Source organism: Tsuneonella troitsensis, assembly GCF_001441535.1.
In the GTDB taxonomy this organism is placed as follows: Bacteria; Pseudomonadota; Alphaproteobacteria; order Sphingomonadales; family Sphingomonadaceae; genus Tsuneonella; species Tsuneonella troitsensis.
This window is the reverse complement of sequence record NZ_LMAU01000003.1, coordinates 396,539-506,096: the sequence shown is the minus strand read 5'-3', so window position 1 is coordinate 506,096 and position 109,558 is coordinate 396,539. Positions and strand designations below refer to the sequence as shown.

The following is a 109,558-nucleotide window of genomic DNA, read 5'->3' as shown; positions in this document are numbered from 1 at the left end:
CGGACCGGAATCGGCTGCGATCAGCTCATTCTCCTCGAGCCGGCCGAGAATGCGGATTTCCGTATGCGGATTTTCAATGCCGACGGGGGAGAGGTGGAGGCCTGCGGCAATGCAAGCCGCGCCGTGGCACTGCTACATGGTGCGCCTGCGAGGGTTGAAACCGCTGGTGGCCTGATCGCCGTCGAGCCGACGGGCCGCGGCGCGAGGATCGACATGGGCACCCCGCGGTTCGAATGGAACGAACAGCCGCTGGCCTATGCAATGGACACGCTTGCCATGCCGGTCGGCTGGGACGGACTGGAAGGTCCTACTGCCGTGAACGTCGGCAATCCGCATGTGGTGTTTTTCGTCCCCGATGCCGAAGCCGTTCCGCTCGACCGGATCGGTCCCGAGATAGAAACCGATCCTCTTTTCCCGGAGAGGGTCAACGTCAACGTCGCCCAGGTCACTGGCCCGGCGTCGATCCAATTACGGGTTTGGGAGCGCGGCGCGGGCCTGACCCGAGCTTGCGGTACGGGCGCCTGCGCGACGACGGTTGCCGCCATACGTCGCGGACTGATCGCCGGGCGGTCGGCCACGGTCCATTTGCCTGGAGGACCGCTCGAAATCGAATGGAACGACGACAACCGCGTCCTCATGACCGGACCCGCTGCTGAATCGTTCCGCGGCACCTTCGACTGGGGCGACTTCGCGTGAGCGTTCACGTCGTTTCTCTGGGCTGCCGGCTGAACCTGTCCGAAAGCGAGCGCATTCGCGCGATCCTCGCTTCGGAAGACGATACGGTCGTCGTCAATTCCTGCGCGGTGACCGCAGAGGCCATGCGCCAAACACGTCAGGCGATCCGCCGGGCACGGCGCGAGCGACCCGGTGTACGGTTGCTCGTTACAGGCTGCGCGGTCGAGATCGAGCGCGATGCGATCGCCGCCATGCCCGAGGTTGATGGCCTTGTAGCCAATGCCGCGAAACTGGACCCTCGCGCCTGGAACGCAGGCGAACCGGCAGCGCCCGCCTCAAGCACCCATTCGCGCGGCTTCATTGCCGTGCAGAACGGGTGCGACCATGCCTGCACGTTCTGTATCATTCCCCAGGGCCGCGGAGCCAGTCGATCGCTTGCTGTCGGCGATGTCCTTCGCGCGGTCGAAGAAGACCTGACGCGCGGAGCAGGCGAGATCGTGCTCACCGGAGTCGATCTCACGAGTTGGGGCGCCGACTTGCCCAACACCCCTCCCCTCGGATCTCTGGTGGAGGCGATACTCGGCGCATTTCCCACTCTGCACCGCCTCCGGCTGTCGTCAGTCGACGGGATCGAAATCGATCCCCTTCTCGAGGATCTGATCGCCAGCGATGAGCGGGTCATGCCGCACCTGCATCTCTCGCTGCAACACGGGCACGACTTGATCCTGAAACGGATGAAGCGACGGCACCTGCGCGCCGACGCGATTTCGCTGGTCCGACGCCTTCGAAGCCGCCGCCCCGCTATTGCCATCGGAGCGGACCTTATAGCCGGCTTCCCGACCGAGACCGAGGCGCACCACGCGGCCAACCTTTCGATCGTCGAAGAACTGCAGATCGTTCACGGGCACGTGTTTCCCTATTCACCGCGACCAGACACTGCTGCTTCGCGGATGCCGCAGGTCGCACAACCGGCTGTCCGCGAGCGCGCTGCCGAGTTGCGTGCGGCCGTCGCGTCGGTGCGGGACGCCTGGCTTCGATCCCTCGTCGGACGACCGCTGGCCGTCCTTGCCGAGCGCGACGGTACGGGACACGCGTCCAATTTCGCCCGCGTCCGGCTTCCCGATGGGGTGCACCCCGGGCAGATCGTCACCATATCACCGACGCACATCGACAAGGGCCTGCTCGCATGAGCGAACCAACGTGGACCGATCGCCTGTTCGGCGGCTTCCGCAAGACATCCGAGAAGCTCAGCGAGAACCTGACCGGCGTGGTCGGAACGGCGAAGCTCGACGACGCAACGCTTGACGACGTCGAGGACGCGCTGATCGTTTCCGATCTCGGACCTGCCGCGGCGCGGCGCATCCGCGACAAGCTGGCCGAAAAGCGCTTCGGCCTCGGCATCACGGAGCGCGAGCTGAAGGAGGCGGTCGCCGAGGAAATCGCCGCGATCCTGCGGCCTGTAGCCCGCCCCCTCGAGATCACCGCATTTCCGCGACCTCAGGTCATTCTCGTCATCGGAGTCAACGGCAGCGGCAAGACGACGACGATCGCCAAGCTGGCCCACTGGCTGCAGGAAGACGACTATTCGGTGATGCTAGCGGCGGGTGATACCTTTCGCGCCGCCGCGATCGGCCAGCTTGCCACTTGGGCCGAGCGCATCGGCGCTCCGATCATCAGAGGACCTGAAGGCGGCGACCCCGCATCGATCGTCTTCGACGCGGTGAAGGAGGCGACCGCGACCGGGATCGATGCCCTGATCGTCGACACCGCGGGCCGCCTCCAGAACAAGCGCGAACTGATGGAGGAACTGGCGAAGATCCGCCGGGTCCTCGGTCGGCTCAATCCGGAGGCTCCGCACGACGTGATCCTCGTGCTCGACGCGACGAATGGCCAGAACGCCCTGTCGCAAATCGAAATTTTCAAGGAGGTTGCCGGGGTGACCGGGCTTGTCATGACCAAGCTTGACGGAACCGCGCGGGGCGGCGTTCTCGTAGCCGCAGCCGAACAGTTCGGGCTGCCGATTCATGCGATCGGCGTGGGCGAGAAGATCGACGACCTCCGCCCTTTCGACCCCGATCTCGTCGCCCGTGTGATCGCAGGAGTAGCCTGATGTCAGAGACACAGCATAAGCCGTCGGGGTGGCTGAATGTCGCCATCGATTACGGGCCGATCCTGGTCTTTTTCCTCGTCTATCGCTGGTCCAAGCCGGACGGGGATTCGCCCTCGGGCGAGATCTTCGCCGTGATCCAGAGCACCGGCGCGTTCATCGTCGCGGCGATCGCGGCACTGATCTTTTCGAAGTGGAAACTCGGCAAGGTGTCGCCGATGCTGATGCTGTCGACGGCGCTGATCGTCGGGTTCGGCGCGCTGACGATCTGGCTGCGCGACGAACGCTTCATCCAACTTAAGCCGACCATAATCTATGTGTTCTTCGCCATCGCCCTCATCGGGGGCTGGCTGCGGGGCAAGGCGCTGTTGCAGACGCTGCTGGAAGCCGCGTTCGAGGGGCTGGACCGCGAGGGTTGGCTGAAGCTCAGCCGCAACTGGGGCGTCTTTTTCCTGGTATTGGCCGGCCTCAACGAGGCGCTGCGCTATTGGCTGACTTTCGGCGACTGGCTCTGGGCAAAGCTGTGGGTTTTCATGCCCCTGTCGTTCCTGTTCACCTTTACCCAGATTCCGATGCTGCTCCGCCACGGGCTGAACACCGAAGGGCTCAAGGAAGAAGAGGCGAACCCTCCTCCTCCCTGATCGGGGATTGCAATCGGGTTGAACGGCGCGACAAAGGCCGCGGCGCGCACCGGGTCAGTCGTCTCCGACCAGCTTACGCAGCTTGCCCATCAATGCGCCGATCCGCTCTGCCGCTTCGGTGAAGGTCACCACGTCGTCGCGGTTGTTATTGCCGCGCGCTTCCTTGGCGGCCTCGACGTATCCCTCCTGATCGGCCTCGAGGGCGTCGATCAGCATCTCGATCTCTTCTTCGGTAAGCTTGAGGGCAATCGTATCAGGCATGCGTACTCCTTAGATCTCTACCTGGCTGCCAAGCTCGACCACGCGATTGGTCGGCAGGCGAAAAAATTCCATGGCGGTTGCCGAATTGCGGAGCATCCACGCGAACAGCTTTTCGCGCCATACGGCCATTCCTGGCTTCTTGCTGGCGATCAGCGTCTGCCGACTGAGGAAGAAGCTGGTCTGCATCATGTCGAACATACCGCCGCATTCTCCCGTTTCGGCAAGGGCGGCGGGCACATCGGTCTCCTGCATGAAGCCATAGTGCAGAATCACGCGGAAAATGCCGTCGCCCACAGCGTGGATTTCGAATCGCTCGGACGGATCGACGTAGGGCACTCCGGCGATCTGCACGGTCAGGATCACGACCCGTTCGTGCAGCACCTTGTTGTGCTTGATGTTGTGGAGGAGCGCGCTCGGCACGCCGCCGCTGGCCGACGCCATGAAGATCGCGGTTCCCGGCACGCGCGTTGCCGAGTTGCGTGCGCTCTTGGCAAAGATCGCGATCGGGAGCGCCACCTCGCTCATTCGGTCGCGCATCAGCTTGCGCCCGCGCGCCCAGGTCGTGAGGAGCGTGAACGCGATCGCGCCGACGAACAGCGGGAACCAGCCCCCATCGGGCACCTTGGGCAGGTTGGCGGCGAAAAACGATCCATCGACCAGGAAGAACAGGCCCACAAGCGGCAGGGCCATCCAGAGCTTCCAGCGCCAGACGGCCAGGAACAGCACGGCCATGAGGCAGGTGTCGATCAACATCGCTCCGGTCACGGCGATGCCGTATGCGCTCGCAAGATTGGACGAATTGCGGAACGTCAGAACCAGGAGGATCACCGCGATCATCAGCGTCCAGTTCACGAACGGGATGTAGATCTGTCCGTGCTGCGTCTCGCTGGTGTGCAGGATCGAGAGGCGCGGAACGAAGCCGAGCTGGATCGCCTGCTGCGTGACCGAGAACGCTCCCGTGATGACCGCTTGGCTCGCGATAAAGGTAGCGCAGGTGGCCAGCAGCACGAGAGGTAGCCGGAACGATTCGCTCGCCATCACGAAGAACGGGTTCTTGATCGCCTCGGCAGCGGCAGCCGCTTCGAGATTCATGATCATCGCCGCCTGCCCGAAGTAATTGAGCAGCAGGCATGGCATTACGAACCCGAACCAGCCGATCCGCAGTGGCCCGCGTCCGAAATGCCCCATATCCGAGTAGAGCGCCTCGGCACCCGTCACCGCGAGGACGACAGAGCCCAGTGCCAGGAAGGCCAGCCACTTGTCGGTGATGAAAAACTGAACCGCGTACCAGGGATTGAGCGCTGCCAGCACTCCCGGATTGTCCACGATGTGGATCAGGCCAAGCACCGCCAGCGTCGTGAAATAGGTCAGCATGATCGGCGCGAACAGCTTGCCGATCGTGCCGGTACCGCGTTTCTGCAGCAGAAACAGCGCGATGAGCAGGGTTAGCGCGATCGGGATGACGAACGGCGCCATGCGCGCCTCTACCGTCGTCAGCCCTTCGACCGCCGATAGCACCGAGACCGCCGGCGTGATCATGCTGTCGCCATAGAACAGCGCGGTCGCGAACACGCCCAGCATGATCGCGATCCACCCGCGATTGGTCCCGCCGATCTTTTGCGAAATCAGCGCCACCAAGGCGAGGGTGCCGCCCTGCCCGCGGTTGTCGGCATTCATGAGAATCGTGACGTACTGGAGCGAGACGATGATCGTCATCGCCCAGAAGATCAGGCTTACGACACCCATCAGGTGAAGCGTGTCGAGCGCGAGCGGATGGTGGCCGGCGAAAGTCTCGCGAAAGGCATAGATCGGGCTGGTGCCGATATCGCCGAAAACGATACCGACGGCACCCACCGCAAGCTTGACCTTGGCGCTGACGGTCTTGTCACCGTCGGCTCCGTGACCGGCCGTCTGGCTCATCGAGGTTTGATCCATGCCATGAAAGCGGCGGCGCTTAGCACCGAGACCCGGTGCCCGCAATTGCGGGCGACTGGAGCGTCATTGATTTGCGGTCTGGGCGATCAGGCTGTCGAGCCGGCTGAGCCGATCCTCCAGACCTTCGCGCCACGGGGCATCCGCCGGAGCCTTCGTCAACATGTCGGCCCACAATTCGCGCGCCTGCGGCAGTCGGCCATTGCGGATCATGGCAACACCGAGGAAAAAGCCCGGACCCGGCTCGCCAGGATCGGCCTGCGCAGCCTGCTCATATGCGTACATCGCCGCGGGAGTGAGTTGGCCGTCGGCGTGTTCCAATATCGCGTTGGCGAGGGCGAGGCGCGCTTCCGGATCGTCGGGATTGTCCGCCAGAGAACTGCGCAGGATCCCAGCCGCATCGGCGTATTGTCCCCGACGCGCAAACCCGTCGGCCACCGTCACGAAGCGACTTGGCGGCGTCGGTCCGTACAGCGAGCGACGCGCTTCGACGAGTTCGGGACCTTCCATGCTCTGGTCAGCGGCAGCGCTCTTGGGCGAGCCGGCTTGTCCCGGCGAACCTTGAAGAGCGTAACCGGCAAGTCCGAACATCAAGGCCGCGGCGAAAAGGGTCCATCCGGACTTTGGGAGCCTCGATGCCACCACGCCGAATGCGAACGCGATCGCCGCCAGCAATATGATCGGTGCGAAGCTCATGCGACCTTCCGGAAACGGCGCCAAAGCAGGAGCCCAGCGATTAGCAGGAGAACAACCGGTCCGACATAGAGCGGCCACGTAGTTCGGCTGACGACCGGGGCGTAGCTGACGTAATCGCCGTACCGCTCCATCATCCACTCGCGGATCGCTTCGGGGTCTTCTCCCGCAGCGATCCTGAGCCGGACCTGGTGACGCATATCGCCCGCCATCGGAGCGTCGCTATCGGCGATCGATTGGCTCTGGCACTTCAGGCACCGCAGTTCTTCCATCAGACCGCGCGCGCGCGCTTCGAGACCCGAGTCATCGAGCTGGCGGTAGGCGTATGGCGCAGGTGGCATCGAGTCCTGTGCAGCAAGGGGCGCAATCGCAAACGGCAGCACCGAGATTGCGACCAACATGGCGAGAAGACGGCTCACGCTCCGGCCTCGCGAAGCTTTTCCATCAGCAAGGGCACATGCTCGGCGCGGACGTCTCCGATATGCTGGTAACGAATGACACCCTCGCCATCGATCACAAAGGTTTCAGGGACCCCGGAGCTGCCGATCGCCAGTTGAAGCTCGCTCAAGTCGTCCGCGCCGATCCGCTGGAAGGGATTTCCGTAGCGAGCCAGAAAGGCGGCGACATCCTCGGGGCGGTCGCGGATCGCGACCCCGACAATCGGCGCCCCTTGGCGCTCGAGCTCGGCCAGATGAGGGGCCTCTGCCGCACACGGCACGCACCAGCTCGCCCAGATGTTGAGCAGCTTTGGTTTGCCGTCCTTCAGGTTGGCGAGCGACAGTCCCGGCACATCGGAGGTCGCCGGACGCATGTCGAATGGCGGCATAGGCTTGCCGATCATGGCAGACTCGACGAATTCGCTCTTTGGCTGGCTGAGTTGATAGCCCGCTATGCCGACGAAAGCCGCGAACAGGCCAAGCGGCAGGAAGAAGCGCCAGCCCTTCACGGCACTGCCTCCGCCCTGCGCTCGCCGGCCTTGCGCTGGACGATCCGGCGCCGCAGGTCCTCGCGAACCCGTCCGATGAGCGCGAGCAGGCCGCCCAGCGCGATCATCAGGCCCCCATACCAGATCAGGGTCACGAACGGCTTCCACCACAGTCGCACCTGCCATCGTTCGCTATCCGCAGCCTTGCCGAGGACGGCGTACAACTGCCCGTTCCAGCGAGTGGCCAGCGCACTCTCCGTGGTTTCCTGCGGCGGCGACCAGAAGCTGCGCGCTTGGGGGTGAAGCTCCACGGGCTTGCCGCCGGCGTAGCTGGCCTGCATGACGGCCTCGATCGCGGTCCAGTTGGCGCCGGCAACCGGATCTACGGCTGCCAGTTTGACACTCCACGGTCCGACAGTGGCAGTCTCGCCGACTTTAATCGCGGCCAGCTCTTCCTTGTTGAAAGCACGCTCGCTCGCCATGCCGAAAAGTGCCACCGCGATGCCGAGGTGAGCAATCACCATGCCCCAGGTCGCGATTGGCAGACGGCGCAAGCTGCGGCCCCGCAACGGCATCACGCTGGCGACGGCAAGTCCGGCGCTCAGTGCGAGTCCGATCGTCGAGAGCACTCCGGCCCTCAGAGCGATTGCAACGGCAAGCCCACCGGCCAGACAGACGAGGGCGATCAGGGCCGGCTTGCGGACGCGTTCGAGCCTGTCCCCCCGCCAGCGCAGAAGGGGACCGACCATCATCGCAAGCAGCATCGGCACGACGAACACCGTACCGACCGGATCGAAGTATGGAGGACCAACGGACACACGAACGCCCATCGCTTCGGTCAGCAGCGGATAGAGCGTGCCGAGCAGCACCACGCCCAGGATCGCCGACAGCAGCACGTTGTTGACCACCAGCGCGCCCTCGCGGCTGACGGCCGAGAACTTCTCGCCTTCCGCCACCGAGCCCGCTCGCAGCCCGAACACTGCCAGCGCTCCGCCGATATAGATCACCAGAAGCCCCAGGATGAAGCTGCCTCGTTCCGGATCGACCGCGAATGCGTGTACGCTCGTCAGAATGCCCGATCGCACGAGGAACGTGCCGATCATGCTCATGGAAAAGGCCACGACACCCAGCATGATCGTCCACGCACGCAGGGCATCGCGCGCCGCGAGCACGCTCGCCGAATGGAGCAGCGCAGTCGCCGCCAGCCATGGCATCAGCGAGGCATTTTCGACGGGGTCCCAGAACCACCAGCCCCCCCAGCCGAGTTCGTAATACGCCCAATAGCTGCCCGCTGTGATGCCCACCGTCAGGAATATCCATGCACCGAGAACCCAGGGCCGCATGGCGCGGGCGAATTCGGGGGTGACCTGACGGGTGATCAGGGCGCCGACCGCAAAACTGAATGCCACCGAAAGGCCGACGTAGCCGAGATAGAGCGTGGGTGGGTGGAACGCGAGGCCGATATCCTGAAGCAGCGGGTTGAGTCCGTTGCCTTCGACCGCGGGGGTAGGCAGTCGCTCGAACGGGTTCGAACTCAACAGCAGGAACGCGTAGAATCCCAGAGCGACGAAGCTCTGTGCTGCGAGCGTCGCCTGCATCGTGCGCTCGGGGAGCCTTCGCTCCACAAAGGCGATCAGGGCGCCGGCAGCACTCATCACGGTGATCCACAGCAGCATCGAGCCTTCATGGTTGCCCCAGGAGCCCGCGATCTTGAAAATCAGCGGCTTGTCCGAATGCGAGTTCATCGCGACGAGCTTCACCGACAGGTCCGTTCGCACGAACAGCCAGACCAGCATCGCGAACGAGAATACGCATAGGACGCCCTGCACGATGGCAGCGGGACGAATGAGACCGGCAAGCTCTCCGCCGCTCTCCTCGCCGCCACGCCATACGGCCAGTGCGCCTGCGACTAGTTGCAGGGCGGCAAGAGCGGCCGCGAGCCAAAGGGCCGCGAGTCCGAGCTCGGCGATCATATGGTGGTCTCTGCCACCGCGGCCTTTTTGTGCTGGTCGTTCATGTCCTGAAGTTCGCGCGGCACGTAGTTCTCGTCGTGCTTCGCCAGCAGGTTGTCTGCGACGAATGTGCCGTCGGATTGCATCTTGCCTTCGGCCACCACGCCCGAACCCTCGACGAACAGGTCCGGCACGATTCCCGAATAGCGCACCGGCACGCGCGCATCGCCATCACCCACCACGAAGTCGATCGTCACGCCGTCGGATTGGGTCTTGATCGAGTTGGCCTCGACCATCCCGCCGAGACGTATGGCCTGCCCCGGTGCCGGCGGGTCCTCGACGAACTGGGAGGGCACGTAGAAGTAGCTTGCCTGATTCCGCAGCGCCCACGATGCAATCACCCCAGCGGCAACCAGCGCAACCAGCGCTATGACTACCAGGATCAATCGCTGATGCTTCGCCTTCACTGCGCTCACTTGCGTCCCTCGTCACGATTGCGTTCGGCGCGGCGCATGGCCAGCCAACTCCACCCCAAGAGTATCAACGTCGCGCCGATGCCGAGGGCATAGGCGGCGATAACGAAAGGCCAGTGATCGAGCGACTCGCGCATCAGGCCGCTTCTCGCGCCCGGCGGCGCATGCGCGCCTCGGCCTGCGCCTCGGCAAGCAGGGCTCGCATGCGCATCAGGACGACCGCTACGAACAGCAAGGTAAAGCCGAGCGTCGCGACCATCAGCGGCCAGAGAAATGCGGGCGCCATGGCAGACCCGCCGGTGCTGATGCTTGGCGGCTGGTGGATCGACGACCACCACAGGACCGAGAAATGGATGATCGGCACGTTGATGACACCGACCAGGCCGAATATCGCCGGAATCCTGGAAGAGCCACCCTCGCGGGCCGTCGCACCCGACAACGCCATGTAGCCGAGGTAAAGAAACAGCAGCACGAGCATGCTCGTCAGTCGGCCATCCCATTCCCACCACGTGCCCCAGGCGGGGCGGCCCCAGAGCGACCCGGTCGCAAGGCACAGCGCGGTGAACACCGCCCCCGGCAAGGCCGCGGCCCGTCCGGCGATCGCGGCAAGCGGATGGCGCCAGACGATCTCGGCGAGACTTGCCCCGGCGATCGCGGTCCAGCCCGCCATGCCGAGCCATGCGGACGGCACGTGAATGAAGAGGATGCGGACGGTATCGCCCTGCAGCCGTTCGGCAGGGGCCACGAACAAACCCCACGCCAATGCACTACCCGCAAGCGCCAGTCCGAGGCCCAGTAGCCAAGGGGTCAGCGGGCGAGCGATGCGGAGAAAACGCGTGGGATTGGCGAAGCCGTGCATCGGATAACCGTTGACACCGCTTTGGCATTCCCTGCCGCATGCGGCAAGGGTCAGTTCCCGGAAATCACCGCCCGATGAGCTTCTGCGCCATGCGGTCGGCAACCCGATCCGACGATACGCCGGTATGGTCGCTCTCTTCCCAGATCGTCCGCAGTCGATCGGGGATTTGCGCGATGCGCTTGCGAACTTCGTTGATGTCGCAGGATTCACCGTTGGTCCGGGCAAGGTATTCGAGCGTCACCGAGATGATTCCGCCGGCGTTGATGACGTAGTCGGGCGCGTAAAGAATACCGCGCTCCGCCAGCAACTGACCGTGCTCGCTCCGCGCCAACTGGTTGTTCGCGCCACCCGCCACGATCGCGCAATCAAGAGCGGCGATGCCCGCCTCGTCCAAGATCGCACCCAATGCGTTGGGGCTGAATACATCGCACGAAACCGACATGATCTGCGCCGGACTTACCGCCTCGCCGTCCACTTCGCGGGCAAGCGCCTTGGCGCGCCCCTCGTCCACATCGGCCACGACAAGCAGTGCGCCGTCCTTGCTCAGGAGGCGGGCGACGCCGCCACCCACGCTGCCGGTTCCCTGCAATGCCACGCGAACGCCCTGCAGGCTGTCCTTGCCCAGCTTGTGCGCCACCGCTGCCTTGATGCCATGATAGATACCCATCGCGGTGAACGGCCCGGGATCGCCGCCCGCCTCGCCCTCTCCGACCGGCAGGCCGGACACAAAGCGTGTGCGCTGCGAGACCGCGACCATGTCGCTTTCGCTGATCCCCACGTCCTCGGCGGTAACGTACTTGCCGCCCAGGGCTTCGACCGCATCGGCGAATGCGGCAAGCAATTCCGGCGTCTTGGTCCGCGCCTTGTCTGCCAGGATCACGGCCTTGCCGCCGCCCATGGGCAGGCCGGCCATCGCGTTCTTGTAGCTCATGCCTCGGCTGAGGCGCAGGGCGTCCCGCAGGCCGTCCGCCGGGTCGGCATAGTGCCAGAAACGCGTACCACCGGCACCGGGGCCGAGGTGGGTGGAATGCAGGGCAATGATCGCGGTCAGACCCGATTTGCGATCGCGCACGAGCTGGACGAGCTCATGATCGTCGAAGTCTGCCTGAGTCCAGAAAGCCGTCATGGAAATGCCCCGCATCGCGTCGAAATCGTCGGATTCGCACGACATCGAAGAAGGGGGAAATGGGGCGATCGAGGGGTCTCGAACCCCCGACCTCCGGTACCACAAACCGGCGCTCTAACCAACTGAGCTACGATCGCCACATGCCCCCGGCATGCCGTGATGCGGGGCCATGATAGCCACGCGGCAGGCCGTCAAGGCGGTTCCCTCGCGGGCGAGCGCCTGTTGCATACGAGGCCCCGATTTGGAAGTGAAAACTGCGTACGCGCGACGCTGGCGTAATATTGTTTCGCGGCCTGATTTCACCTAGGGACGAGCGATGAACGCCCCCGGCGAATCTTCGGCAGATGTCCTGCTCGAACGAGCGGGAATGCAACGGTCACCGTTCCCCAAGATAGAACTGTTTCAGCTACGGGATTTTCTTCCTGCCGCGATGTGCAATGAGCTGATTTCCCTCATCGAGACGAACCGCCGACCTTCAACGATCGCCGATCCAAATGGCGACACCTATTTCCGCACCAGCGAAACCTGTGACCTCGATCCGGACGAGCCTGTGGTTCGCGACCTCGAAGCGCGCCTGCATGCGCTCAATCGCATCGATCCTGCACACGGCGAGCCGGTTCAGGGCCAACGGTACGACGTCGGGCAGGAATTCAAGGCGCACACCGACTACTTCGAACCCGGCGGCATCGATTTCAATCGGTACTGCTCGGTTGCGGGACAGCGAACCTGGACTTTCATGGTCTATCTGAACGCGGTGGAGGCCGGCGGCGGGACGCGGTTCGGCGTTCCGAAGAAGATCATCCAGCCCGAGCCGGGCAAGTTGCTGGCGTGGAACAACCGGCGCCCCGACGGCCGGCCCAATCCCAATACCCTTCATCACGGCATGAAGGTCCGTCGCGGGGTCAAATACGTAATCACCAAGTGGTACCGGGAAAGGCCGTGGGGTTGAGCAATGCGCGAGTGGTGGGCCTCGCCCGCAATAGAACGCACAGCTTCTCGAAGGCATCGAGCGAAACACTGCGGCTGATCGCGGGCATCGGCGTCGAAGGTGATGCGCACGGCGGCCAGACAGTCCAGCACCTGTCGCGCATCCGGCGCGATCCGACCCAGCCCAACCTGCGCCAGGTTCACCTGATCCACGCCGAGCTGCTCGACGAGCTGGCGACGAAAGGTTTCGTGCTGGGGGAAGGCGACCTGGGCGAGAACATTCAGACCCGCGGTATCGATCTGCTCGATCTGCCGCGGGAAACCCGGCTGTTTATCGGGGAGGCAGTCCTGCGCGTCACGGGACTACGCAATCCTTGCAACCAGATCGAAAAATTCCGATCCGGCTTGCTGCAGCACATGATCGAGAAGCGCGCGGATGGTTCGATCGCCCGCAAGTGCGGCATCATGTCCGTTGTCGAACGGAGCGGGAGCATAGCGACAGGCGATACGATCCGGTGCGAGTTACCGCCCGGCCCGCATCAGCCGCTCGAGCCGGTATGACGAACGAAAAAGGGCGGCCCGCAAGGACCGCCCTTTGAAATTCGATGTCGAAATCGACTTACTTCTTGAGCGTCAGCCCACCGAAGCGCTGGTTGAACTTGGCAACGCGGCCGCCTTCCTGAAGCTGCTGCTTGCCGCCGGTCCATGCCGGGTGGCTGGTGGGATCGATGTCGAGCGTCATCGTGTCGCCCTCGGCGCCCCAGGTCGAGCGGGTCTGGAATTCAGTACCGTCGGTCATCTTGACGGTGATCGTGTGGTAGTCGGGGTGACCTTCGGTCTTCATCACGTGTCTCCGTAGCCTCGGAACGGTTCCGACCGGTCCAGCTGTGGTGGGAAAGGCGCGCGCCTAGCGGTGCTTCGGCCGAAATGCAAGGTTTCGCTTAATCGGCCGGTGCGTCGGCGATCATCGCCGTGAACTCGACTTCGCAAGTGGTGTTGCCGTCAACGCTCGCACGGCCCTTGAACTTGCACACGCGCGAGGATTTTCGGGTAAACTCGACTTCGAGATCGAGCAGACATCCCGGCTCGACCGACGCGCGGAACTTCGCATTCTCGATCGCCATGAAGATGACGAGCTTGCCCGTACCGGCCAGTTCGAAGGTCTCGATCCCCAGAACGCCGGCGGCCTGTGCAAGCGCTTCGATCTGCAGGACGCCCGGCATGATCGGCCGCCCCGGAAAATGACCCTGGAAGAACTGCTCGTTGAACGAGACTGCCTTGACCGCGTGTATCCGCTCGCCAATCTCGATCGACCGAACGCGATCGACGAGCAGCAGCGGATAGCGATGCGGCAGGGCCTTGAGCACCTTGAGGATATCGTACGCGTGCGCCTGCGGCACTTGTCCGTTGTCCTCGCTCATCGATCCTGCCCCTTCGTTCGATCAGCGGCTTGTCGCAGCCGGCGGCGTGGCAGCAGGGGCTGCCGGCGCCTGACCCGCAGCAGCGGCGGCGGCCTCCTGCTGCTGACGTACTTCGCGCGGCACCCAGCCCTGCGGGGGCACGAGCTGTGCGTTGGGCAGCAAGGTGTTGAGCTCGTTCAGCACGTCCTGCGTGATGTTGTAGGCCGCATCGGCATAGATCACCGCGCCCTGCGTCGGATCGAGGATCAGCTGGATGTTCTTCTTGCGCGCCGCATTCTGGACGGCTGTGTCGAGGCGGTCCTCGATCTGCTCGGTCACATAGGCACGGCTAAGCGCGACGGGAGCGACGAGCTGCTGAAGCTCCTGCTGGCCGGACTGCTGGATCTGCTGGATCGTCTGGGCCTGCTGGTTGAGAGCCGGGTTGTTCGGATTGGCCTGACGGTCTGCATTGAACTTGTCGACCAGAGGCTGGAGCTGGGCGGCGATCGCAGCACGGCGTGCTTCGGCCTGATCGAGCTGCGGCTTGTACGTGACCGGGCGCTGCTGTTCTGCCGTCTTGTAGGCGTTCGAGTTGGCAACGACCGCCGGCAGGCTGACCACGCCGATGCCCTTAACCACCTGGGCGGCGGCAGGCGCGGCCGCGATCGGCGAAAGCGCGGCGAAGGCGATGCCCGCTGCGAGCAGGCTCTTCGAGAAAATCTTCATCAGAATTGTGTTCCTACGTTGAAGGTGAAGCGCTTGGTGTCATCACCTGGCTGCTTCAAGAGCACGTGAGCGAAATCGATCCTGAACGGACCGAAGGGCGAGTTCCAGTTGACGCCGATACCCACCGAAACGCGCGGCTTCGGCGTATCGCCGAGGAACTGTTCGGTGAACGGCGGTATGTTGTTCAGCAGCGGCGTGTTGGCCGCGCCACTGGGCGAGGTGGGGCTGGTTACCAGCGTTGTCGTGGTGGTGCCGTCTGCGTTGGTGACGGTTTGGGTGAAGAGTGCATTGCCGTTGGCATCGCGCTGCGGGAAATTGCATCCGGCAGGGAAAGTGCAATCCTGCACCAGGTCCTGCGGATCGCGGAACTGGCTACCCCAAAGCGCTCCCACGTCGACGAAAACCGAGGGACGCAAGCCAAGCTCCTGAACACCGCTGCCCAGCGGAATCTCGATTTCGGCGCGACCGAGGTAATAGAAATTGCCGCCGAGCGCGTCGTCCGACACCCGCTCCCGCTCGGTCACCACCAAGGGCAGGGGATTGGCGGGATCGGGGCTGTCGGGGTCCGCGATGATCGGCTGGCGAAGAACCCGCGGACCCACGCCGCGGATGTCGAACCCGCGGAACTGCGGTTCACCCAGGAAGAATCTGTCGGTCAGCTGGACGCGGTCGTTGCCGAGCGCCTTGATCGCACCGCCTTCGCCCTGCACCGAGAATATGAACCCGCTGCCCAGCGGCCAGTATTGCGCCGCGCGGGCGCGGACCCGGGCATACTTGACCGAGCCGCCGAGGCCGGCAAATTCGCCCGTGATCGACGCCGACCGGCCGCGCGTGGGGCGCAGACGACTGTCGAGCGAATCGTAGGCCAGCGTAACGCCGAGAATCGAACTCGTCCGCTTGCCGACCGCTTCGCAAAGGTAGCGTCCCGCCAGCAGCGGATCGCAGGTCAGGTTCGGCGGGCTGAGTCGGTCGGAGAAGAACTGGTTCTCGTCGAGCGAAACCTCGTCGAAGTTCAGTGTGTAGCTGCCGATCAGCGAGGTATATTCCGACAACGGCACGCCAAGCCGCAGCTGACCGCCAGTGGTCGTCTGCTGGAAAGTCGTGTTGCGATCGTTGTTCAGGTAATTGAAGCTGTTCAGATCGCGCCGATAGATGTCGACACCCGCCGAAATGTTGCGGTCGAACACGTAAGGCTCGGAAAAGCTGAGGTTCGCGCTCTTCGAATAGCGCGAGTAGTTGACGCCGGCGCCGACCGTCTGACCACGACCGCGGAAGTTGCGCTGCTGGATCGATGCGGCAAGGATGAAGCTCTCGATCGAGGAAAAGCCCGCCGACAGCTGCAACTGTCCGGTGGCCTGCTCCTGCACATTCGCCTCGAGCGCGATGCGATCGGGCGTGGTGCCTTCCTTCTGCGAGACCTCGAAGTTTTCCTGGAAAAAGCCGAGAGACTTGATCCGGTTCTCCGAACGCTTGACCTGCAGCGAGTTGAACGCATCGCCTTCGACGAGGCGGAATTCGCGCCGGATGACCTTGTCCTGCGTCAACGTGTTGCCGTTGACGTCGATCCGCTCGACATAAACGCGGGGCGCCTCGCGCAGAACGAAGGTGACCGACATGGTCAGGTCTTCCTTGTTACGCCGATACTGATCGTCGACCTGCGCAAAGGCATAGCCAAAGGTGCCAGCAAGCTCGGTAAGCTGCTCCACCGTATCCTGAATCTGCTTGGCGTCGTACCAGTCGCCTTCCTTCATCGGAAGATTGCCGGTCAGGCCCTCGCTCGAGAAGTCGCGCAATTCGCTCTGTACCGCGACGTCGCCGAACTTGTAGCGTTCGCCTTCCTCGACGACGTAGGTGATGATGAAATCGCGCTTGTCGGGAGTCAGCTCCGCCACGGCCGAGATCACGCGAAAATCGGCGTACCCTTGGGTGAGATAGAACTGACGCAGTTTCTGCTGGTCGAACGCAAGCCGGTCGGGGTCGTAGCTCGTGCTGGACGAGAAGAACCGCGTCGGGCGCGCCTGCTTGGTCAGCATCTCGCTGCGCAGTTCGCCGTCGGAGAATGCTTCGTTGCCGAGGATGTTGATCTGGCGAACCTTGGACTTGGGCCCTTCGTTGATCTCGAACACCACGTCGACGCGGTTCTGCGCCAGCTCGACCATTTTGGGTTCGACCGTGGCGGCAAAGCGGCCCTGCCGCTTGTACAGTTCGACAATGCGCGCAACGTCGGCGCGGACCTTGGAACGGGTGAAAATCTGGCGGGGGGCCAGCTTGATCTCCGGGAGGATCTTGTCCTCCTTCAACCGTCGGTTACCCTCGAGGACGATCCGGTTGATGACCGGGTTCTCGACCACAGTCACGACCACGTCGCCCCCGTTGTTCACTATGCTCGCGCTGGCGAAAAGCTCAGTCGCATAGAGGTCCTTGAGCGCCTGGTCCCCCGCGGCCTGCGTGTAGACCTGGCCGGGCCGCAGACGGATGTAAGATACGATCGTCGTCGGTTCTAGACGCTCCGCACCACTGACAGAGACCGTGCGGATCACGTCGGACTGCGGCGCCGGTGCCTCGGCGATCGCGGATGAGGGCGTCGGTGCCGGTGCCGGGGTCGCTGCGGGCGTTTCCTGGGCAAATGCTGTCGCGGGCATTCCCGCCAGGATCGTCCCGCAAAGCAGCGACAGCCCCAGCCGGGCGAGACCCGGCCGGTTAGCGTTGCCTGCCAATTCGCGTGCCATCATCGACGTGGGACTTCCGTCCATAAACCTATCCATGCGCTCAGGTATGCTCCGTGTCGCCTGCCGCAGGTGAGACCCGGGCGGCGGGTGGGCCGCCCTTGCCCCATACCCGGTCCCCGATCAAGCGGTGGAAGGCCTGTTGTGCCCATGCGCTCAGCGCGCGAACGATTCCTCGGCTTACTTGCTACCGCCCGAAAATTGGCAGCGACAGCAGGTCGTTGACCGTAACGAACAGCATCAGCGCAAGGATAACCGCCACGCCGGCGCGGAACGCAAATTCCTGACCGCGCGCCCCCACCGGCTTCCGGCGGACCGCCTCTGCCGCGTAGAAAGCCAGGTGCCCGCCGTCGAGGGCGGGAATTGGCAACAAGTTGATGAACGCCAAGTTAAGCGAGATCAGCGCTGCGAAGCCGACGAACGCAACCGGGCCAAGGCTCAGCTGCTCCCCGGAAAACTTGGCGATCTTGATCGGTCCGCCAAGTTCGTCGACAGAACGCTGGCCGGTCAGAATTTGGCCTATGCCGGTCACCATCATGCGGACCAGGTTCGCGCATTCGACGAACCCAAGCCGGGTGGCCTCGACAAAGCTGACCTGCTCGTAGCTGATCGGACTGGACCACACACCCAGACGGCCCACGCGGGATTCGTTGCCGAAACGATCCCTTTCGACAGCACTGCCGATCGTCAGGGGAACGCGCAGGCGTTCGCCTTCGCGTTCGACACCGAGTACGATCGCCTCTCCGGGGTGCATCAACACGCGCTCGGTTATGTCTCGGAATTCCGCCACCGGCTCACCGTCGATGGATACGATCCGATCGCCGACGCGCACACCCGCCGCTTCCGCCACCGACCCTTCGGCGAAACTCTGGATGACGTTGGTCTCGGCTGGATCGACCTGAACCGGTTTGCCGATCATCATGAAGAACGCCGCGAAAATCGCCACGGCGACCACAAGGTTGGTCAGCGGCCCCGCCAGTACAATCAGGGCTCTCTGCCACAACGGCGCGTGGTGGAAACTGCCGTCGCGTTCCGCTGGGGTCATCGCCGCGATTGCGTCCGCATCGGGTATCGAGGCGGGGTTCATATCGCCCTTGAACTGGCAGTAGCCGCCCAGTGGCAATGCCGACAGGCGCCACCGCGTCCCACGGCGATCGGTGTAGCCGACCACTTCCTTGCCGAAGCCGACCGAGAACGCCTCGACCCCGACGCCGAACAATCGACCCATAAGGTAGTGGCCGAATTCGTGCACCGTCACCAGCGGCCCGAGCAGAAGCACGAAACCGACGAGGTAAAACCAGAATGGCGGCGTTTCGATCAAATCAGGCAAGCTCCAGCAATTCAGAGGCTCGCACACGCGCTTCCCTGTCGATCGCCAGTACTTCGTCGAGCGAAGCAGGTGCCGGCGGCAGGTCGCGTTCAAGCGTACGTTCGACCGTTAGCGCAATTCGTGTGAACGCTATCTTTCCGGACAGGAATGCCGCGACGGCCGCTTCGTTAGCTGCGTTCAAGACGGCGGGCGCTGCGCCACCCATTTGTGCCGCCTCGCGCGCGAGCCTCGTGGCGGGGAACCTTACCTCGTCGGGAGCCTCGAACGTCAACGATCCGATCGCAACCAGATCGAGCGGCTCCATGGGGGTGTACATCCGCTGCGGGTAGGCCAGGCACGAGGCGATCGGCACGCGCATGTCCGAAGGACCGAGCTGCGCCAGCGTCGATCCGTCGCGATATTCCACCATCGAATGGATGACGCTCTGCGGATGAACGACGATCCCGATCCGATCGAGGCCGACGGGAAACAGATGGTGCGCCTCGATGAATTCGAGACCCTTGTTCATCATCGTCGCCGAATCGACGCTGATCTTGGCGCCCATGTCCCAATTGGGATGCGCGACGGCCTGTGAGGGGGTCGCCGCTTCGAGCTGGGACTGGGTCCACGTGCGGAAAGGTCCACCGCTCGCGGTCAGAGTGATCCGCCGCACGTCCGAAATGCGACTGCCCTGAAGACACTGGAAGATCGCGTTGTGCTCGCTGTCCACCGGCAACAACTTCGCGCCGGTGCGGCTTACGGCAGCGGTCATCACGTCGCCTGCCGAGACCAAGGCTTCCTTGTTCGCGAGCGCTATCGTGCCGCCCTGTTCGATCGCCGTCATGACCGGCGCGAGCCCTGCGCAGCCCACGATCGCCGCAACCGTCATGTCGGCCCCCAGCGAAGCCGCGTCGCACAGGGCCTGCGCGCCACCCGCACATTCAATGTCCGTGCCTGACAACGCATCGCGCAAGGCCGGCAGGCATGTTTCGTCGGCAACGACAGCGATCTCGGCGGCGAACTCGCGTGCCAGGGCGGCAAGCTCGTCGACGTTGCAGTTGGCCGTCAGCGCCATGACGCGCCAGGAATCGCGGTTGCGTCGGATAAGGTCCAGCGTCGACGCGCCGACCGATCCGGTCGCGCCGAGGATCGAGATCGACCGCATCAGTTGGCGATTCCCGATGCGAGCGCGCCCACCGCGATCGCGACCGGCAGCATCCCGTCGATCCGGTCGAACACGCCGCCATGACCTGGAATGAGTTTCGACGAATCCTTCACCCCTGCCCGGCGCTTGAGCCACGACTGGAAAAAATCTCCCGCCTGGGCGAGGACCGCGAGGCCGGCGCCCAGCAAAGCGGCGGCACCGAGATTGCCCACGCCGAGCGATAGCCCAAGGTCGAACCGCGGCCCCACAATCCCGCCATCGATCGCGACGACCCACAGAACCACCCAGAGCGCCGCGCCGGCCATTCCGCCCACGAGGCCCGCCCAGGTCTTGGAAGGGCTGATCGACGGCGCGATCTTGGGACCGCCGATGGCGCGCCCGGTGAAATAGGCGAAAGTATCGGTGAAGACCGTCGCTCCGATTATCAGGATTATGAGAAAGTCGCCCGCCCCGACCAGAACGCCCCCGGCAAGGCCGAAGTACACCGCGCCGGCAATGATGGCCGCAAGACGATAGGGAATGTTCGCGGTCGCCCCGACCACCAGCAGAACGAATTCCACGAATGCGACCAGCGCGACGATGACGACGAACGTATCGAATACCGTGCCGCCGATTACGATCGCACTGACCGCGAGGGCCAGCATGACGACCGCCGAGGCGAGGCGAACGGGAAGGTCGGCGTTCTTGCGCGGCGCAGTCTCAACGTCCGCCATAGCGCCTCTCCCTCCGCGTAAATTCCGCAAGCGCATCGGTCAGGTGCTCGGGGGTGAAATCGGGCCACAGCACATCGGTGAAGATCATTTCCGCATATGCGCTTTGCCACAACAGGAAATTCGAGAGCCGCAGTTCCCCGCTCGTGCGGATAAGCAAGTCGAGCGGCGGGAGTCCGGCGCTGTCGAGATGCCTTTCGATCGATTCGACCGTGATCTCGCCTTCCGCTGCGGCCGCTGTTGCCGCCCGGGCGATTTCCTGCTGCGAACCGTAATTGAGCGCTACCGCGAGTGTGCGCGCTCCACCCGCCGTCCGCGAAAGGGCATCCTCCAGCATCTCCACGATGTCGGGGGCAAGGCCACGCCAGTCACCGAGAATATGCAACTTCACGTCGTTGGCGATGAATTCCGGCAGGTCGGATTTGACGAACCTGCGCATCAGATTCATCAGATCTCCCACTTCTTCATCGGGCCGACGCCAGTTTTCGGTGCTGAAAGCGTAGAGTGTCAGGCATTCGATCGATGTTTCGCCGAGCGCTCTTACAAGCCGGCGCACGGCTTCGACGCCGCGCTGATGGCCGATCGCGCGCGGCAGGTGCCGGGCTTTCGCCCAGCGTCCGTTTCCATCCATGATGATCGCGACGTGGCGTGCGACACCGCCCTCGCCCGCCATCACTCCGCTCCGGCGCTCCGACGCGTCACTGCGAGAGGATTTCTTTCACCTTCGCCGCCACGACGGTGTCGATCTCGGCAACGTGGCTGTCGGTCAGCTTCTGGACGTCGTCTTCCGAACGCTTGCGCTCGTCTTCGGAGATATCCTTCTTCTTCTCGTCGTCTTTGAGCGCTTCCATCCCGTCGCGGCGCACGTTGCGGATCGCGATCTTCGCCTTCTCGCCGTACTCGCCGGCAAGCTTGGCCAGTTCCTTGCGGCGCTCCTGGGTCAGATCGGGGAGCGGCAGGCGCAGGGTCTGCCCATCGATCATCGGGTTGAGGCCCAGGTTCGCCTTCGCGATGCCCTTTTCGACCGGGGTCAGGTTCGACTTGTCCCACACCTGCACGCTGAGCATCCGCGGCTCGGGTGCCGAGACCGTGGCCACTTGGTTGAGCGGCATCATCGCGCCGTACACCTCGACCATCACGGGATCGAGCAGGCTGGTGTTGGCACGGCCGGTGCGCAGCCCCGAAAGATCGCCCTTCAGGCTTTCGATCGCACCCTTCATCCGCCGCTCGATATCGGCTTTGTCGTACTTCGCCATTGTCAGCTTCCCTGCACTATCGTCTGGACGCCTTCGCCGCGCAGGACCTGCGCGAGGTTGCCCTGCTCCCTGATCGAGAAAACCACGATCGGGATGCCGTTGTCGCGGCACAGCGCAACCGCAGAGGCGTCCATTACCTTGAGATTGTCCGCCAATACCTTGTCGTAAGTGACGGATTCGAAACGCTTTGCCTGCGCATTCTTCTTCGGGTCGCTGTCATAGACCCCGTCGACGCTCGTGCCCTTGAGCAGCGCGTCGCACTTCATCTCCGCCGCACGCAATGCCGCGCCGCTGTCGGTGGTGAAATAGGGCGCGCCGACACCGGCTGCAAAAATCACCACCCGGCCCTTTTCGAGATGTCGCTCGGCCCGGCGGCGGATCACCGGCTCGCAGACCTTGTCCATCTCGATCGCCGATTGAACGCGGGTCTGGACCCCCAGTTGCTCCAGAGCATTCTGCATCGCCAGCGCGTTCATCACCGTGGCCAGCATACCCATGTAATCGGCTTGCGCGCGGTCCATGCCCTGCGCCGCGCCCGCCATCCCGCGGAAGATATTGCCCCCGCCGATGACGAGGCAGATCTCGAGCCCCGTATCCTTCGCCGCCTTCACTTCCTTCGCGAGTTCAGTGACGAACGCGGGATCGATACCGAACTGCTGGCCGCCCATCAGCACCTCGCCCGAAAGCTTGAGGAGCACACGCTTGAGCGGTGGCAAGGGCATAGATCGCGGTCTCGATAAGCTGCTGAATTCGGGTTGGCGGGGCCTTACCGGCAACGGGGCACACTGCCAAGGGCAGCGGGCATCAAAAGCCCAAGCCCCAATTCCGATCGAGCGTCTCAACGACGAATTGATTCGACCTGCAGTATCGTCGTCGTATCGACGACTTCGCCATGACGGGGAAAAGGTCGGCGAACCTTCAGGCGAACCTTATCGCCGGCCAAGAAACTGTGATGAGTGACCGTCCACGAATCGGCACCTAACAAATCAAAGCCGTGAAGGCCCACAGTGATCGTGCAGGTACTTGCACAGTAGGCGCGCACCTTGGCCGACAAGAGACCTTTGCTTTCGATGGTTTCAGCGACGATCACGACGCGATGCTAGTGAACGCATCCTAAACTGCCAAGCTATGACAAATAAAAAGCCCCGCGTCGGAAATACCTACGCGGGGCTTTCGTTTCGATAGGCCGATTCAGCAATCGGTGAGGACTTCAGCCCTTTACGGCTGCGGCCACCTCGGCTGCGAAGTCGGTTTCTTCCTTCTCGATGCCTTCGCCGAGCTGGAAGCGGACGTAGTCTTTCAGCACGATCGCCGCGCCCGCATCCTTGCCGGCCTTGGCGACGACTTCCGAGATGGGCGTCTTGTTGTCCATCACGAAGACCTGGCTGAGAAGCGCGTTTTCCTTGGCGAACTTGCCGATGGCACCTTCGACCATCTTGGCCTGCACTTCGGCGGGCTTGCCCGATTCGGCAGCCTTTTCGGCAGCGATCTTGCGCTCGCGCTCGATCACTTCGGCGTCGAGGCCGTCGGCGTCGAGGGCCTGCGGGAAAGCGGCGGCGATGTGCATCGCAAGCTGCTTGCCGAGCGCTTCGAGCGCCGCCTTGTCGGCGGTAGATTCGAGCGCGACGAGCACGCCGATCTTGCCGAGGTTCGGAGCCTGCGCGTTGTGCATGTAGGGCACGACGACGCCTTCATTCACCGACACGTGCTTGAGGCGGCGGATCTGCTGGTTCTCACCGATAGTCGCGACGTTGTCGGTCAGCTTGTCGCTGACGGTCCCGCCGTCGGGGTACGAAACGCCCTTGAGCGCTTCGACGTCGGACGAGCCTTCGGCCAGCGCGACTTCGGTGACCTTGCGGACGAAGTCCTGGAACTTGTCGTTCTTGGCGACGAAGTCGGTCTCGGAGTTCACTTCGACCGCGACGCCCTTGGTGCCCGACACGGCAACGCCGACGAGGCCTTCGGCCGCGGTGCGGCTCGACTTCTTGGCGGCGGTGGCGAGGCCCTTGGCGCGCAACGCGTCGACCGCGGCTTCGATGTCGCCATTCGCGGCTTCGAGAGCCTTCTTGGCGTCCATCATGCCGGCGCCGGTCTTCTCGCGCAGGTTCTTCACGTCGGCGGCGTTGAAAGCAGCCATGTTCAATTCCTTTGTCTAATAGCAGTGCGGCGCCGGGAGCAATGCGTCCCGGCGCCGATATTCGGGAAATGCGAAGCGGATGTTACGCCTCGGTAGCGGCGTCCGCCACGTCGGCCTCGGCCGGCGGTTCGGCCATCGCGCCGATGTCGGCACCCGAATCGATCGTCGCACGGCCTTTGCCGCTCGAAGCCGCTTCGGCGACTGCGTCACAGTAGAGGCGCACGGCGCGGGCCGCGTCGTCGTTGCCCGGGATCGGGAACGCGATGCCGGTCGGATCGACGTTCGAATCGAGAACCGCGACGACGGGAATGCCGAGAACGCCGGCTTCCTTGATCGCGAGATCTTCCTTGTTCGCGTCGATTACGAACATCACGTCGGGAATGCCGCCCATGTCGCGGATGCCGCCCAGCGAAAGCTCGAGCTTGTCACGCTCGCGGGTGAGCTGCAGCACTTCCTTCTTGGTCAGGCCCGAGATTTCGCCCGAGAGCTGCTCGTCGAGCGTCTTGAGGCGGCGGATCGAACCGGAAATGGTCTTCCAGTTGGTCAGCATTCCGCCGAGCCAGCGGTGGTTGACGAAGTGCTGGCCCGATGCGCGAGCGGCCTGCGCGATCGGCTCCTGCGCCTGGCGCTTGGTGCCGACGAACAGAACCTTGCCGCCCGAGCGGACGGTGTCCTGGATAAAGTCGAGCGCGCGCGCCATCAGGGGCACGGTCTGCGACAGATCGATGATGTGAACCCCATTGCGGGCGCCGAAGATGTACGGCTTCATCCGCGGGTTCCAGCGGTGGGTCTGGTGGCCGAAGTGTGCGCCGGCCTCGATCAATTGCTGCATGGTGACGGTCGGGGCCGCCATAGGTAATTCCTTTCCGGTTGAGCCTCTGGAGAGCTGGAACCGTCGCGGAGATCCCGCGATCGGCACCGGTATGAGGCGCTCTCCATGTGGATTTGCCCGCCACTCTGCCCGGTCGTGAGAACGGGATTCGGAGCGAACGGCGCGGCCCTTAACGGGATAGAGCGTGAAAAGCCAGCCTCAATTCGTCGCTGGAATTGCGTGATCCGTCGCGAATTACCTTGACGAGATAGAACAAAAAGAGAACAAAGGCCGAGTCGCGGGAACACACCTCGTGCGTGAGTTTTCCACCAGTCGTCCACAGGGTGTCAACAAGCCTGTGCCATAAGGATAACGATCGATGACCGCCTTCCTGCTTGTCGCGCTGTTCGCCACCGTCGCAGTCGCCAGCGCGCTGACCATCGCCGATGCGGCCGTGCGCAGCCGGAGCGCGCTCCGGTCTTTGCGTGTCGAGAACGCCCGCGGTGACGCTTTGCGCATGATCACCGTAACGATGGAAGGTATCGAAGGCACCCGGATGCCGGCACTTCGGCCTGTTCCGGCTGTTTCGGCCCGTTCCGCGCGTCGCTGCGCTGTCAGGTCGCCGGCACCGATGCGCGCTGCCGCCTGATCCGCGCATACCGCGCGATGGACCAGGGGACGGTCGCCAGATAGACCAGGCAAATACCCGTCAGCGTCCACCACGGCTCCAACAGGAGCGCTGCAAAGACCATCCCGACCAACGCAATCAGGCCAAGCCGCACATCCGGTCGCGGACGCATCTTGCCCCAGCTGAGTGTGGCAAGATTTGAGATCATTAGGAATGCGACGAGGCCCGTCCACGGTGCCACCAGGCGCGGATCTCGAAACGTTTCGTCTCCGGTCGCCAGCCAGATATAGATCGGCAGGAAGGCAAGACCCGCTCCCACCGGCGCCGGAACGCCGGTCAGAAACCCTGCGGATTTGTGTGGCTGCTCGCTGACGTCGATCTGGGCGTTGAAGCGCGCGAGCCGCAGCGCACCGCAAATGGCGAACGCCAGTGCAGCGAACCAGCCGAACCGCGTCACGTCGTCGAGCGACCACAGGAAAAGGATCAGCGCCGGTGCGGTGCCGAAGCTCAACGAATCGGCAAGGCTGTCGAGTTCGGCGCCGAAGCGGGATTGGGCCTTGAGCAGCCGGGCAACGCGCCCGTCCATCGCATCGAGCACGCCGGCCAGGATGACGGCGAATACGGCCTCCTCCCAGCGTTCGGACATGGCAAAGCGAATGCCGGTGAGTCCCGAACACATTGCCGCGGCGGTGATCGCGTTGGGCACGACAGCGCGCATCGCCAGCCCTCGCGGGCCGGAGCCGCGGGGTGTCAGGGGAACCTCGTCCTCGGCCGCCTTGGGCCCGATACGCGGTCGTTCTTCAGACATGAAATCGCATTACTGGCTGATACCTTCGATCAATTTCTGCGTGCCGGTTTCGGCGAGTACCGTCTCCCCCGCCACCACCGTCTGACCGAGCACGACCTTGGCGTCGGTGCCGGCAGGCAGATAGACATCGACCCGGCTGCCGAACCGGATCAGGCCCACACGCTGACCTGCCGCGACAAGATCGCCCGGCTTGACGAAGGGCACTATGCGCCGCGCCACAAGTCCGGCGATCTGGGTGAATCCGATGGCGAGGCCATCGGGACGCTCGATCAGGATGTGCTGGCGCTCGTTGTCCTCGCTCGCCTTGTCGAGGTCCGCATTCATGAACTTGCCGGGAATATAGACGACGCGCCGGACCGTGCCGCCGATCGGCGCGCGGTTGATGTGAACGTCGAACACCGACATGAAAATGGAGATGCGGGTTACCGGCCCTGCCGTCAGGCCGCGCGTGCCGCTGCCATCGTCGACCATCATTTCCTTCGGCGGTTCGACCTGCGCGATCAGTGATACCAGCCCGTCCGCCGGAGAGACGATGAGGTTTTCGCCCTGCGGCACGACGCGCTCGGGATCGCGGAAGAACGCGAGGATGCCGACGCTGAGAAATGCGAGCGGCCAGGCCACAGTTTCCCATGCGAGAAGCGCGGTCACCAATGCCGCTGCCGCTGCGATCAATCCGAACTTGCGTCCTTCGGGATGGATCGTCGGCCAATGCCAGTGCGCGTCGCCCCGCCCCCGGTTGTCGAGAATTTCTCCGGCCATGCCGATTGGCTTAGGTGCTGTGGCCGTTCGTCACAAGCGAAACCGGATCAGACTCCCGCCCGCCGCACGAAGACCGTCCCGGCCGAATATCCGGCACCGAACGAACAGATCAGCCCCACATCACCCACCTCAAGATCATCGGAGTGCTTGTGGAAGGCGATGATCGATCCCGCGCTGGAGGTATTCGCATAAGTGTCCAGGACGGTAGGGCTTTCGTCGGCACTCGCCTCGTGACCCAGCACTTTCTGCGCAATCAACCGGTTCATCCCGGCATTGGCCTGGTGAAGCCAGAGTCGGCGCAGCGATGATGGCTCGATCCCCAGCCGGTCGGCCTCCTCGCAGATCATCGACGCCACCATGGGTACCACTTCCTTGAACACCTTGCGCCCTTCCTGGACGAACAGCTTGTCGGCCGCGTCGCGCGTTTCGGGGGCAGTCCGGTTGAGAAAACCGAAGTTGTTGCGGATGTTGTTGGAGAAGACAGTCTTTAGCTTTGTGCCGAGGATGTCCCAATGCGAGGCCGGGGCCAGGCTCACGTCCTCGACCAGGACCGCGGTCGCAACGTCGCCGAAAATGAAATGGCTGTCGCGGTCGCGCCAGTTGAGATGGCCGCTGGTTATCTCGGGACTGACCACGAGCACGCTCTTTGCGTTGCCCGCGCGGATGTAGTCGGCGGCGGTCTGGATACCGAACGTGGCCGACGAGCACGCGACGTTCATGTCGAAGCCGAAGCCGTCGATGCCCAGCGCGTGCTGGATCTCGATCGCCATCGCGGGATAGGCGCGCTGCATGTTCGACGCTGCGCAGAGCACCGCGTCGACGTCCGACGCATCGCGCCCAGCCCGGTCGAGCGCCTGCCGGGCCGCCGCTACGCCGATCTCCGCCATGATCGAAAGCTCGTCGTTACCGCGCTCGGAAATGCGAGGGCACATCGTATCGGGATCGAGCACGTTCGCCTTGTCCACCACGTGCCGCGCCTGGATCCCGCTGGCCTTCTCGATGAACTCGACCGAACTAGGCTCCAGCGCCGCGATCTCGCCAGTACTGATGGCGTCCGCATTGGCGGCGTTGTGCCGCTCTACATACTCGTTGAAACTGGCGACCAGTTCCGCGTTGCTGATACTATGCGACGGTGTGAACAGGCCGGTGGCCGATATGACTGGATGAGGCATCGCGGCGAGTTAGGCCCCCGTCCGTTCGCTCGCAAGCGCCCAGTCGCTTTGATCAGGCCGCGGTAAGCAGCCAGGCCCAGAGTCCGACGGCCACTGCCAATGCTCCGGAAATCGTCACCGCCGTGACCCGCGCCATACGCCGTCTGCGACGCGCGAGGTTCGCCCGCCCCTCTTGCGACATCGGAATTTTCTTCACCATCCCTGCAACCCACTGCCCCCAACCACAGCGCGACCTGAAACGGGCGCTTTGCACGCCTCGTTGGAAATGGTGGACAGGGCTGGATTCGAACCAGCGTACGCTTGCACGGGCAGATTTACAGTCTGCTGCCTTTAACCACTCGGCCACCTGTCCACACAGGGCCTGCCGGATCGAGTTTGATGACCCCGTAAAAGGGGCCGGCCGGCCGAGGAAGGCGCGCAATGGCGAAGCGGCGCTTGCCTGTCAATGGCCCTGCTGGCAGGGGCGGTTGATGGCCAAAGGCGAGAAAAAGCGCGCGATGCGCGGCAGAGCGGGACGGATGCAAGGCGGTCGCGGTTCGGGCCGCGCAAGCACGGGACAGGTTCGCTTGTGGGGCCGCCACGCGGTCGAGGCCGCGCTCAAGAACCCGGCGCGCGTCCATCGAAAGCTCTGGGCGACTCGCGAAGGGGTTGCCGCACTCGATGGAGAGCTGCCGGCCGACTTTCCGGTCGAGTGGGCGGATGCTTCCGATCTCGCACGCCTTGTCGCCCGCGACGCTCCGCACCAAGGTCTCGTGCTCGAATGCGGCGCGCTCGATGACGTGTTCCTGGAGGATGTGATCGGCGATGCGCCCATCCTCGTCCTCGACCAGGTGACCGACCCCCACAACGTGGGTGCCATCCTGCGGTCGGCCGCCGCGTTCGGTGCCGCCGCAATCGTCACGCAGGATCGTCATGCACCGCCAGAATCGGGCGTCGTCGCCAAGTCCGCGAGCGGCGCGCTCGAGGTCGTGCCCTGGGTGCGGGTCGTGAACCTTGCCCGCGCGCTCGATGAACTGGCGGAAAGCGGCTACTGGCGCATCGGTCTTGCGGGGGAAGCCGACGCAACGCTCGCCGAGGCACTGCCAACCGGTCCGGTCGCCCTCGTCCTAGGTGCCGAGGGCGAAGGCATGCGTCACAACATCGCCGGGCACTGCGACGCACTGGCCAAGCTGCCGATTAGCGACGCGATCGAAAGCCTGAACGTTTCGAACGCGGCGGCCATCGCGCTATATGCTATCGCGACGAGGAACGACTGAATTCAGCTAGGTGGGGGTTGTCTGGATGGACCGCAAACCGTTGATGCACAGAGCCGCTGCGGCCGCGGTTGTCGCAGCATTCGCCTTGGTTCTCTCCGGATGTCTCCTCTGGCCTGGCGCCTTTTCGTCCTCGCTCGACGTGCGGCGCAGCGGCATGTTCACCTTCGCCTACGATGGCGAGATACACCTGATGGCGCTGAGCAAACTTGCGCGGATGGGAGACCTCGCCAGCGCGGAAGAGTTCGTCGCCGAAGCCTGTTACGACGACGATATGGAAACCCGCGAATGCTCGGTGGAAGAACTCGCCGAGCAGCGAAAGGCTTGGGATGAAGCGGCAGCCGTGCGCGCGGCGAGCAAGGCCGAAGAGGCAGAGGCGGCGCGCGCCATGCTCGGCGGCATCGACCCCGCCGATCCGGCGGCTGCCGAAGAACTTGCCGCCAAGCTTCGCCGCCAAGTGGGGTGGAAGCGTGTGGAGCACAAAGGCGACGGACTGTTCGACGTCAGCTTCGCGGTCACTGGGCGGATCGACCACGATTTCCTGTTTCCAACGATGGAGGGCTTCCCGATGGTCAATGCCTTCGTGGCAGTCACGCGGCGAGCCGACGGGACGGTGCGCGTCGATGCGCCCGGGTTTGCTCCATCGGGTGGCGGAAATCCGTTTCAGGGCATGATGGCGGGAATGGGCGGCATGTCCCTGCCGAAAGGCAAGGACGGCGAAAAGGGTCCCATCCTGCCGAAGATCGAGGGAACCTTCTCAGTTACGACCGAAGGCGAGATACTGGCCAACAACACCGACGAGGGTCCGGTAGCGCGGACCGACGGGCGCACGTTATCGTGGACGATCAACTCGCGCACGAAGATCGCACCGACCGCATTGATCAGGCTGGACTGACCGGACAACTGCCCGGTCAGTCGAAAATTCGTCTCAGTTCACGGAGTCCTTGAGGACTTTACCAGCCTTGAACTTGGGTTGGTTCGACGCCTTGATCTTCATCGGCTCCCCCGTGCGCGGGTTGCGCCCGGTCGATGCCTTGCGACGGGCAACCGTGAACGTTCCGAACCCCACCAAACGAACCTCGTCGCCCTTCTTCAGCGCCGAGGTAATTGCGTCGAACACACCTTCGACAGCGCTTGCGGCGTCGCTCTTCGAAAGCCCTGCAGCCTCCGCAACTGATCCGATGAGATCGTTCTTGTTCATTCCTTCCCCCTCGCTGGTGCGCGCGACCGCAGGCGTATCCGCAGAATCGCCAAATGATGAAAGCGCGGACTTGAATGCCTTTTCACGCGTGAGTCAAAGGCTAATCGGACAGATGGCAGACAGAAGAGGCGCGCCGTGTCCCTTTGAGAGACACGGCGCGCCGAGTGCCACAAATCCGCAGGGGAAATACAGTCCTAGTGTGCCGTCGTACCCTCACCACGGCCGCCCGCCCCGGGTTGGCTGGCGAGGTCGTCTGCTTCGGTCCAGTCGATCGATTCGAGCGGCGCGACCAAGGCACGCTCGAGCACTTCGTCGACGTGACTGACCGGCACGATCTCGAGTCCATCCTTGATGTTCTGCGGTATCTCCGAGAGGTCCTTGACGTTGTCCTGCGGGATGAGGACCGTCTTGATCCCGCCGCGCAGCGCAGCGAGGAGCTTTTCCTTCAGCCCTCCGATCGCCAGCACCCGTCCACGCAGCGTGACCTCGCCGGTCATGGCAACGTCGGGCCTCACGGCCACGCCGCTCAGCGTGGAGATGATCGAGGTGACCATCCCGATACCCGCGCTGGGCCCGTCCTTCGGCACCGCGCCTTCGGGCAGGTGGATGTGGATGTTCTTGCGGTGGAACAGACTGGGCCGGATCCCGTAGGCCGGCGCGCGCGCCTTCACAAAGCTGAACGCCGCGGCGATGCTTTCGGTCATCACGTCGCCAAGCTTGCCGGTGGTCTTGATCTCGCCCTTGCCCGGGGTGGTCACGCTTTCGATCGTTAGCAGTTCGCCACCGACCTCGGTCCATGCGAGACCCGTTACCGCGCCCACCTGCGCTTCGGCCTCGCCCATGCCGTGCTTGAACTTGCGAACGCCCGCAAACTCGCCGAGGTTTTCGGCGGTAACCGTGATGCTGGTCGCCTGCTTCTCGAGAATCTTGCGCAGGCTCTTTCGAGCAAGGCGCGCGATCTCGCGCTCGAGAGTTCGGACGCCGGCTTCGCGCGTGTAATATCTGATCAGGTCGCGCAGGCCCTCGGTCGTCAGCGAGAACTCGCCCGCCTTCAAACCATGCGCTTCGATCTGCTTGGGGATCAGGTGCCGCTCGGCGATCTCTACCTTCTCGTCCTCGGTGTAGCCCTCAAGCCGGATGATCTCCATGCGGTCGAGCAACGGCTGCGGCAGGTTTAGGCTGTTCGCTGTGGTGACGAACATGATGTCCGACAGGTCGAGGTCGAGCTCCAGGTAGTGATCCTGAAACTTCGAGTTCTGTTCGGGGTCGAGAACCTCGAGCAGAGCCGACGCCGGATCGCCCCGGAAATCCTGGCCGAGCTTGTCGATCTCGTCGAGCAGGAACAGGGGATTGCTGGTCCCGGCCTTCTTGAGGTTCGAGACGATCTTGCCCGGCAGCGAGCCGATGTAAGTGCGGCGGTGGCCACGAATCTCGGCCTCGTCACGCACGCCGCCCAGCGACTGGCGCACGAACTCGCGCCCCGTCGCCTTGGCGATCGATTTGCCGAGACTGGTCTTGCCGACGCCCGGAGGGCCGACAAGGCACAGGATCGGCCCCTTCAGCTTGTTGGTCCGCGCCTGAACCGCGAGGTACTCGACGATACGGTCCTTGACCTTTTCAAGCGCGTAGTGGTCCTCGTCGAGCACCGCCTGCGCCGTCGCGATGTCGCGCTTCAGCTTCGACTTCTTGCCCCAAGGCAAGCCGAGGAGCACGTCCAGGTAGTTGCGGATGACGGTCGCTTCGGCGCTCATCGGTTGCATGGTCTTGAGCTTCTTGAGTTCGCTCTCGGCCTTGGCGCGCGCTTCCTTGCTCAACTTGAGCTTGGCGATCTTTTCGGTCAATTCGGCGATCTCGTCGCCGTCCTCGCCGTCGCCGCCGCCGAGCTCGTTCTGGATCGCCTTCAACTGCTCGTTAAGGTAATATTCGCGCTGGGTCTTTTCCATCTGCCGCTTCACGCGGCCACGGATCTTGCGCTCTACCTGCAGGACCGAAAGCTCGCCCTCCATGATCGCCATGACCATTTCGAGCCGCTTGAGCGGGCTCGCTTCGGTGAGTAGCGCCTGCTTGTCGCTGACCTTGCCCTGCAGCGCGGCAGCGATCGTGTCGGCCAGATCGCCGGCATCGTCGATCTCGGACAAGTCCTGCCCGGCGTTCTCGCCCAGCTTCTTGTTGAGCTTGGCATATTCGCCGAACTGCTCGACGACCTGACGCATCGTTGCGACTACTTCGCTGCCCGAAGTCGTTTCGGGCTGACGCACTTCGACCTCGGCAACGACGAAGCCGTTTTCCGGCCGCATGGCAACGAGCCCTGCCCGCGATCCGCCCTCGACCAGAACGCGGACCGTGCCGTCCGGCATCTTGAGAAGCTGGAGAACCTGCGCGACCACGCCAACGTCGTAAAGCTCGTCGTCGGTCGGATCGTCGGTGCCCGGATCGAGCTGCGCGAGAAGGAAGATGTCCTTGTCGCCCTCCATCGCGGCCTCGAGCGCGGCGACCGATTTCTGGCGGCCGACGAATAAGGAAACTACTTGGCCTGGGAAGACCACGATGTCGCGAAGGGGGAGAAGGGGAAAAAGCTGGTTCATGGGTGATATCCGTCCTTGCGGGGGATATGGGGTGCAGGCTGCGGGGGTGCAATCCCGCGAGGCCAGCAGCGCTGTGGACGGACCGGGCCGCCCTCAGAGCTCGACCGTCACCGTCACCGTGTCGGCATAGTATCCTGCTGTGCCCGAAGTTGCGACAGGATCGACCCGCCCATAGGCCACCAGTTTGAGCGAGCCACCCTGCACGGTCGCCGCAACCGGCGCATCGGTGTCCCAAGGGACGCGCCGTGCCGCGTCGCTGTAGATCGCATAGGGCACGAAGCCCTCTGCGCCCGCGAGGCGCGCACGACCAGAGGATTCGTTGATTCCCCGATCGAGGCCGACCGCCACGGGTACGTCGGTGTTGCATGTTACATCGATCCGGGACTCGGCATCGATCGTGCTACCCGTATCTCCGGCAAACGAGAGCGGCGAGGCTTCGACCGAACAAGCCGGGCGAACGACCAGCGATACGCGCATCGTTGCCGAAGAGGCCTGCTGGGCGGCAGCCGTTGCCGGCGCGATTGCAGCCGCCAGGGTCAGCGTTCCGAGAGCCATCCGGACATCCATTCGAGGCAGGATGCCCGAAGATCGCGGCGGGTTAAATCCGGTTAACCACGAACGGTGCGATCAAGACCGCGTTAACCGTCAACTGAAGCCGGGGATATTGAGGCCCGGCGGAAGTCCCATGCCCGACTGGATACGGGCCATTTCCTCTCCGGCCACGCGGTCCGCCTTGCCGCGCGCATCGTTGAACGCTGCAGTGACCAGATCTTCGAGCATCTGCTTCTCTTCAGGCACAATCAGGCTGTCGTCGATCGAAACCGACAGGATTCGACCCTTGGCCGTGGCGCGGATTTTTACCAGACCGCCACCGGCCGCGCCCTCTACCTCGAGGCTGTCGAGCTTGGCCTGCGCGTCGCCCATCTGCTGCTGGATCGTTTCGGCGGCCTTTTGTGCCGCGGCGAGCATTTCTTCCATCGATTTCATGCGTTTCGTCTCCAAGGGGGTGCGCCGGAGCTGTCCTCATCGGGGACGAACTCGGCGTCGGGGAATGCGGCGAAAGTCGCCTCGACAAGGGGGTGCGCGCGCATCCGCGCATCGGCGTCGGCCTTGAGCGCCTGCTCGCGCTCGACCAGCGTGGGCTCGCCGCCTTCGGGCACCTGATCGACCTGCCAACGGCTACCTGTCAGTTCGAGCAGGGTCTGGCGCATTTCGGGCGCGAGATCTTCGCCGAAACCCGGTGCCTGCGAAAAAACGATCCGGCCCTCGACGACCTCTATCGGACGGACCTGCATCCGAAGCCGCGAGGCCAGATGCAGCGATCCGCCCTCGCGCTCGATCCGGTCGACGAGCGTCCGCCACTCGATCGGGGATGCGGCCGCCGGCTGGCCCGGCCCCGCAGTGCCGTCGACAGCCGCCGGGGCGGCCGAAGCGCGCGCGGCGATATCCTCCAGCTTTCTGGCGAGCGTACCGGGGTCGGGCAGATCGGCGGCGTGCAGCGTCCGCAACAGTGCCATCTGCGCCGAGACCAGCGGATCGGGCGCGCCCTTCACTTCGTCGTAGCCCTTGATGAGCAGCTGCCACAGGCGATGCAGTTGCCCGGGTGCCAGCCGCGCGGCCCAATCTTCGATCGTCGCGCGTTCCTCCGCCGTAGGGGCATCGGCCCCGCTGCCCCCGATCTGCGCCACGGTGATCCTGTTGGTCAGGTCCATGAGCGAGCGCATCAGCGCGAGCGGCTCCACGCCCAAGGCATACTGGTCGGCGAGCGCTGCAAGGAGGCCTTGCGGATCGCCCTCGAGCAGGCACGCGAACAGCCGCCGTTGTGCGCCCCGATCGGCAAGGCCCAGCATGTCGCGGACGCGTTCGGCGGTGACCCGCCCCTCGGTGTCCAGATCGGCATGGGCGATCGCCTGGTCGAGGATCGACAGCCCGTCGCGAACCGAACCTTCGGCGGCGGCGGCGATCAAGTGCAGCGCCTCGGTCTCGGCCTCGACTCCCTCCTGGCGGCAGACGCTGGCGAAATGCTGCTCCAGCATGTCGGCGGGAATGCGCCGCAGGTCGAACCGCTGCGTCCGGCTGAGCACCGTGACCGGCAGCTTTTCCACCTCGGTGGTCGCGAAGAGGAACTTCACATGGCCCGGCGGTTCCTCAAGCGTCTTGAGCAACGCATTGAAAGCATTGCGCGACAGCATGTGAACTTCGTCGATGATGTAGATCTTGTAGCGTGCCGAGACGGCCGCGTAGCGCACCGCCTCAATGATCTCGCGCACATCGTCGACGCCGGTATTCGACGCGGCGTCCATCTCGATCACGTCGATGTGGCGGCCTTCCGCGATCGCGCGGCAGGGTTCGCATTCGCCGCACGGGTCGATCGTGGGTCCGCCCTGCCCGTCCGGTCCGATGCAGTTCAATGCCTTGGCGATCAGCCGCGCGGTCGACGTCTTGCCGACCCCGCGCACCCCGGTCATCAGGAAGGCGTGCGCCAGCCGGTCGCGCTTGATGGCGTTGGCGAGCGTGCGGACCATCGGTTCCTGGCCGATAAGCTCGCTGAAGGTCTGGGGGCGATACTTACGCGCGAGGACGCGGTAGGGCTGGGACGAAGGTTCGGCGGGCTTGGTCGCAGGTGGCGAAGGCACAGATGCCGGAGCCGGGGCGGGATCGCCGAACATCGCGCTCTGCCCTGCCGCCTCCAGTTCGGCAGCGCTGGGTGCGGTGTCCTCTTCGTCGTCGGCTGGGGGATCGCCGAACATGTCCCCGGAATCGGTCATGGTCCGAAGCTAGGGAATGGCGCGGGCAATGTCATGCCCGTCTTGGCGAAGAGTGAGGAGCCGGCCGACCCGCCGCAACCCGTTGTGGCTGCTTCCTTCCGGACCTGACCAGGTTGGCGGACGCAAGCGTCCGACCGACTCCCGGCGGCGCATATGGCGGCATGAAACGGGAAAATCAACTCAGCGAAAGTTATCGGCGTATGCCTGCAGCTTGAGCGCCTTTGGCGGGGTCGCATGGACGCGTGCGGGAATGCCGTATTTCGCGGCATAGGCCTGCGCCTCTTCCCGCGTCGCGAAGTGAAGCACGACCTGCGCCTGCGTATCGCCGCTGCCGGTCCAGCCCATCAACGGGTCCGCCACACGAGCCTCGGACTGCTCGAATTCGAGGATCCACTGGTCGGTCAGCGCCTTGCCGGACTGCATCGCGTTTTTCGGGCGTTGATAGATACGAGCTGCCATGGCGTGCCCTTAATTCAGGTTTCGGATCGTTGGAAGGCGTTCTTGGTCTTGAGGCTGGGCTTTTCCGCCCATGGTTCGTCCGGCCAGCGATGTCGGGGGTAGCGGCCCTTCATCTCGCGCTGAACGTCCTTCCAGCTCCCGCGCCAGAAGCCTGGCAGGTCGCGCGTCGACTGGATCGGCCGTCCGGCGGGACTGGTCAGCTTCAGCAGGAGCGGCCGCGCATCGTCCTTCGGTCCGATCATCGGGTGTGCGTCCAAACCGAACACCGCCTGCACGCGCACTTCGACGCTGGGCGCATCGTCGCCGGCATAGTCGACCGGGTGCGAGGTTCCCGCAGGACTCGCAAACTCGCGCGGCGCCAGCCGATCGAGACGCTGGCGGGCGTCCCAGTCGAGCAGGCCGAGCAGCGAATCGATTACCTTGCCGCGCGCCATACCCAGATCGCGCCGTCCCCTGAGCAATGGTCGTAGCCACTGATCGACGGTGCCCCCCAGGTTAGCCTCGGTCAGAGCATCGATCCCGGCATATCGCCCGCGCGCCAGAAACTCGGGCGGGACGATTGTCGACAGGTTCTCCAGCGCTTTTTCCGCAAGTAGATCGGCTATCGCCTCCGCATCGGGTGAAGGGTCCGGGCCAGTCGCGAGGATGATTGCACCTATCCGTCGCTCGAGCCGCGCCTCTACGCGCTCTCCGGTCCAGTTCAGGACGCTGCGCCGCTCGATCCGATCACTCAGCCAGCGCTCCACATCTGACGTTTCCAGTGGCAGCGCGGCTGTGATCCGCGCGCCCTTGGCTGCCCCTTGGGCATCGCCGATTGCAAGCCAATCCGACCGCGCCAGCGGACTTGCAGGGTCGAGCATGTAACCCCGCCCGCCCGCGGATAGCCAATGCTCCCCGGAAGCATCGCGTCGCCGTGCAAGGTTATCGGGAAGTCCGGCGAGAACGGACACTGATGGCGGAACATAGCCATCCTGCTTGCTCCCCCCGAGCCCCTCGGCCTTTCGGGCCCAGCCCGCTGCCAGCTTGCGACTGGCCTCGGCGCGCGGTGAGCGGTCCGCGTTCCAGCGGTGCATCCGCGCGGCAAGATCTTCGCCCCGCCCGCCCAACCCGCGCTCCTGCAGCAGCATGGCCACCTTCGCCGCCACGCCCGCCGATCCCGCTTCGGCACCGGCAAGGATCATCGCTGCGTGCGACGGATCAAGCGGAAGCGCGGCAAGCTGCCGCCCTCGCTCCGTAATGCGGTCTGCGCCATCAAGTGCGCCGAGCGCCACAAGCCGTGCCCTTGCAGCCTCGAGCGCGGCTGCCGGGGGCGCATCGAGCCAGGCAAGTGCCGAGGGATCGCCGGCGCCCCACTGCGCGAGCGCCAGCACCAGCGGAGCAAGATCGGCGGTGAGCATCTCGGGGAGGTCGAACGGCGGCCGACCCGGATGCGCCGCGGCCTCCCACAGGCGATAGGCAACGCCCGGTCCCTGCCGCGCGGCGCGCCCTGCGCGCTGGGCCGCGGCCGCCTGGCTCGACCGTCCGGTGACGAGGTGGGTGGTTCCTGCCGCCTTGTCGAATTCGGCCCGCCGCGACAGCCCGCTATCCACGACGACCGAAACACCATCGAGGGTAAGCGAGGTTTCCGCGATGCTGGTCGCCAACACGATCCTCCGCCGGCCTTGCGGGTCGCGGCGGATCGCTGCGCGCTGACCGGCGGGTTCTATTTGCCCGTGGAGCGGCAGGATCACCGCGTCGGGCAAGCGAGGCTCGATCCGCTCGCGCACCCGTTCGATTTCTCCGACACCCGGAAGAAACGCGAGAACGTCTCCCTGCGTCTCGCGCCACGCCGTGGCTACCGCAGCGGCCATTGCATCTTCGATCCGTTTTTCAGGAGTTGCGCCCAACCATTTGATTTCGAGCGGATACGCCTTGCCGGCGCTCTCGATGACAGGCGATCCGGGACCGAGCAGCCGGGCGAAGCGCGCGCCGTCGATGGTCGCCGACATGACCACGATGCGCAGATCGTCGCGCAGCACGCTCTGGCCTTCAAGCGCGAGCGCCAGGCCGAGGTCGCCCTCGAGATGCCGTTCGTGCGCTTCGTCGAACAGGATTGCCGACACGCCCGAAAGGTCCGGATCGGCAAGAAGGCGATTGACCAGGATCGCCTCGGTTACGACCAGCACGCGGGTCCGCGACGACTGGCGGCTGTCCATTCGGGTCGCGTAGCCGACCGTCTCGCCCGCCTTTTCGCCAAGCAATTCCGCCATGCGCTCCGCCGCAGCACGGGCTGCGACGCGGCGCGGACTGGTGACGATGACCTGGCCGGCGCACCACGGTTCGGGAAGTAACGCGGGCGCGACCGCCGTCGTCTTGCCCGCTCCCGGCGGCGCGATCAGCACCGCGCCGGTCGCTCCGCGCAGAGCTTTGAGCAGGTCGGGCAATACCGCATGAATCGGCAGATCGCTCATCGGCCTGTCACACCGATCGGGCATGGATTCCGAAACCGCGATGTCAGGCCGCTAATCCGTAAATCGGCATTTCGCAGTGTCGCGGTTGTCACCTTTGGCCAATTAGCCATGACCGCGCAAACGATACGCAAGAAACTCGGAAGGGCGAACGGTCGGACCATCGTTGCGGGCCTGCCACATCGACCGGCGGGTAGGAAAGCGCGAGCTGTCAGTACCCGCGCGCCACCGCGAAGTCCGCGGCCTCGGCCATCGCCCTGCGCGCGGCGCTGTCCGGGAAGATCGACAGCGCATCGATCGCCCGGCTGGCGAAATGCCGGGCGCGCTCACGCGTTGCCTGCAGCGCGCCGTGTTTCGCGATCAGGCGGGTAGCCTCGACGAGGGCTTCGTCCCCGTCGCGATGCCCGGCAATCGCGGCCTGCCAGAACTTGCGTTCGTCCTCGTCTCCGCGCGCGTAGGCCAAGATCACCGGCAGCGTCATCTTGCCCTCACGGAAATCGTCGCCGCGCGCCTTGCCCATCGTGCTCGCGTCCGAATCGTAATCGATCGCATCGTCGACGAGCTGAAATGCGATGCCCAGGTTGCGGCCATAGTCGTCGAGCGCCTGCTCGCGCCGCTCGTCGCATTCGGCGACGACGGCGGCAATCCGGCTCGCGGCCGCGAACAGTGCGGCAGTCTTGGAGCCGATGATCGAGAGGTAGCGCTCCTCGCTCGTCTCGATCTGCCGCTGTGCGGTGAGCTGATCGACCTCGCCCTCGGCGATTACGGCGCTGGCGTTCGACAGGATCTTGAGGACTTTGAGGCTGCCGTCCTCGACCATCAGCTCGAACGCGCGGCTGAACAGGAAATCGCCGACCAGCACCGTTGCCGGGTTGCCGAACACGATATTGGCCGCAGCCTTTCCGCGGCGCAGGTCGCTCCCGTCGACGACGTCGTCGTGGAGCAAGGTGGCGGTGTGGATGAACTCCACCGCCGCGGCGAGCTTGTGATGACGAGCACCATTGTACCCGACGAGTTCGGCCCCTGCGAGCGTCAGCATGGGCCGCAGCCGTTTCCCGCCGCCCGAGATCAGGTGGCCGGCAAGCGCCGGGATCAGCGGGATTTTCGACTGCATCCGGTCCAGGATCACGGCATTCACCGCGTTCATGCCCGGCGCGGTGAGCCCCAGCATGGGATCGAGCGAAGGCTCGCCGTCAGGGCGCGATCGCTTCAGCGGGATGATGTCGGCGCTCATGGCTTGGCCATGCGAAAGCGCAGGCAGCTTGGCAAGCGCGGAATCGCGGCTATCGTGGCGGCAAGACCATGACCGCGCCCCCCGACCCCGTTCTCGCCAGCTATCGCAAGAGCATCGATAACTTCGATGCCGCACTGATCCATATCCTGGCCGAGCGGTTCCGGATCACGCAGGCGGTAGGGGAATACAAGGCAAAGGCCGCCCTCCCCCCGGCAGACCCGTCGCGCGAAGCGGAGCAGATCGCCCGCCTGCGTGCACTCGCCGAAGAAGCGAATCTGGACCCCGAGTTCAGCGAGAAATTCATCCGCTTTGTGATCGACGAGGTGATCCGGCACCACGAAAGCGCCCGATCGACCTGAACATCGACCTGATCACAATGCGGGTTGGCCTGCCCTCGGCAGGCTGAGCCGCACGAGCAGACCGCCCAGGTCCTCGCTCTCGCCCAGCGACACGTCTCCGCCGTAGATCTCGGCAACGTCGCGCACGATGGCCAGGCCCAGCCCGGTGCCGGGCTTGCCGGTATCGAGCCGCGCGCCGCGATCGAATATCCGAATGCGGTCTGCTTCGGGAATGCCCATCCCGTCGTCTTCCACCCAGATAACGCAGCGGTCGCTGCCCGGTTCGGCATCGACGGTCACGAACACGCTGCCGCCGCCGTACTTGGCCGCGTTCTCGATCAGGTTGCCGAGGATCTCGTCGAGGTCCTGGCGCTCGATCGAGACGATGGCGGCGCTGTTGCCATCCAGATCGAAACGGGTGTCCTCGTAGATGCGGGTCACTGCGCGCAGCACCGCCTCCACACTGGGCCAGACTTCGGCGCGCGAATGGCCGGTCGCCCGCCGCCCCACCGCGCGGGCGCGGGCGAGATGATGTTCGACGTGGCGCTGCATCGTCTTGGTCTCGCGGCAGACGAGATCGGAGAGTTGCGGATCGTGCGCGGTAGCAGCGTTCGTCAGCACCGTGAGCGGCGTTTTCAGCGCGTGCGCGAGATTGCCGGCATGAGTCCGCGCCTCCTCCGCCTGCCGCTCGGAGTGCGCGAGGAGCCCATTGAGCTCCTCGACAAGCGGCTGGACTTCGAGCGGGAGCGGATCGGTTACCCGGTTATGGCCGCTGGCGCGCATCCGCTGAAGCGCGCGGCGCACGCCCCTCAACGGCCCAAGGCCATACCATGTCTGCAACATGGCCATGCCGAAGAGGCCCAGGCCAAGCACCGCGAAGCTCCAGTATAGGATCGATCGAATGCGCGTGAGCTGCGAATCCATCTCTTCCTGGCTCGCGGCCACGGCGAACGTCCACACCGTGTCGCTTCCGGGAAGCGTGGTCGAGCGCTGCGCGACGCGCAGAGGTTCGCCCGGAAACTGGTCCGATTCGTAGATACGCATATCGGGATCGCCGTCGCCCTGCACAGCAAGGCTGCGGTCCCACAGACTGCGGCTCGGGTAATCCTCGTGACCCGCACCCGTGATCTGCCAATAGAGGCCGCTGTCCGGCTCCATGAAGCGCTGGTCGCCCATCGGGCGGATGAACAGGACTTCGCCGTCGGCGCCGATCTCGACCGAGGTGATCATCGCCGTCAGCATGTAGCTGAGCTGATCGTCGTAGTTCTTCTGGACGAGGTTCGTCATCGTCCGGTCGAGCGCGAACCCGCCGCCGAGCAGCAGGATCGCTATCCAGCCGAACGCGATCAGCATCATCCGCTTCGACAGGCTGCCGGTATGCGCCGGAACAGCCGCCGCAACCGTCACCGGTCCCTCGGTCGCCGAAGCGTCCGAAGCCGCGCGATCAGTTGGCGCGGGGCTGTTCGTCGGGATCGTCGAGGCTGTAACCGAGGCCACGGATGGTCGTGATGACGTCGGCACCCAACTTCTTGCGGATGCGCGTTACGAAGACCTCGATCGTGTTCGAATCGCGGTCGAAATCCTGATCGTAGATATGTTCGATCAGTTCGGTACGGCTGACCACCTTGCCCTTGTGGTGCATTAGGTAGCTCAGCAGCTTGTATTCCTGCGCTGTCAGCTTGACCGGCTCACCAGCCAGCGTGACGCGGCCCGAGCGGGTGTCCAGCCGCACGGGCCCGGCGGTGAGTTCGCTGGACGAATTGCCCGAGGCACGGCGGATGAGCGCGCGCAGCCGAGCGATGAGCTCTTCGGTCTGGAACGGCTTGGCGAGGTAGTCGTCGGCCCCGGCATCGAGCCCGGCGACCTTGTCCGACCAGGAATCGCGCGCGGTAAGTACGAGCACCGGGAACTTTCGCCCCTCCTTGCGCCACATACCGAGTACGGTCAGCCCGTCGATCTCGGGCAGGCCGAGGTCTAGGATTACCGCGTCATATTCCTCGGTCGCGCCAAGGAAATGGCCGTCTTCCCCGTCGGTCGACAGGTCGATCGCATAGCCGTTCTGTTCCAGCGTCGATTTGAGCTGCTTGCCGAGGGTTGGTTCGTCCTCGACGATAAGGATGCGCATTGCCGAGTGATCCCCGTTCTATCGTGCGGCCCGGATGTGGGCGTTCGGGATGAACGCGTCAACCGAGCGCGGGGTTTCCGCGAATGTTAACGGGATATCCCAAGCACCCGCCCGGTACGCGCGTCGACGTCGACATAAGTCACTCGCCCGTCCTTGATGAACTTGAGGCGGTAAGCCATCGCGACCGAATCGTAGGCAGGGCCGAGGTACTCGCTGCCCCGCATCTGCGGGAGGACGCGCCCTTCGATCTGGCGGAGAGACAAAACGTTGCCTGCGCGCATTTCTTTGCGCGCCTCGCCCTGGTCGTTGCGCTGGGCAAGCGCCGGCGCGGCAGGGGCCAGAAGCGCCAGTGCAGCAAGAGAGGCAACGATCTTCTTCATGACGACACGATACCTATCCGGGGCGCATTGAACATTCAGTGAATGCGGTCGCCGCGCCCCGTTCAGGGATCAGCGCGTCATCTCGAACGTGACGTTCACTGTAACCGACGTACCGACGAGGCCCGGTTCGACCGGCGTGGACTTCGCATCCGCACTTTGCACCGCCATGGCGCGCTCCATCATGGGCATCGGGCGGCCGGGGTTGACCGCCTCGCTGACCGAAAGGACGCGCACACCAGAATAGCCCGCCCAGCGCGCGTACTCGGTCGCCTGCGCCTGCGCCTTGTCGAACGCAGCCTTACGCGCCTGCGCCCGCGGGCTGGTGTCGTCGTCGATCGAGAAGTTGGGTCCGCTGATATCGGTCGCTCCTGCGGCCACCAGCGCATCGAGCACAGGCCCGGTGCGCTTCACGTCGCGGAGCGTCACCTTGACGCGGTTCGAAGCCTGGTAGGCACGGAAGACCTGCGTCTGGCGCGCCTGGTCGTAATCGTATCGCGCACCAAGGTTGATGCCGGTCGTCTGGATATCGTCCTCGTCGATGCCGAGAGCCTTGATCCGCGCGATCACCGCATCCATCGCCCGAGCGTTGGCTTCCATTGCGGCGACCGCGGTGGGCGCGTCGGTCGTAACGCCCGCACCGACATCCGCGATATCAGGCTTTGCTTTCACCGTTTCGGTGATCGCGAGTTCTACTATCGGCCCTTGCGAAGTGACCTGAACGTCCGCCGCGATAGCGGGCGAAGCTGCGACTGCGATGGTAAGCGGGGCGAGAATTCGGAACATATGGTGGGCACTCCTTTTCGAAGGCTCAGTGGCCTTCGCGCCATTACGCATCGGTGAACCGGCTTGTTCCGGCTCTCTGCCACCGATATGGGCGCCGCGCTATGGCACAGCCTCCAATCCTCAGCTGGGAAGGCCTCGGCCTGCAACAGGGCGGCCGCTGGCTGCTCTCCGATCTCGACCTGCACATCGGCCCGCGCGACCGGATCGCGTTGATCGGCCGCAACGGTGCCGGCAAGACCACATTGTTCAAGCTGATCGATACCCAGGTTGAACCGGACAAGGGCCTAAGAAAGGTCAAGCCGGGCACGCGGATCGTGCTGCTCGAGCAGGAGCCCGACTTCACCGGCCATGCAACCCTGATGGACTGGGCGATGGAGGGCGAGCTCCCCCCCGCCCTGCACGAGGTCGAGGCGATCGCCGGGCAGCTGGGCATCGACATGGCCACGCCGTGCGCTGGCGCCAGCGGCGGCGAGCGGCGACGGGCGGCCATCGCGCGCGCGCTGGCGCAAGACCCAGACCTGTTGCTGATGGACGAGCCGACCAACCACCTCGATCTCGCGGCGATCGACTGGCTGGAGGACTGGCTGAGCCGGTTCAAGGGCGCGTTCGTGGTGATCAGCCACGACCGGACGTTCCTGAAGCGACTGACCACGACCACGCTATGGCTCGACCGCGGATCGATGCGGCGCAAGGAAGTCGGTTTCGGCGGATACGAGGCTTGGGAAGAGCAGGTCTTTGCCGAGGAGGCGCGCAACGCCGAACGGCTCGACGCCAAGCTGAAGATTGAGGCGCACTGGCTCGAACGCGGCGTGACCGCGCGGCGCAAGCGGAACCAGGGCAGGCTGGAAAAGCTGTGGCAGATGCGCGCGGTGCGGGCGGCGATGATCGGGCCGCAGGGTGCCGCCAAGCTGCAGCTTGCGGTCCAGGACGACTTCAAGTCGAAGTCGGTGATCGTCGCTGAGAATGTCAACAAGTCCTATGGCGAGCGGCGCATCATCCGCGACTTCTCAATGCGCATCCAGCGCGGCGACCGGATCGGCGTGGTGGGAGCGAACGGAACCGGCAAGACCACGCTGCTGAAGTTGCTGACCGGCGAGATTCAGCCCGACAGCGGCAGCGTGACCATCGCCAAGACGCTGACCGGCGTCATGATCGACCAGCAGCGCAGCCTGATGTCGCCCGACAAGACGGTCCGCCAGGTCCTGGCCGAAGGCGGCGACTGGATCGACGTGGGCGACAGCCGCAAGCACGTGCAGGGGTACCTCAAGGAGTTCCTGTTCGATCCCTCGATCGTCGATGCGAAGGTGGGTACGCTGTCCGGGGGCGAGCGCAGCCGATTGCTGCTGGCGCGCGAATTCGCCCGCAAGTCCAACCTGCTCGTATTGGACGAGCCGACCAACGACCTCGACCTCGAGACGCTCGACCTGCTTCAGGAAGTGATCGCCGATTATGACGGCACTGTGCTGATCGTGAGCCACGACCGAGACTTCCTCGACCGCACGGTGACGATGACGCTGGGCCTCGACGGCAGCGGCAGGATCGACGTGGTCGCAGGCGGATACGAGGACTGGGTAGCGCAGCGGAGGGCGGCCAGAGCAGGCCCACCCCCGACCCCTCCCGTAAGCGGGAGGGGAGAGCGCGGTGGTCCCACCCCCCAACCCCCTCCCGCAAGCGGGCGGGGGAGCAAAAAGCTCACCTACAAGGACCAGCGCGACTATGAATTGCTCCCGGCCCGGATCGAGGAGCTGGAAGCCGCCATTGCCAAGGGCGAGGATATCCTCGCCGATCCAGACCTTTACGCCCGCGATCCGCAGCGCTTCGCGACAATCTCGCAAGGCATTGCCAACGCCAGGGCGGAAAAGGATGCCGCCGAGGAACGCTGGCTGGAACTGGCAGAGGCCGTCGAGGGATAGATAATTCACTTGCCGTTCACGGCTTCGCGCGCGATGCGAACCCATGACAGTTCCGTTACAGAGTCCGCGGCGCATCCAGCGCAACGTGCTGGCCGAGAGCGAGAAGCGGCTGCTTGCATGGATATGCCCGCGTCTTCCCGCATGGGTCACGCCCGACAAGCTGACTGTGCTCGCCCTAGTGGCCGCGGCCGCCATCGGTGCGGGCTATGCTCTCAGCAACTTCGATCCGGCGTGGCTGGCGCTCAGCGTAATCGGCTACTTCGTCCACTGGTTCGGCGATTCTCTCGACGGATCGATTGCCCGCTACCGCAAGATCGAGCGGCCGCGGTTCGGCTATTTCATCGATCATAGCTGCGACGGACTGGCTTCACTGCTCATCCTGGGCGGACTGGGAATGAGCCCTTATCTGAGGGTGGACGTGGCGATGTTCGCGGTGGTAGCCTATCTGCTGCTGGCGGTGCACACGTTCCTGCTCGCGAAGGTCGCGGGTGAGTTTCCCCTGTCGCACATGGGTGCCGGCCCGACCGAGCTAAGGATCATCCTCGTGGCGCTGACGATCACCATGGGCGTGCTCGGGCCCGATGTCGGCCGAGTTGCGAACCTCGGCGCGTTCGACATCCTGTTCATTGGTCTTGCAGCGGTGCTGGTCACGATATTCCTCGTCCAGACCATGCGTGCCGGCCGATCGCTTGCATCGATCGACGCGCGCGAGCGATAAGTATGGCACATCGGATCGCTCAGGCGATCCGGTAGAAATCCGCCACGCGATCGAGAGCCAGCCGCAGCACGAGCTTGCCGCTGCGCGCGGGCCAGGCCAGCGCGCGCTCTGCATCGGGCAGCGTCTCTCCGGCGCAGACGACGCGCCACAACACGTCCTGCAGACCCTTTCCCGCCGCCGCCAACGCCCCGTCGAAACGGGCTTTCGCGGCGATCTGCCTCTCGCCCGGCGTCAGTCCGGTATCGCCGGTCGTCCTTACCCTAACGGGATCCCAGCGCATCGTGACGCTGGGTGCCAACTGTGCGCGTTCGTAATCGGCGCGCAGACGCTCTCCTGCATCGAACAGCCGGTCGTCGAGGTGCCCACGCGCATGGAGCCAGGAGAGCGGCGATTCGGCGAGGTTGATGGTGACGGTTCGTTTTTTTTCTCGCGCCCCGACGTGGCGCCTGGGCCCTTCGCTGGTCAGTTCGCGTTCGACGAGTTGGCGCATGACAATCTCCCTGAGGCCGAATCGCAGCTTGCCAAAACAGGTTGCCTGTAGGAAAATGAAAAACCGATTTGGTTAGGGGTCATGATGATCAATCGCATTCGCGATATCCGCCATGAAAAAGGCATGACGCTGGCCGAACTGGCCGAAGCCTGCACCCCGCCCACGACCGCGCAGACGATCGGGCGGCTCGAAACCGGGATGCGCAACCTGTCGATCAAATGGATGGACCGCATCGCCAGTGCGCTGGGCGTCGATCCGGAGATGCTCGTGCGGTCCGAGGGCGCGGTTCGCGCGCAAGTGGTGGCGCTGCTCGGCAATCAGGGGCCCGAGGCTTTGCCGAACCAACGCGACGCGCTTTTGCCCACGGAACTAGGTGGGGATGACATTCGTGTGGTCCTGTCGATCGAGAGCAGTGCAGGCGAATACCGGGCTGGCGACCAGCTTTGGCTTCGACAGATCGCCCCGGAAAAGGCCGCCACCGCGATCAACCGCGACGTTCTCGTCCCGCGCAAGGGCGGCCGGTTCGCCTTCGGACGCCTGATCGACCGGCAGGGGAACCGGGTCGGGGTCCTTCCCGTCGGAGCCGGTCAGAAGCAACAGGTCGTCGAAGACCCGGCTTGGATAGCGGTGGCCGAAATGCTGGTGCGGAAGCTCTGACGTGAGCAAGCGCCGCGTCCTGTCGATCGCGACGCTCTATCCGAACGCCGCGAACCCGCGCTTCGGCACGTTCGTCGCGCGAAGCCTCGAGGCCTTGGCAGCGCGCGGCGATTGGGACGTCACCGTGGTCAATCCGATCGTCCTCCCCCCCGTCGCCCTAGGCCGCTATCGCGCGCTTCGCGATGCGGCGATGGACGCCGTCGAGGGCGGTGTATCGGTGCATCGACCGATCGTGCGTTCGATCCCGCGGCTCGGCGCCCGCTCAAACCCGCGTCGCATCGCCACCACCGTCCTGCCCCTCGCCCGCAAGCTGCACACCGATGCGCCGTTCGACTTGGTCGATGCGCAGTTCTTCTACCCCGACGGTCCCGCGGCGGCCGCGATTGCCGCCGATCTGGGCTTGCCGCTGTCGATCAAGGCTCGCGGGGCAGACATTCATTACTGGGGGGCGCGCACGGACACTCGGGCGCAGATTCTTGTTGCGGGTGCTAAAGCGAGCGGAATGCTCGCGGTCTGCGATGCCCTCGCTCACGACATGGCTGCGCTCGGCCTACCGCGTGAGAAGATCACGATTCACTACACCGGTCTCGACCGCGACCGCTTCCGGCCGCTGCAGCATACGCTTCTGCGCCGCCGACTTTCCCGCGAGCTGGGCATCGAAATTCCCGACAGGGCGCCGGTCCTCGCGACCGTCGGCGCGCTGATCCCGCGCAAGGGACAGGCGCTGGTGATCGACGCGCTCGCCGATCTGCCGGACGATACCGTGCTCGTGCTCCTCGGAAGCGGCGATGAGGAAAACGCTCTGAGAAAGCGCACCGCGGACATCGGAGCCGCCGGACGGGTACACTTTCTCGGCAGCCTCGATCACGACATGCTCCCGCTGGTGCTCTCGGCAGCGGATGCGATGGTTCTGCCGTCTGCCAGCGAGGGTTTGGCAAACGCCTGGATCGAGGCGCTCGCCTGCGGCACGCCGCTGGTCATTACCGACGCCGGCGGCGCGCGCGAGGTGGTGACCGAGCCTGAGGCGGGCCGCATAGTCGACCGCACTACTGCGGCAATCGCAGCGGGAGTGCGCGCACTACTCGCCGACCCTCCGATGCGAGAGGCGGTCGCTGCGACTGCCGAACGTTTCAGCTGGCAGGCCAACGCCGCAGCGCTGGCCGACCATTACGCCCGATTGCTCGACGAAGAACCTCAGGTCTGAACTTCGCCTCGCGCGATGCGCTCGGCCTTGTCCGGTCCGTCGGTCGTGTGAACGAAGCTGTCCGACTTGACTCCCAGCCAGATCAGCAGCGGCGCGGCCATGTAGATCGAGCTGTAGGTGCCGACGAAGATACCCAGCGTGATCGCGGCGGTCATGCCGAACAGGCTGGCCGGGCCGAAGAACAGCAGCGGAACCAGCGCGATCAGCAGCGACAGGTTGGTCATCACCGTACGCGACAAAGTTTCGTTGACCGACAGATCGAGCAGTTCGGGCACCGGCATCTTGCGGAATTTCTTCAGGTTCTCGCGAATCCGGTCGTACACGACGATCGTATCGTTGAGCGAGTAGCCGATGATGGTGAGAATCGCCGCGACGATGTTGAGGTCGAATTCGAGCTGGGTCAGCGCGAAAAAGCCCAATGTCAGCGACACGTCGTGGAACAGCGCGAACAGCGCGCCGACACCGAACTGCCACTCGAACCGCACCCAGATGTAGATCGAGATCGCGATCATCGACAGCAGAAGCGAGAGGAGACCGGTTCGGAACAGCTCGCTCGAAACCTTGCCCGAGACCGAGTCCACGCCGTCGATCCGTACGCCGGGAAAATCGGCGCGCAAGGCACCGGTAATCCGGTCGGCCATGGTGTTGGCGAGATCGGGCTGCGATTCCGAACCCTCGGGCAACTTCATCCGGATCGAGGCTTCGTTCTCCGCACCGAACCGCTGGATGATGGGGTCGCCATACCCGAGCCGAGCGATCGTCTCGCGCATCTGCGGTACGGGGGCTTCCGCCTGCCCGACGAACGTCGTGCGGATCATCTGCCCGCCGACGAAATCGACGCCCAAATTGAGCCCCTGGAAAAGAACCAGCGCCCAGCTTGCCGCGATCAGTATCCCGCTGACCACGAAGAACGGCACGCGCCACTTCAGAAAGCCGATGTTGGTATCGTCGGGGACAAGCTTGATGAGTTTCATGCGCCTGGCCTCCGGTCAGATGTTGATGTCGGCGGGGCGGGTCCGGCGAAGCCAGCCTGCAACCCACATGCGGGTAAGGGTCACCGCGGTGAACACCGAAGTGATGATGCCGATGACGAGCACGACCGCGAAGCCCTTCACCGGCCCCTGGCCGAAGAGGAACAACAGCATCGCGGCGATCACGTTGGTGATGTTCGCGTCGAAAATCGCCCGGCTCGCTTCCCTGTAGCCGTTCTCGATCGCGGAATGGACCGGTCGCCCCTTTCGTCGCTCTTCGCGAATGCGTTCGTTGATCAGCACGTTGGCATCGACGGCGGCGCCGATGGTCAGGACGAAGCCCGCGATGCCGGGCAGCGTCAGCGTAGCGTTCATCACGGCCATGATGCCCATGATCATCAGAACGTTCAGGACGAGCGCGATGTCCGCATAAAGACCGAAGCGACCGTACGTGAAGAACATCAGGACGAGCACCAACCCGGTGCCGATGCCCATCGCGATCAGGCCGGCACGGATCGAGTCCGCACCAAGATCAGGACCGACGGTGCGCTCCTCGATCACGGTAAGATCGACCGGCAAAGCGCCGGATCGAAGCGAAATCGCGAGCTGGTTGGCGCTCTCGACCGTGAAGCCGCCGCTGATCTGCGCGGTGCCGCCGCGAATGGGTTCGTTGATGTTGGGTGCCGACAGGACCTTGCCATCGAGGATGATCGCGAACGGCTTGTTCACATTCTCGGTCGTCAGGCGGGCGAACTTGGCAGCGCCCTGCTGGTCGAACTGGATGTTGACCACGGGCGTGTTGTCACGCGAATCGAAGCCCTGCTGGGCGCCGACGAGATTGTCGCCCTGGATACCGCCCAGGCGGCGCACCGCGATGAATTGGCCGGCATTCGGAGAATCGGCCGCGTAGGGATAGATCTGGCTTCCCGGAGGCGCGTTGCCGGCCATAACGTCGCTGGGCAGCGCGTTCATGTCGACCAGCTTGAATTCCAGCTTCGCGGTCTGGCCGATCAGCGCCTTGAGCGCTTCGGGATCCTGCTGGCCCGGCGCCTGAACGACGATGCGGTTTTCGCCTTGGCGGATGATCGTCGGTTCGAGGGTACCGATCGCGTTGATGCGGCGGTCGATGACGTCCTTGGCACTGTCCATCGCCTGGTCGAGCGCGGCGTCGAGGCCCTGCTGGGTCGGCGTGAGGACGAAGCGCGTCTCGTCGACAACCGACAGCGACCATTCGCGCACCATCCCGGTGCCGTTGACGAGCGGTAGCAAGAGCTCGCGCGCCCGGTCCACATCGGCCGCGCTCTCGACCATGAAGCTGAGACGGCCGTCGTTCGTGGAAACGTCGCCGACGCGGATCGAAGGCTCGGCGGTGCGCATCGCGGTGCGGACCGATTCTTCCATCGATTCAAGGCGCTGAGCGCCGATCTGGCTGGTATCGGCCTCAAGCAGGATGTGGCTGCCACCGGCAAGGTCCAAACCAAGGTTGATGGCCGGATCGGGCAACTCCTCGGGCCACTTCACTCCCGAGAGCGAAGCGAGCGAGGGGAGCGAGGCGAGCGCGACGACGAGGAGCAGGCTCCACAGCCAAATTCTCTTCCAGCGCGGGAAATCGAGCATGAGCGACGAGCGTCCTGATCAGTCGTTAGCGGCGGCGGTGCCGCCCGGCGGGATCACGTCGCCGATCGTGTGCTTGACCGCCTTGACCTTGACGCCCTGGCCCAGTTCGAGATCGACGTAATGGTCGTCGACTTTGAGAACCTTGCCGACGAGTCCGCCGGCAGTGACCACCTGATCGCCCTTCTTCAAACCGGCCACTTTCTCACGGTGTGCCTTGGCCTGGCGCATCTGGGGCCGGATCAGGAGAAACCAGAAGATCGCGATCATGCCGACGATGGGCAGCCAGCTGATCCAAACCGGGGGCGCTTCGGCGCCAGCCGCGGCGGCGAGAATATCGAGCATCGTCTTGTCGGTCCGTTCGAACAATGAGAAGCGCCGGCAAGATGGGTACGAACCCGCCGGCGGCAATGGGCGCGCGCCTAGCAGCATCGTCTCGCAAGGGCAAATTACGGTCCCGCATCGGCCCGCTTGCCTTGCGCAAAGTCGCAACCTATAGGCGCGCCTCCACTGGCTCGGGACGTAGCGCAGCCTGGTAGCGCATCACACTGGGGGTGTGGGGGTCGGAGGTTCGAATCCTCTCGTCCCGACCAGTGGCTTCAACGGTTTCGTAGCTTCGCTACCGACCGTGACCGCCCGAATTTCCTATCTCGAATCGATTTCCACGCACGCGGAATTGGCCGCCGTGCTGGATTCGGGTACGTGTCCGCAAGGCTCGGAGATGTTGGGGACAAGCCGCAATGGCACTGCAGGCCGAACGTGTCCTCGCCCGGATCTTTTCCGATCAATCGCCTCGCAGGTTCGGTAGCGGCTGGATCAGCGGCATACTGGCCGTCGGCCTCGGGCTTTTGTGCGTGGCAGCGGTGCTGTGCCTCCACTTTCCCCAATGGCTGACGCTTCCCGATCTGCGCGGGGTCTACCCGCTCGAGCTGGTGCGCGCCGCGATCGACATCGCGATATTTGCGGTCCTGGCATTATCCGCGCTGTCCCTTCTGCTGAGGCGCAAGAAGGCCTTGGGGCTTGCGGGTCTTGCGCTTGCCGCGCTGTCTTTGCTGCTCGGCGCGGGCGGCGTGGAAATACCGCGAGGCTCCAAAACTTCGTTCTACATCGGGTTGGACTGGTTCATCCTGGGGGTAATTAGCTCGGTCGCACTGTTCGTGCCGCTCGAAAGAGCGTTCGCGTTGCGACGAGATCAGGGGCCGTTTCGACCGGGATGGCTGACCGATTTCCAGTATTTCTTCATGAGCCATGCGCTTGTTCAGCTGATGAGCGTGCTGGTGCTGGTGCCAGCGGTATCGGTCGGCGAGGCTCTGGCCATTCCGTCCCTCCAGACGTTGGTGCGGAGCCTTCCGCTCATCGTCCAGTTCGCGGCTTGCGTGCTAGTCGCAGATCTGGCGCAGTACGGTGTGCATCGCGCCTTCCACGCGGTGCCGTTGCTATGGCGATTCCACCAGGTGCATCACTCGGTCGAGGCGATGGACTGGATCGCGGGATCGAGACTTCATTTGGTGGACGTGATCGTCACCCGCGGACTGGTCCTGCTGCCGTTGGTCGTTCTCGGGTTCGAGCAGTCGGCTATCTTTGCATACCTCGGGTTCGTGTCGCTCCACGCGGTTTTCATTCACGCGAATTTCGAACCGACGTCGGCTTGGCTCGAGCGCTGGATCGCCATGCCGCGGTTCCATCACTGGCACCACGGCATCGAAGACGAGGCGCGCGACCGGAACTTTGCCGTTCATCTGCCGATGATCGATCGCTGGTTCGGCACGCACCACCTTCCGCCAGAACGCTGGCCGTCCGGGTACGGTGTTTCCGGGGTGAAGGCGCCGGACGGATATGTCAGTCAACACATCTGGCCGTTTCGGCGTGGCCGGCCAAGCCTGACCGAGACCGACTGAAACCGGACTTCGTTCCCGTTACGTCTAGTGGGGCAGGTCAGATCACGAAATCGAGAATTCCCGGCATCGGCTTGCTGCGGTTGGTTACCATCCGATCATGCAGGACCGACACCTGCTTGCTACCGGTTTTCACGAACAGGAACGGCAACAGCCCGTGCAGGATGCAGGCGAAGCCACCGACGATCATGCGCAAACCGAACCCGCTCGCGTGGGCGAGGTGCTCGCCATAGGTCTCTCCCACCGAGGCCGGGTGATCGCGGAAATAGCCGGACAAGCGCATCGATAACCTCCCTTGCTTCAAAGGACAGATATCACAGCTTCGATGAAATTTGTTCCCAAACCTTGCTGTCATCAATATCAAGATCAACGTTCTATCCCATGAAAGGCCAATACCGTGGAATTGGATTCTATCGACTGGGCGATTCTCGCTGTCCTGCAAGAAAACGCCGCGCTTCCGATCCAGGCTGTCGGAGAGCGGGTGGGCCTTTCGACAAACCCGTGCTGGCGACGGATCAAGCGGCTCGAAGAAGCGGGCGTCATCGCGCGGCGGGTCGCCGTGCTCGACCCGACGAAGGTCGGACTGCCGACGACGGTCTTCGTCGCCATTCGCACGGCACGCCACGATCCGGAATGGCTGGCCACTTTTGCCGCCGGGGTAGCGGCAATTCCCGAGATCACCGAATGCCACCGGATGGCGGGCGAGGTCGATTATCTCCTGAAGCTCAGCGTTCGCGACATCGCGCATTACGACCGAATCTATCAGCGGCTAATCAGCGAAGTGCCTGGATTGAACGACGTGAGTTCCACGTTCTCGATGGAAGCGATGAAGGTAAGCACCGCTGTGCCCCGGCCCAGTTGATCACCGCACCGGGCGGACGCTTCCTCGCTCGATCAGCCGCACGGGTACCCGGCGCGTCGGTTCTACATCGGGATAGCAGATGCGCGACACGAGTGCCCGCCCGGCCTCGGCGAAATCGGGTTCGATCGTTGTCAGCGGAGGGTGCGAGTGGACCCCGGCGGCAAGCCCGTCAAAGCCGACGACCCCGAACTCTTCGGGGACTCGAGCGCCTGTTCTGCCTAGCGCTTCTAAAGCGCCCAGCGCGATGGCATCGTTCGCGGCGAAGATCGCGTCCGGCGGATCGGGTGCGCCAAGCATGGCTGCGACCGCCTCGCGCCCCGCGGCTACGCGGTCATCGCCGACGACGGCCAATGGTTCTCCGACGGGGAGTCCGTGACGGACGAGTGCTTCGCGATAACCTTCGTATCGCTCCGCGAACTGCGGATGCTCCGCGTCCACCGTGCCGAGAAAGCCGATCCGTTTGTGTCCTGCGGCGATCAGCCGCTCCACCGCCAGAACCGCCCCTTCGCGATTCTCCGCGCGCACCCAGCGCTCGTCGTCGAATGGCGCACCCCATACCGCGACGGGTCCCTGGGGCGCGGTAGCGAGCAGGTCGTTCCAAGCGGCGCGGTTCACGCTGGTGCCCATCACCACCAACCCGTCGGCCTGCCCCTGAGCGACGTAGTTCCAGGCGAATTCGCCCGGATCGGACTGGAACGCGACCAGCGACTGGTAACCGCACTCGGCGGCTGCCGCGCACGTGCTACCGAGCAATGCATAGTGGAAGCCGCTTACCCGCGTCGGATCGGAGCCCGCTCGCCCCACGACGACGATCGCCATCGTGCCCGTCCGTCCGCTGCGCAGGCGGGCCGCACGCGCGTCGACGTGGTAGCCGAGTGCGGCCGCGGCAGCTTCGACACGGCTGCGGGTCTCCTCGGTGATCGAGGGCGATCCCGCCAGTGCGCGGCTGACGGTCGACTGACTCACGCCCGCCGCCTCGGCCACGTCGAACGATGTCACCCGGCTGCGCCGCACCCCGCCAATACCCCCCGTCAGTCGTACGTTACGCCGGACAATCCCTGACCGCCATCGGCGATGAACGCTTCTACTCGCGCCTCCAGTTCGGTCAACGGGACCGAGCCCAGGGCGAGGACCACGTCGTGGAACTTGCGAATGTCGAACCGGTTGCCGAGCGCCACCTCGGCCTTGGTGCGCATCCGACGAATGCTCATTTCACCCAGCTTGTAGGCAAGCGCCTGTCCGGGCCAAGAAATGTATCGGTCAATCTCGGTGCCCACTTCGTGCCGCGAAAGGGCCGTGCGATCCGCCAGGTAGGCGATGGCCCTGTCCCGGTCCCAGCCGTAATGGTGAATGCCGGTATCGATCACCAGACGGGCGGCGCGCCACATTTCGTAACTCAGCCGTCCGAAGCGCTCCTCCGGCGTGCGATAGATGCCCATCTCTTCGCCGAGGAATTCGGTGTAGAGTCCCCAGCCCTCGCCCATCCCGGAAAAATAGATGTTGCGGCGGAACCTGGGCTGTCCGCCCTGCTCCAGCTGGAACGCCATCTGGAAGCTGTGCCCCGGCGCGCACTCGTGCAGCGTCAGCGCGGGAATGTTGTAGAGCGGGCGCGACGGCAGGTCGTGCGTGTTCATCTGGCACGCTTCGAGCCCTCCCCTCCCGGCGGTATAGAAGGGCGCGATCGCGTCGGCCACCGGACGGATGGCGAAGCGCCGCCGGGGCAGGAAACCGAAATAGTCGGCCAATCGCCCGTCCACCCGCTTCGCGACGTAGGACGATACGCCCATCAACTCGTCGGGAGTGGCCGCGATGAAGCGGGGATCGGTGCGCAGCTTGTCGCTGAAGTCGGCGATCGATCCCGTAAATCCGACCTCGGCCATGATCTTGCGCATTTCGCCTTCGATCCGGGCGACTTCGTCGAGGCCGATCCGGTGAACCTCGTCCGGCCCGAGGTCGAGCGTGGTGTATTGGCGGATCTGCTGGCGATAATAGGCCTTGCCGTCCGGCATCGCCTCGGCCGCGAGAGTGGTCCGCGCCCGAGGCGTGTATTCGTCGCGAATGAAGTTCAGCAACTTGCCGTAGGCGGGCGTCACGCTTTGCGCGATCGCGGTCCGGCCTTCCGCCAGCAAGCGGTTCCGCTCCTCGGACGAAAACCGCGCGGGCATTTCAGCGAAGGCCTTCCAGAAAGGAGACTGCTCGGGAGCGGCGACGGTATAGGCCGCGAGCGAGGCGTCGCGCCCCGTCAACGTCACCTTCGGGACGCTGAACCCGCGGGCTAGGCCTGCGCGCGCGTTTGCGATCTGCTCGTCGAAATATCGGGGCAGCGCGCGCATCCGGGCAATGTAGCGATCGTATTCCTCAACCGTTTCGAAGCCGCGGCTGGCGTCCCAGTACGACCAAAAATTCGAATCGCTGTCGAACGGCATTTCCCATTCGGAGAAGCGGGCGTCCTCGATCGTTTCGGTCAGCACGGCGCGAAGCACCGCGGCATTGGTGCGCTCGGCCGGCGAGAGGGAATCGGGATCGATCGTGTCGAGACGGCGGCGGAAGTCGGCAGCCTTTTCCGCCCGTGCGCGATGGGCTTCCGGCGAGGCGGAGGGGATCGTCGGTCCCGGATCGAGTTCGCCGTCTGTCGTTTCGATCGAGCCCGACTCCGCGACCTGCCAGTCCCAGTACTCCTGATAGAGCGACTGCAATCGGGCATCGCCCGCGGCGGGTGTCGCCTGCGCGGCGCAAGGCACCGTCGCAATCAGGGCGAAGGCGGCCGCAAAGCCGCACAAATGTTTCAACATGGGTTTCACCTGCGGCGTTTTGCGAATCTGAACCCTGCAAGTCAAACGCAATCAATGTTTGCGAATTTGGAGATACTATTTTCCTACACAAACCCATTTGGTTAGTCATTCTGCGAATCAGGAGATCGCCTCATGCCCGTTCTCGAAATCCTCGTCGGCCCAATCGCATCCATCATCGACAAGATCATTCCCGACAAAGAAGCCCGCGCGAAGGCGAAGCTCGCGCTGATCGAGATGGAGGGCACGCACGAGCTCCGCCAGATCGAGGGGCGGCTGTCCGCCATCATCAGCGAGGCGCGATCGAGCGACCCCTGGACCAGCCGCGCGCGGCCGAGCTTCCTCTACGTCATGTACGTTATGCTGCTCTGGGCGCTCCCCGTCGGGGTGCTATCGCGATTCGCGCCCGACGCGGCGGGAAAGATCGCGGGCGCAATGACCGCATACCTGCGCGGACTGCCCGAAGAACTCTACGCGCTCTTCGGCACGGGCTATCTCGGCTACACCGCCGCCCGCCAGTGGGGGAAGGTAAAGGGCGTCGAGACCTGACGCTGAACGCCCCGCGCATCGCCTTCGATCATGGCGCTCCCGGTGTGAAGTCGGGCAAAGCGGCCAGCGCCTGGGCGGTCATGGTGGTCTGGATGTCGGGATCGTCCATCGAACCCTGGCGGACCGTAAGCCCGGCAAGCGGAACGTCGACGTAGCGATCGGGGCTGCTGTCCTCGATCTCGACCACCAGCGAGGTCACCGCCCCGCCCGCGTCGCGACGAACCTGTTCGATATCGCCGAGTTCGGTTCCGTCCGCGGTCACCAGTTCTCCGTCGAGCAATTGCCGTTCGGTCAGGCCCAGCGCCGCGACCGCATCGCCTGCCGCCGCCGCGCTCTGATCTGCCTGCTGCTCGATCCGGTCCTCGGTTGCGTCGGCCTGTTTCTCGGCCTCGGACTGGCAGGCCGCCAGCGCCGCGACGGCGAGGGGCAGGATGACGAAATGGGTGCGCTTCACGGCAAGTCTCCGGCTGTTTCGGTTATATCATCAATCGGTGAGCGACAGTCGTGTTCCGGGGTCCGACCACGGGATGGTGCGCTTTCGCACGCTTCCCCGGCGTGCGAGCACCCGCTAAGCGGAACGCATGGCATCGAACCCCAAACCATCGAACGTCGTCATGGTCCTCAACGGCCCCAACCTGAACCTGCTCGGCACACGCGAACCGGAAATCTACGGGTCGGCCACGCTCGACGATATAGCCGGAATGCTGGAGGACAGGGCGCGCGAGCTCGGTCTGGAAGTCGACGTGCGCCAGTCCAACCACGAGGGGCACCTGATCGACTGGCTGCACGAGGCGAACGCCGATGGGGCGCGGGCCGTGCTGCTCAACGCGGGCGCCTATACCCATACGTCGATCGCGCTCCTCGACGCGATCAAGGCGATCGCCGTTCCCGTGATCGAGGTCCACCTGTCGGATCCCACCAACCGCGAACCGTTCCGACATATATCTTATGTCGGCATGGCGGCAGCGGACGAGGTCAAGGGCCTCGGCCCGCAAAGCTACGTCGTCGCGCTGGAAAAGGCCGCGCTGCTCTAGCGTCACATACTTGCCAGCGCCGGACGAGCCGCGCATAGGCACCCGCCTGACATTACAAAGGGCACACAATGGCCGATACCAAGGGCGCTGCCGGGCGCAGCTCGGGCATGAACGTCGATACCAAGCTGGTACGCGAACTCGCCGAACTGCTTGCCGAAACCGGGCTGACCGAAATCGAGGTTGAAGACGGCGACCGCAAGGTTCGCGTGGCGCGCGGCGGCGTAACGATGTCTGCGCCGATGGCGATGGCGCCGGCGGCTCCTGCCGCCGCGGCGCCGTCCGCTGCGGCCCCGGTTGCTGCCGAGCCTTCCGCCGACGTCGCCGGCGCGCTGAAGTCGCCGATGGTCGGCACCGTCTATCTAACCCCCGAACCCGGCGCCGCGCCGTTCGTGAAAGTCGGCGACACGGTGAGCCAGGGCGATACCCTTTTGATTATTGAAGCGATGAAGGTCATGAACCCGATCGCCGCCGACAAGGCGGGTACGATCAGGGCGATCCTCGTCGAGACCGCCCAGCCGGTCGAGTTCGACCAGCCGCTCGTCGTGATCGGCTGATCCGCGCATGGCCATCCAGCGAATACTGATCGCCAACCGCGGCGAGATCGCGCTGCGCATCCATCGCGCCGCGCACGAAATGGGTATCGAGACGGTCGCGGTGCACTCGACCGCCGATGCCGACGCAATGCACGTGCGGCTGGCCGACCACGCGGTGTGCATCGGCCCGCCCAGCGCCACCGACAGCTATCTCAATGTCGCCGCGATCATCTCAGCGGCGGAAATCTCGCACGCCGACGCGATCCATCCGGGTTACGGCTTCCTGTCCGAGAACGCCAAGTTCGCCGAGATCGTCGAGGCGCACGACATCGTCTGGATCGGCCCCAAGCCCGAGCACATCGTGACGATGGGCGACAAGGTCGAGGCCAAGCGCACCGCCGGCAAGCTCGGCCTGCCGCTGGTGCCCGGCAGCGACGGAGCGGTGAGCGAGATCGGCGAGGCGAAGAAGATCGCCGCTGAAATCGGCTATCCCGTCATCATCAAGGCGGCCAGCGGCGGCGGTGGCCGCGGCATGAAGGTGTGCGAGAGCGAGGACACGCTCGAAACCCTGATGAGCCAGGCCGGCAGCGAGGCGAAGGCGGCGTTCGGGGACGCGACGGTCTATATCGAGAAATACCTCGGCAACCCGCGGCACATCGAATTCCAGATCTTCGGCGACGGCAACGGCAACGCGGTGCACCTGGGCGAACGCGACTGCTCGCTGCAGCGGCGCCACCAGAAGGTGCTGGAAGAAGCGCCCTCGCCCGTCATAACCCACGAAGACCGCATGCGGATGGGCGGCATCTGCGCTCGCGCGATGGCCGATATGGGCTATCGCGGCGCGGGGACGATCGAGTTCCTGTGGGAGAACGGCGAGTTCTACTTCATCGAGATGAACACCCGCCTGCAGGTCGAGCATCCGGTGACCGAGGCGATCACCGGGGTCGACCTGGTGCGCGAGCAGATCCGCATCGCCGATGGCAAGCCGCTGTCGGTCACGCAGGACGAGATCCGCTTCACCGGCCATGCGATCGAATGCCGCATCAACGCGGAAGATCCGTGGACCTTCGCCCCCTCACCGGGTCTCGTGACGGCCTACCACGCGGCGGGCGGAATGCACGTGCGCGTCGATTCAGGCCTCTATGCCGGATACAGGATCCCGCCGTACTACGATTCTATGATCGCGAAGCTGATCGTCTATGGCCGCACACGCGAAGGATGCATCATGCGTCTGCGCCGCGCGCTCGAAGAAATGGTGATCGAAGGGGTCAAGACCGGCATCCCGCTCCATCGCGAACTGCTCCACCAGCCGGACGTGCTGAGCGGCGACTATTCGATCAAGTGGCTTGAGGAGTGGCTGAAGGAGCGCGGCTGAGCCGAATGCGGAGATTTCGCGTTCCGACCGTCTCCTTTCGGGCTCGTTCCCGGAGCCTTTGCCACCAGTCTCTCACCCGGATTTGATTTTCGCCCTGGCGGCCCGGCGCCTTGTCTCGCCGCGCGCCCACAGGCGAAGGCGGACCATCCACACGGTATGCACTGTCGTGAAGACCGTCGCGCCGATGATCGCTGCCGGCAGAAGCGGTCGGCCCGGATAGGTCACGACCCACGCGGTCACTGCCACCAGGCCCGCGAAAAGCCACACGAAGAACCAAAGGCTCTCGCGACGCGAGGTCAGCTCGATCGGGCGGGGCCATGATTGACGCCAGAAAGGCAGCTTCGTCAATCGTTTGGGCAGGACTTGGTCTGTCCACCAAGTATGCGCCGCCTGGATTGCGAGCGCACCGATCATCACCGCCATCGACGCTGCCCAATCGGGCATTGCAGTCACTCCAGCGGGACGCCAGGCTCGTGCTTGGCGGTGCGGATCGTCAGCGAAGTCTTCACGCTGTCGACGTTGGGTGCCGGGGTCAGCTTGCTGGTCAGGAATTCCTGGAAGCTCTGCAGGTCCTGGCTGACGATCTTGAGGATGAAGTCGATCTCGCCGTTGAGCATGTGGCACTCGCGCACTTCGGGAAGCGCCTTCATGTGATCCTCGAACTCGCGCAGCGCCGATTCGGCCTGGCTCTTCAGGCTCACCATTGCGAACACGGTGATCGCGAAACCCAGCTTCGACGGGTCGAGGTCCGCATGATAACCGCGGATAACGCCTTCTTCCTCGAGTGAGCGAACGCGGCGAAGGCAGGGCGGCGCGGTCAATCCGACCCGGCTGGCGAGTTCGACGTTGGTTACACGCCCCTCGGCCTGCAATTCAGCCAGCAATTTCCGGTCGATATCGTCTAAATTGGCCATTACCGCGCCCCCGGACCGTGCCACACCCGGCCTCTGTCCGGGCAATTAAGGCGACGCCGAGTCGCGCCGCCGGATAATTTTATTGTTCCTGCCAGCAATTGTCCCGCTTTGCAACGCGGCCCCGTTACCCCGTGTGCGATGCTTTCGCGCGTGGTAGCACACCATCCCGGTGGTTGTTCGTTCGGCGCCGGATCGCCACAACTGGAGCAGCATGCACTTCGACGATCGCCTCGCCACGGTACTGCGCCATCGCGCTTCCGGCGAACGGTCTGCGCGCACCCAGTTTCGCCAGTTGCTCGACCTGCTCGGCCACCGTCGGCAGGGCCGCGACGAGAACTTGATGGCGGCAGCATGGATTCGGCTGGCCGCGCTAGGCGAAGCGCTGCCGGCAGCCGAGCGCGCCGCGATGCTTCGCGAGCCGGGCCAGCGCTTTCGCAACCCGGAACTCGCGCTTCACCTCGCCGAAGACGAGCCGGAAGTGGCCTCTGCCGCGCTGAGCGTGGCCCAGCTAACGGTCGAGGACTGGGAAGCGGTGATCCCGCGCCTACCGATCCGCGCCAGGGGCTTCTTGCGCTTGCGGCGCGACCTTCCCATGCAGACGCAGGACCTGCTCGAACGACTGGGCATCCGCGATCGCGGCCTTCCCCGACCCGATGGCGATGCAGCAGCGCCGGCTGTGGATCGGGAGACAGCCACGCCGCCTGTCGGTCCTCCCGCCCGCCCCGTTCCGGCAAACGATCTTGCGGATGACGAAGTGGCGGCGCCGCTCCAGGCGGCGGACGACAGCGCCATCGGCGCTCTCGTCAAGCGGATCGAGGCCTTCCGCAAGCACCGCGCCGCTCACCCCGGACAGCGCGACGACGATCCCATGCTCCCTCTTGGCGAGCGCGGCGAAGGCGGCGTCGTCCGGATCGAAGGGTTCGCCTTCAGCACGGATGCGCAGGGCCGGATCGAATGGGCCGAACCGCGCGTCGCGCCGATGGTTGTCGGAGCATTGCTGCAGCCGGCTGCAGGCGACGCGTACCGACAGCAGCCCATCGCATCCCACCGTACGCAATTGGACGGTGCTCCAGCAATCGCGGGCGACTGGGTGATCGATGCGGCTCCGCGCTTCGGCGAACTGGGCGGACAGTTCATCGGCTACGCCGGTCGGTTTCGCCGCCCACCGCTGGCGAGCGAAAACCTTGGCGCGCCCGATCGTGCGAGCGACCGGATGCGGCAGTTGCTGCACGAACTGAAGACGCCGGTAAACGCGATCCAGGGGTTTGCCGAAGTCATCCAGCAGCAGCTCTTCGGGCCGACACCGCACGAATATCGCGCGCTAGCCGCCACGATCGCCGGGGATGCCGCGCGCATTCTGGCAGGGTTCGACGAACTCGATCGGCTCGCTCGGCTGGAAAGCGGCGCGCTGGTGCCCGAAACGGGCGACGCGGACTGGGCAGGCGTCGTGTGTCAGCTCGCCGACCAGCTCGGCGAGGTGCTGCGTCCGCGCGGCGCGCGCCTCGTCGTGCTCGGTTCCACCGAACCGACGCAGGTGCCGCTTTCCACGCATGACGCCGAGATTCTCGGCTGGCGCCTGCTGGCGACTCTGACCGGAGCGACCGCCGCCGGCGAAGAGATTGCCCTGACGCTCGATCACGCGAGCGGCCCGGTGCGGCTCGTCGCCGCCCTGCCCGCGTCGCTGGCGCAGGCCGACGACATCTTTGCCGTAGACACCCGCGCCGGGGGCGGAGCGGTGAGTGCGGGAATGTTCGGGGCAGGCTTCGCCCTGCGCCTCGCGCGTGCGGAAGCCAAGGCGCTCGGCGGCGACCTGGTGCGCGATGCGGGCAGCCTGGTCCTCACTCTGCCCCGCTTGACCGCAAGCAACCGCGATCCTAGCCCGCGCGAGGCCGACGTCGCACACGGTTAGTCCTGTTCGAAATGGGTGCCGCAGCAGCAAGGGTTTCGAGATGGACCGGCCGATCACCGAACCGCCGCCGCCCGGGCGCACCGCTCGTTTCGCTCCGGATTTCGGTCAGCGCGTTCTGCTGACGGTCGACACCGAAGAAGAGTTCGACTGGTCGGGTCCGTTCTCCCGTGATGGGCACGGCCTTGCGCACCTGCCCGCGATCGCGCGCTTCCAGGAGTTCTGCGACGATCGCGGCGTCTCGCCGGTCTATCTGGTGGACTGGCCGATCGTTAACGATCCCGGAGCGGTCGAGATCATCGGGGCTGCCGTGCGCGATGGCCGGGCCGAAGTGGGAATCCAGCTCCACCCGTGGGTCAACCCGCCGTTCGAGGAAGAAGTATCGGTCCGCAACAGCTTCGCCGGTAACCTCCCCCCGCTTCTCGAGCGCGCCAAGTTCCTGCTCCTTCGCGACAGGATCGCCGAAGCGTTCGGTGTGGCGCCCATGATCTACCGCGCGGGACGCTATGGACTGGGGTCCGAAACCGCACGCTTGCTGCGTGATGCCGGGGTGGCGATCGACAGTTCGGTGCGTGCCAACTACGATTATACCGCGGGGCACGGGCCCGATTACACCCGCCACCCGCTCCAACCCTACTGGGTGGACGAAGAGCGGTCCTTGCTCGAACTTCCGCTCACCACCGTGCATCACGGCCTGCTGCGAAAACAGGGCCGCGCGATCCAGCGCCTGGCCGCCGGAATTCCGCGGCTGACGGGTCTGTTATCGCGGCTCGGGCTGCTCGAACGGATTGCCCTGACGCCCGAAGGCGTGTCGGCCAGGGAGGCGATCAAGGGCATCGATATGGCCATCGACGACGGGCTGCCCGTGCTGGTGCTCAGCTTCCACAGCCCCTCGCTGGCGGTAGGCCACACGCCGTACGTCCGCGACGAGGCGGGCCTGGATCGGCTCTACGGCTGGTTCGACCGCGTGTACGATTATCTCGAGATGCGCGGGATCGAACCCACCTCGGTGAAGGACATCATTGCAGCCACCGGGCGATGAGCCGCTTGCCAGCCTGCAATACCATAGCTACCGAGCGCGGCACCGGCCGGGGCCTTTCGGTTTCGGAAGGGCCTGTAGCTCAGCGGTTAGAGCTGGCCGCTCATAACGGCTAGGTCGCGGGTTCGAATCCTGCCGGGCCCACCACCGGCCGGCCGATCAGGGTCGGGGAGTAGCGCAGCCCGGTAGCGCGCCTGCTTTGGGAGCAGGATGTCGCAGGTTCGAATCCTGTCTCCCCGACCAATCGGTCCCCCGCCCGGGCGGGCGCGAGACCCTCGTTCCGAACGAAAAGACCGACGAAGCCACGAGCTACCGCGGCTTGGGGCCCTTGCGATGCGGCTTCTTGTGCCAGGGCTTCTTGCCTTCACCGCCGGCGGACTGGACGGGACGCGGGCGCGTATCGTTGCCGGTGCGGCTCTGGCGGTTCTGGCGGGCGGTATCGCGCGGCGTCTCGGGTGAGACTTCGATGGCGACGTCGCCGCCATCCTCGCTGCCCGCCGTGCGCTGGACAGCCGAAACGAACCGATCGGCGATCGCACGCGGTATCTGGAAGTGGGTTTCGTTGGCGGCGATGCGGATCGCACCGACTTCGTTGCGGGTGATGTGCCCGCGGCGGCAGAGCAGCGGCAGGATCCAGCGCGGGTCTGCATTCTGGCGTCGGCCCACGTCCATCCGGAACCACACCACGTCGTCGAACCCGGCGCGGTGCCGCTGCTGCTGGTCGGCCTGACGCGCTTCGGGGGTGTTCTCGGTCAGCTCTTCCACCGCCGGCATCGCGGCGCGGTGCGAGCGGACGAGCGCTGCGGCGATATCCTCCGGGCTGCGCTGGCCGAGCAATTCGGCGGCGAGCGCGCGGTCCTCGTCGTCGAATTCGGCGGGGGCGAGCAGCGCATCGAGCAGCCGCTGGCGATCGTTGATGCGGATCGCCTCGGCGGTCGGGGCGGAAATCCACTCGGCCTCGATCCGCGCGCCGCGCAGCATCGATTCGACCCGGCGGCGGCGGTTGTAGGGCACGATGAGCACGGCGGTGCCCTTCTTGCCCGCGCGGCCCGTGCGACCCGAACGGTGCTGCAGCGTTTCCGCATCGCGCGGCAGCTCGACGTGGACGACGAGGCTCAGCGTCGGAAGATCGATCCCGCGCGCCGCGACGTCGGTCGCAACGCAAACCCGGACGCGCCGGTCGCGCAGGGCCTGGAGCGCCTGGTTGCGTTCCGATTGCGAATGCTCGCCCGACAACGAGACAACCGCGAAGCCGCGTTCCTGCAGGATGGCGTGCAACCGGCGCACGTTCTCGCGCGTGGCGCAGAACAGCATCGCGGTTTCGGCTTCGTGGAAGCGCAGCAGGTTGACCACCGCGTGGCCGATCTCGGCCGGGCCGACAGTGACCGCCTGGTAGGTGATGTCGCCGTGTCCGCGATCGTCGCCCACGGTCGAGATGCGCAGCGCATCGCGCTGGTAGCGCTTGGCGAGTTGGGCGATGGCGGGCGGCATCGTGGCCGAGAACAGCAACGTGCGGCGCGTATCGGGCGTGCCGTCGAGGATTTCCTCGAGGTCCTCGCGAAAGCCCATGTCGAGCATCTCGTCCGCCTCGTCGAGCACGACGGCGCGCAGGGCGGTGAGGTCGAGGGCGCCGCGTTCGAGGTGGTCGCGCAGGCGCCCGGGGGTGCCGACGACGACCTGCGGACCATCGCGCAGGGCGCGGCGTTCCTTGGACGGGTCCATCCCGCCCACGCACGTCGCCACGCGCACGCCCGCCGCGCCGTAGAGCCAGACCAATTCCCGGCTGACCTGCAGCGCCAGCTCGCGGGTCGGCGCGATCACCAGCGCCAGCGGCTGGCCGCCGGGGACCGCGGTGCCTTCGGAGGTGAGCAGCTCGCTCGCCATGGCGAGGCCGAAGGCGACGGTCTTGCCCGATCCGGTCTGCGCGGAGACGACCATGTCGCGTCCCTCGGCCTCGGGCGCGATGACGGCGGCCTGCACCGGAGTGGGTTCGAGATAGCCGCGCGCGGTCAGGGCGCCGGCGAGGACGGGAGGGAGGCTGGAATAGGGCATGGCGCGCCCCCTAGTCGCATTCGAGCCGACTTGCACGCGCAATGAAGGGGGTGGCCGCGTGCGGCCCCGCATCCGGCTTGCCCCGCGCCGCTCCAGCCCCTATCTGCGCGCCAATTCCAGACACTTCCCGGACACCCGAAGGACCGACCGATGGCCGCCCAGTACGCATACGTCATGAAGGACATGACGAAGACCTTCCCCGGCGCGAACAAGCCGGTGCTCAGCAACATCAACCTGCAGTTCTACCAGGGCGCCAAGATCGGCATCGTGGGTCCGAACGGCGCGGGCAAGTCGACGCTGATCAAGATCATGGCCGGGATCGACAAGGATTTCACGGGCGAAGCGTGGCCGGGCGAGAACATCACCGTTGGCTATCTCGAGCAGGAACCCGAGCTCGATCCGACCAAGACCGTGCTCGAAAACGTCAAGGATGGCGCGCGCGAGACCGCCAACATGGTAGAGCGGTTCAACCAGATCGGCATGGAGATGGGCGAGGACGGCGCCGACTTCGACGCACTGGGCGCCGAGATGGCCGAACTGCAGGACAAGATCGACGCGGTGGACGGCTGGACGCTCGACAACCAGCTCGAAGTCGCGATGGAAGCCCTGCGCTGCCCGCCGGGCGACATGGGCGTGCAGAGCCTGTCGGGCGGCGAGAAGCGCCGCGTCGCGCTGACCCGGCTGCTGATCCAGAAGCCCGGCATCCTGCTGCTCGACGAACCGACCAACCACCTCGACGCCGAAAGCGTCCAGTGGCTCGAAAACCACCTCAAGGAATATGCCGGCGCGGTGCTGATGATCACCCACGACCGCTATTTCCTCGACAACGTGGTGGGCTGGATCCTCGAACTCGATCGCGGCTCGTACTATCCGTACGAGGGCAACTATTCGACCTACCTCGAAAAGAAGGCCAAGCGGATGGAGCAGGAAAGCCGCGAGGAAAGCGGCAAGTCCAAGGCTCTGCAGCGCGAGCTCGAATGGATCCGGCAGACCCCTGCCGCGCGCCAGACCAAGTCCAAGGCGCGTATCCGCAAGTTCGAGGAACTGCAGAACGCGCAGGACAAGCGCCAGGTCGGCAAGGCCCAGATCGTCATCCAGGTGCCCGAGCGCCTCGGCGGCAAGGTGATCGAGGTAAAGAACATTTCGAAGGCCTACGGCGACAAGTTGCTGTTCGAGGACCTGTCGTTCACCCTGCCCCCAGGCGGCATCGTCGGCGTGATCGGCCCCAACGGCGCGGGCAAGTCCACGCTGTTCAAGATCATCACCGGCAAGGAACAGCCGGACAGCGGCACGGTCGAGATCGGATCGACAGTCCACCTCGGTTACGTCGACCAGAGCCGCGATCACCTCGATCCGAAGAACAACGTCTGGGCCGAGATTTCGGACGGCCTCGATTACATGAAGGTCAACGGCCAGGACATGAGCACGCGCGCATATGTGGGCGCGTTCAACTTCAAGGGCGCGGACCAGCAGAAGAACGTCGGCAAGCTGTCGGGCGGTGAGCGCAACCGCGTCCACATGGCCAAGATGCTGAAGCAGGGTGGCAACGTGCTGCTGCTCGACGAACCGACCAACGACCTCGACGTCGAAACGCTCGGCGCGCTGGAAGAAGCGATCGAGAACTTCGCCGGCTGCGCCGTGGTCATCAGCCACGACCGCTTCTTCCTCGACCGTCTCGCCACCCACATCCTCGCCTTCGAGGGCGATAGCCACGTCGAATGGTTCGAAGGCAACTTCGAAGCCTACGAGGAAGACAAGCGCCGCCGCCTGGGCGACGCGGCGGATCGGCCGACGCGGGTGAGCTACAAAAAGCTAACCCGATAACCTGTCGCAGCTACAGCGGTAGAGCGAAGCGCTCCATCGCGTAGCGGGCGACATTGCGGCCGAGTTCGTCGCTTATGTCGTTGGTCGCCCGGAAGTGGACGCCCGCAAGTATCCGCGAATAAGATACCTCGCGCGCATAAGTTGCCAGGTCGGGGACGGTTATCCGGACTGCGGGCATGCGTTCCGTGGTGAAGGCGTAGCCGGCAGGTGGAACGCCTTCAGCGGATAGTATTGTCGAGCTGAGGCTGGCGAACATGCAGTGTCCGCAGGGATATTCCGGTTGATTGGGCGTGCTCAACAGCGGAACCCATGACGCGTCCATCTCGGTCGCGTCGTTCCCGTCCTGATCGGCCGTCCGTATCGCGTTGATCGGTCGCCAAAACATGTGGTGCATTTTGCCTTCAGCCATGACGAGGGTGAGGTCATCGGCCGCCATCGAGAACAGGGCATACATGCGCGCGTTCTGGACGATGCTGCGCCCTGGCTGGCTGGCTATCTGGCGCAGCACGGGATCGAATTCGTAGAACGCCCAGAACCGCGCCTTGAGCGTCTCGGCCGGCGTGCGCTCCTTGCTCTCACGCGCGCCCTTGCGCTTCACCTCGTCGAACGAAGCGGCCCATGCCGCGCTGTCGAGCGCAACCGGGTCGGCGATGCGGAACTGGTCGATGCTCTTCAGGAACCAGGGTTTGCCGGCGGACATCTCGGGCGGAAACGGCACGTTGCTGGGTGCCCAGCGCCCGGCGGGACCCGTCGGTCGGTAGTACGACATCTTTGCCTTGTCGTCCCAGCCGCCTCGTTCGAGCGCTGCCTTGGCGGTCGCCTTTCCGAGTGCGATCCCGTCTTCTCTCGCCCGACCTTCCGGAACCCGGTCGAGCGCGAGCGTCAGGGCATCATCGAAGTCCTTGGTCTTGCCGGGATAGAGCGAACTAAGGACCGCGTGGGCGGCGGACGCCACTGCCGCGTCGACCGAGGTTCCCGCGCGAACCGGTTTGATTCCGAGATACGACGCGTATCTGGGGTCGGCCGCATTCGCAGCCTCGAACATAGCGAGCGAAAGGCGGCCGAATGCCGCCATGCTTGCCGGGTCGTACGGAGCCGAAGGATTGTCCTGCGCCCTGTCGGCCATCGTTTGCAATTCGGCCCAGTCGCTGACGACATCGGCCTTCGCCGGTATGCTCGTTACCGCAAGCGCGACCGCGCTCGCGAGGATCGCAAGTTTCATGCCCTTCCCCCCTCAAGGTGAACACCGAAACGACCCGCGATTATTCTGGTTCAGCGAAGTTTGCACAGATTCGCTCAAGCGTAAAGAACGCTCCAAAGCCTGGGTTTCGTGCGCGCCAGCGCTAAGCGGCTTCTCCCAACGCGCCATCATACGCCGCCCTGTTCGCATGGATCTGCGGCAGGTGAGCAAAGGTCCAGTCGGCCAGCGCCATCACCGGTACGGCGAGCGAGTGGCCGAGGTCCGTCAGCGCGTATTCGACCGACGGGGGGACGGTATGGTGCACGGTGCGGGCGACCATGCCGTCGCGCTCCAGCGTGCGCAGCGTGCGGGTCAGCATCTGTTGGCTGATGCCGCCCACTTCGCGCTTCAGTTCGTTGAAGCGGCACCCACGGCCCCGGGGCTTCGCCTCAAGCGCCTTGACGATCAGCACAGTCCACTTGTCGCCGACGCGGCTGAGCAGTTCGCTCACCGCGCGGCAGTCCGGGTCGGCGTGGGGGTGAGGGGTATCAGTCATATCCGTGTGACCTGGTCAGGAAAATTTGCGTTCTTGCAGGTAGTAAGTGGTCACTTATCTGGTGCTGGTCAAGATTTGTGACCACTCACCAGGAGCCACCATGAACATCCTTCACCTCGATTCCAGCATCACCGGCGACAACTCCGCGAGCCGCGCGCTCAGCGCCGCGATCGTGCGCGAGTTGACCGATGCGGACCCGGCTGCGGCCGTGACCTACCGCGATCTCGTTGCCGATCCGCTCGACCACCTGACCCTTCCCGGCTTCGGCACGCCCCAGTCCGCCGAGGTTCTGGCGGAGTTCAAGGCGGCGGACGTCGTCGTGATCGGCGCGCCGATGTACAACTTTACGATTCCCTCGCAGCTCAAGGCGTGGATCGACCGCGTGCTGATCGCGGGCGAAACGTTCCGCTATACCGACACCGGGTCCGAGGGGCTTGCGGGCGGCAAGAAGGTGATCGTCGCGCTGGCGCGAGGTGGCCTATATGGACACGGCACCGCCCAGCGCGGGATCGAGCACGCCGAACGCTACCTGACCGACGCCCTTGCCTTCATCGGCATCACCGTCCCGCAGTTCGTGATCGCGGAAGGGCTGGCGCTGGGCGACGAACCGCGCGCCGCGGCGCTCGAAGCGGCACACCGCGCCGTGCGCGAGATTGGCGCCGCCTGCCCGGTCGCCTGACCTCGCTAGTCTTTCCTACAAGGGTGCGGCGGTGGCATTGTGCATTCATGGCCAACCACCGCACCCCATTCGTCGTTTCCGGCCGCACGGCCTCGCAAGGCGACACCCCCCGCTCACAAGGCGACACCAATGCATCGCAAAGTGACGTCGCGTCCTCACAAGGTGACGGCACCAGGCCCAAGGCGACACAAAGTCCTCTGGACAGTGTGACAAGTGTGACATGCCCTCAGCCCATTCAGACTTGCGACAGCCAACCTGAACTAGTTGGCGAGTCGTTAAACACGATCCGCAGGTGGTGGGGCGGTTCTTGGACGGAGTGCGCCCAATGAATTTGAAGTCCATCCTGCGCGCATGCGGGGCGTCGGCACTGGTCGCCGCAGCCACGCTTGGCGCAATATCCGCGCCGGTTGCTGCGCAGGAGCGCCGCGACGGTACCGACCGCAGCGAAGCTCGCCAGCAGGCGCGCGAGGCGCGGCAGACCATGCGGGCCCAGCGCCAGCAGGCCGCGCCGCAACAGCGTCAACAAGCCGCGCCACAGCAACGCCAGCAGCGTACCTATCAGGCGCCGCCGGTTCAGGCCCAAGCCCGTGCCCAGGCGCCGACCCGCAGCGGTCGGGAGTGGAATCGCGGCGACAACCGCAGCGCGACCGGGGCCGAACGCCAGGGCCGCGAATGGAACCAGCGCGGCAATACCAGCAACGACTGGGGCCAGGCGCGCGCCGCCCGTGCCCAGGCCGAAGCGCAGCAGGCGCAGGCACAAGCGCGTGCGCAGGCCGCCGCTCGTCAGACTTCTTCGCGAGACTGGAGCCGCGATCGCGACCGTTCGTCCGGCACCAACACGTGGGAGCGCAATCGCAGCTATGGCGATACCTCGCGCAACCGCACCTACCGCGACGGTTATCGCGACGGTCGGACGGTCGATAACAGGCAGGATCGGCGCCAGACCCAGAACGCCTATCGCAGCGGATATCGCGACGGGGTGCGCACCGACAACTATCGCGACGGCCAGCGCCGCTATTCGGGCGACTATCGTCGGTGGAGCAACGACTGGCGCCGGGACAATCGCTACAACTGGTACCAGTATCGCAGTTCCAACCGGAACCTCTACCGGCTGGGTCGCTACTACGCGCCCTACAGCAATTATCGCTATAGCCGGCTGAGCATCGGCTTCCGCCTTGGCAGCGTGTTCTTCGGTAGCCGCTACTGGATCAACGACGCGTGGCAGTATCGCCTGCCGGAAGCTTACGGCCCCTATCGCTGGGTGCGGTACTACGACGATGCGTTGCTGGTAGATATCTACAGCGGCGAAGTGGTCGACGTGATCTACGACTTCTTCTGGTGAGGTTGTCCGGGCGGGATTGAGTGGCCTGCCCGAACGATCCGACCGGAGAAATGGACCCCCGCCGGCCCTGTGCCGACGGGGGTCCTGTTTCGTTGGCTCAGGCCTTCGGCGTGCCGAAAGGCAGGATACGCCACAGGTTGCCATCCTTGTCGAAGAACGTGTGCTTCAGCGCTCCGGCAACATGGAGCGCGATCAGGATCAGCAGGAAATTGGCCCCGAGCGCGTGCGCATCGAAGATCGCGCCGCCGAGCGCGTCGTTGCTTCCCGTCGGCAGGTTGGGGATCGTGAACAGGCCGAAGAAGTCGACCGGCCTGCCCACCAGCGAACTTGCCAGCCAACCGCCGAGCGGGAGCCCGATCAACAGCACGTAGAAGATCGTGTGCGTGACCCGCGCAAGCGTCTTTTCCCAGGGCCTTAGCGTATCGGCCAATGCCGGCGGCTTGTGCGACAATCGCCAGCCTAGCCGGGCCAGCGTCAGCCCAAGGATCAGCATCCCCCACGCCTTGTGATAACCCATGACCTCGCCCCGCAAAGGTCCGTCGAGGCCTTCTGCCGCCTCGACGATCTGCCAGTTCATGATCACCAGAATGGCGATCACCCAGTGGAGCAGCATCGCCACTCCCGAATAGCGCACGCCCCGCTCACCCCGCATGGTCCGGTCTCCAGCCTGTTTCGCTGCAAGCATTTGTAACGACGGGTTTGCGCGCGGCAAGCGCGTTGCTAGGAAACGCGCATGGCAACGACCGACATGATTCCGGACAAGGATGCCCTCCGCCGCGTGGGCGAAACCGTGCGCAGCCGCCTTTCGAGCGACCCGCGTGTGTACAAGGTGCCGACCGACAAGGCCGAAATCTTCGCGATCGGGGATTTCCTCAGTCCGTCGGAGTGCGAGCGGCTCATCCGGATGACCGACACGGTCGCGCGGCCCAGTTCGCTCTACGACCAGGACTACGCGACCGGGTTTCGCACGTCGTATTCCGGCGACCTGTCTCCGCACGAGCCGCTGGTCATGGCGGTCAGCCGCCGGATCGACGACCTGCTCGGGATGAGTGCGATCTGCGGCGAGGCGATCCAGGCGCAGCGCTATTTTCCCGGCCAGCAGTTCAAGCCGCACAACGACTGGTTCTACACCGATCAGGATTACTGGAAGGGCGAGCGCAAGCGCGGCGGGCAGCGGTCGTGGACCGCGATGGCGTTCCTCAACAAGGTCGACAAGGGCGGCGAAACGCACTTCGTCGAAGTCGGCGCCAAGATCGAGCCCAAGCCCGGCGTCCTCCTCGTCTGGAATAACGCCATGCCCGACGGTTCGCCCAACGAGAACACCCTCCATGCCGGTACGCCGGTAATCGAGGGCGTGAAGTACGTGCTGACGAAGTGGTACCGCACCCGCCGCTGGAAATAGGCGGCTACTTTCCGTCGCGCACCGACTCGACCACCTCTTCGAGCGTTTCTTCCGCGCGCTTCGTCTCGCGGATCGCGAGGTGCATCATCCGGTCGAGCTTGCGCGACAGGCGCACGATTTCGAGCTGGGCGCGCAGGTTCACCTCGTAATCGTGGCGGGCCGCGATGCGGTCCTTCTTGGCTTGCCGGTTCTGGCTCATCAGGATGATCGGCGCCTGGAGCGCGGCCAGCGTCGAGAGCGACAGGTTGAGAAGGATGAAGGGAAACGGATCGAAGCTGACGCCGAAGGCGTGCGAGACGTTGAGCGTCATCCAGACTACCATCATGGCCAGGAACGCGCCGATGAAGGGCCAGCTTCCCCCGACCGCCGCCACCCGGTCGGCCATCCGGTCGCCAAACGTTGCGGCAAGCTGCGCCGCTTCGGCCGCGTCCACTCCGATGAAGGACCCCGCCGCCACGCGACGGATAACGTCCTGCTCTTCCTCGTCCAGCTCGTCGAGTTCGCGCCCCAGAAGCTCGCGCGCCATCCGTTCCGGATCGGCCGGGCGGCTCATCGCTCCAGCGCCTCCGCTATCAGCCGGCGGGTGTTGGTGATGCCGTAGAGCGCGATGAAGCTACCCATGCGCGGTCCCTGCTCGCTGCCGAGGAGGGTGCGGTAGAGCGCCTGGAACCAGTCGCGCAGCGACGCGAAGCCGAACTCCTCGCGCTTGCCGATCTCATAGACCATCGTCTGCAGGTCTTCCGCCGAAGTATCGGGCGCAAGCACGGCAAGCTGTTCGTCCAGAGCGCGCAGCGCCGCCGCCTCGCTTGGCGATGGCTTGGCGTGAACGAGGCCCGGCGCGACGAAATCGCGATTGTAGGCGAGCGCCCTACCGACGAGGATGTCGAGCTCCGGGTGCGCCGCCGGGCTCGCGTCGGGTACGTAATTGCCGAGGTACGACCACACCTGATCGGCGGTCGCCCCTGCCCCGAGAACGCCCACCAGATTGAGCAGCAGCGCAAATGTTACCGGCAGTGTATCGCCCGCTCCCGTACGCTGCGGATCCGTCACGCCGAGCAGGTGCCAGACTGGGTTGCCGAGCTGCTTGTCGATCGCCTGTTCGGCAAGCGCGCCGCGGAACTGCCAGTAATCGTCCACCGCGCGCGGGATGACCCCGGCGTGAAGGCTTTTGGCGCTCTTGGGATTGGGGAAGATGTAGAAGCCGAGGCTCTCCTCGCTGCCGTAGGTCAGCCATTCCTCGATCGTCAGGCCGTTGCCCTTGGACTTCGAAATCTTCTCTCCGTTGGCATCGAGAAACAGTTCGTAGACGAGCCCCTCGGGCTTCCGCCCGCCAAGCACCTGGGCGATCTTGCCCGACTGGATGCCGCTGTCGGTCAGGTCCTTGCCATACATCTCGTAATCGACGCCCAGCGCGACCCAGCGCATCGCCCAGTCGACTTTCCACTGCAGCTTGGACCGGCCGCCCAGCGCGGATTGCTCGACCTGCCGCCCGTCTTCGTCGGTGAAGCGGATCGTGCCCGCGTCCGCGTCGACCACCTCGACCGGAACCTGGAGCACGCGCCCGCTCGAAGGGCTGACCGGCAGAACCGGTGAATAGGTCGCCGCGCGTTCGGCGCGCAGCGTCGGCAGCATGATGTCGAGGATCGCCTGGTAGTTGCGTAGAACGCCGCGCAACGCGTCGTCAAACTTGCCGGCGTTGTACAATTCGCTCGACGAGACGAATTCGTAATCGAACCCAAACCGATCGAGAAATTCGCGGAGCTTGCCGTTGTTGTGGAACGCGAAGCTGGCGTTCGACCCGAACGGGTCGGGAATGCGGCTGAGCGGCATGCCGAGATTGCGCGTCAGCATCTCCTTGTTCGGCACGTTGTCGGGCACCTTGCGCAGGCCGTCCATGTCGTCGCTGAATGCGACCAGCCGGGTCGGGGCGCCGCCCGTCAGCGCCTCGAACGCGCGGCGCACGAACGTGGTGCGCAGGACTTCCTGAAAAGTGCCGATGTGCGGCAGGCCGCTGGGACCGTATCCGGTTTCGAACAGCACCGGCTTCCCATCTGGCCGGCGGCCGTCAGGGTAGCGCTTGAGCAGCTTGCGCGCCTCCTCGAACGGCCAGGCCTTGGAGGTGCGAGCGGCTTCGATCAGGGCATCGTCGGTCATAGTCTGCGCGCAGTCGCCGATGGTGCGGCGCAGCGCAAGTGCCCAACCGCCGATACGCAGGGCGTGTCACGGATTCGGGTGATTTTCCGAAACGCCGCCAATCCGACATTCCCGTTTTCTTTCAACGCGAAAACTCCGATCTGAAACTACCAAGTGTGACTTTCGCGAATCCAACGTTGCCGCTCCCTCCCGAACTTGCACGCAAAGGGTAGGGAGCGAACGGCATGTAGGACAGCGAAAGCACCCGGACAGCTTGCCCTGTGTTCGGCATTCGTTCTATCGGGATCGGCGATGGTCGGCACGCTTGCACTCCCCGCGCTTCACGCCAGTCACGCGGGCACCTGGCTGCGCGACGGCGGGTCCACCCGCGGTTGCAGCAAGGGCGAGGCGGTGACCGCCGCCGCGGATACCCCCCTGCTTCTGCTAAACGCACCGCTGGTGGCTACGCGGCTGGGGTACCCCGACCTGTCCGGCCTCGACCTGCTGGAACTGTTCGCTTTCGTGCATCCGGCGCGGTTCGCGGTGCCCACGCCCAAGGGCCTGGCGCACGCGCTGGGGATCGCGGAGCCGACGAGCGACGACGACGTCCCCCTATTCCTGCAAGCGGCGGCGGGCCGCCTGATCGAGATGTGCGAAAGCGACGACTGGCCCGAGCGCGAGGGCGCGTGGTCGTCGCTGCAATCGCTGGTGCGTCTGCGCTGGCCGTGGGCACAGGTCCTGCTGCCGCACGTCCGCAAGCCCGAGCGGGCCGAGCGCTGGCTGTTCGCGCGCCTGCCCGAATGGGAGGAAGCGCCCGAGCGCGCCCAGCCCTCGCACGTGCTGATCGAGGAGGAAGAGGTCGAGGCGCGCCTGGCCCGGCTGACCGGCGAAGGAGCCGAGCGCCGCGAGGGGCAGCGCCGATATGCGCGCGAGGCCGGCAGCGTGTTTGCGCCGCGGGCGAAGCGCGGTGTGCCTCACGTGCTGCTGGCGCAGGCCGGCACGGGAATCGGCAAGACGCTGGGCTACCTGGCGCCCGCGCACTTGTGGTCCGAGCGGTCCGGCGGGACGGTCTGGGTCTCCACTTTCACCAAGAACCTGCAGCGCCAGTTGCGGCGCGAGAGCGGCAGGGCGTGGCCGCCAGCTCGGGGTGACGGTTCGCGGCCTGTCGTAGTCCGCAAGGGGCGCGAGAACTATCTATGCCTGCTCAACCTGGAGGATGCGCTTCAGGGCGGGTTCGGAGGCCGTGCGGCGATCCTGGCCCAGCTCGTCGCGCGGTGGACCGCATTCAGCCAGGACGGCGACATGGTCGGCGGCGACCTGCCCGGCTGGCTCGGCACGCTGTTCCGCAAGCGCGGCATCGCCGCCCTGACCGACCAGCGCGGCGAGTGCGTCTATGCCGGGTGCCCGCATTACCGGAAGTGCTTCATCGAGCATGCAGCGCGCGCCTCGGCGCAGGCGGACCTCGTCATCGCCAACCACGCGCTCGTGATGGTGAACGCAGCCCGCGGTCGCGATCACGCACAGCGCCCGACGCGCATCGTATTCGACGAAGGGCACCACGTGTTCGAGGCGGCCGACAGCACCTTCGCCGCCGCCCTGACCGGGGCCGAGGCGATCGAGCTGCGCCGCTGGATCGTGGGCCCCGAGAAACAGTCGCGCGGCCGCCGCAGGGGACTGGCGGCGCGGCTGGCCGACGTCGCCAGTTACGATGAAGCCGGTGGCAAGGCGATCGAGGCGGCGCTTGCCGCCGCGCAGGCTCTGCCGTCCGACGGCTGGCTCCAGCGGCTGGTCGAAGGAACCCCGTACGGACCCGTCGAAGCATTGCTGGGCGGCGTTCGGGCGACGACCTATGCGCGCGACGAAAGCGGCGGACAGGAAGCGGGATACGGCATCGAAACCGAGGCGGCGGGCCTCGACGGACCGGTGGTCGAACTGGCCGCGCAAGCCGCCAGCGCACTCGCCGCGATCCGCGCGCCGCTCCAGCGGCTCGGCGGGCGGCTCGAGGCGATCCTGGCCGATCCGCCCGACTGGCTCGACGCCCAGGGCCGCGCCCGGATCGAGGGTGCGCGCCATTCGCTAACCTGGCGCTGCGACCTGCTCGCCGCGTGGGAAGCGCTGCTCGATCGGCTCGGCGGTCCGGGCGATCCGGAGTTCGTCGACTGGCTGGCGGTCGAACGCAGCGATACGCGCGAGTTCGACGTCGGGCTTCACCGGCACTGGCTCGACCCGATGAAACCGTTCGCGCGCGTCGTGCTGGAACCTGCGCACGGGGTGATGGTCACCAGCGCCACGCTAAAGGACGGCCCCGACTGGGATGCGGCCATCGCCCGCAGCGGCGCGGCGCATATCGAGGTCGCCCCCAGGCTGGCCGAGGCGGAAAGCCCGTTCGACTATGCCAGCAAGGCCGAAGTGCTGATCGTGACCGATATCCAGCGCGGCGACATCCCGGCGCTGGCGGGTGCCTATGGCCGCATAGTCGAGGCATGCGGCGGCGGGGTGCTCGGCCTGTTCACCGCGATCCGGCGGTTGCGCGCGGTCCACGGGCGCATCGCCGATCGGCTCGCCCGCAGCGGGCTGCCGCTCTATTCGCAGCACGTAGATCCGATCGACACCGGCACGCTGGTCGACATCTTCCGCGACGATCCCGCCGCCAGCCTGCTGGGCACCGACGCGCTGCGCGACGGGGTCGACGTGCCCGGCCACTCCTTGCGCTGCGTGGTGATGGAGCAGGTCCCTTGGCCGCGCCCGACGATCCTCCATCGCGCGCGGCGGGCAGCAGGCGGCGGGTCGGCCTACGACGACCGGATCATCCGTGCCCGGCTGGCGCAGGCGTTCGGGCGACTGATCCGCTCGAAGGACGATTCCGGGCACTTCCTGGTGCTTTCACCGGCCTTTCCCAGCCGGTTGCTCGGCGCCTTCCCCGCGGGCACGCCGGTGTTGCGGGTGACGCTCGACGAGGCTTTACAACGGCTCGCCGAACGGCGATGCGAAGGCGATCCGCCGCGCATCGACGGCGATGGACAAGCGGCAAAAGGGACGACGGAAACCACGTGAAGCGCCTCGGCCTGCTGCGTCATGCCAAGTCCGACTGGGACGACATCGGGCAGCGCGATTTCGATCGCGGACTGAACGATCGCGGTCGCAGGGGCGCGCGTCTGATCGGTGAGCACATCGCGGCTCACGGCGTCCCGTTCGACCTCGTTCTCGCCAGCCCCGCTGAACGCGTGAAGGCGACCCTGGTCGAGGCGATGCCGGACAAGCCGGTGCGCTACGACCCGCGCATCTACCTCGCCGACGTCGAAACGCTGCTCGACGTGCTGCGCTCGGCGGGCGACGCGGAATCGGTGCTGCTTGCCGGGCACAATCCCGGGATGCAGGACGTGCTGTTCGCACTCGTCCCCCCGGCCCGCGAGAACGACCTGTTCGACGAAGCGGCGGTGAAATTCCCGACCGCCGCGTTTGCCGTGCTCGAGCTTGCGATCGACGACTGGGCCAGCCTGACGCGCGATTGCGGCGACCTCGTCCATTTCCAGCGCCCCCGCGACCTCGACCCGTCGCTCGGCCCCGATCACTGATCAGCGCAGGACGCGGGGACCCACGCCCGTATCGCCCCAACGGTCCTGCGGATTGTAGAGGCGGCAGGTCTTGAGGCTCAGACAGCCGCAGCCGATGCACCCGTCGAGGTCGGCGCGGGTCTTTTCCAGCGTCGCGATCTTTGCGTCGATCGCATCGCGCACGCGCCCGCTGATCCGTTTCCAGTCCGCCGCGTCGGGGTTGCGGCCTCTGGGCAGCCGGGCGAGTTCCGCCTCGATCTCGCCCAGCGAAAGACCAAGGTTCTGGGCGATCAGCACGAAGCTCAACCGCCGGATGTCGCCGCGCAGGAAACGCCGCTGGTTGCCACCGGTCCTTATCGGCTCGACCAGGCCACGCGCCTCGTAATAGCGGATGGCCGAAGCCGACAGGCCGGTGCGCCGGGCCAGTTCGCCGATGGTCAGCAGGTCGCTCGATCGCAGGGTCACGCATTTCTCCTTGACCTCAAGTTAGCTTGAGGTTGCACAAGTGCCAAGCGGACGATTCGATCCGCGTCACGAAGGATAGACCGCAATGCCCACCGCTCGCCTCGAACACGTCAATATCTCGGTCACCGACGGGCCGCGCACTGCCGATCTCATCGCCCGGCTCACCGGCTGGCACCGACGGTGGGAAGGTCCGTCGCTCGACAACGGCCGCTCGATCCATCTCGGCGACGAGACGGCCTATGTGGCGATTCACACCAGCGACCGGATAAAGGGCGGCTTCGCGAAGAGCGTGCCGATGAATCATATCGGCATCTCGGTCGACGACATCGATCAAGCGGAGGCAATCGTCGCCGAAGCGGGCCTTACGCCGTTCAATCACGGGCAATACGAACCCGGCCCGCGCAGCTTCTACTTCTACGACTGGGACGGGATCGAGTGGGAAATCGTCAGCTACGGCTGACCGGCCCGGTCGCCATAGCGCCGGTACGCCAGGATCGAGAGGATCGCGATGCCGGCGCACGAAGCGAGGGCGTAGAGAGCGGTGCCGTTCCAGCCGAATGCTTCGAACACCACCGTCCCGGCCACGCTGCCGATCGCTCCGCCGGCGAACATCATCGCGATATAGACCGTCGTCAGCCGAGTCCGCAGGTCCGGCGCGAGCGACAGGAACGTCATCCGGGTGGTCACGTCGATCGCCGGGCCGACGATGTTGGCGGCCAGCAGCGGGATCATCAGCAGCCACAGGTTGTGGCCGAAGGGCAGCAGCAGCGCCGTGCCCGCCGTTTGCCCGATCGCGAACCACACCCGCGCCCGGCGCGGACCGACGCGATCGGCCAGGCGGCCCCAGTAAGGCGTCGTCAGCACGCTGACGGCGGCGAAGCCTGCGAGATAGCCGACGACGTCGGTGCCATATCCCATCGCCGGCGAAGTCAGGTGCAATGCCAGACCCAGCCACAGGGCGATGAACTGGCCGAAGCCCAGTCCCTGGATGAGGCCCGAGACGACGATCTCGCGGTTTCGCGAAACGATTGGGCCCAGCGATGCGAGCAGCGCAAGGTAGCTGCCGTGCGCTTCGCTCCGCGTCCCGCCCTCGCGCGTCATGATCTTCGGCAACAACAATGTGATCGCGATCATCAACCCGCTCGCGATCCAGTACACCGTGCGCCAGCCGAAGTGATGCGCAACGACGCCGGAACCCACCCGCGCGACAAGGATGCCGAAGATCACGCCCGAGGTGAGGATGGCGGTGACATGGCCCAGCCGTTCCGGTGCCACCCGCTTCGAAGCGTATGCCGGCAAGAGGTACGGCGCGAGCGTGAAGAACCCGAGCACGGTCGACCCGGCGACGAACCCCTCGAATCCGCGGGACAGCGTCATCAGGATCAAGCCCGCGCACTGTCCGATGCAGAACACTATCGTCAGCCGGCGGTTCGAGAAGCGATCGCCCAGCGGCAGCAGAAGGACGATGCCGATCGCCAGGGCAAGCTGGTTCAGCGCCGGCACGATGCCGATGCGCGCGATGCTGACGCCGAACGTGCGCGCGACGTCTCCGATGATCGGGTGGATGTAGTAGGCATTCGCCGTCACCACCGCCGCGGCGACGGCGAGCATGTATTCCTGCCCCGAGGTCAGGTGACGCGGTTCGTTCATGTCGGTGGGCGCGGTCAGATCAGCGGCCGCTGCGCCGGCATCGCGCCACTGGCCCACAGCGCTTCGGTCCGCTCCACGGCGAGTTCCAGATCGCACGTCCGCGCGAGCGCGAGCGCTTCGTCCTCGCTTCCCTCGAGCCAGCCGGTCCATTGCTCGCGCGGCAGGATCACCGGCATCCGGTCATGCACGTCCACCATCTGTGCGCAGGCATCGGCCATGACCATCGTGTAGGCATTGCCCCACTCGGCGGTCCGGCGCCAGAGCCCGGCGACGGCGAACAGGTCGTGCCCGGCGAGGGCATACCAAGTCCGCGTCATCTTGCCCGGAGTGCCTTCGGGTTCGGCCCACTGGGTGACCGGGATGAGGCAGCGGCGCCGGGCGAAGCTGTCGCGCCAGAATGCCGTGGTCAGCTTGTCGTCGCGCGCGTTGGTCACGGGCTTGGGCTTCAGCGGCTGACCCTTCTTGCCCTTCAGCACGACCGGGAAGCCCCAGTTCATCTGCCGCACACGGCCCTCGGCAACGACGAGGCCCGGATAGCCGGGGTAGAGTTCCTCACCGAAGTTCGCGCCGACCGCATCGTTGATCGCCTCGAACCATTTGGCGACCTCGTCGGCGTTCTTCGTCATCCGGTAGAGGTTGCACATCAGGCGTTTCCGACCACGAAGCAGGCCGCCGCGACCAGCGCCCCGGCCCAGCGGTTGGAGCGGAAACGGTCGAGCGGATTGGCCGGATCGCGGGGGTCGAGAGTCAGCCCCTGCCACAGCAGGTGAACCGCCGCCGGGCCCAGGGCAAGCAAGGCGATCCAATCCGCGCGCAGCAGCCAGAACGCCAACCCCCACAGCGTCAGGGCGAGGCAATAGAACGCGAGCACGCCCGCCTGCACCCCGTCGCCCAAGCGCAGCGCGCTCGACCGGATGCCTACGAGCGCGTCGTCCTCGCGGTCCTGCAACGCGTAGATCGTGTCGTATCCCATGCACCAGAAGAACGCGCCGGCGTAGAGCGCCGCCATGACGTCGAGGTGATCGGCCCGCAGCGCCGTCCACCCGACGAGCGCGCCCCAGGTGAACACAAGGCCCAGCCATGCCTGCGGCCACCACGTGATCCGCTTCATGAAGGGATAGGCAGCGACCAGCGCGAGACTGCCTAGCGCGACGAACTGCGCCTGCCAGCGAAGTTGCAGCAGCACGACCAGCCCGACGAGGCACAGGACGACGAGCCAGATCCACGCGACCTTCGGCGAGATTCGACCGCTGGCGACAGGACGACTCGCCGTGCGGGCCACCTGCCGGTCGAGATTGGCGTCGACGATATCGTTATAGACGCACCCCGCCCCGCGCATCGCGATGCTACCCACGAGAAACCAGCCGAGCAGCGCCCACTGCCACCCCGCGCCCGCCAGCCACAGGCCCCAGACGCACGGCCAGAACAGCAGCCACCAGCCGATCGGCCGGTCGAACCGGGCGAGCATGGCGAGGTCGCGCGGCAACTGCGGGAGGCGGGCGACGAGGCCGCGATGTTCGCTATCGGGGACGATCGTGTCGCTCATTCGGGTGCCACGCGCCAACCGTGCCAGCACAGTGCCAACATGACCGCATTTCCCGCGAAATCGAGGAGTCCGACTTCGCTGAGCAGCGGCACACGGAAATAGAACCACCAGTTGAAAACGAAGAACGGCAACAGGGCGATGCCGTATGCGAGGAAGGTGCGTTTCGTGAATCGCGCGGTGAACGCGACCAGCGCGAACAAGCACGCCTGCGCGCCGAAACAAGCCACGGCAAACACGGCAAGGAAATCCTGCGACTGGTAATCGGGGCGGATGGCAAGCGCGATCACGCTGCGTGGCGCCAGCAGAGCCCAACCTCCCAGTACCAGGAATACGATGCCAATCAGGCGTTGCGTCATGCGCGCGCTCATTCCGGTCGCCCTAGCGCGTGGTCAACTTCTCGTCTAATCGCCAAAATATGCCCGCCACCCCCGCCTGGCCCCCGAAAAGCGCGCCGCGCCTGTTCCTGCCCGGGGAGATCGGTTTGGGCCGCACCTTTGGTATCGAGGGCAATCAGGCGAACTACCTCGCGCGGGTCATGCGGGTCGGCGAAGGGGACGCGGTCATCCTGTGCGACGACGTGACCGGAGAGTGGCTCTCGCGCGTCACGCAGGTCGACAAGCGCCGTGTCGACCTGATGGTCGAACGCAACCTCAAGCCGCGCGAATCGGTGCCAGATTTCTGGCTCTGTTCGGCGCTGCTCAAGAAGGACCGCTTCGACCTGCTGCTGGAAAAAGCGACCGAGCTGGGCGTGGCGGCCATCCGCCCGCTCGTCACCCGCCGCTGCGTGGCGGACAAACTCAACCTCGATCGCGCGCGGAACGCGGTCGTCGAAGCGGCCGAACAGTGCGCACGCACCGCGCTGCCGACGATTGCCGAGCCCGTGTCGCTCGACGCGCTGCTGCGCGGCTGGCCGGACGGCCGCACGCTGTTCTTCGCCGACGAGAACGGAGGCACTCCCGCCGCCAGCGCATTCGCCGACAGCAGCGGTCCCTCCGCCCTGCTCACCGGCCCGGAGGGCGGCTTCGACGACACCGAACGCGCCGCGATCCGCGCCCATCCCCGCGCGGTCGCCATCTCGCTCGGCCCGCGGATCCTGCGCGGCGAAACCGCGGCGATCGCCGGGCTGGCGCTGTGGATGGGCATCAAAGGCGACTGGCAAGATTAATTCGCTGGCGCAGTGCTTTTGCGTTTTCTAGTGCAACCGGCATGAGCACGCGGCAGGCCTCCGAGGCGGACGATCCCATCATCGAAAGCCGCGACCAGCTCGTGGCGCCCATGGCGGCGGGCGAGAAGCCCAAGCTGGCGTGGCGCATCGGTACCGAGCACGAAAAGCTCGTCTACAAGCTGCCCGATCATCATGCCCCCTCGTATGACGAGGCCGGAGGCATCCGCGACCTGCTGATGGCGCTTACCCAGTTCGGGTGGGAGCCGGTCGAGGAGGGCGGCAAGGTCATCGCGATGCGCGGGGACGACGGAACCGTCAGCCTCGAACCGGCGGGCCAGCTGGAATTGTCCGGCGCTCCGGTGGAAACGCTGCACCAGACCTGCGCCGAGACCGGACGGCACCTGACGCAGGTGAAGGCCATCGGCGAGAAATGCGGCGTGGGTTTCCTCGGGCTCGGCATGTGGCCCGACAAGACCCGCGAAGAACTGCCGATCATGCCCAAAGGCCGCTACGAGATCATGATGCGGCACATGCCGCGCGTCGGCAGCCTTGGCCTCGACATGATGCTGCGCACCTGCACGATCCAGACCAACCTCGACTATTCGAGCGAGGCGGACATGGTGCAGAAGTTTCGCGTCAGCCTGGCCCTGCAGCCGCTGGCGACCGCGCTGTTCGCCAATTCACCGTTCACCGAGGGCAAGCCCAACGGCTTCCTCAGCTATCGCAGCCACATCTGGTCGGATACCGATCCTCAGCGAACGGGCATGATCCCGTTCGTGTTCGAGGACGGGTTCGGGTACGAGCGATACGCCGACTATATGCTCGACGTGCCGATGTATTTCGTGTTCCGCGACGGGAAATACATCGATGCCGCGGGCCTCAGCTTCCGCGACTTTATCGACGGAAAACTTTCGGTCCTGCCCGGTGAGAAGCCGACGATGAGCGATTGGTGGGATCACTTGTCGACGGCATTTCCCGAAGTGCGCCTCAAGTCTTTCCTGGAGATGCGCGGCGCGGATGGCGGTCCGTGGAGCCGGATCTGCGCCCTGCCCGCACTGTGGGTCGGCCTGCTCTACGATCAGGGCGCGCTCGATGCCGCCTGGGACCTCGTCAAGGACTGGACGATGGACGAGCGCGAGGTGCTGCGCTCCAGCGTTCCGAAGCTCGCGCTCGATGCGCCGGTGCCGGGTGGGCGTACGCTGCGCGACATCGCGCCCGAGGTGCTGAAGATCGCCCGATCCGGGCTCAATGCGCGCGGTCAACTCAACAGCAGCGGCGACAATGAGGGCGGCTTCCTCGAGACGCTCGACGAGATCGTGACCAGCGGCAAGGTGCCCGCCCAGCGACTGCTCGACATGTACCACGGCGAGTGGAACGGCGATATCAAACGGGTCTACAAGTACAGCTTCTGATCACTCCGCCGGCGCGGACGCTGCTTCGAAGCCCCGCACGCGCACGCCCAGCCGCTTCTTGATCCGCACGAGCGGTGCGGTGATCGTGCCGTGCTCGCTCATCCAGGCATGATAGGCGCGGTACTTCGCATCCTCGTGCCAGAGATGCTCTTCTTCGGTCCGAGCGCGCCAGTAATAGATGAAGTTGACCGCCAGCAGGCCCAGCACGTTGCGAACGGCATCGTTGGGCGAAGCGTTCACCACCAGGAACGGCATCGTCGACAGCCACCAGAACAGGTTCTTGCTCAGATAGGCCGGGTGCCGAGTGAAGCGGTAAGGTCCATTGGTCAGCACGCCGCGATAGGTCAGGTTCGAAAACCGCAGTCCGAACGCGAATGTCGCCCAAGCATAGATGCCGGTCAGCCCTACCAGCAGCGCCGCCCAGAGCCAGGTCAGCAGGAAATGGCCGCCCAGCCAGATCGTCCAGTTCGCATCTCCCCGACCCGGCGTGCCGTAATCGTATCCGAGCAATCCCGAGCCCATGAACGCGAACACGAACGGTGGATAGCATATGAGCGCGGCGATCCACCCGGCGAGGTACGGATTGCCGCTGCGGATATGCGCGTCGAGCGGGCGGAACGTGACGAGGTAACCGACCGTGCCGATCTGCACGTCGATTACGAACAGCAAGCCGATTAGCGCCATCCCGAGCGCGGCAGGGTTAGCGAGCAGTCCGGTGAAGTCGGCATTGACCACCGCCGCGAAGCCGGGCGGCAGAATCGAGATCATGAAGGCGCCGAAGAAGCCCTTTATGATCCAGGCCCGCCAGTGCCGCTTCACTTCCTCGAAATCGTGCACCTCACGCCCGAGCAGCATCGCCCCGAAGTGCCAGGAGTGGTCGCGCGGTTGGATCATGTAACGGTCGAGCCAGACCACGTAGGGGATCGACAGAACGACGAGCGGGATCGCCGACGCGCGCAACACCTCCATCGCAAACAGGTATTGCCCGTCCCAATACCAACGCCCGAAGGCATAGGCTCCGGCAAGCAGCGCCCAGGTGACCCAGAGGCCGACGAGCTTGGTAAGCGATATCCGGATCGTTTCGTGAACCGGACGGCCCTGCGACCAGTCGATTCCGGTCGAAGGGCGCAAGTGGACCTTGTCGACCAGCAACGAGATCGCGACCATCGGCAGCGTGGAAAACAGCAGCGCCGCCACGGCCGCATGGGGTCCGTCGAGCCGCGCACGCGGTCCGGGCAGGCCGAACGCGTCGACGAGGCTTGGCCACTCCCGGCAAAGGACGATCCAGGCGAAAAGTCCGGCAAGGCCCGCGAGGCCGACCCACGGCGAAACGTCGCTCGTCGGCGGCGCGGGAGGCAGGTCGGGCGAGCGCGCGTCGGTCACGCGCCCGCGCTAGCGAAAAAGGGTTAAGCAGCCGGTAAGCGAGCGATCAGCGGAACGCGTGGATCGTGCCGCCTTCGTCGAGAACATAGAGCGTGTTGTTCGCCACTATCGGCGGCTGGCTGATCGGATCCTTGAGGGTCTGGAACAGGGTTGCGGTGCCGTCCTCAACGCTCACGCGGTGAATCTGCCCTTCGGAATTGGCGACCCACAGCTTGTTCCCGGCAAGGATCGGACCCGTCCAGAAGATCGGGTCCTTCTTCTTCTCGGCATTGCGCCATTGGCCAAGATCCGAGATCCACCGCACCCGGCCACTGCCGCGCGCGATCGCCAGCAGGCGCGCATCGTCGGTCAGGGTGAATATCCATTCGCCCGCGATCGCCGGGGTCGAGACGCCCGCGAGGTTGAGTTCCCAGATGCGCTGGCCCGTCACCAGTTCATAAGCGGCCATGCGGCCGCCCTGACCAAGCGCATAGACCCGGCCCGCATCGATGATCGGATCGGCATCGATATCGGAGAGGGCGCCAACTTCGGTCGAGATCGATGTGCGGGCCAGGGCGTCGGCCCACAGCACGCGGCCGTTCTCGTAACGATAGGCGATCAGTTCGCCGCTGGCGTAGCCGGAAATCACGGTTCCCTGTCCTGCCGCAGGAGATGCGACGCCGAACAGACCCGTCTGCGTCGTCGAGCCGGACTCGTTCCACAGCTGCCTGCCATCGGCTGCCGACAGCGCGATGAGCTGGTTGTCCTGCGTCATCACATAGACGGAGCCGAACGCCACGGTGGGAGCGCCGCGCAGCGGCCCGGCGGGCTTGACCTTCCAGACCTGAGAGCCGGTCTGCGCATCGAGCGCGAGAACCTCGCCGACGCCGTTGGTGGCATAGACCCGGCCCTCGGCATAGCTCACGCCGCCGCCGAAGTTGGCCGCGCGCAGGTTGGCATCGACTTCGGCCACCTGGTTCCACAGCTTGCCGCCGCTCTGCGCATCGAAGGCGTGGATCACGCCCGAAGTATCGGCCACGAACAGCTTGCCGTCGCCGATTACCGGTGCGGCAGCGAGCCGGCGCCGGTCGCTGGATCCAGCGACGCTGGCAGTCCATGCAGTGCCCAGATTGTCGGGTAGCGCCAAGTGGCCGTAGCTCTTGCCTGCGGTTCCGCCGGCCTGCGCCCACTCGGCGTTGGTCTGCGCAGGGGGGAGCACGACCGAAACGCTGGCCAGCGCCGGATCGACCTTCGCCGCTTCGATCCGCGACAGGATCGGCATGCGATTGCCGACGGTCGGCGTCACCTTCTTGTCGCCGCCGCCGAACAGGCCGCCGCCACACGCGGACAGGCCCAGCGTGATCGCGAGCAGGGCCCCGGCACGCGCCGTGGAACGGAAAACCTTGGCAGGGGTCATACGCGATTCAGTCCTCGAGGTTGTCATTCAGCGCCCGGCGCAGGTTGATTGATCACGGTATCGACGTCGTCGATCGCATCCACGCCGAGCAGACCGGCCATCTGGCGTGCCCGTACCTTCAGCGAGTCGGGGGTGTCGTCAGATCTGGCAATGGCTGCGAACAATGCTCCGGCCTCGGCCTGGTTACCCTGGTCGAGATAGGCCATCGCGACCAGCTCTCCGGCGGGACCGAACCACGCGTTGCCCGGCGTTGCGAGCGGTTTGAGCCGGGCGACGACGTCCGCCGGCTTCAACGTGTCGTACCGCGCGGTCACGGCGCGGATCGTGGCCAGATCGCGCATCGCCTGCGGCGCACTAGTGTCCGCCGCGACGCTATCGAAGATGGCCGCGGCTTCGGCAGCCTTGCCCTGCTCCATCGCGATGCCGCCCTTGAGCAACTGCGCGGCCGCCTTCGATCCCGGACCACCCTCTGCGATCACGGGCGCGAGCGCCTGGTCGCCGCTGGACAGGTTGCCCTGCTCGACTGAGTCGAGCGCGGCGATGAACTTTTCGCTGTCCGCCTCGCGCGCGGCATCCTGGCGGCTGTCCCAGAACAGATATCCACCGAATGCGACCAGCAGCAGGACGACCGCAGCGATGATCGGCTTGCCGTATCGTTGCGCGGCATCGGCGTACTGATCCTGGCGGACCGCCTCGTCCACTTCGCGCAGCAGGACGTCTTCCTGTGCGGCCTGCGCGCGGGCGCGCTTGTCGTCGGGGGTCAGCGCGTTGTCAGGTCGAAGGGCCACGGGTGTCTGAAGTCTCTTCTTACGGATAGGCTCGGGTGCGCGCGGTCTTTAGCCTATGAGTGGTTCAATTCAACGTGCAAAACCGGATGTCCCCCGGCGGGTGAACCACGAGTGAAGCGCATCATGGCAGGGTCGCGCGGCCTAGGGCGCTTGCGTAGAGTCGCCGGTAGGCCGCGATCATGGCGGCTTCATCGAACTGGGCGCGAGCTTTCGCGCGATTGGCCTTCCGTAATAGAGCCCGGCGATCGAGGTCGTATACCAGCGACCCGATGGCCGCGCTCAGCGCAGCTTCGTCGCCCGGCGGCACGATGAGCTCGCGATTTTCGGGGGACACGATGTCCGCGACATCGCCCACGCCATACGCGACCACCGGCCGGCCCGCCGCCATCGCCTCGACCAGGGATATGGGAAACTGCTCCGAGTGGGAAGACAGGGAGAATACGTCGAACAGACCGACATAGCGTTCCGGCTGGGCGGCAAACCCGGGCAAATGAATGCGGTGTTCGACCCCAAGCCGTTCGGCTTCCGCCCGGATGGCGTCACGATCGGGTCCTTCGCCGACGATCACGAGATGGCAGAATTCCGGCAGGGGAGCGGATGCCCTGACCAAGGCCGTCAGGTTCTTGACCGATCGGAGACCCGCCATCGTGCCGATCCAGAATTCGCCTGGGCGCTTCACCAGTCCGGGCAAGGCATCGGGGCGCGGTTCGCCTGCGAAGGCCGCCGTATCGATTCCGTTTGGAATGCGCCTTACGCGACCGATCGGTTGGGCCCACGCGGTCAGGGCGATTTCCTCGAGCGTTTCGGACGGGACCACCAGCGCTCGCGCCCGTCCCAGCCCGATCCGGCGATACCAGTTGCGGCGCCGGCTGAGGCGCACGCGCTCGTCATCACTGAAGCCGTCCTCGTGATGAATCAGCGGCGGAAGGTCGAGCATCTGGCCGAACAGGGTGTGCGCCATCACCGCATCCATCGCGCCCCAATTATAGCTGAGCACCAGATCGTATCCGCGCATGGCCTCGGCGATCAGCTTCAGGCGACCGGGTGTCGGCGAGCCTTTCAGGGCCGGAAACTTGCGAGGCCACGTAACGGGAATCGATCGGTCGATCTCCGCCGCGGCCCCCGTTTCCTCCGGGATTGCAGAGACGATCGCGTGGTGCACCTTTGGCCCGAACGCGTTCATCAGGCGGACCGCGCGCCGTTCCTTGCCGCCGGGCGCAAACGTCGAATGCAGATGAAGCAGGCGCACGGGCGCGTCCGATGTCACGCTCACGATTGCAAAATCGCGTTGGTCGGCGTCATGCAGCCCCTGCTCGCAAGCGGCTTGCATGGCCGCACCCTGATCTCCACTATCGCCGGATGATCGCCGGAGAGCAACCTGCCGCATTCCGGCCAGAACGTCCGCTTCTTGCCCTCGCCGATTGGCTGGGCGATCCGGTAGAGCCAGCCGATTTTCCACGGACGATACTGCGCTGGCGCAACGATCGCGCGGCGGCGACGGTGGGCCTGGCCGGGCTTTCCGATGAGGATTGGATCCGCCATTTCGCCCGGTTCGAACCCCTGCATGGAACCCTGCCCGGGCCGCTCGCCCTGCGCTATCACGGGCATCAGTTCCGGGTGTACAACCCCGACCTGGGCGACGGTCGCGGATTCACCTTCGCCCAGATGCGGGCGACCGACGGACGCCTGCTGGAACTGGGCACGAAGGGGTCGGGGACGACCCCGTGGAGCCGGACGGCCGACGGCCGCCTCACCCTGAAAGGCGCGGTGCGCGAACTGCTGGCAACCGAAATGCTCGGGGCGCTGGGCGTTAATACCAGCAAGACCTTCTCGATCGTCGAAACCGGCGAGGAGCTTTCGAGGGGCGACGAACCTTCGCCCACGCGCTCGGCCGTCCTCGTTCGCCTGTCGCACGGCCATATCCGCATCGGTACGTTTCAGCGGCTGGCAGCGCTTGGCGAAACGGAACACATGGCCGAGCTCATAGACTATTGCCTTACGCAATTTCCCGGCCCCCTGCCGCCGGACGAGGCGGCGGCGCGCGAGGAACCTGGCGTGATCCTGATGCATCAGGTGGTCGAACGGCTCTCGGACCTGGCCGCAAGCTGGATGGTCGCCGGGTTCGTGCACGGCGTACTCAACACCGACAACATGAACGTGACCGGCGAAAGCTTCGACTACGGACCATGGCGTTTCCTGCCTGCGTGGCAGCCCGGATTCACAGCGGCCTACTTCGACCACGCGGGCCTCTATGCGTTCGGCCGCCAGCCCGAGGCGTTGTACTGGAACTGCGGACAGTTGGCCGTCGCGCTTCGCTCGCTGGTCGAATCCGCGCCGCTGATGGAAGCTCTGGAGCGGTTCGGACCGCTCTACATGGCGAACGTAAGGCGCCACTGGCTGTGGCGTCTCGGACTGCTCTCGCAAGGCGACGAGCGAGACGCCGCGCTGATAGCTGCGTGCGAGGCGGCGATGACCGAAAGCGGAGAGAGCCCAGCGCGGTTTTTCGTCCGCCACAGGCATGGAGAACGGGCTACCGGCGAACTGGCCGAAGCGCTGCGGGGTTATGTCCCGGCAGGCATTGCTTCAGGCGGAGACGACTTCAACCCGGGACCGACTATGGTGATCGACGAGGTCGAGGAAATATGGGCGGCGATCGCCAAACGCGATGACTGGAGTGCGATGACAAACGCGGTTGACCGCATCCGCGCACTGGGCGAATTCCTGGGCCAACCGCCCCTGCCCTCGGGTCATCTGAAGTTGGCGCCTGCTTAACGGCGGCGTGGAGCGGACGTCGCGATGGCGGTCGAGTGGAAACCAGCGCGGGTCATATCGCCAATCGCGACTGCATCTTCTTCGTTGGCCTGCGCATCGTTACCGATGGCAACGGCTGTGGCCGCATTCGCCGAAGCGATCCGGCCAACGGCAACCGACTCAAGGCCAGCAACCGACGGGTTACCCACCGCGACCGATTGATCGCCGACTGTATTGGCATTCGCACCATTTACTGCCGAACCGCGACCGGCGGCATTGGAAATGTTACCGCTGGTGGTCGATAACACTCCGCTTGCCGTCGCCAGTGTGCTGTCGCCAGTGTGCCGTTGGCAGTCGACTGCTCAGCCGATGCCACTGCGTTGTTGCCGATTGCGGTCGACTCGAAGCCGGTCGCTTGGGTGGCAGCACCATAAGCGGTACCACCCCGGGCCAGTAGCGGCAGCGATGTAACCAGTTGCGGTCGCGAGGTCGTCGCTTGCTAGTGCGCCTTCACGATGGCGATTGCCTGAGCACCGCTGGCCAAGGCCGCATCGCCGGTTGCAATCGATCCTTCACCGGTGGCGAGTGCTGCGTGGCCGATAGCGACAGAGCCCTGAGCCGTTGCGTGAGCGCCATTACCAAATGCGGAAGCCTGATCACCCGTAGCCACTGCGTTGGCACCAAAAGCCGAAGATCCACGGTCCGAAGCCTGTGAAATGTATCCGCTTGCCGTCGAGAACACACCAGTAGCAACCGAGTTTGACCCGGTGACAATCGCCTGTTCGCCGCTCGCCAAGGCATTAACACCTACCGCGACAGTGCCAAGTGCGAGAGCATGGCATTCACGCCGACGGCGGTTGAAAAGACCCCAGTAGCAAGTGTGAAGTCATTGATAGCGCCTGACGACTGGGCCAAAGCACGGGCGTTGCTGCCTAGCGCTGTCGCGACCAGCTGTGCGCTCTGACTGTTGGTACCGATAGCGAGCGAACCGAATTGCAGGGCGTCGCAACCGAAACCGATCGCGATTGCGGTGTTGCCGGTAGCAGTCGCCGCAATCAGGGGATTGCTCGACGAACCGATGGCAATGCTCACGCCTCCAGAGGCGACACTGTAGCGACCGATTGCGATATCGTCGGTTTGGAGCGCCTGGGCATTTGCGCCAACCGAACTTGCGCCAGCATTTACCGCAAGGGAATCGGTGCCGACAGCGGTCGTCTGCGCCCAGTTGGCATTCGCAGCGAAGCCGCAGGCCAGCGCGGTCGGATCCGACGAGGCAGCGCCACCATCCGTATCGAGGGCGACCGCCACGCCGTCATTCTTGGTGTCGAGGAGACACTCGGCCGCTGCGACCGGCGTCGCGGTCAGCGCGACAAATGCCATAACACTTGCCGAGGCAGTAAGGCCGTGAGCGGCCAGGCGTGAAAAACTGGACTCATGACGAACATACCCTATTGCGTCTGCGGTTAGCGAGCTTCTCGAAAAAAATAGCTTGCCTTCGCCACAAAAAACTTGAGCAACCACTTCGGAATTTCTTGTAGTTTTCGGCGGGACGACTCCCGTCTTCGGTGCCGTTAATGAACCCTTACAACCTCACAACTCAAGCAGAGAATATTTTTAACCATTTTTTGATTTCAGAAAGAAACTTAATGTTGGAGTCGTGCTCTCCGATCGAACGATCGATCGTCTGGTGAATGGGCGGAAAGGCTCTTTGCTCCCACGCGACTAACGGTTACCAAGCCATCGCTTGACGACCTTGGACCTCATCTCATTCGAGCCCGCGACCGGCGCGGAACTCTGGCGCGGTACGGCGGGCGACGTCGATGCCGCGATCGAGCGCGCGCGGCGTGCGTGGCCGGAATGGGCGGCCAAGCCGCTCGCCACTCGGGTCGAGCTCGTTCGCAGATTTGCCAACGAGGTTCGCAAGTATCACGATGCGCTCGCCGAGTTGATCGCTCGCGAGACCGGCAAGCCGCTGTGGGAGGCCCGCACCGAGGTCGAATCCGTGGTCGCCAAGGTCGATATCTCGGTCAGCGCCTACGCCGAGCGGACCGGTCAGAAGAAATTCGACAGCGCACTCCAGGGCACCGCAGCCGTGCGGCACAAGCCGCATGGCGTGCTGGTGGTGCTGGGACCCTACAACTTCCCGGCCCACCTGCCCAACGGTCACATCGTTCCGGCGCTGATCGCGGGCAACACGGTGGTGTTCAAACCCAGCGAAAAGACACCCGCGGTGGGCGAGTTTCTGGTGAAGTGCCTGCACGATGCGGGCGTCCCGCCGGACGTCGCCCAGTGCTTGCAAGGCGGCATTGCGGAGGGACAGGCTCTCGTCGGCCACCGCGATATCGATGGCGTGCTCTTCACCGGCAGCGCGCAGGCGGGCATCGCGATCAACAAGCGGCTGGCGACCAATCCAGGCAAGATCGTTGCGCTCGAGATGGGCGGCAATAATCCGATCGTGGTGGTCGATACGCCCAAGATCACCGACGCCGCGACGCTCGTGATCCAGAGCGCATTCACGTCCGCCGGCCAGCGCTGCACGGCGGCCCGGCGGCTGATCGTCAAGGCGAGCATGTACGATGCGCTCGTTTCCGAGGTAAAGGCACTCGCCGACCGCATCATCTTTGCCGAACCGTTCGCCGATCCCGCGCCCTTCATGGGACCGGTGATCGACAACCAGTCCGCCGACCAGCTTTCGGAGAGCTTCCTCTATCTGCTGTCCAATGGCGGCAAGGCGATCAAGCACATGATGCGGCCCGACGGCGCGCTGCCGTTCCTGAGCCCCGGCATCATCGACGTGACCGGGATGAAGGATCGGCCGGACGTCGAACTGTTCGGACCGCTGTTGCAGGTCATCAAGGTGGACGACCTGGATCAGGCGATCGCAGAGGCGAACGATACACGATTCGGGCTGTCGGCCTCGCTGATCGGAGGCGCGCCGCAGGACTACAACCGGTTCTGGGCGAACGTCCGCGCCGGGATCGTCAACTGGAACCGGCCGACGAGCGGCGCGAGCAGTAAGGCGCCGTTCGGCGGGATCGGCCTTTCGGGAAACCACCGGCCATCCGCTTTTTACGCAGCGGACTATTGCGCCTATCCCGTGGCGAGCACCGAGATGGACCAGCCGCGAGCAACAATCGGAGCGGGATTTCGGGACGAACGCCGCAAGACCCCGCGCGTGGGCGACACCTAGCGCCCGATGGTGACCATGCGCACGACGGTCTGGTCCCCAACCCGGCGCGCGCGGACTTCGTAGGCCAGGGCGGCCGAGGCGCCGCGCAGAAGCAGATCGACGCCGGCCCTTGCATAGATCGGCTTCGGCCCGGCGCGGCGAGCGCGATCGGAATAGAACGCCAGCACGTCCGGCAGATCGACCGGTGTGACGAACGTCAGAACCCGAACGTCGCAGCCGGCGGATTGCGAACCCGAAGCAGCGGTCAAACCCGCGCGCGGATAGATCGGCATTTCGACTGGCATCCGCGCTGCCCAGATTGCCCCGCGCTGCAAGCTGGCACCACACGCGTCGCTGCCACCTGCAACAGCCAGTTGTTCGTCCGGCGCCGCCGTGAGGGGAAGCGCGTTCGCGGTGGCGCTCGGCTCGCCCAGGGGAACGAGTTTGTCCGACCCGCCGACGAGCGAAGCTGCCTCCTCGCGTGCGGCCTCGATCGCCTCGCGCGTAGGAGGAAGAAGCGGTAGCGACCTGTCGGTGATCACGGTGAGCGCCGCTCCCGCCTCGTTGAGGGTGGACAGATCCGGGTCGGTCAGAAGTGGATCGTCGAGCGCCTGCGCCACCTGCGGATCGCGTTGCGGCACGGAATCCTCCGGCTCGCCGCCGCCACCACAGGCCGAAAGAAGAATGGCTGCCAGCGCAATCGGAACCGAGCGGATCATGCGCCAAGCACTAGCGGGACGCGACCTGCAACGGAAGAAGGCGCCCCCCACCGAAGTGAAGAGCGCCTTCCGCGACCCCCATAGGGTTCGCGCTTGCGATCGTGGGTGGGCACGATCGCCAAGTCTGTTGAATCAGCGGCAGCGGCTGCCGCTGATTCCCTTCTGAACCTCGCGGCCGAGGAGGGCACCGCCCGCCGCACCCAGGATCGCGCCGAGGGTTCGGTCGCCGGAGCCGGCGATCTCGCGGCCTAGCAGGGCTCCGCCCGCAGCGCCGATCACCAGACCAGTCGTGCCGTTGGACTTGCGGCAGTAATAGCGGTTGTCGTCACCGCGCCAGACGCGGGTGTTCGAGTTGATCGGATCGCCGTAATAGCTCTGCTGCGAGCCGTAATAGCGGCTGTCGTATCCGCGGTGCTTGCGCTTGTGATTGTGGTTGACCGACTGGTCGCCCCACACGGCGCTGTTCTGATAGGCGGCGCTGTGCGCGGCGGGTGCGGCCGCAGCCGGAGCGGCGAGCGCCAGACCCGGCACGGCAAGGGCCAGCGCAGCGATCTTCAGGGGGCTCTTGTTCATCGTTCAGTTCCTTTGCATGTCCAGCGACCGAGAGGCTGAGTGGGCCACCCCATCTGTCACGTTCATAAATAGAGGTCCGTAGCTGAACGAATGGCAACGGCGCTTTCAGGAACGAACTTTTTTCGAAAAGGCGAAAAGGACCGCATTTCCCTGCCTTGCGGTGCTCTGCGAGCGGGCCTAGGCGGGCGACAAGATGAACGAAGCGCCCCGCCCGAAGGCCGATGGCCTGCCCCAGGCGCTCGGCGCGTACTTCATCTGGGGCTTTCTTCCGCTCTACCTGATTCTCGTTGCCGCGGTCCCGCCGGTGGAGTTCGTCGCCTGGCGCATCGTCTGGACGCTCCCTTTGTGCCTGGCGATCGCCGCCTACCGCCGCCAGATCGGCGAGATCGTGACCGCCCTGCGCAATCCCCGCGTTCTCGGATGGCTGGCCGTCAGCGCCGCGCTGATCGCAATCAACTGGCTGGTCTATATCTGGGCAATCCAGGCTGGTGAGGTCTTTGCCGCGAGCCTGGGATACTACATCAACCCGTTGGTCAACGTTCTCCTCGGCACGATGCTGCTGGGGGAACGCCTGACCCGCCGCCAGTGGATCGCCGTGGGCCTTGCGGGAATCGGGATCGCGATACTCCTGGGCGGAGCGCTGACGACGCTTTGGATCAGCCTGACGCTGGCCCTGTCGTTCGGCACCTACGGGTTGGTGCGCAAGCGCGTACCGGTGGGCGCGTTGCCGGGGCTGACGATCGAATCGATCATTCTTCTGGTGCCTGCCCTGGGCATCGTGGGCTGGTATGCCGCCACGCCTGCCGGACCGGCATTTGGGCAGGACCTCGGCCTCAGCGCCGCGATCGTGCTGGGCGGCGTGGTGACTGCCATACCGTTGTGGCTCTTTGCGGAAGCTGCGCGGCGAATGGACTATTCGGTACTGGGCTTCATCCAGTTCCTCGCCCCGACGATCGTCTTCGTGCTGGGTCTGACCGTCTTCGGAGAACCGCTTCTCCCCGCCGAGCTGGCCTCATTCGTGATGATCTGGGCCGCGATCGCCGTTTTCGTTTGGGATCTGTGGTCTAGGCGCTCAGCCGCCAGCTGAGCTTCTCGCCCGCGTGGAACGGGACAACGGACGTGCCCCCGATGTCGAGCGTTTCGGAAACGTCGACCGACACGCGCTCCAGCGTCACGGTATCTTCGTTCACCGGCAGTCCGTAGAACGCAGGACCGGCTAGCGAGGCGAACTGTTCGAAGCTGCCCAACGCGCCCTCCTCCTCGAAAGCCTGCACGTAGCTTTCGAGCGCGAATGGCGCGTTGAAGATGCCCGCGCACCCGCACGCGCTCTCCTTCGCCTCCTTGGCATGGGGCGCGCTGTCGGTGCCCAGGAAGAACCGCCCCGAGCCCGAGGTGGCGGCCTTGCGCAGCGCGAGGCGGTGCTGCTCGCGCTTGGCGACGGGCAGGCAGTAGGCGTGGGGACGCATCCCGCCCGCAAACATCGCGTTGCGGTTGATATGGAGATGCTGCGGGGTGATCGTTCCGGCCACGTTCCGGCCCGCACCTTCGACAAACGCGACGCCCTCGCTGGTGGTTATGTGTTCCAGCACGACCTTGAGGCCGGGAAACTCCTGGACGATGCGTGTCAGGTGGCGGTCGATGAACACCGCCTCGCGGTCGAACACGTCGACGTCGCTCGCGGTGACCTCGCCGTGGACGCACAGCACGAGACCGGAATTTTCCATCGCGGCGAAGACCCCGGACAGCTTGTCGATGTCGGTCACCCCATGTGCGGAATTGGTGGTCGCGTTCGCCGGGTAGAGCTTGGCCGCCGTCAACACCCCCTCGGCCTTCCCGCGGGCCAGGTCTGCGCCGTCTGTCGCATCGGTGAGGTACGCCGTCATCAGCGGTTCGAAAGCGACCCCTGCCGGAACCGCCGCCCGAATGCGCTCGCGATAGACGCGAGCCGCTTCGGTCGTGGTCACCGGAGGCGACAGGTTCGGCATCACGATCGCGCGCGCAAACTGCCGAGCGGTATAAGGAACCACGCCGCGCATCATCTCGTCGTCGCGCAGGTGAACGTGCCAGTCGTCGGGTCGGCGGATCGTCAGGGATTCGGTCATCGCTTCCCCTTAGGCGCGGCGGTCCCTATCTGCCAGCCATGCCCGCCACTCACCTGACCGAACGCGCGATCGTTCGCGTGACCCCCCAGGCCGACGACGAAAGCGCGTCTGCCTTCCTGCAAGGTCTCCTGACGAACGACGTCGCCGGCCCGCTTCCCGCATACGCCGCGCTGCTGAGCGCGCAGGGCAAGACGATGTTCGACTTGATCGTCTGGCCCGGCGGTCCACGCGAATTGCTCCTCGATTGCGAAACAGCCCTTGCCGACGATCTCGTCAAGCGGTTGTCGCTCTATCGCCTGCGTCGCAAGCTGGCGATTGCGCGCGACGATGCGGTCGCGGTGCACTGGTCGCAGGATGCCAATGAGGGCGCCTCGCCGGACCCGAGGCTACCCGGTCTGGGCTACCGCTGGCTTGCACCCTTCGACGCGGGAGACCTTCCTGCCGACGACGTGTGGCGCGCCTACCGCCTATCCCATGGAGTACCCGAAGGTCATGGCGAGCTTGGCGAAATCCTGTGGCTCGAAACCAACGCGGTCGAGCTGAACGGCGTCAGCTTCACCAAGGGATGCTATGTCGGGCAGGAAAACACTGCGCGCATGAACTGGCGATCGAAGGTCAACCGCCGCCTCGTGGTCGTGCCGATTGCTAGATCGGACCCGCAGAGGCAGCGCGCAGCATATCCGGAACTTGGGGTGGCCGTCGATCACTTGCGGATCGACGCTATCGATCCGGCAATTGCCCCCGCATGGCTTGAAACGAGTGCCTGAAAAAGATTGGGGCGACCCCGCTCGATAGAAGGGCCGCCCCTCTCGCTTGCGACCTCGCGAGATGTGAACGACCGGCTCGAACGAACCGGCTAGTTCACTCCACAAAACGTTGCGGCCCAACAGCGGGTTCCGTTTATCGGCGGTTCAGACAGAGGCTAACCGCTTGAAAAACCGCGTCTTGGCAATTCGCGGAACCGGATGAAATGCGGCCGTCCTGCGATGAACGGAACGCAAATTTAGGGGTTCGTTGGGCCGGAAAAGGGCTGGCGATCAGTCCACGCGCATCCGCTCTGCTGACCGCCGTTGACCTCTAGAGTGGCTACAAGTGGATAGGTCCGGTCGCTCATGCCGTCGGAGCATTCGCCCGGGGTTATCGCGAGCGCGAACCGCTTGCCTTCATAAGTGCCCGTCCACGAGAGGCCTCCTCGCCCGGCGAACCGCTCAACGGAGATCGGGGTACCGTCAGGAATTTCCGGCGTGCTGAAGGTCAACTCGCTGCCGCTGACCTGCCCACCCCAGAACGGTTCGGTTCCCGTGAACCGTACGACCTCTTCCGCCCCAATCTCCGCAAACGGCATCGAATCGTCGCTGTCGCCCGGCAGATTTCCGGAGACCGAGTTCCCGCTGCAAGCAGCCAGCATCAGCAATCCCACGATCGCAGGATGCAACTTGTTGATCCGACTGGAGTCGGACGAGAAACGGGCCTGGGCGAACTTTGGAACAGTTTTCATGGTTCGCGCATTATCCGAGGCGAAAGCATTCTTCAATTTCGGAGCGACAGCCATGAAGGCAACGCCCTTGTTTCTGGGCGCGTGCGTGATTGCGTCCATCGCCGGAGCGGTCGGCGGCGCAACTACCAACACGACACCCATATTGAACGGCGGCATCGGCAGCGATTTACTCCCCGAGCGCTCGATTGCGTTCGATCCGAGCGACAGCGGCTTACCCAACGTCGCTGCTCCGGATCACTATGCGATGGTGACGCCGGCCGGACGAATAGAAGTGGCAGAACTGTCGACGCGGGGGCTTTATGCCCAGCGGCGTTTCGGTTGGGATGAGCCCGAGTATGTGTCCGAAGCCGCACCGGAATATTTCGACGAACCAGTGGAAGAAATTCAGCAGCCGGCGCCGGCAATCACCGCGCATCCAGTTGCCGATCAGGTCCAACCTCTCGACCTCACCGAACCGGCGGGAGCAAGCGGACCGCGCATAATCGACGTTGCCGCGGAACTTGCGGCGGCGGGCTGACCGGCTCAGCCTTCGAGTAGGACGATGTCCCAACTGTAGCGATGGTCGCCTTGCGCGCTAGCGACCGACGTAGGTGCGCCATCACCCAACGACTTGAACAAGCTGTCCCGGCCGTTCGCTTCGGCGTCCTCCGGAAAATACATCTGGTAGATTCCGCGAAAATCCCTTCCCTGCACGTCGAGGTGGATGTGCGGGGGGCGTTCGCCGATCGGACTTGCATAACTGCCGGGTTTCACCGTCAGGATCTTCCAGCTGCCATCCGCGCCGCTCCGGATCGAAGCGAAACCCTGGAAATTGGGATCGAGCGGCATGACCGCCGGGTCCTGCGGATGGGCATAGCGTCCTGCGGCGTTCGCTTGCCACAAGTCCAGCTTCGCGCCGGACACCGGTTTGCCGGACTTGTCGAGCACCCGCCCCATGACCTCGATCACCTGACCCTTCGCCCGCCCAGCACCGCCAGCGACGCGGGTCAGGTCGGCATCGGTTTCGCCGCGATGCGAGACCGGAAAGAACGGTCCCATGTCGGACGTGGCGGTCAGGCTCTGCGCCAACGCCCGCCCTCCGAGCGCCGCGCCGGCCAGCGTGCCGACGGCAAAAGTCCTGCGTGATACGATCGTGACCATGACGGCGTCCCTCCCCCAGAGGGCGACCCGCACCGAAAGGATTACGCCCGCTCGGGGCCCGAGTCCATAACGCCAGATAGTATGCGCCGTTCGCGGCGATTGGGGGTAGGATCGCGGCGGGGCCTTTCGCCCCCGATTGGAACCGATCATGGCCAAGGGCCAACGCAAGTCGAACAAGGAAGTCCGCAAACCCAAGGCGGAAAAAGCGCCCAAGCAGAACGCCAGTCAGCCCAGCCTCAAGCCGGGTGGCATCAAGGGGCTGGAGAACATGAAGAACGCAAACTAGCCAGACGCGCCGGCCCGGGTCTATTGGCCCCCGATGGAATCCGCCCCGCCGCCCCCGACTCCGAGCTCCGTACCCGTCGTGTTCGTCGATGCCGACGCGTGCCCGGTGAAGGAGGAAATCTACCGTGTCGCGGGCCGATACGGAGCGCAGGTCTTTGTCGTCAGCAACGCGCCGTTTCGGGTGCCGGATCGCCCGTCGATCAAGCGGGTCCTGGTGGGCGACGCGTTCGACGCTGCGGACGACTGGATCGCGGAGCGGGCCGCACCCGGCAGCGTGCTAATCACCGGCGACATCCTGCTGGCGGATCGCTGTCTCAAGGCCGGAGCGCAAGTGGTCGCGCACAACGGGCGACCGTTCGACCTGGCGAGCATCGGAAGTGCGATCGCCACGCGGGCGATCATGGCCGATCTGCGCGCAGGAATGGACGGACCGGGAGGCGGTCCAGCGCCGTTTTCCGCCGCCGACCGTTCGCGCTTTCTCCAGTCGCTCGACCGGATACTGGGTGCGCTCGCCCGCAAATGAGCGACAGGGCGGACCCGGAAAGCCGGACCCGCCCTGCCATTTCAACCCAAGTTACGAGGGCATCAGTACCGTGTCGATGACGTGGATCACGCCGTTCGAGGCGTCGATGTCCGTCTGCGTGACGGTGGCGACGTTGCCTGCGGCGTCGGTGAGCGTGACCCGTCCGCCTTCCGACTTCGCGGTGAGGACCGCACCGTTGACGGTCGTGAGCTTGGCGCCCTCTGCACCGGCGGCGGTGATCGCCTCGGTCAGCGCGGCGGCGAGCGTTTCACCTTCGACAACGTGGTAGGTCAGGATACCGGTCAGGTCTTCCTTGCCGGCCGGGCTCATCAGCGTGTCGCGGGTGGCCTGGGGGACCTTCTCGAACGCGGCGTTGGTCGGCGCGAACACGGTGTAGGGGCCGGCGCCCGAGAGCGTCGTGCCGAGGTCGGCGGCGGTCACGGCCGATACGAGCGTCGAGAAATCGGGGTTGCCCTGGGCAACTTCGACCACGGTACCGGCGGTGGCAGCGGCGTTCGCCTCGTCCATGGCGGTGGTTTCGGCCATGGCATCGGTTTCGGCGGCTTCCTCAGGCGCCTGACTGCAGGCGGCGAGCGCGAGGGCGCCGGCCGAGGCGAGCGCGATTGCGAGCTTGTTCATATCCATCTTCCCTTGAAGTGTTCATCGAGCGACCGTGCGGGACGAAATCCCGCGTGTCGGCGACAGATACGCACGAGCCGACCAAAGGGATGCGCGAAGCTCGAAAAAAATAGATACCTAGCAAGGTCAATCGCTGCAGCCTGCCACAAAATCGCGCGTCATCTCGGTGGAAACGGGCGGAAGCGGGCCAACGTTCTGCGAGCCGTAGTTGACCGACAGTCCCGTATCGCCGGTCAGGATCGCGGCCAGTTCGGACGGTACCGGCCCCTCACCGCTCACGCCGCCGCGCAACGTGTCGCCGGACGGATCGGCGACCAGTGTGACGACCGTAGCGCCGGAGCCGAACGTCATCCGCTCCTCGCTGCCGATCGGGCGGAAAGCGTTCACGTTGACCAGAAGCCCCCCGCCGGATGGGCAGAACAGGTGGACGCGAGCCGGTTCGCCCTCGGTCACTCCGAAGAACAGCCCGTCGCCCTCTCCGCTGGACACCATTTCCCAGCTACCCGAGGGGACAGCCGTGCCGGCATCGGTTCGGGGCATCGACGGAGGCCGACCGGAGTTCTCGGGGCCTGCGACAGGCGACGGGGAAACGTCCTGCAAGGGAGCTTCGACAGGCTCCGGAGAGCAGGCGATCAGAGATAGCGCCGTAGCGATCATCGCGAAATTTCGGATCATGACCGATACAGCGTCCGCCGGACCGGGGCGTTCCCGGCCGCTGCATTCCCGGCCGCTGCATGAGGGTGTGCTGCCCGAGAGCATGTCACAGTTGTCACACTGTCCAGAGGGGTTCGTGTCTCCTTGCGCGTCGAAACGTCACCTTGTGGAGCGACCTCGTCACCTTGCACCGAACGATTAAAGAAAGAACTGTAGTCGGCGGAGGACAGGGCCGCCTGAGGCGACGCGGTCTTACATCTTCTCGCCCGGCAACTTGGCTGCTTGACGCACCCATTGCGCGAACGTGCCTTGCGCAATGTCCCTTTGGAGATCGGCCTCGGTGACGTGGTAGTAGCGCATCCCGCCGTGCTTTGATGGCTCGGGCGGCGGGGGTGAGAGAACGTCGCCGCGGTTGAAGCCGACCTTCACGTAGTTGGTAAAGCAGTGAAAGCTGCAGAAGAAATGATCGCGACTTTCCGCATCGGGAGCGGAGTACATAGGCGTATTCCACTTCACCGCTTTCAGGACACCGGGAACCTCGCGCGCGATCACCTCGTCGATTTTGCGGCAGGCGGCATTCTTCCACCCGCCTGACCCGGCATCAGGCACCGCATCGAGGAAAGCGGCGACATGCTCGTCGCCGTATCCCTTCGGGATTTGCGGGTTGTCGCCGGACAGGAGCCTGGACTCGGCCATTCGCGCATTCTCCGCACAATGCAGAGTCGGGTCAACTCTGCGAGGGCCACGTGTGTGGTTTGGGGCTACTAGCGATACCGTTGGCGGGCGGCATCTTCGCTTGGCTCTCGCAGGCGCGGAGGTATCCGTTGTGCTCCTCAGCCGCCCCCCTGCTTCGCCTTGTGCTCAACCAGCAGCCGGTCGATCTCGGCGATGCGCTGGCGTTCGGGGGTGTGGATCGCCAGTCCCTTGAGCCGGCAGGCGGCCCAGAGGGACTTGCGTTCGGATTCGAGCTTCTTTCGGTAGAGGTCGGCCATCAGTCGTGTTCCCTGTCGCCTTGCCCGATGTACAGCTCGCGTCCGCCTTCGTTGTAGACGCGGCTCATCTCGTCCATCCCTGCCTCCGCATCCGCCACCGGCGCGGTCGCCGCGAGGTAGCTTTCCGAGTTCTGCTTCGCCGCGAAATCCCGCACTTCCTGCGTGATCTTCATTGAGCAGAACTTGGGTCCGCACATCGAGCAGAAGTGCGCGGTCTTGGCGCCTTCGGCCGGGAGGGTCTGGTCGTGGTATTGCTCGGCGGTGTCGGGGTCGAGCGACAGGTTGAACTGGTCGCGCCAGCGGAATTCGAAGCGGGCGCGGCTCAGCGCGTCGTCGCGGATCTTGGCGGCCGGGTGGCCCTTGGCGAGGTCGGCGGCGTGGGCGGCGAGCTTGTAGGTCACCACGCCCACCTTGACATCGTCGCGGTCGGGCAGGCCGAGGTGCTCCTTGGGCGTGACGTAGCACAGCATCGCGGTGCCGAACCAGCCGATCATCGCGGCGCCGATGCCGCTGGTGATGTGGTCGTATCCCGGCGCGATGTCCGTCACGAGCGGCCCGAGGGTGTAGAACGGCGCCTCGCCGCAGGCCGCGAGCTGCTTGTCCATGTTCTCCTTGATCTTGTGCATCGGCACGTGGCCGGGGCCCTCGATCATCACCTGCACGTCCTGCGCCCAGGCGCGCTTCGTCAACTCGCCCAGCGTGTAGAGCTCGGCGAACTGCGCCTCGTCGTTGGCGTCGGCGATGGAGCCGGGGCGCAGGCCGTCGCCGAGCGAATAGGCGATGTCGTAGGCCTTCATGATCTCGGTGATCTCGTCGAAGCGCTCGTAGAGGAAGCTCTCCTTGTGGTGCGCGAGGCACCATTTCGCCATAATCGAGCCGCCGCGGCTGACGATGCCGGTGACGCGCTTGGCGGTCATCGGCACGTAAGGCAGGCGCACGCCGGCGTGGATGGTGAAATAGTCGACGCCCTGCTCGGCCTGTTCGATCAGCGTGTCGCGGAAGATCTCCCACGTCAGGTCCTCGGCAATGCCGCCGACCTTTTCCAGCGCCTGGTAGATCGGCACGGTGCCGATGGGGACCGGGCTGTTGCGGATGATCCATTCGCGGGTGTCGTGGATGTTGCGCCCGGTGCTGAGGTCCATGACCGTGTCCGCGCCCCAACGGATCGACCAGACCATCTTGTCGACTTCGTTCGCCACGTCGGATGCGACTGCCGAATTGCCGATGTTGGCGTTGATCTTGACCAGGAAGTTGCGGCCGATCGCCATCGGCTCGCATTCGGGATGGTTGACGTTGGAGGGGATGATTGCCCTGCCCCGCGCAACCTCGTCGCGGACGAATTCGGGGGTAACGTAGTCGGGGATCGATGCGCCCCAGTCCTGCCCGTCGCGGGTGTGGGCGATCTGCGCACGGCCGAGGTTCTCGCGCTCGGCGACGTACTCCATCTCGGGCGTGATGATGCCCCGGCGGGCGTAGTGCATCTGGCTGAGGTTCGCGCCGGGTTTCGCGCGCAGCACCGTCTTGCGGACGTTCGGAAACGCCGGAACGCCGCCCGAACGGTCGGGGCCGAGCTGGCCGTTGTCTTCCGGCTTCACTTCGCGCGCGGCGTATTCCTCGACGTCTCCGCGGGCGAGCTGCCACTCGCGGCGTAGCTGGGGCAGGCCTGTGCGAATGTCGATCTGCGCTGCAGGGTCGGTGTAGGGACCGCTAGTGTCGTAGACGCGCACCGGAACCTCGCCGCTCGACGGCTCCAGATGGATCTCGCGCATCGCCACCTTGAAGGGCCCGACGTGGACCTTGCGGCTGCCGCGGATCGGGCCGGTGGTCACACCGATGTCAAAGGTGGAATTGATGTCGGCCATGATGCGCGAGGTCCTTCTGACAGGACGGACGGAGAGCGCTGGCTTCGCGACCCTCCCTCCGCCCGTGCTAACGGGTTCAGGTTCGACGGGTCGCAGGGTGCGAAACCTGCCTCTCAGCGCACGCGCGCTCCCCGGGGATGCGCTCAGGATAGGCGCGCCGGGGCGGACTGTCTAGCCGAACGCCAGCCCCGCGAACTCGCCCGATGCGCGCCAGGCTTCGATGTGCCGGAAATACCCCATAGCGCCGGCCGGATGCCCTGCTGCGAAGCGCGTCTGGTCGCCGTAGCCCTGGCCTTCGTTGTTGTAATAGCCCGGCGTACATTCGATTCCGCCGATCGCGCGGCCCGGCGCGGTGGCGATGAGATCGACCCACGCCTGCTCGGCCTCCGCCGTCGGTTCTACGGTGGCGGCAGAGCGCCGTTCCGCCTCGGCCACGACCGCGGCGATCGTGTCGGCATGATCGACGATGTTGTGCGGCACGTTGGCGATCAGGTTGGCCGCCTGGGTGGGCTGAACCATGAAGGCATTGGGGAAGCCGTGGATGTGCAGGCCGTGCAGCGTGCGCATGCCGTCCTCCCAGTATTCGGACAGCTCGCGGCCGTCGCGCCCGGTCACCTCGAACCCGGCGCGGGCCGTGTACTCGCTGCCCACTTCGAAGCCCGATGCATAGACGATGCAATCGACCGGGTATTCGATGCTCCCGGCAACGACCCCGTCAGACGTGATCCGCTCCACGCCCTTTCCGTCGGTGTCGATCAGGCGGACGCCCGGCTCGTTGAAGGCCTGCAGATATTCGTCGTGAAAGCAGGGCCGCTTGCACAACTGGCGATACCACGCCTTGAGGTTATGCCTCGCCTCCGGGTCGTTGACGACACGCTCGGCCCGCTGGCGGATTTCCTCCATCTTCTGGTGGTCGGCATCCTCGAATGCGGCGAGGATGTTTTCCGGCGTGCGCTGGTCGCGGGAAGTGCAAGGATCTCGTTGCGGATGCGCTTGCCGAGATCGGTCCAGCCATCCTGCACCCAGTCCTCGCCCGCAAAGCCGCCTGCCAGATTGCCGACGAAGTTTTCCAGCCAGGCCTTCTGCCATCCGGGCCGGGCAACATCGGCGAACCAGTCCGGATCGATCGGCGCGTTGTCACGCACGTCGACCGACGAAGGCGTGCGCTGAAAGACGAGCAGTTCATGCGCCGCGCGCGCAAGATGCGGAACGCACTGGACCGCGGTGGCGCCCGTCCCGATGATCGCTACGCGCTTGTCCGCAAGGCCGGACATCGGCGCGCCCTCGGGGCTTCCGCCGGTGTAGGCGTAATCCCAGCGCGAGGTGTGGAAGGTCTTGCCCTGAAAGCTTTCGATCCCGGGCAAGCCGGGCAGCTTGGCGACGTGCAGCGGCCCGGTGCCCATGCCCAGATACTTGGCCGTGAAGGCATCCCCGCGATCGGTGGCGATGCGCCAGACCGCTGCACCCTCGTCCCAGACGACGTCGGTCACCTGGGTGTGGAACAATGCCTTCTCGTACAGGCCGAACTGCCGCCCGATGCGCGCGCAATGTTCGCGGATTTCGGGCGCGTGCGCGTATTTCTCGGTCGGCATGTGCCCGGTTTCTTCGAGCAGGGGCATGTAGATCATGCTCGCGGTGTCGCATTGCGCGCCCGGATAGCGGTTCCAGTACCAGGTGCCGCCGAAATCGCCGCCCTTCTCGACGATGCGATAATCCTCGATCCCCGCAGCCTTGAGCCGCGCGCCGACCACCAGCCCCGCAAAGCCTCCGCCGATGAACGCGAACGTCACGTGATCGGTTACCGGCGCGCGTTCCTCGACCGGCAAGTAAGGATCGACCGCCAGGTCGGCAAATTCGCTTTCGAGCCTGCGGTATTGCGCCGAACCGTCTGCACGAAGGCGTTTATCCCGCTCCTCCGCATACTTCCTGCGCAGCGCGTCCCTGTCGATTTCAGGGACGACGGACGTAGTGGCGACGTGCTGGCTCATGGCGTTCCTTCAGCCGCCCTGAATGGGCGGTATGCCGAAAATGAGGCAATCGGAAGGTCGGCGCAAGTGTCCGCGTCAGAACGTGTAGCCCACTCCCAACGCGCCGAACCACTGACCGGTGCTGCCCCTGATCGACGTGTAAGGCGTCTGCTTCGCATCGCCGAGCATCCGCGAATGCCCGCCGATCAGGACCGCCGACAGGCCGCCGTTGGTGAGATCGCCGTCGAAGTCGAACGCCAGCAGCATGGTGGCCCCGGCCTTGGTCCAGCCGCTATCGGCGGCGAACTGCGGCAACCCGCTGGCTGCACTCTGGGTGGGAGACACCGAGTAATAGTAGTCGGCGAAATCGTCGTCGGCATGCTCCGCCGATAGCGACAGCGACGCGGCCATACCCCGGCTGAGCGGGGTGAAATAGGTCACGCTGGGCGTCAGCGTGCGTCCGCTATGCGCGCCGGCCACGTCCCACAGCGCGTCCACGCCTACCGACAGCGAATCATAGGGATTGAGGACCTTGGGAAACGAAAGGCCGGCAGCGGCGCCCACCTCGATCGCGGTATCGAGCTTGCCCGCAGCTTCCACCACCGGATCCTTGATCTGGCGCGCCCGGTTGCTGCGCACCCGCATCGTGGGGCCGAGCGCGAAGCCCATGCCGCCGTCTGCATCGGGAGTGAAATCGAGCGCGAGGCCGGCGGGACGCGGCTGAATGCTGATCCCGGCCACCTTCCCCTGGATGATGGGCGCGGGGAACACCGCATATTCGTCCGACCCGTCGTAGCTGGGGCCAAGGCCGACCCCGACGCCCAGGCTTACCCAGGTGTCGTCATAGACCGTATCGGCCGGCGGTCCCTCCTGAGCGAAGGCGGGCAATGGCGCGAGCGAAGCGGCAAGCACTATGGCGGGCAAGGCGACTGATGCGAATTTCATGAAGATTTTCCCCGAGTTCCCCCGCACAACCGCCGATCGCCGGGCACGTTCCGGGCAAGACGATTGCCGAGGAGGCGTTTGGTGCTTAGGGCATCGCGGCAATGAGCGGGCGCAGCATCGATGTGGCGATTGTCGGCGGCGGCCTTGCTGGCGGGCTGACCGCGCTCGCGCTGCGCCGCGCCCGACCCGATGTGTTGGTCGGCCTGTTCGAGGCGGGCGAAACGCTTGGCGGCAATCACCGCTGGAGCTGGTTCGACAGCGACCTCGACGAAGCCGGTCATGCCCTGCTCGCCCCGTTCAAACCGATCGGGTGGGATGGCTACGAGGTCCGCTTTCCTGCGCACCGCCGGACGCTTGCGGCGCGATACAATTCGCTGGCCAGTCGCGATTTCGATGACGCCCTGCGACGCACGCTGGGACAGGACACCATTCGCACCGGCACGCCGGTCGCGTCGCTCGAGCGGGATGCGATCGTCATCGCCGACGGCACGCGCATCGAAGCCGGCGCGGTGATCGACTGCCGCGACGCGGCGCCCGACGCGAACCTGCGCGGCGGCTGGCAGGTCTTCATGGGCTCGCACCTGCGCACCGATGGCCCACACGGGCTGAAACGACCGATGGTGATGGATGCCGACGTCACCCAGCACGGTGCGTATCGCTTCGTCTATGTCCTGCCGCTGGGCCCGGACGAGCTATTCGTCGAGGACACCTACTACGCCGACGATCCCGATCTCGACGGGCCCGCGCTTGCCGGACGGATCGAACGCTATTGCGATCAACACGGCTGGTCGGGGAAAGTCATCGGCGGAGAGACCGGCGTTTTGCCGGTCATCACCGGCGGCGACTTCCGCGCCTGGCAGGACGCGCATGCCATTTCCGGCGTCGCACGCGCCGGGGCGGGTGGCGGGTTCGTGCATCCGCTGACCAGTTACACGCTGCCCTTCGCGGTCGAGAACGCGCTGGCCATCGCCGCCTCGCCCGACCTGTCCGGCGGGCAC

Annotated in this window: 117 protein-coding genes, 5 tRNA genes, 1 other RNA gene, 1 pseudogene and 1 riboswitch (2 of these 125 cut by a window edge); of the genes and pseudogenes, 42 read left to right on the top strand and 82 right to left on the bottom strand. The window is 65.1% G+C overall.

Going from position 1 to position 109,558, the window contains the following annotated elements; genetic code table 11:
• The 4 genes in view from dapF to AR323_RS09185 are tightly spaced (each overlapping or abutting the next) and all read left to right on the top strand, a layout consistent with a single transcriptional unit that may run on beyond the window.
• Positions 1–696, top strand: partial view of a diaminopimelate epimerase gene (gene dapF / locus AR323_RS09200; RefSeq protein ID WP_057883636.1) — the 3' portion only. 117 nt of this gene lie to the left of the window's left edge; 696 of the gene's 813 nt are visible here — the last part of the coding sequence; its start codon lies beyond the left edge, outside the window; it ends in the stop codon at positions 694–696.
• Positions 693–1,865, top strand: a complete 1,173-nt coding sequence (locus tag AR323_RS09195; protein ID WP_057883635.1) for a MiaB/RimO family radical SAM methylthiotransferase — start codon at positions 693–695, stop codon at positions 1,863–1,865. The genes dapF and AR323_RS09195 overlap by 4 nt, the downstream gene beginning before the upstream one ends.
• The gene (gene ftsY, locus AR323_RS09190) at positions 1,862–2,785 is read left to right on the top strand and encodes a signal recognition particle-docking protein FtsY (RefSeq protein WP_057883634.1); all 924 of its coding nucleotides are present in this window, start codon (positions 1,862–1,864) and stop codon (positions 2,783–2,785) included. The genes AR323_RS09195 and ftsY overlap by 4 nt, the downstream gene beginning before the upstream one ends.
• Positions 2,785–3,423 carry an inner membrane-spanning protein YciB gene (locus AR323_RS09185; RefSeq protein WP_057883633.1) on the top strand — a complete coding sequence of 213 codons (639 nt, stop codon included), beginning with the start codon at positions 2,785–2,787 and terminating at the stop codon, positions 3,421–3,423. Before ftsY ends, AR323_RS09185 begins: the two co-directional genes overlap by 1 nt.
• Before the next feature lie 54 nt (positions 3,424–3,477).
• On the opposite strand, the gene AR323_RS09180 is transcribed toward AR323_RS09185, so the two are convergent.
• The 11 genes from AR323_RS09180 to AR323_RS09135 form a co-directional block, all read right to left on the bottom strand.
• Positions 3,478–3,684: a hypothetical protein gene (locus AR323_RS09180; protein ID WP_057883632.1), complete on the bottom strand. Its 207-nt coding sequence runs from the start codon at positions 3,682–3,684 to the stop codon at positions 3,478–3,480.
• A 9-nt stretch (positions 3,685–3,693) separates the two neighbouring features.
• Positions 3,694–5,604 carry a potassium transporter Kup gene (locus AR323_RS09175; RefSeq protein WP_057883766.1) on the bottom strand — a complete coding sequence of 637 codons (1,911 nt, stop codon included), beginning with the start codon at positions 5,602–5,604 and terminating at the stop codon, positions 3,694–3,696.
• A gap of 78 nt (positions 5,605–5,682) precedes the next feature.
• On the bottom strand, positions 5,683–6,312 hold the full coding sequence (locus AR323_RS09170) for a tetratricopeptide repeat protein (protein WP_057883631.1): 630 nt from the start codon (positions 6,310–6,312) through the stop codon (positions 5,683–5,685).
• Entirely contained in the window at positions 6,309–6,710 is a 402-nt protein-coding gene (locus tag AR323_RS09165) for a cytochrome c-type biogenesis protein (RefSeq protein WP_057883630.1), read from the bottom strand. The genes AR323_RS09170 and AR323_RS09165 overlap by 4 nt, the downstream gene beginning before the upstream one ends.
• Before the next feature lie 14 nt (positions 6,711–6,724).
• Positions 6,725–7,255, bottom strand: coding sequence for a DsbE family thiol:disulfide interchange protein (locus AR323_RS09160; protein WP_057883629.1), 531 nt, complete (start codon positions 7,253–7,255; stop codon positions 6,725–6,727).
• Positions 7,252–9,207: a heme lyase CcmF/NrfE family subunit gene (locus tag AR323_RS09155; RefSeq protein WP_057883628.1), complete on the bottom strand. Its 1,956-nt coding sequence runs from the start codon at positions 9,205–9,207 to the stop codon at positions 7,252–7,254. The genes AR323_RS09160 and AR323_RS09155 overlap by 4 nt, the downstream gene beginning before the upstream one ends.
• On the bottom strand, positions 9,204–9,653 hold the full coding sequence (gene ccmE, locus AR323_RS09150) for a cytochrome c maturation protein CcmE (RefSeq protein ID WP_123321844.1): 450 nt from the start codon (positions 9,651–9,653) through the stop codon (positions 9,204–9,206). Before ccmE ends, AR323_RS09155 begins: the two co-directional genes overlap by 4 nt.
• Before the next feature lie 5 nt (positions 9,654–9,658).
• The gene (locus AR323_RS14650; RefSeq protein WP_123321804.1) at positions 9,659–9,796 is read right to left on the bottom strand and encodes a heme exporter protein CcmD; all 138 of its coding nucleotides are present in this window, start codon (positions 9,794–9,796) and stop codon (positions 9,659–9,661) included.
• Positions 9,796–10,518, bottom strand: coding sequence for a heme ABC transporter permease CcmC (gene ccmC, locus AR323_RS09145; RefSeq protein WP_057883626.1), 723 nt, complete (start codon positions 10,516–10,518; stop codon positions 9,796–9,798). The genes AR323_RS14650 and ccmC overlap by 1 nt, the downstream gene beginning before the upstream one ends.
• Positions 10,519–10,582: 64 nt before the next feature.
• Positions 10,583–11,644 carry a Glu/Leu/Phe/Val family dehydrogenase gene (locus AR323_RS09140; protein ID WP_057883765.1) on the bottom strand — a complete coding sequence of 354 codons (1,062 nt, stop codon included), beginning with the start codon at positions 11,642–11,644 and terminating at the stop codon, positions 10,583–10,585.
• Between the two features lie 60 nt (positions 11,645–11,704).
• A tRNA-His gene (locus tag AR323_RS09135) sits at positions 11,705–11,781 on the bottom strand.
• A gap of 179 nt (positions 11,782–11,960) precedes the next feature.
• Here AR323_RS09135 and AR323_RS09130 point away from each other — a divergent pair.
• Both AR323_RS09130 and AR323_RS09125 read left to right on the top strand, forming a co-directional pair.
• On the top strand, positions 11,961–12,593 hold the full coding sequence (locus AR323_RS09130) for a prolyl hydroxylase family protein (protein WP_057883625.1): 633 nt from the start codon (positions 11,961–11,963) through the stop codon (positions 12,591–12,593).
• The gene (locus AR323_RS09125; protein WP_200956693.1) at positions 12,584–13,132 is read left to right on the top strand and encodes an MOSC domain-containing protein; all 549 of its coding nucleotides are present in this window, start codon (positions 12,584–12,586) and stop codon (positions 13,130–13,132) included. Before AR323_RS09130 ends, AR323_RS09125 begins: the two co-directional genes overlap by 10 nt.
• A 58-nt stretch (positions 13,133–13,190) precedes the next feature.
• On the opposite strand, the gene rpmE is transcribed toward AR323_RS09125, so the two are convergent.
• From rpmE to rpsB, 13 genes are all read right to left on the bottom strand, one after another.
• Positions 13,191–13,415 (bottom strand): 50S ribosomal protein L31, encoded by a 225-nt coding sequence (rpmE, locus tag AR323_RS09120; RefSeq protein WP_057883623.1) that lies wholly within the window; start codon positions 13,413–13,415, stop codon positions 13,191–13,193.
• 97 nt (positions 13,416–13,512) lie between these two features.
• Positions 13,513–13,992 (bottom strand): 3-hydroxyacyl-ACP dehydratase FabZ, encoded by a 480-nt coding sequence (gene fabZ / locus AR323_RS09115; RefSeq protein WP_057883622.1) that lies wholly within the window; start codon positions 13,990–13,992, stop codon positions 13,513–13,515.
• 21 nt (positions 13,993–14,013) lie between these two features.
• A complete protein-coding gene (locus AR323_RS09110; protein WP_057883621.1) occupies positions 14,014–14,697 on the bottom strand; it encodes an OmpH family outer membrane protein in 684 nt (227 codons plus the stop codon).
• On the bottom strand, positions 14,697–17,429 hold the full coding sequence (gene bamA / locus AR323_RS09105; protein ID WP_057883764.1) for an outer membrane protein assembly factor BamA: 2,733 nt from the start codon (positions 17,427–17,429) through the stop codon (positions 14,697–14,699). Before bamA ends, AR323_RS09110 begins: the two co-directional genes overlap by 1 nt.
• A 181-nt stretch (positions 17,430–17,610) precedes the next feature.
• The gene (gene rseP, locus AR323_RS09100; RefSeq protein WP_083495323.1) at positions 17,611–18,744 is read right to left on the bottom strand and encodes an RIP metalloprotease RseP; all 1,134 of its coding nucleotides are present in this window, start codon (positions 18,742–18,744) and stop codon (positions 17,611–17,613) included.
• Position 18,745: 1 nt separating this feature from the next.
• Entirely contained in the window at positions 18,746–19,897 is a 1,152-nt protein-coding gene (locus tag AR323_RS09095) for a 1-deoxy-D-xylulose-5-phosphate reductoisomerase (RefSeq protein WP_057883620.1), read from the bottom strand.
• On the bottom strand, positions 19,897–20,610 hold the full coding sequence (locus tag AR323_RS09090) for a phosphatidate cytidylyltransferase (RefSeq protein ID WP_057883619.1): 714 nt from the start codon (positions 20,608–20,610) through the stop codon (positions 19,897–19,899). Before AR323_RS09090 ends, AR323_RS09095 begins: the two co-directional genes overlap by 1 nt.
• Complete coding sequence (gene uppS, locus AR323_RS09085) at positions 20,597–21,280, bottom strand: polyprenyl diphosphate synthase (RefSeq protein WP_057883762.1); 684 nt, start codon at positions 21,278–21,280, stop codon at positions 20,597–20,599. Before uppS ends, AR323_RS09090 begins: the two co-directional genes overlap by 14 nt.
• Before the next feature lie 25 nt (positions 21,281–21,305).
• Positions 21,306–21,863, bottom strand: a complete 558-nt coding sequence (gene frr / locus AR323_RS09080) for a ribosome recycling factor (RefSeq protein ID WP_057883618.1) — start codon at positions 21,861–21,863, stop codon at positions 21,306–21,308.
• 2 nt (positions 21,864–21,865) lie between these two features.
• Positions 21,866–22,585 (bottom strand): UMP kinase, encoded by a 720-nt coding sequence (pyrH, locus tag AR323_RS09075; RefSeq protein WP_057883617.1) that lies wholly within the window; start codon positions 22,583–22,585, stop codon positions 21,866–21,868.
• 116 nt (positions 22,586–22,701) lie between these two features.
• Positions 22,702–22,953, bottom strand: coding sequence for a hypothetical protein (locus AR323_RS09070; RefSeq protein WP_057883616.1), 252 nt, complete (start codon positions 22,951–22,953; stop codon positions 22,702–22,704).
• A 120-nt stretch (positions 22,954–23,073) separates the two neighbouring features.
• Positions 23,074–24,000: a translation elongation factor Ts gene (gene tsf / locus AR323_RS09065; protein ID WP_057883761.1), complete on the bottom strand. Its 927-nt coding sequence runs from the start codon at positions 23,998–24,000 to the stop codon at positions 23,074–23,076.
• Positions 24,001–24,082: 82 nt separating this feature from the next.
• Positions 24,083–24,853, bottom strand: a complete 771-nt coding sequence (rpsB, locus tag AR323_RS09060) for a 30S ribosomal protein S2 (RefSeq protein WP_057883615.1) — start codon at positions 24,851–24,853, stop codon at positions 24,083–24,085.
• Between the two features lie 337 nt (positions 24,854–25,190).
• On the opposite strand from rpsB, the gene AR323_RS09055 reads away from it, so the two are divergent.
• Positions 25,191–25,460 carry a hypothetical protein gene (locus AR323_RS09055; protein ID WP_057883614.1) on the top strand — a complete coding sequence of 90 codons (270 nt, stop codon included), beginning with the start codon at positions 25,191–25,193 and terminating at the stop codon, positions 25,458–25,460.
• On the opposite strand, the gene AR323_RS09050 is transcribed toward AR323_RS09055, so the two are convergent.
• The 4 genes from AR323_RS09050 to AR323_RS09035 form a co-directional block, all read right to left on the bottom strand.
• Complete coding sequence (locus tag AR323_RS09050; RefSeq protein ID WP_057883613.1) at positions 25,426–26,247, bottom strand: CDP-alcohol phosphatidyltransferase family protein; 822 nt, start codon at positions 26,245–26,247, stop codon at positions 25,426–25,428. The two genes, AR323_RS09055 and AR323_RS09050, sit on opposite strands and share 35 nt — an antisense overlap.
• 9 nt (positions 26,248–26,256) lie before the next feature.
• Entirely contained in the window at positions 26,257–27,006 is a 750-nt protein-coding gene (locus AR323_RS09045) for a phosphatidylserine decarboxylase (RefSeq protein WP_057883612.1), read from the bottom strand.
• A 47-nt stretch (positions 27,007–27,053) separates the two neighbouring features.
• A complete protein-coding gene (locus tag AR323_RS09040; RefSeq protein WP_057883611.1) occupies positions 27,054–28,178 on the bottom strand; it encodes a beta-ketoacyl-ACP synthase III in 1,125 nt (374 codons plus the stop codon).
• A 266-nt stretch (positions 28,179–28,444) separates the two neighbouring features.
• Positions 28,445–28,530 (bottom strand) — tRNA-Tyr (locus AR323_RS09035).
• A 118-nt stretch (positions 28,531–28,648) separates the two neighbouring features.
• On the opposite strand from AR323_RS09035, the gene rlmB reads away from it, so the two are divergent.
• Positions 28,649–29,434 (top strand): 23S rRNA (guanosine(2251)-2'-O)-methyltransferase RlmB, encoded by a 786-nt coding sequence (gene rlmB, locus AR323_RS09030; RefSeq protein WP_057883610.1) that lies wholly within the window; start codon positions 28,649–28,651, stop codon positions 29,432–29,434.
• A gap of 154 nt (positions 29,435–29,588) precedes the next feature.
• The gene (locus AR323_RS09025; protein ID WP_235510516.1) at positions 29,589–30,326 is read left to right on the top strand and encodes a hypothetical protein; all 738 of its coding nucleotides are present in this window, start codon (positions 29,589–29,591) and stop codon (positions 30,324–30,326) included.
• A gap of 33 nt (positions 30,327–30,359) precedes the next feature.
• On the opposite strand, the pseudogene AR323_RS09020 reads toward AR323_RS09025, so the two are convergent.
• The 9 genes and pseudogenes from AR323_RS09020 to AR323_RS08985 all read right to left on the bottom strand — a co-directional run.
• A pseudogene (locus AR323_RS09020) lies at positions 30,360–30,671 on the bottom strand (HU family DNA-binding protein); the annotation flags it as partial.
• Positions 30,672–30,826: 155 nt separating this feature from the next.
• Complete coding sequence (gene lon / locus AR323_RS09015) at positions 30,827–33,217, bottom strand: endopeptidase La (protein WP_057883607.1); 2,391 nt, start codon at positions 33,215–33,217, stop codon at positions 30,827–30,829.
• A gap of 93 nt (positions 33,218–33,310) precedes the next feature.
• Positions 33,311–33,772, bottom strand: a complete 462-nt coding sequence (locus AR323_RS09010) for a Csu type fimbrial protein (protein ID WP_161808730.1) — start codon at positions 33,770–33,772, stop codon at positions 33,311–33,313.
• 90 nt (positions 33,773–33,862) lie between these two features.
• Entirely contained in the window at positions 33,863–34,204 is a 342-nt protein-coding gene (locus AR323_RS09005) for a YbaB/EbfC family nucleoid-associated protein (protein WP_057883605.1), read from the bottom strand.
• Positions 34,201–35,985 (bottom strand): DNA polymerase III subunit gamma/tau, encoded by a 1,785-nt coding sequence (locus tag AR323_RS09000; RefSeq protein ID WP_057883604.1) that lies wholly within the window; start codon positions 35,983–35,985, stop codon positions 34,201–34,203. The genes AR323_RS09005 and AR323_RS09000 overlap by 4 nt, the downstream gene beginning before the upstream one ends.
• Positions 35,986–36,035: 50 nt before the next feature.
• Positions 36,036–36,130, bottom strand: an RNA gene (gene ffs / locus AR323_RS14415) — signal recognition particle sRNA small type.
• Between the two features lie 35 nt (positions 36,131–36,165).
• A complete protein-coding gene (locus tag AR323_RS08995; RefSeq protein WP_057883603.1) occupies positions 36,166–36,444 on the bottom strand; it encodes an ETC complex I subunit in 279 nt (92 codons plus the stop codon).
• A gap of 14 nt (positions 36,445–36,458) precedes the next feature.
• On the bottom strand, positions 36,459–38,894 hold the full coding sequence (gene hrpB, locus AR323_RS08990) for an ATP-dependent helicase HrpB (protein ID WP_057883602.1): 2,436 nt from the start codon (positions 38,892–38,894) through the stop codon (positions 36,459–36,461).
• Positions 38,895–39,102: 208 nt separating this feature from the next.
• Positions 39,103–40,125, bottom strand: a complete 1,023-nt coding sequence (locus AR323_RS08985) for a polyprenyl synthetase family protein (RefSeq protein WP_057883601.1) — start codon at positions 40,123–40,125, stop codon at positions 39,103–39,105.
• A 68-nt stretch (positions 40,126–40,193) separates the two neighbouring features.
• Here AR323_RS08985 and AR323_RS08980 point away from each other — a divergent pair, with 68 nt between their 5' ends.
• Positions 40,194–40,484 carry a chorismate mutase gene (locus AR323_RS08980; protein ID WP_057883600.1) on the top strand — a complete coding sequence of 97 codons (291 nt, stop codon included), beginning with the start codon at positions 40,194–40,196 and terminating at the stop codon, positions 40,482–40,484.
• Positions 40,485–40,496: 12 nt separating this feature from the next.
• On the opposite strand, the gene AR323_RS08975 is transcribed toward AR323_RS08980, so the two are convergent.
• The 4 genes from AR323_RS08975 to AR323_RS08960 form a co-directional block, all read right to left on the bottom strand.
• Entirely contained in the window at positions 40,497–41,960 is a 1,464-nt protein-coding gene (locus AR323_RS08975; RefSeq protein WP_407701073.1) for a sensor histidine kinase, read from the bottom strand.
• A complete protein-coding gene (locus AR323_RS08970) occupies positions 41,908–42,588 on the bottom strand; it encodes a response regulator transcription factor (protein WP_057883599.1) in 681 nt (226 codons plus the stop codon). Before AR323_RS08970 ends, AR323_RS08975 begins: the two co-directional genes overlap by 53 nt.
• Positions 42,589–42,674: 86 nt before the next feature.
• On the bottom strand, positions 42,675–42,968 hold the full coding sequence (locus AR323_RS08965) for a PepSY domain-containing protein (protein ID WP_057883598.1): 294 nt from the start codon (positions 42,966–42,968) through the stop codon (positions 42,675–42,677).
• A 69-nt stretch (positions 42,969–43,037) separates the two neighbouring features.
• Positions 43,038–43,751 (bottom strand): SIMPL domain-containing protein, encoded by a 714-nt coding sequence (locus AR323_RS08960; RefSeq protein ID WP_057883597.1) that lies wholly within the window; start codon positions 43,749–43,751, stop codon positions 43,038–43,040.
• A 101-nt stretch (positions 43,752–43,852) separates the two neighbouring features.
• On the opposite strand from AR323_RS08960, the gene AR323_RS08955 reads away from it, so the two are divergent.
• A complete protein-coding gene (locus AR323_RS08955) occupies positions 43,853–45,664 on the top strand; it encodes an ABC-F family ATP-binding cassette domain-containing protein (RefSeq protein ID WP_057883596.1) in 1,812 nt (603 codons plus the stop codon).
• Between the two features lie 43 nt (positions 45,665–45,707).
• Entirely contained in the window at positions 45,708–46,382 is a 675-nt protein-coding gene (locus AR323_RS08950) for a CDP-alcohol phosphatidyltransferase family protein (RefSeq protein WP_057883595.1), read from the top strand.
• 19 nt (positions 46,383–46,401) lie between these two features.
• Here AR323_RS08950 and AR323_RS08945 read toward each other — a convergent pair whose 3' ends face one another.
• Positions 46,402–46,872, bottom strand: coding sequence for a DUF6456 domain-containing protein (locus tag AR323_RS08945; RefSeq protein WP_057883594.1), 471 nt, complete (start codon positions 46,870–46,872; stop codon positions 46,402–46,404).
• Positions 46,873–46,956: 84 nt separating this feature from the next.
• Between AR323_RS08945 and AR323_RS08940 the strand changes: the two genes are divergently transcribed.
• Together AR323_RS08940 and AR323_RS08935 are read left to right on the top strand one after the other, a co-directional pair.
• Positions 46,957–47,529: a helix-turn-helix transcriptional regulator gene (locus tag AR323_RS08940; protein ID WP_057883759.1), complete on the top strand. Its 573-nt coding sequence runs from the start codon at positions 46,957–46,959 to the stop codon at positions 47,527–47,529.
• Position 47,530: 1 nt separating this feature from the next.
• On the top strand, positions 47,531–48,733 hold the full coding sequence (locus tag AR323_RS08935) for a glycosyltransferase (protein ID WP_057883593.1): 1,203 nt from the start codon (positions 47,531–47,533) through the stop codon (positions 48,731–48,733).
• Here the strand turns inward: AR323_RS08935 and secF are convergent.
• The 3 genes from secF to yajC are packed head-to-tail and all read right to left on the bottom strand — an operon-like array spanning position 48,724 to position 51,663.
• Positions 48,724–49,707 (bottom strand): protein translocase subunit SecF, encoded by a 984-nt coding sequence (gene secF, locus AR323_RS08930; protein ID WP_057883592.1) that lies wholly within the window; start codon positions 49,705–49,707, stop codon positions 48,724–48,726. The two genes, AR323_RS08935 and secF, sit on opposite strands and share 10 nt — an antisense overlap.
• A 15-nt stretch (positions 49,708–49,722) precedes the next feature.
• Positions 49,723–51,321 (bottom strand): protein translocase subunit SecD, encoded by a 1,599-nt coding sequence (secD, locus tag AR323_RS08925; protein ID WP_057883591.1) that lies wholly within the window; start codon positions 51,319–51,321, stop codon positions 49,723–49,725.
• Between the two features lie 18 nt (positions 51,322–51,339).
• Positions 51,340–51,663, bottom strand: a complete 324-nt coding sequence (gene yajC, locus AR323_RS08920; protein ID WP_057883758.1) for a preprotein translocase subunit YajC — start codon at positions 51,661–51,663, stop codon at positions 51,340–51,342.
• A 171-nt stretch (positions 51,664–51,834) separates the two neighbouring features.
• Here yajC and AR323_RS08915 point away from each other — a divergent pair.
• Positions 51,835–51,911: transfer RNA gene (locus AR323_RS08915), tRNA-Pro, on the top strand.
• Between the two features lie 147 nt (positions 51,912–52,058).
• Entirely contained in the window at positions 52,059–53,216 is a 1,158-nt protein-coding gene (locus AR323_RS08910) for a sterol desaturase family protein (RefSeq protein ID WP_057883590.1), read from the top strand.
• Positions 53,217–53,253: 37 nt separating this feature from the next.
• On the opposite strand, the gene AR323_RS08905 is transcribed toward AR323_RS08910, so the two are convergent.
• The gene (locus AR323_RS08905; RefSeq protein ID WP_057883589.1) at positions 53,254–53,496 is read right to left on the bottom strand and encodes a DUF6356 family protein; all 243 of its coding nucleotides are present in this window, start codon (positions 53,494–53,496) and stop codon (positions 53,254–53,256) included.
• 114 nt (positions 53,497–53,610) lie between these two features.
• Here AR323_RS08905 and AR323_RS08900 point away from each other — a divergent pair, with 114 nt between their 5' ends.
• Positions 53,611–54,075, top strand: a complete 465-nt coding sequence (locus AR323_RS08900; protein ID WP_057883588.1) for an Lrp/AsnC family transcriptional regulator — start codon at positions 53,611–53,613, stop codon at positions 54,073–54,075.
• Here the strand turns inward: AR323_RS08900 and AR323_RS08895 are convergent, their stop codons facing one another.
• Positions 54,076–55,074: a LacI family DNA-binding transcriptional regulator gene (locus AR323_RS08895; protein WP_235510514.1), complete on the bottom strand. Its 999-nt coding sequence runs from the start codon at positions 55,072–55,074 to the stop codon at positions 54,076–54,078.
• Between the two features lie 32 nt (positions 55,075–55,106).
• Complete coding sequence (locus tag AR323_RS08890) at positions 55,107–56,867, bottom strand: DUF885 domain-containing protein (RefSeq protein ID WP_057883587.1); 1,761 nt, start codon at positions 56,865–56,867, stop codon at positions 55,107–55,109.
• Positions 56,868–56,999: 132 nt separating this feature from the next.
• On the opposite strand from AR323_RS08890, the gene AR323_RS08885 reads away from it, so the two are divergent.
• The gene (locus AR323_RS08885; protein ID WP_057883586.1) at positions 57,000–57,413 is read left to right on the top strand and encodes a holin family protein; all 414 of its coding nucleotides are present in this window, start codon (positions 57,000–57,002) and stop codon (positions 57,411–57,413) included.
• Between the two features lie 28 nt (positions 57,414–57,441).
• On the opposite strand, the gene AR323_RS08880 is transcribed toward AR323_RS08885, so the two are convergent.
• Positions 57,442–57,867, bottom strand: a complete 426-nt coding sequence (locus tag AR323_RS08880) for a hypothetical protein (protein WP_057883585.1) — start codon at positions 57,865–57,867, stop codon at positions 57,442–57,444.
• 127 nt (positions 57,868–57,994) lie between these two features.
• Here AR323_RS08880 and aroQ point away from each other — a divergent pair, with 127 nt between their 5' ends.
• From aroQ to accC, 3 genes are all read left to right on the top strand, one after another.
• Positions 57,995–58,447 (top strand): type II 3-dehydroquinate dehydratase, encoded by a 453-nt coding sequence (gene aroQ / locus AR323_RS08875; protein WP_057883584.1) that lies wholly within the window; start codon positions 57,995–57,997, stop codon positions 58,445–58,447.
• Between the two features lie 68 nt (positions 58,448–58,515).
• Positions 58,516–59,001, top strand: a complete 486-nt coding sequence (accB, locus tag AR323_RS08870) for an acetyl-CoA carboxylase biotin carboxyl carrier protein (protein ID WP_057883583.1) — start codon at positions 58,516–58,518, stop codon at positions 58,999–59,001.
• A 7-nt stretch (positions 59,002–59,008) separates the two neighbouring features.
• A complete protein-coding gene (gene accC, locus AR323_RS08865; protein WP_057883582.1) occupies positions 59,009–60,355 on the top strand; it encodes an acetyl-CoA carboxylase biotin carboxylase subunit in 1,347 nt (448 codons plus the stop codon).
• Between the two features lie 72 nt (positions 60,356–60,427).
• Here accC and AR323_RS08860 read toward each other — a convergent pair whose 3' ends face one another.
• Both AR323_RS08860 and AR323_RS08855 read right to left on the bottom strand, forming a co-directional pair.
• Positions 60,428–60,799: a hypothetical protein gene (locus AR323_RS08860; RefSeq protein WP_057883581.1), complete on the bottom strand. Its 372-nt coding sequence runs from the start codon at positions 60,797–60,799 to the stop codon at positions 60,428–60,430.
• A 5-nt stretch (positions 60,800–60,804) separates the two neighbouring features.
• Positions 60,805–61,269 (bottom strand): Lrp/AsnC family transcriptional regulator, encoded by a 465-nt coding sequence (locus AR323_RS08855; protein WP_057883580.1) that lies wholly within the window; start codon positions 61,267–61,269, stop codon positions 60,805–60,807.
• 211 nt (positions 61,270–61,480) lie between these two features.
• On the opposite strand from AR323_RS08855, the gene AR323_RS08850 reads away from it, so the two are divergent.
• The 4 genes from AR323_RS08850 to AR323_RS08835 all read left to right on the top strand — a co-directional run bounded on the left by AR323_RS08850 (position 61,481) and on the right by AR323_RS08835 (position 64,457).
• Positions 61,481–63,178 carry a sensor histidine kinase gene (locus AR323_RS08850; protein ID WP_083495350.1) on the top strand — a complete coding sequence of 566 codons (1,698 nt, stop codon included), beginning with the start codon at positions 61,481–61,483 and terminating at the stop codon, positions 63,176–63,178.
• 40 nt (positions 63,179–63,218) lie between these two features.
• Complete coding sequence (locus tag AR323_RS08845) at positions 63,219–64,217, top strand: polysaccharide deacetylase family protein (protein ID WP_057883578.1); 999 nt, start codon at positions 63,219–63,221, stop codon at positions 64,215–64,217.
• Positions 64,218–64,285: 68 nt separating this feature from the next.
• Positions 64,286–64,361: transfer RNA gene (locus tag AR323_RS08840), tRNA-Ile, on the top strand.
• Between the two features lie 19 nt (positions 64,362–64,380).
• Positions 64,381–64,457: transfer RNA gene (locus AR323_RS08835), tRNA-Pro, on the top strand.
• Between the two features lie 66 nt (positions 64,458–64,523).
• Here the strand turns inward: AR323_RS08835 and AR323_RS08830 are convergent.
• Entirely contained in the window at positions 64,524–66,266 is a 1,743-nt protein-coding gene (locus AR323_RS08830) for a DEAD/DEAH box helicase (protein WP_057883577.1), read from the bottom strand.
• Positions 66,267–66,416: 150 nt separating this feature from the next.
• Between AR323_RS08830 and ettA the strand changes: the two genes are divergently transcribed.
• Positions 66,417–68,090 carry an energy-dependent translational throttle protein EttA gene (ettA, locus tag AR323_RS08825; protein WP_057883576.1) on the top strand — a complete coding sequence of 558 codons (1,674 nt, stop codon included), beginning with the start codon at positions 66,417–66,419 and terminating at the stop codon, positions 68,088–68,090.
• 10 nt (positions 68,091–68,100) lie between these two features.
• Here ettA and AR323_RS08820 read toward each other — a convergent pair whose 3' ends face one another.
• Together AR323_RS08820 and AR323_RS08815 are read right to left on the bottom strand one after the other, a co-directional pair.
• Positions 68,101–69,312 carry a vanadium-dependent haloperoxidase gene (locus AR323_RS08820; protein WP_057883575.1) on the bottom strand — a complete coding sequence of 404 codons (1,212 nt, stop codon included), beginning with the start codon at positions 69,310–69,312 and terminating at the stop codon, positions 68,101–68,103.
• A gap of 121 nt (positions 69,313–69,433) precedes the next feature.
• A complete protein-coding gene (locus AR323_RS08815) occupies positions 69,434–69,826 on the bottom strand; it encodes a winged helix-turn-helix transcriptional regulator (protein WP_057883574.1) in 393 nt (130 codons plus the stop codon).
• A gap of 100 nt (positions 69,827–69,926) precedes the next feature.
• Here AR323_RS08815 and AR323_RS08810 point away from each other — a divergent pair, with 100 nt between their 5' ends.
• Together AR323_RS08810 and AR323_RS14410 are read left to right on the top strand one after the other, a co-directional pair.
• The gene (locus AR323_RS08810) at positions 69,927–70,505 is read left to right on the top strand and encodes an FMN-dependent NADH-azoreductase (RefSeq protein ID WP_057883573.1); all 579 of its coding nucleotides are present in this window, start codon (positions 69,927–69,929) and stop codon (positions 70,503–70,505) included.
• A gap of 325 nt (positions 70,506–70,830) precedes the next feature.
• Positions 70,831–71,847, top strand: coding sequence for an RcnB family protein (locus AR323_RS14410; RefSeq protein ID WP_083495321.1), 1,017 nt, complete (start codon positions 70,831–70,833; stop codon positions 71,845–71,847).
• Positions 71,848–71,944: 97 nt separating this feature from the next.
• On the opposite strand, the gene AR323_RS08800 is transcribed toward AR323_RS14410, so the two are convergent.
• Positions 71,945–72,532, bottom strand: coding sequence for a cytochrome b (locus AR323_RS08800; RefSeq protein WP_235510512.1), 588 nt, complete (start codon positions 72,530–72,532; stop codon positions 71,945–71,947).
• A 48-nt stretch (positions 72,533–72,580) separates the two neighbouring features.
• Here AR323_RS08800 and AR323_RS08795 point away from each other — a divergent pair, with 48 nt between their 5' ends.
• On the top strand, positions 72,581–73,249 hold the full coding sequence (locus AR323_RS08795) for a prolyl hydroxylase family protein (protein WP_057883572.1): 669 nt from the start codon (positions 72,581–72,583) through the stop codon (positions 73,247–73,249).
• A gap of 4 nt (positions 73,250–73,253) precedes the next feature.
• On the opposite strand, the gene AR323_RS08790 is transcribed toward AR323_RS08795, so the two are convergent.
• Both AR323_RS08790 and AR323_RS08785 read right to left on the bottom strand, forming a co-directional pair.
• The gene (locus AR323_RS08790) at positions 73,254–73,802 is read right to left on the bottom strand and encodes a DUF1003 domain-containing protein (RefSeq protein ID WP_057883571.1); all 549 of its coding nucleotides are present in this window, start codon (positions 73,800–73,802) and stop codon (positions 73,254–73,256) included.
• Positions 73,799–75,403 (bottom strand): lysine--tRNA ligase, encoded by a 1,605-nt coding sequence (locus AR323_RS08785; protein WP_057883570.1) that lies wholly within the window; start codon positions 75,401–75,403, stop codon positions 73,799–73,801. The genes AR323_RS08790 and AR323_RS08785 overlap by 4 nt, the downstream gene beginning before the upstream one ends.
• Before the next feature lie 291 nt (positions 75,404–75,694).
• On the opposite strand from AR323_RS08785, the gene AR323_RS08780 reads away from it, so the two are divergent.
• A complete protein-coding gene (locus tag AR323_RS08780; RefSeq protein WP_057883569.1) occupies positions 75,695–78,436 on the top strand; it encodes an ATP-dependent DNA helicase in 2,742 nt (913 codons plus the stop codon).
• Positions 78,433–78,957 carry a SixA phosphatase family protein gene (locus AR323_RS08775; RefSeq protein ID WP_057883568.1) on the top strand — a complete coding sequence of 175 codons (525 nt, stop codon included), beginning with the start codon at positions 78,433–78,435 and terminating at the stop codon, positions 78,955–78,957. The genes AR323_RS08780 and AR323_RS08775 overlap by 4 nt, the downstream gene beginning before the upstream one ends.
• Here AR323_RS08775 and soxR read toward each other — a convergent pair whose 3' ends face one another.
• Entirely contained in the window at positions 78,958–79,395 is a 438-nt protein-coding gene (gene soxR, locus AR323_RS08770) for a redox-sensitive transcriptional activator SoxR (RefSeq protein WP_057883754.1), read from the bottom strand.
• A gap of 91 nt (positions 79,396–79,486) precedes the next feature.
• On the opposite strand from soxR, the gene AR323_RS08765 reads away from it, so the two are divergent.
• Positions 79,487–79,861: a VOC family protein gene (locus AR323_RS08765; RefSeq protein ID WP_057883567.1), complete on the top strand. Its 375-nt coding sequence runs from the start codon at positions 79,487–79,489 to the stop codon at positions 79,859–79,861.
• On the opposite strand, the gene AR323_RS08760 is transcribed toward AR323_RS08765, so the two are convergent.
• From AR323_RS08760 to AR323_RS08745, 4 genes are read right to left on the bottom strand one after another with little or no spacing between them, the layout of a single operon-like run.
• Positions 79,852–81,108 carry an MFS transporter gene (locus AR323_RS08760; protein ID WP_235510510.1) on the bottom strand — a complete coding sequence of 419 codons (1,257 nt, stop codon included), beginning with the start codon at positions 81,106–81,108 and terminating at the stop codon, positions 79,852–79,854. The two genes, AR323_RS08765 and AR323_RS08760, sit on opposite strands and share 10 nt — an antisense overlap.
• Positions 81,066–81,695: an SOS response-associated peptidase gene (locus AR323_RS08755; RefSeq protein WP_057883566.1), complete on the bottom strand. Its 630-nt coding sequence runs from the start codon at positions 81,693–81,695 to the stop codon at positions 81,066–81,068. Before AR323_RS08755 ends, AR323_RS08760 begins: the two co-directional genes overlap by 43 nt.
• Entirely contained in the window at positions 81,695–82,597 is a 903-nt protein-coding gene (gene ubiA / locus AR323_RS08750; RefSeq protein WP_057883565.1) for a 4-hydroxybenzoate octaprenyltransferase, read from the bottom strand. The genes AR323_RS08755 and ubiA overlap by 1 nt, the downstream gene beginning before the upstream one ends.
• Positions 82,594–82,953: a hypothetical protein gene (locus AR323_RS08745; RefSeq protein ID WP_235510509.1), complete on the bottom strand. Its 360-nt coding sequence runs from the start codon at positions 82,951–82,953 to the stop codon at positions 82,594–82,596. Before AR323_RS08745 ends, ubiA begins: the two co-directional genes overlap by 4 nt.
• 59 nt (positions 82,954–83,012) lie before the next feature.
• Between AR323_RS08745 and AR323_RS08740 the strand changes: the two genes are divergently transcribed.
• Both AR323_RS08740 and AR323_RS08735 read left to right on the top strand, forming a co-directional pair.
• Complete coding sequence (locus AR323_RS08740) at positions 83,013–83,762, top strand: 16S rRNA (uracil(1498)-N(3))-methyltransferase (protein WP_057883563.1); 750 nt, start codon at positions 83,013–83,015, stop codon at positions 83,760–83,762.
• A gap of 41 nt (positions 83,763–83,803) precedes the next feature.
• Positions 83,804–85,174 (top strand): glutamate--cysteine ligase, encoded by a 1,371-nt coding sequence (locus AR323_RS08735; RefSeq protein ID WP_057883562.1) that lies wholly within the window; start codon positions 83,804–83,806, stop codon positions 85,172–85,174.
• Here the strand turns inward: AR323_RS08735 and AR323_RS08730 are convergent, their stop codons facing one another.
• The 4 genes from AR323_RS08730 to AR323_RS08715 form a co-directional block, all read right to left on the bottom strand.
• A complete protein-coding gene (locus AR323_RS08730) occupies positions 85,175–86,557 on the bottom strand; it encodes an isoprenylcysteine carboxylmethyltransferase family protein (protein ID WP_200956692.1) in 1,383 nt (460 codons plus the stop codon).
• A 46-nt stretch (positions 86,558–86,603) separates the two neighbouring features.
• Positions 86,604–87,953, bottom strand: coding sequence for an outer membrane protein assembly factor BamB family protein (locus tag AR323_RS08725; protein ID WP_057883561.1), 1,350 nt, complete (start codon positions 87,951–87,953; stop codon positions 86,604–86,606).
• A 23-nt stretch (positions 87,954–87,976) separates the two neighbouring features.
• A complete protein-coding gene (locus AR323_RS08720; RefSeq protein WP_057883560.1) occupies positions 87,977–88,741 on the bottom strand; it encodes a tetratricopeptide repeat protein in 765 nt (254 codons plus the stop codon).
• 121 nt (positions 88,742–88,862) lie between these two features.
• Entirely contained in the window at positions 88,863–90,014 is a 1,152-nt protein-coding gene (locus AR323_RS08715) for a glycosyltransferase family 4 protein (protein ID WP_057883751.1), read from the bottom strand.
• 86 nt (positions 90,015–90,100) lie between these two features.
• Here AR323_RS08715 and AR323_RS08710 point away from each other — a divergent pair, with 86 nt between their 5' ends.
• The gene (locus tag AR323_RS08710) at positions 90,101–91,513 is read left to right on the top strand and encodes a protein adenylyltransferase SelO family protein (RefSeq protein WP_057883559.1); all 1,413 of its coding nucleotides are present in this window, start codon (positions 90,101–90,103) and stop codon (positions 91,511–91,513) included.
• On the opposite strand, the gene AR323_RS14645 is transcribed toward AR323_RS08710, so the two are convergent.
• The 4 genes from AR323_RS14645 to AR323_RS08700 are packed head-to-tail and all read right to left on the bottom strand — an operon-like array spanning position 91,510 to position 92,872.
• Complete coding sequence (locus AR323_RS14645; RefSeq protein WP_057883558.1) at positions 91,510–91,800, bottom strand: hypothetical protein; 291 nt, start codon at positions 91,798–91,800, stop codon at positions 91,510–91,512. The genes AR323_RS08710 and AR323_RS14645 overlap by 4 nt on opposite strands.
• Positions 91,743–91,946, bottom strand: coding sequence for a hypothetical protein (locus tag AR323_RS15365; protein WP_407701074.1), 204 nt, complete (start codon positions 91,944–91,946; stop codon positions 91,743–91,745). The genes AR323_RS14645 and AR323_RS15365 overlap by 58 nt, the downstream gene beginning before the upstream one ends.
• 45 nt (positions 91,947–91,991) lie before the next feature.
• A complete protein-coding gene (locus tag AR323_RS15360; RefSeq protein ID WP_083495316.1) occupies positions 91,992–92,288 on the bottom strand; it encodes a hypothetical protein in 297 nt (98 codons plus the stop codon).
• 11 nt (positions 92,289–92,299) lie between these two features.
• Complete coding sequence (locus AR323_RS08700) at positions 92,300–92,872, bottom strand: hypothetical protein (RefSeq protein ID WP_057883557.1); 573 nt, start codon at positions 92,870–92,872, stop codon at positions 92,300–92,302.
• Positions 92,873–93,236: 364 nt separating this feature from the next.
• Here AR323_RS08700 and astD point away from each other — a divergent pair, with 364 nt between their 5' ends.
• Positions 93,237–94,682: a succinylglutamate-semialdehyde dehydrogenase gene (astD, locus tag AR323_RS08695; protein WP_083495315.1), complete on the top strand. Its 1,446-nt coding sequence runs from the start codon at positions 93,237–93,239 to the stop codon at positions 94,680–94,682.
• Here astD and AR323_RS08690 read toward each other — a convergent pair.
• Positions 94,679–95,380, bottom strand: a complete 702-nt coding sequence (locus AR323_RS08690; protein WP_057883556.1) for a hypothetical protein — start codon at positions 95,378–95,380, stop codon at positions 94,679–94,681. The two genes, astD and AR323_RS08690, sit on opposite strands and share 4 nt — an antisense overlap.
• A gap of 132 nt (positions 95,381–95,512) precedes the next feature.
• Positions 95,513–95,953 (bottom strand): glycine zipper 2TM domain-containing protein, encoded by a 441-nt coding sequence (locus AR323_RS08685; protein WP_057883555.1) that lies wholly within the window; start codon positions 95,951–95,953, stop codon positions 95,513–95,515.
• A 193-nt stretch (positions 95,954–96,146) separates the two neighbouring features.
• Between AR323_RS08685 and rarD the strand changes: the two genes are divergently transcribed.
• Positions 96,147–97,040 carry an EamA family transporter RarD gene (rarD, locus tag AR323_RS08680; protein WP_057883554.1) on the top strand — a complete coding sequence of 298 codons (894 nt, stop codon included), beginning with the start codon at positions 96,147–96,149 and terminating at the stop codon, positions 97,038–97,040.
• On the opposite strand, the gene pyrC is transcribed toward rarD, so the two are convergent.
• The gene (gene pyrC / locus AR323_RS08675) at positions 97,018–98,055 is read right to left on the bottom strand and encodes a dihydroorotase (RefSeq protein WP_057883553.1); all 1,038 of its coding nucleotides are present in this window, start codon (positions 98,053–98,055) and stop codon (positions 97,018–97,020) included. The two genes, rarD and pyrC, sit on opposite strands and share 23 nt — an antisense overlap.
• A 38-nt stretch (positions 98,056–98,093) precedes the next feature.
• On the opposite strand from pyrC, the gene ygfZ reads away from it, so the two are divergent.
• Both ygfZ and AR323_RS08660 read left to right on the top strand, forming a co-directional pair.
• Positions 98,094–98,822 (top strand): CAF17-like 4Fe-4S cluster assembly/insertion protein YgfZ, encoded by a 729-nt coding sequence (gene ygfZ, locus AR323_RS08670; RefSeq protein WP_057883552.1) that lies wholly within the window; start codon positions 98,094–98,096, stop codon positions 98,820–98,822.
• A gap of 477 nt (positions 98,823–99,299) precedes the next feature.
• Entirely contained in the window at positions 99,300–100,070 is a 771-nt protein-coding gene (locus AR323_RS08660; RefSeq protein WP_161808729.1) for a hypothetical protein, read from the top strand.
• A 5-nt stretch (positions 100,071–100,075) separates the two neighbouring features.
• On the opposite strand, the gene AR323_RS08655 is transcribed toward AR323_RS08660, so the two are convergent.
• The gene (locus tag AR323_RS08655; RefSeq protein ID WP_057883550.1) at positions 100,076–100,693 is read right to left on the bottom strand and encodes a dioxygenase family protein; all 618 of its coding nucleotides are present in this window, start codon (positions 100,691–100,693) and stop codon (positions 100,076–100,078) included.
• A gap of 148 nt (positions 100,694–100,841) precedes the next feature.
• Between AR323_RS08655 and AR323_RS14970 the strand changes: the two genes are divergently transcribed.
• Complete coding sequence (locus AR323_RS14970) at positions 100,842–100,979, top strand: hypothetical protein (RefSeq protein WP_164461518.1); 138 nt, start codon at positions 100,842–100,844, stop codon at positions 100,977–100,979.
• Positions 100,980–101,012: 33 nt separating this feature from the next.
• Positions 101,013–101,501, top strand: coding sequence for a YaiI/YqxD family protein (locus AR323_RS08650; RefSeq protein WP_057883549.1), 489 nt, complete (start codon positions 101,013–101,015; stop codon positions 101,499–101,501).
• A gap of 51 nt (positions 101,502–101,552) precedes the next feature.
• Here AR323_RS08650 and AR323_RS08645 read toward each other — a convergent pair whose 3' ends face one another.
• From AR323_RS08645 to AR323_RS08620, 8 genes are all read right to left on the bottom strand, one after another.
• Positions 101,553–102,140 (bottom strand): fasciclin domain-containing protein, encoded by a 588-nt coding sequence (locus AR323_RS08645; RefSeq protein ID WP_123321801.1) that lies wholly within the window; start codon positions 102,138–102,140, stop codon positions 101,553–101,555.
• 126 nt (positions 102,141–102,266) lie between these two features.
• The gene (locus tag AR323_RS08640) at positions 102,267–102,680 is read right to left on the bottom strand and encodes a hypothetical protein (RefSeq protein WP_152980320.1); all 414 of its coding nucleotides are present in this window, start codon (positions 102,678–102,680) and stop codon (positions 102,267–102,269) included.
• Positions 102,681–103,046: 366 nt separating this feature from the next.
• Complete coding sequence (locus tag AR323_RS08635; RefSeq protein WP_057883546.1) at positions 103,047–103,490, bottom strand: DUF1801 domain-containing protein; 444 nt, start codon at positions 103,488–103,490, stop codon at positions 103,047–103,049.
• Positions 103,491–103,627: 137 nt separating this feature from the next.
• Positions 103,628–103,786 (bottom strand): hypothetical protein, encoded by a 159-nt coding sequence (locus AR323_RS14965; RefSeq protein WP_164461517.1) that lies wholly within the window; start codon positions 103,784–103,786, stop codon positions 103,628–103,630.
• Entirely contained in the window at positions 103,786–105,648 is a 1,863-nt protein-coding gene (thiC, locus tag AR323_RS08630) for a phosphomethylpyrimidine synthase ThiC (RefSeq protein WP_057883545.1), read from the bottom strand. Before thiC ends, AR323_RS14965 begins: the two co-directional genes overlap by 1 nt.
• A gap of 36 nt (positions 105,649–105,684) precedes the next feature.
• Positions 105,685–105,792: riboswitch (TPP riboswitch) on the bottom strand.
• 27 nt (positions 105,793–105,819) lie between these two features.
• Positions 105,820–106,470 carry an NAD(P)/FAD-dependent oxidoreductase gene (locus AR323_RS15140; RefSeq protein ID WP_235510508.1) on the bottom strand — a complete coding sequence of 217 codons (651 nt, stop codon included), beginning with the start codon at positions 106,468–106,470 and terminating at the stop codon, positions 105,820–105,822.
• Positions 106,404–107,636, bottom strand: a complete 1,233-nt coding sequence (locus AR323_RS08625; protein ID WP_235510507.1) for a flavin-containing monooxygenase — start codon at positions 107,634–107,636, stop codon at positions 106,404–106,406. The genes AR323_RS15140 and AR323_RS08625 overlap by 67 nt, the downstream gene beginning before the upstream one ends.
• Before the next feature lie 75 nt (positions 107,637–107,711).
• Positions 107,712–108,560: a MipA/OmpV family protein gene (locus AR323_RS08620; protein ID WP_057883544.1), complete on the bottom strand. Its 849-nt coding sequence runs from the start codon at positions 108,558–108,560 to the stop codon at positions 107,712–107,714.
• A gap of 101 nt (positions 108,561–108,661) precedes the next feature.
• On the opposite strand from AR323_RS08620, the gene crtY reads away from it, so the two are divergent.
• Positions 108,662–109,558, top strand: the 5' portion of a protein-coding gene (crtY, locus tag AR323_RS08615) for a lycopene beta-cyclase CrtY (RefSeq protein WP_057883543.1). It continues 285 nt past the right edge of the window; the window shows 897 of its 1,182 coding nt (coding positions 1–897); the start codon lies at positions 108,662–108,664; the stop codon falls past the right edge of the window.

Bases quoted from the DNA above. Each gene is read 5' to 3' on its own strand.
- AR323_RS08780 (WP_057883569.1), top strand. From the start codon at position 75,695: ATGGTCGGCACGCTTGCACTCCCCGCGCTTCACGCCAGTCACGCGGGC.
- AR323_RS09185 (WP_057883633.1), top strand. From the start codon at position 2,785: ATGTCAGAGACACAGCATAAGCCGTCGGGGTGGCTGAATGTCGCCATC.
- AR323_RS08955 (WP_057883596.1), top strand. From the start codon at position 43,853: ATGGCACAGCCTCCAATCCTCAGCTGGGAAGGCCTCGGCCTGCAACAG.
- AR323_RS08700 (WP_057883557.1), bottom strand. From the start codon at position 92,872: ATGGCATTTGTCGCGCTGACCGCGACGCCGGTCGCAGCGGCCGAGTGT.
- AR323_RS08685 (WP_057883555.1), bottom strand. From the start codon at position 95,953: ATGAACAAGAGCCCCCTGAAGATCGCTGCGCTGGCCCTTGCCGTGCCG.
- AR323_RS08800 (WP_235510512.1), bottom strand. From the start codon at position 72,532: ATGCTTGCAGCGAAACAGGCTGGAGACCGGACCATGCGGGGTGAGCGG.
- AR323_RS09055 (WP_057883614.1), top strand. From the start codon at position 25,191: ATGACCGCCTTCCTGCTTGTCGCGCTGTTCGCCACCGTCGCAGTCGCC.
- AR323_RS08830 (WP_057883577.1), bottom strand. From the start codon at position 66,266: ATGCCCTATTCCAGCCTCCCTCCCGTCCTCGCCGGCGCCCTGACCGCG.
- tsf (WP_057883761.1), bottom strand. From the start codon at position 24,000: ATGGCTGCTTTCAACGCCGCCGACGTGAAGAACCTGCGCGAGAAGACC.
- thiC (WP_057883545.1), bottom strand. From the start codon at position 105,648: ATGGCCGACATCAATTCCACCTTTGACATCGGTGTGACCACCGGCCCG.
- AR323_RS09005 (WP_057883605.1), bottom strand. From the start codon at position 34,204: ATGAAATCGATGGAAGAAATGCTCGCCGCGGCACAAAAGGCCGCCGAA.
- rarD (WP_057883554.1), top strand. From the start codon at position 96,147: ATGAACGAAGCGCCCCGCCCGAAGGCCGATGGCCTGCCCCAGGCGCTC.
- AR323_RS09130 (WP_057883625.1), top strand. From the start codon at position 11,961: ATGAACGCCCCCGGCGAATCTTCGGCAGATGTCCTGCTCGAACGAGCG.
- fabZ (WP_057883622.1), bottom strand. From the start codon at position 13,992: ATGAGCGAGGACAACGGACAAGTGCCGCAGGCGCACGCGTACGATATC.
- AR323_RS08950 (WP_057883595.1), top strand. From the start codon at position 45,708: ATGACAGTTCCGTTACAGAGTCCGCGGCGCATCCAGCGCAACGTGCTG.
- AR323_RS08985 (WP_057883601.1), bottom strand. From the start codon at position 40,125: ATGAGCGCCGACATCATCCCGCTGAAGCGATCGCGCCCTGACGGCGAG.
- AR323_RS08850 (WP_083495350.1), top strand. From the start codon at position 61,481: ATGCACTTCGACGATCGCCTCGCCACGGTACTGCGCCATCGCGCTTCC.
- AR323_RS08910 (WP_057883590.1), top strand. From the start codon at position 52,059: ATGGCACTGCAGGCCGAACGTGTCCTCGCCCGGATCTTTTCCGATCAA.
- bamA (WP_057883764.1), bottom strand. From the start codon at position 17,429: ATGATGGCACGCGAATTGGCAGGCAACGCTAACCGGCCGGGTCTCGCC.
- AR323_RS09050 (WP_057883613.1), bottom strand. From the start codon at position 26,247: ATGTCTGAAGAACGACCGCGTATCGGGCCCAAGGCGGCCGAGGACGAG.
- frr (WP_057883618.1), bottom strand. From the start codon at position 21,863: ATGGCGAAGTACGACAAAGCCGATATCGAGCGGCGGATGAAGGGTGCG.
- AR323_RS08960 (WP_057883597.1), bottom strand. From the start codon at position 43,751: ATGTTCCGAATTCTCGCCCCGCTTACCATCGCAGTCGCAGCTTCGCCC.
- AR323_RS08845 (WP_057883578.1), top strand. From the start codon at position 63,219: ATGGACCGGCCGATCACCGAACCGCCGCCGCCCGGGCGCACCGCTCGT.
- secD (WP_057883591.1), bottom strand. From the start codon at position 51,321: ATGCTCGATTTCCCGCGCTGGAAGAGAATTTGGCTGTGGAGCCTGCTC.
- AR323_RS08890 (WP_057883587.1), bottom strand. From the start codon at position 56,867: ATGTTGAAACATTTGTGCGGCTTTGCGGCCGCCTTCGCCCTGATTGCG.
- AR323_RS09140 (WP_057883765.1), bottom strand. From the start codon at position 11,644: ATGACGGCTTTCTGGACTCAGGCAGACTTCGACGATCATGAGCTCGTC.
- AR323_RS08640 (WP_152980320.1), bottom strand. From the start codon at position 102,680: ATGCCCCGAACCGATGCCGGCACGGCTGTCCCCTCGGGTAGCTGGGAA.
- AR323_RS08810 (WP_057883573.1), top strand. From the start codon at position 69,927: ATGAACATCCTTCACCTCGATTCCAGCATCACCGGCGACAACTCCGCG.
- AR323_RS08755 (WP_057883566.1), bottom strand. From the start codon at position 81,695: ATGTGCAACCTCTACCGGATGACGAAGAACGCCGACGAGGTCGCCAAA.
- AR323_RS08815 (WP_057883574.1), bottom strand. From the start codon at position 69,826: ATGACTGATACCCCTCACCCCCACGCCGACCCGGACTGCCGCGCGGTG.
- ubiA (WP_057883565.1), bottom strand. From the start codon at position 82,597: ATGAGCGACACGATCGTCCCCGATAGCGAACATCGCGGCCTCGTCGCC.
- AR323_RS09180 (WP_057883632.1), bottom strand. From the start codon at position 3,684: ATGCCTGATACGATTGCCCTCAAGCTTACCGAAGAAGAGATCGAGATG.
- AR323_RS09155 (WP_057883628.1), bottom strand. From the start codon at position 9,207: ATGATCGCCGAGCTCGGACTCGCGGCCCTTTGGCTCGCGGCCGCTCTT.
- rlmB (WP_057883610.1), top strand. From the start codon at position 28,649: ATGGCCAAAGGCGAGAAAAAGCGCGCGATGCGCGGCAGAGCGGGACGG.
- accC (WP_057883582.1), top strand. From the start codon at position 59,009: ATGGCCATCCAGCGAATACTGATCGCCAACCGCGGCGAGATCGCGCTG.
- AR323_RS09090 (WP_057883619.1), bottom strand. From the start codon at position 20,610: ATGGCGGACGTTGAGACTGCGCCGCGCAAGAACGCCGACCTTCCCGTT.
- ygfZ (WP_057883552.1), top strand. From the start codon at position 98,094: ATGCCCGCCACTCACCTGACCGAACGCGCGATCGTTCGCGTGACCCCC.
- AR323_RS08965 (WP_057883598.1), bottom strand. From the start codon at position 42,968: ATGAAGAAGATCGTTGCCTCTCTTGCTGCACTGGCGCTTCTGGCCCCT.
- AR323_RS14965 (WP_164461517.1), bottom strand. From the start codon at position 103,786: ATGGCCGACCTCTACCGAAAGAAGCTCGAATCCGAACGCAAGTCCCTC.
- uppS (WP_057883762.1), bottom strand. From the start codon at position 21,280: ATGGCGGGCGAGGGCGGTGTCGCACGCCACGTCGCGATCATCATGGAT.
- ftsY (WP_057883634.1), top strand. From the start codon at position 1,862: ATGAGCGAACCAACGTGGACCGATCGCCTGTTCGGCGGCTTCCGCAAG.
- AR323_RS08650 (WP_057883549.1), top strand. From the start codon at position 101,013: ATGGAATCCGCCCCGCCGCCCCCGACTCCGAGCTCCGTACCCGTCGTG.
- AR323_RS09110 (WP_057883621.1), bottom strand. From the start codon at position 14,697: ATGAAGATTTTCTCGAAGAGCCTGCTCGCAGCGGGCATCGCCTTCGCC.
- AR323_RS08690 (WP_057883556.1), bottom strand. From the start codon at position 95,380: ATGATCCGCTCGGTTCCGATTGCGCTGGCAGCCATTCTTCTTTCGGCC.
- AR323_RS08905 (WP_057883589.1), bottom strand. From the start codon at position 53,496: ATGCGCTTGTCCGGCTATTTCCGCGATCACCCGGCCTCGGTGGGAGAG.
- AR323_RS08625 (WP_235510507.1), bottom strand. From the start codon at position 107,636: ATGAGCCAGCACGTCGCCACTACGTCCGTCGTCCCTGAAATCGACAGG.
- ccmC (WP_057883626.1), bottom strand. From the start codon at position 10,518: ATGCACGGCTTCGCCAATCCCACGCGTTTTCTCCGCATCGCTCGCCCG.
- AR323_RS09040 (WP_057883611.1), bottom strand. From the start codon at position 28,178: ATGCCTCATCCAGTCATATCGGCCACCGGCCTGTTCACACCGTCGCAT.
- rpsB (WP_057883615.1), bottom strand. From the start codon at position 24,853: ATGGCGGCCCCGACCGTCACCATGCAGCAATTGATCGAGGCCGGCGCA.
- AR323_RS08940 (WP_057883759.1), top strand. From the start codon at position 46,957: ATGATCAATCGCATTCGCGATATCCGCCATGAAAAAGGCATGACGCTG.
- AR323_RS08655 (WP_057883550.1), bottom strand. From the start codon at position 100,693: ATGGTCACGATCGTATCACGCAGGACTTTTGCCGTCGGCACGCTGGCC.
- AR323_RS09170 (WP_057883631.1), bottom strand. From the start codon at position 6,312: ATGAGCTTCGCACCGATCATATTGCTGGCGGCGATCGCGTTCGCATTC.
- AR323_RS08820 (WP_057883575.1), bottom strand. From the start codon at position 69,312: ATGAAACTTGCGATCCTCGCGAGCGCGGTCGCGCTTGCGGTAACGAGC.
- AR323_RS08995 (WP_057883603.1), bottom strand. From the start codon at position 36,444: ATGGCAGCTCGTATCTATCAACGCCCGAAAAACGCGATGCAGTCCGGC.
- AR323_RS14970 (WP_164461518.1), top strand. From the start codon at position 100,842: ATGGCCAAGGGCCAACGCAAGTCGAACAAGGAAGTCCGCAAACCCAAG.
- yajC (WP_057883758.1), bottom strand. From the start codon at position 51,663: ATGCTCGATATTCTCGCCGCCGCGGCTGGCGCCGAAGCGCCCCCGGTT.
- AR323_RS14410 (WP_083495321.1), top strand. From the start codon at position 70,831: ATGAATTTGAAGTCCATCCTGCGCGCATGCGGGGCGTCGGCACTGGTC.
- AR323_RS08765 (WP_057883567.1), top strand. From the start codon at position 79,487: ATGCCCACCGCTCGCCTCGAACACGTCAATATCTCGGTCACCGACGGG.
- AR323_RS09010 (WP_161808730.1), bottom strand. From the start codon at position 33,772: ATGGCTCTCGGAACGCTGACCCTGGCGGCTGCAATCGCGCCGGCAACG.
- pyrH (WP_057883617.1), bottom strand. From the start codon at position 22,585: ATGCCCTTGCCACCGCTCAAGCGTGTGCTCCTCAAGCTTTCGGGCGAG.
- AR323_RS08980 (WP_057883600.1), top strand. From the start codon at position 40,194: ATGACCGCGCCCCCCGACCCCGTTCTCGCCAGCTATCGCAAGAGCATC.
- AR323_RS08785 (WP_057883570.1), bottom strand. From the start codon at position 75,403: ATGACCGACGATGCCCTGATCGAAGCCGCTCGCACCTCCAAGGCCTGG.
- AR323_RS09045 (WP_057883612.1), bottom strand. From the start codon at position 27,006: ATGGCCGGAGAAATTCTCGACAACCGGGGGCGGGGCGACGCGCACTGG.
- AR323_RS14650 (WP_123321804.1), bottom strand. From the start codon at position 9,796: ATGCGCGAGTCGCTCGATCACTGGCCTTTCGTTATCGCCGCCTATGCC.
- AR323_RS09175 (WP_057883766.1), bottom strand. From the start codon at position 5,604: ATGAGCCAGACGGCCGGTCACGGAGCCGACGGTGACAAGACCGTCAGC.
- AR323_RS09000 (WP_057883604.1), bottom strand. From the start codon at position 35,985: ATGACCGATTCCGGGGACATGTTCGGCGATCCCCCAGCCGACGACGAA.
- AR323_RS08645 (WP_123321801.1), bottom strand. From the start codon at position 102,140: ATGAACAAGCTCGCAATCGCGCTCGCCTCGGCCGGCGCCCTCGCGCTC.
- AR323_RS08740 (WP_057883563.1), top strand. From the start codon at position 83,013: ATGCCCGCCACCCCCGCCTGGCCCCCGAAAAGCGCGCCGCGCCTGTTC.
- lon (WP_057883607.1), bottom strand. From the start codon at position 33,217: ATGAACCAGCTTTTTCCCCTTCTCCCCCTTCGCGACATCGTGGTCTTC.
- hrpB (WP_057883602.1), bottom strand. From the start codon at position 38,894: ATGAGCGATCTGCCGATTCATGCGGTATTGCCCGACCTGCTCAAAGCT.
- AR323_RS08945 (WP_057883594.1), bottom strand. From the start codon at position 46,872: ATGCGCCAACTCGTCGAACGCGAACTGACCAGCGAAGGGCCCAGGCGC.
- AR323_RS09165 (WP_057883630.1), bottom strand. From the start codon at position 6,710: ATGTTGGTCGCAATCTCGGTGCTGCCGTTTGCGATTGCGCCCCTTGCT.
- AR323_RS08970 (WP_057883599.1), bottom strand. From the start codon at position 42,588: ATGCGCATCCTTATCGTCGAGGACGAACCAACCCTCGGCAAGCAGCTC.
- ettA (WP_057883576.1), top strand. From the start codon at position 66,417: ATGGCCGCCCAGTACGCATACGTCATGAAGGACATGACGAAGACCTTC.
- accB (WP_057883583.1), top strand. From the start codon at position 58,516: ATGGCCGATACCAAGGGCGCTGCCGGGCGCAGCTCGGGCATGAACGTC.
- aroQ (WP_057883584.1), top strand. From the start codon at position 57,995: ATGGCATCGAACCCCAAACCATCGAACGTCGTCATGGTCCTCAACGGC.
- rpmE (WP_057883623.1), bottom strand. From the start codon at position 13,415: ATGAAGACCGAAGGTCACCCCGACTACCACACGATCACCGTCAAGATG.
- AR323_RS08620 (WP_057883544.1), bottom strand. From the start codon at position 108,560: ATGAAATTCGCATCAGTCGCCTTGCCCGCCATAGTGCTTGCCGCTTCG.
- AR323_RS09025 (WP_235510516.1), top strand. From the start codon at position 29,589: ATGTTCACCTTCGCCTACGATGGCGAGATACACCTGATGGCGCTGAGC.
- AR323_RS08725 (WP_057883561.1), bottom strand. From the start codon at position 87,953: ATGACCCCTGCCAAGGTTTTCCGTTCCACGGCGCGTGCCGGGGCCCTG.
- AR323_RS08735 (WP_057883562.1), top strand. From the start codon at position 83,804: ATGAGCACGCGGCAGGCCTCCGAGGCGGACGATCCCATCATCGAAAGC.
- secF (WP_057883592.1), bottom strand. From the start codon at position 49,707: ATGAAACTCATCAAGCTTGTCCCCGACGATACCAACATCGGCTTTCTG.
- pyrC (WP_057883553.1), bottom strand. From the start codon at position 98,055: ATGACCGAATCCCTGACGATCCGCCGACCCGACGACTGGCACGTTCAC.
- AR323_RS08855 (WP_057883580.1), bottom strand. From the start codon at position 61,269: ATGGCCAATTTAGACGATATCGACCGGAAATTGCTGGCTGAATTGCAG.
- AR323_RS08790 (WP_057883571.1), bottom strand. From the start codon at position 73,802: ATGAGCCGCCCGGCCGATCCGGAACGGATGGCGCGCGAGCTTCTGGGG.
- AR323_RS08745 (WP_235510509.1), bottom strand. From the start codon at position 82,953: ATGACGCAACGCCTGATTGGCATCGTATTCCTGGTACTGGGAGGTTGG.
- AR323_RS08710 (WP_057883559.1), top strand. From the start codon at position 90,101: ATGATCGCCGGAGAGCAACCTGCCGCATTCCGGCCAGAACGTCCGCTT.
- AR323_RS08795 (WP_057883572.1), top strand. From the start codon at position 72,581: ATGGCAACGACCGACATGATTCCGGACAAGGATGCCCTCCGCCGCGTG.
- AR323_RS09095 (WP_057883620.1), bottom strand. From the start codon at position 19,897: ATGCGGTCGATCTCGATCCTCGGCGCGACCGGATCGGTCGGCGCGTCG.
- AR323_RS08885 (WP_057883586.1), top strand. From the start codon at position 57,000: ATGCCCGTTCTCGAAATCCTCGTCGGCCCAATCGCATCCATCATCGAC.
- AR323_RS08860 (WP_057883581.1), bottom strand. From the start codon at position 60,799: ATGCCCGATTGGGCAGCGTCGATGGCGGTGATGATCGGTGCGCTCGCA.
- AR323_RS08635 (WP_057883546.1), bottom strand. From the start codon at position 103,490: ATGGCCGAGTCCAGGCTCCTGTCCGGCGACAACCCGCAAATCCCGAAG.